The 115343-nt window shown below is 62.5% G+C and carries 105 protein-coding genes, 1 pseudogene and 1 riboswitch (2 of these 107 cut by a window edge); of the genes and pseudogenes, 63 read left to right on the forward strand and 43 right to left on the reverse strand.

The annotated features are described in order from the left end of the window. The 3 genes from ASD99_RS28210 to folE all read right to left on the reverse strand — a co-directional run. Positions 1-16 carry the start of a patatin family protein gene (locus ASD99_RS28210; RefSeq protein ID WP_413813961.1) on the reverse strand. Its footprint begins 956 nt before the window's first position, so 16 of the gene's 972 nt are visible here — the first part of the coding sequence; the start codon lies at positions 14-16; its stop codon lies beyond the left edge, outside the window. An 81-nt stretch (positions 17-97) separates the two neighbouring features. Continuing rightward, positions 98-556: a phosphoribosyl-AMP cyclohydrolase gene (gene hisI / locus ASD99_RS28215; RefSeq protein ID WP_057145618.1), complete on the reverse strand. Its 459-nt coding sequence runs from the start codon at positions 554-556 to the stop codon at positions 98-100. Between the two features lie 36 nt (positions 557-592). Continuing rightward, entirely contained in the window at positions 593-1228 is a 636-nt protein-coding gene (gene folE / locus ASD99_RS28220; RefSeq protein ID WP_056582066.1) for a GTP cyclohydrolase I FolE, read from the reverse strand. 240 nt (positions 1229-1468) lie between these two features. Here folE and ASD99_RS28225 point away from each other — a divergent pair, with 240 nt between their 5' ends. Next, on the forward strand, positions 1469-1915 hold the full coding sequence (locus ASD99_RS28225) for an iron-sulfur cluster assembly scaffold protein (RefSeq protein ID WP_057145620.1): 447 nt from the start codon (positions 1469-1471) through the stop codon (positions 1913-1915). 17 nt (positions 1916-1932) lie between these two features. Here the strand turns inward: ASD99_RS28225 and ASD99_RS28230 are convergent, their stop codons facing one another. Beyond that, positions 1933-2838 (reverse strand): LysR substrate-binding domain-containing protein, encoded by a 906-nt coding sequence (locus tag ASD99_RS28230; RefSeq protein WP_056582070.1) that lies wholly within the window; start codon positions 2836-2838, stop codon positions 1933-1935. A gap of 90 nt (positions 2839-2928) precedes the next feature. Between ASD99_RS28230 and ASD99_RS34200 the strand changes: the two genes are divergently transcribed. The 5 genes from ASD99_RS34200 to ASD99_RS28250 all read left to right on the forward strand — a co-directional run bounded on the left by ASD99_RS34200 (position 2929) and on the right by ASD99_RS28250 (position 7728). Next, positions 2929-3087 carry a hypothetical protein gene (locus ASD99_RS34200; RefSeq protein ID WP_082583447.1) on the forward strand — a complete coding sequence of 53 codons (159 nt, stop codon included), beginning with the start codon at positions 2929-2931 and terminating at the stop codon, positions 3085-3087. An 82-nt stretch (positions 3088-3169) separates the two neighbouring features. Continuing rightward, positions 3170-3583 carry a membrane protein insertion efficiency factor YidD gene (gene yidD / locus ASD99_RS28235; protein WP_413813963.1) on the forward strand — a complete coding sequence of 138 codons (414 nt, stop codon included), beginning with the start codon at positions 3170-3172 and terminating at the stop codon, positions 3581-3583. A 147-nt stretch (positions 3584-3730) separates the two neighbouring features. After that, entirely contained in the window at positions 3731-4558 is an 828-nt protein-coding gene (gene blaOXA, locus ASD99_RS28240) for a class D beta-lactamase (protein ID WP_057145623.1), read from the forward strand. Positions 4559-4728: 170 nt separating this feature from the next. Further along, complete coding sequence (gene thrS, locus ASD99_RS28245) at positions 4729-6705, forward strand: threonine--tRNA ligase (RefSeq protein ID WP_057145625.1); 1977 nt, start codon at positions 4729-4731, stop codon at positions 6703-6705. Positions 6706-6789: 84 nt separating this feature from the next. Further along, positions 6790-7728, forward strand: coding sequence for a lysophospholipid acyltransferase family protein (locus ASD99_RS28250; protein ID WP_057145627.1), 939 nt, complete (start codon positions 6790-6792; stop codon positions 7726-7728). A 24-nt stretch (positions 7729-7752) separates the two neighbouring features. Here the strand turns inward: ASD99_RS28250 and ASD99_RS28255 are convergent, their stop codons facing one another. Further along, a complete protein-coding gene (locus tag ASD99_RS28255) occupies positions 7753-8715 on the reverse strand; it encodes a hypothetical protein (RefSeq protein WP_056582080.1) in 963 nt (320 codons plus the stop codon). A gap of 157 nt (positions 8716-8872) precedes the next feature. Here ASD99_RS28255 and ASD99_RS28260 point away from each other — a divergent pair, with 157 nt between their 5' ends. Both ASD99_RS28260 and ASD99_RS28265 read left to right on the forward strand, forming a co-directional pair. Then, positions 8873-9457, forward strand: a complete 585-nt coding sequence (locus tag ASD99_RS28260; protein ID WP_056582082.1) for a nitroreductase — start codon at positions 8873-8875, stop codon at positions 9455-9457. Next, positions 9458-10066 (forward strand): flavin reductase family protein, encoded by a 609-nt coding sequence (locus ASD99_RS28265; protein WP_056582085.1) that lies wholly within the window; start codon positions 9458-9460, stop codon positions 10064-10066. It abuts the gene before it with no gap. Here ASD99_RS28265 and ASD99_RS28270 read toward each other — a convergent pair. After that, positions 10063-10944, reverse strand: a complete 882-nt coding sequence (locus ASD99_RS28270) for an HpcH/HpaI aldolase/citrate lyase family protein (RefSeq protein ID WP_056582087.1) — start codon at positions 10942-10944, stop codon at positions 10063-10065. The genes ASD99_RS28265 and ASD99_RS28270 overlap by 4 nt on opposite strands. Positions 10945-10947: 3 nt before the next feature. Continuing rightward, positions 10948-11400: a MaoC family dehydratase gene (locus ASD99_RS28275; protein ID WP_056582088.1), complete on the reverse strand. Its 453-nt coding sequence runs from the start codon at positions 11398-11400 to the stop codon at positions 10948-10950. A gap of 152 nt (positions 11401-11552) precedes the next feature. On the opposite strand from ASD99_RS28275, the gene ASD99_RS28280 reads away from it, so the two are divergent. Continuing rightward, positions 11553-12677: a DUF2336 domain-containing protein gene (locus ASD99_RS28280; RefSeq protein WP_056582090.1), complete on the forward strand. Its 1125-nt coding sequence runs from the start codon at positions 11553-11555 to the stop codon at positions 12675-12677. Here ASD99_RS28280 and ASD99_RS28285 read toward each other — a convergent pair. Together ASD99_RS28285 and parE are read right to left on the reverse strand one after the other, a co-directional pair. Further along, complete coding sequence (locus ASD99_RS28285; protein ID WP_057145629.1) at positions 12674-14740, reverse strand: FUSC family protein; 2067 nt, start codon at positions 14738-14740, stop codon at positions 12674-12676. The two genes, ASD99_RS28280 and ASD99_RS28285, sit on opposite strands and share 4 nt — an antisense overlap. 97 nt (positions 14741-14837) lie before the next feature. Then, a complete protein-coding gene (gene parE, locus ASD99_RS28290; RefSeq protein WP_056582389.1) occupies positions 14838-16892 on the reverse strand; it encodes a DNA topoisomerase IV subunit B in 2055 nt (684 codons plus the stop codon). A 237-nt stretch (positions 16893-17129) separates the two neighbouring features. Here parE and cpaB point away from each other — a divergent pair, with 237 nt between their 5' ends. The 10 genes from cpaB to ASD99_RS28340 all read left to right on the forward strand — a co-directional run bounded on the left by cpaB (position 17130) and on the right by ASD99_RS28340 (position 27330). Further along, positions 17130-18056 carry a Flp pilus assembly protein CpaB gene (gene cpaB / locus ASD99_RS28295; protein ID WP_244482729.1) on the forward strand — a complete coding sequence of 309 codons (927 nt, stop codon included), beginning with the start codon at positions 17130-17132 and terminating at the stop codon, positions 18054-18056. Between the two features lie 59 nt (positions 18057-18115). Beyond that, complete coding sequence (locus tag ASD99_RS28300) at positions 18116-19534, forward strand: type II and III secretion system protein family protein (protein ID WP_413813964.1); 1419 nt, start codon at positions 18116-18118, stop codon at positions 19532-19534. Positions 19535-19538: 4 nt separating this feature from the next. After that, positions 19539-19808 carry a hypothetical protein gene (locus tag ASD99_RS28305; RefSeq protein ID WP_056582098.1) on the forward strand — a complete coding sequence of 90 codons (270 nt, stop codon included), beginning with the start codon at positions 19539-19541 and terminating at the stop codon, positions 19806-19808. A 45-nt stretch (positions 19809-19853) separates the two neighbouring features. Further along, entirely contained in the window at positions 19854-21068 is a 1215-nt protein-coding gene (locus tag ASD99_RS28310; RefSeq protein ID WP_056582099.1) for an AAA family ATPase, read from the forward strand. Continuing rightward, complete coding sequence (locus ASD99_RS28315; RefSeq protein WP_056582101.1) at positions 21065-22486, forward strand: CpaF family protein; 1422 nt, start codon at positions 21065-21067, stop codon at positions 22484-22486. The genes ASD99_RS28310 and ASD99_RS28315 overlap by 4 nt, the downstream gene beginning before the upstream one ends. 5 nt (positions 22487-22491) lie before the next feature. Next, the gene (locus tag ASD99_RS28320) at positions 22492-23457 is read left to right on the forward strand and encodes a type II secretion system F family protein (RefSeq protein WP_056582102.1); all 966 of its coding nucleotides are present in this window, start codon (positions 22492-22494) and stop codon (positions 23455-23457) included. Position 23458: 1 nt separating this feature from the next. Beyond that, a complete protein-coding gene (locus tag ASD99_RS28325) occupies positions 23459-24424 on the forward strand; it encodes a type II secretion system F family protein (RefSeq protein ID WP_057145633.1) in 966 nt (321 codons plus the stop codon). Positions 24425-24510: 86 nt separating this feature from the next. Continuing rightward, the gene (locus ASD99_RS28330; protein ID WP_082583448.1) at positions 24511-25332 is read left to right on the forward strand and encodes a hypothetical protein; all 822 of its coding nucleotides are present in this window, start codon (positions 24511-24513) and stop codon (positions 25330-25332) included. A gap of 186 nt (positions 25333-25518) precedes the next feature. Beyond that, positions 25519-25989 (forward strand): hypothetical protein, encoded by a 471-nt coding sequence (locus ASD99_RS28335; protein WP_056582108.1) that lies wholly within the window; start codon positions 25519-25521, stop codon positions 25987-25989. Positions 25990-26154: 165 nt separating this feature from the next. Continuing rightward, positions 26155-27330, forward strand: coding sequence for a GGDEF domain-containing protein (locus ASD99_RS28340; protein WP_057145636.1), 1176 nt, complete (start codon positions 26155-26157; stop codon positions 27328-27330). On the opposite strand, the gene gcvP is transcribed toward ASD99_RS28340, so the two are convergent. From gcvP to gcvT, 3 genes are read right to left on the reverse strand one after another with little or no spacing between them, the layout of a single operon-like run. After that, a complete protein-coding gene (gene gcvP, locus ASD99_RS28345; RefSeq protein WP_057145637.1) occupies positions 27331-30141 on the reverse strand; it encodes an aminomethyl-transferring glycine dehydrogenase in 2811 nt (936 codons plus the stop codon). Between the two features lie 18 nt (positions 30142-30159). Beyond that, complete coding sequence (gene gcvH / locus ASD99_RS28350; protein WP_056582391.1) at positions 30160-30528, reverse strand: glycine cleavage system protein GcvH; 369 nt, start codon at positions 30526-30528, stop codon at positions 30160-30162. A 5-nt stretch (positions 30529-30533) separates the two neighbouring features. After that, entirely contained in the window at positions 30534-31634 is a 1101-nt protein-coding gene (gcvT, locus tag ASD99_RS28355; protein ID WP_057145638.1) for a glycine cleavage system aminomethyltransferase GcvT, read from the reverse strand. A gap of 149 nt (positions 31635-31783) precedes the next feature. Then, positions 31784-31870: riboswitch (glycine riboswitch) on the reverse strand. 288 nt (positions 31871-32158) lie between these two features. On the opposite strand from gcvT, the gene ASD99_RS35550 reads away from it, so the two are divergent. From ASD99_RS35550 to ASD99_RS32880, 3 genes are all read left to right on the forward strand, one after another. Continuing rightward, positions 32159-32626 (forward strand): hypothetical protein, encoded by a 468-nt coding sequence (locus tag ASD99_RS35550; RefSeq protein WP_244497930.1) that lies wholly within the window; start codon positions 32159-32161, stop codon positions 32624-32626. Next, positions 32547-33161: a hypothetical protein gene (locus ASD99_RS35555; protein ID WP_244497932.1), complete on the forward strand. Its 615-nt coding sequence runs from the start codon at positions 32547-32549 to the stop codon at positions 33159-33161. The genes ASD99_RS35550 and ASD99_RS35555 overlap by 80 nt, the downstream gene beginning before the upstream one ends. 106 nt (positions 33162-33267) lie before the next feature. Then, positions 33268-33441: a hypothetical protein gene (locus ASD99_RS32880; protein WP_244482730.1), complete on the forward strand. Its 174-nt coding sequence runs from the start codon at positions 33268-33270 to the stop codon at positions 33439-33441. Between the two features lie 41 nt (positions 33442-33482). Here the strand turns inward: ASD99_RS32880 and ASD99_RS28365 are convergent, their stop codons facing one another. The 6 genes from ASD99_RS28365 to ASD99_RS28390 all read right to left on the reverse strand — a co-directional run bounded on the left by ASD99_RS28365 (position 33483) and on the right by ASD99_RS28390 (position 38262). Further along, positions 33483-34274 (reverse strand): molybdopterin-binding protein, encoded by a 792-nt coding sequence (locus tag ASD99_RS28365; RefSeq protein WP_056582117.1) that lies wholly within the window; start codon positions 34272-34274, stop codon positions 33483-33485. Position 34275: 1 nt separating this feature from the next. Further along, positions 34276-35157 (reverse strand): cytochrome b/b6 domain-containing protein, encoded by an 882-nt coding sequence (locus ASD99_RS28370; protein ID WP_056582119.1) that lies wholly within the window; start codon positions 35155-35157, stop codon positions 34276-34278. Between the two features lie 98 nt (positions 35158-35255). Further along, positions 35256-35933, reverse strand: a complete 678-nt coding sequence (locus ASD99_RS28375) for a DUF1345 domain-containing protein (RefSeq protein ID WP_057145640.1) — start codon at positions 35931-35933, stop codon at positions 35256-35258. Between the two features lie 32 nt (positions 35934-35965). After that, positions 35966-36433 (reverse strand): YaiI/YqxD family protein, encoded by a 468-nt coding sequence (locus tag ASD99_RS28380; protein WP_057145641.1) that lies wholly within the window; start codon positions 36431-36433, stop codon positions 35966-35968. A gap of 64 nt (positions 36434-36497) precedes the next feature. Then, positions 36498-37067 (reverse strand): S-(hydroxymethyl)glutathione synthase, encoded by a 570-nt coding sequence (gene gfa, locus ASD99_RS28385; protein WP_057145643.1) that lies wholly within the window; start codon positions 37065-37067, stop codon positions 36498-36500. Positions 37068-37134: 67 nt separating this feature from the next. Continuing rightward, the gene (locus ASD99_RS28390; RefSeq protein ID WP_057145644.1) at positions 37135-38262 is read right to left on the reverse strand and encodes an S-(hydroxymethyl)glutathione dehydrogenase/class III alcohol dehydrogenase; all 1128 of its coding nucleotides are present in this window, start codon (positions 38260-38262) and stop codon (positions 37135-37137) included. Positions 38263-38459: 197 nt separating this feature from the next. Here ASD99_RS28390 and ASD99_RS28395 point away from each other — a divergent pair, with 197 nt between their 5' ends. From ASD99_RS28395 to ASD99_RS28410, 4 genes are all read left to right on the forward strand, one after another. Then, positions 38460-40472: an acetyl/propionyl/methylcrotonyl-CoA carboxylase subunit alpha gene (locus ASD99_RS28395; RefSeq protein WP_057145646.1), complete on the forward strand. Its 2013-nt coding sequence runs from the start codon at positions 38460-38462 to the stop codon at positions 40470-40472. A gap of 106 nt (positions 40473-40578) precedes the next feature. After that, positions 40579-44106 carry a DNA polymerase III subunit alpha gene (gene dnaE / locus ASD99_RS28400; protein WP_057145648.1) on the forward strand — a complete coding sequence of 1176 codons (3528 nt, stop codon included), beginning with the start codon at positions 40579-40581 and terminating at the stop codon, positions 44104-44106. 97 nt (positions 44107-44203) lie between these two features. Continuing rightward, positions 44204-44602 carry a nuclear transport factor 2 family protein gene (locus ASD99_RS28405; RefSeq protein WP_057145650.1) on the forward strand — a complete coding sequence of 133 codons (399 nt, stop codon included), beginning with the start codon at positions 44204-44206 and terminating at the stop codon, positions 44600-44602. 57 nt (positions 44603-44659) lie between these two features. Next, positions 44660-45463 (forward strand): ion channel, encoded by an 804-nt coding sequence (locus ASD99_RS28410; protein ID WP_057145651.1) that lies wholly within the window; start codon positions 44660-44662, stop codon positions 45461-45463. 12 nt (positions 45464-45475) lie between these two features. Here the strand turns inward: ASD99_RS28410 and ASD99_RS35230 are convergent. Continuing rightward, a pseudogene (locus ASD99_RS35230) lies at positions 45476-45604 on the reverse strand (EamA/RhaT family transporter); the annotation flags it as partial. A gap of 203 nt (positions 45605-45807) precedes the next feature. Between ASD99_RS35230 and ASD99_RS28415 the strand changes: the two are divergent. From ASD99_RS28415 to ASD99_RS28430, 4 genes are read left to right on the forward strand one after another with little or no spacing between them, the layout of a single operon-like run. Then, a complete protein-coding gene (locus ASD99_RS28415) occupies positions 45808-47013 on the forward strand; it encodes a glycosyltransferase family 2 protein (protein ID WP_056582136.1) in 1206 nt (401 codons plus the stop codon). Between the two features lie 5 nt (positions 47014-47018). Next, positions 47019-48023, forward strand: coding sequence for a glycosyltransferase (locus ASD99_RS28420; protein ID WP_244497933.1), 1005 nt, complete (start codon positions 47019-47021; stop codon positions 48021-48023). Between the two features lie 38 nt (positions 48024-48061). Continuing rightward, a complete protein-coding gene (locus tag ASD99_RS28425) occupies positions 48062-48544 on the forward strand; it encodes a GtrA family protein (protein WP_162252212.1) in 483 nt (160 codons plus the stop codon). Between the two features lie 2 nt (positions 48545-48546). Continuing rightward, a complete protein-coding gene (locus ASD99_RS28430; protein ID WP_057145656.1) occupies positions 48547-49170 on the forward strand; it encodes a class I SAM-dependent methyltransferase in 624 nt (207 codons plus the stop codon). 103 nt (positions 49171-49273) lie between these two features. Here the strand turns inward: ASD99_RS28430 and ASD99_RS28435 are convergent, their stop codons facing one another. Then, positions 49274-50122 carry a methyltransferase domain-containing protein gene (locus ASD99_RS28435; protein ID WP_162252213.1) on the reverse strand — a complete coding sequence of 283 codons (849 nt, stop codon included), beginning with the start codon at positions 50120-50122 and terminating at the stop codon, positions 49274-49276. A 330-nt stretch (positions 50123-50452) separates the two neighbouring features. Between ASD99_RS28435 and ASD99_RS28440 the strand changes: the two genes are divergently transcribed. After that, the gene (locus ASD99_RS28440) at positions 50453-52153 is read left to right on the forward strand and encodes a hypothetical protein (protein WP_057145658.1); all 1701 of its coding nucleotides are present in this window, start codon (positions 50453-50455) and stop codon (positions 52151-52153) included. A gap of 118 nt (positions 52154-52271) precedes the next feature. Here the strand turns inward: ASD99_RS28440 and ASD99_RS28445 are convergent, their stop codons facing one another. Next, positions 52272-53153, reverse strand: coding sequence for a DMT family transporter (locus ASD99_RS28445; RefSeq protein ID WP_057145660.1), 882 nt, complete (start codon positions 53151-53153; stop codon positions 52272-52274). Positions 53154-53369: 216 nt separating this feature from the next. On the opposite strand from ASD99_RS28445, the gene ASD99_RS28450 reads away from it, so the two are divergent. Then, complete coding sequence (locus ASD99_RS28450) at positions 53370-53876, forward strand: hypothetical protein (protein ID WP_057145662.1); 507 nt, start codon at positions 53370-53372, stop codon at positions 53874-53876. Positions 53877-53894: 18 nt separating this feature from the next. On the opposite strand, the gene ASD99_RS28455 is transcribed toward ASD99_RS28450, so the two are convergent. Then, positions 53895-55223, reverse strand: a complete 1329-nt coding sequence (locus tag ASD99_RS28455) for a DNA polymerase IV (RefSeq protein WP_057145663.1) — start codon at positions 55221-55223, stop codon at positions 53895-53897. Positions 55224-55288: 65 nt separating this feature from the next. Here ASD99_RS28455 and ASD99_RS28460 point away from each other — a divergent pair, with 65 nt between their 5' ends. Both ASD99_RS28460 and ASD99_RS28465 read left to right on the forward strand, forming a co-directional pair. Next, positions 55289-55864: a GNAT family N-acetyltransferase gene (locus tag ASD99_RS28460; RefSeq protein WP_056582153.1), complete on the forward strand. Its 576-nt coding sequence runs from the start codon at positions 55289-55291 to the stop codon at positions 55862-55864. A 106-nt stretch (positions 55865-55970) separates the two neighbouring features. Then, positions 55971-57503, forward strand: a complete 1533-nt coding sequence (locus tag ASD99_RS28465) for a hypothetical protein (RefSeq protein ID WP_056582155.1) — start codon at positions 55971-55973, stop codon at positions 57501-57503. A gap of 9 nt (positions 57504-57512) precedes the next feature. On the opposite strand, the gene ASD99_RS28470 is transcribed toward ASD99_RS28465, so the two are convergent. Together ASD99_RS28470 and ASD99_RS28475 are read right to left on the reverse strand one after the other, a co-directional pair. Beyond that, entirely contained in the window at positions 57513-58166 is a 654-nt protein-coding gene (locus tag ASD99_RS28470) for a hypothetical protein (RefSeq protein ID WP_057145665.1), read from the reverse strand. Continuing rightward, entirely contained in the window at positions 58163-58462 is a 300-nt protein-coding gene (locus ASD99_RS28475; RefSeq protein ID WP_056582159.1) for a DUF3572 domain-containing protein, read from the reverse strand. Before ASD99_RS28475 ends, ASD99_RS28470 begins: the two co-directional genes overlap by 4 nt. Before the next feature lie 260 nt (positions 58463-58722). Between ASD99_RS28475 and ASD99_RS28480 the strand changes: the two genes are divergently transcribed. The 9 genes from ASD99_RS28480 (at position 58723) to ASD99_RS28520 (ending at position 68928) form a co-directional block, all read left to right on the forward strand. Beyond that, on the forward strand, positions 58723-59079 hold the full coding sequence (locus ASD99_RS28480) for a response regulator (protein ID WP_274533729.1): 357 nt from the start codon (positions 58723-58725) through the stop codon (positions 59077-59079). A 33-nt stretch (positions 59080-59112) separates the two neighbouring features. Further along, positions 59113-60486 (forward strand): PleD family two-component system response regulator, encoded by a 1374-nt coding sequence (locus tag ASD99_RS28485; RefSeq protein ID WP_056582160.1) that lies wholly within the window; start codon positions 59113-59115, stop codon positions 60484-60486. Positions 60487-61033: 547 nt separating this feature from the next. Then, on the forward strand, positions 61034-62524 hold the full coding sequence (locus ASD99_RS28490) for an FAD-dependent monooxygenase (protein WP_082583449.1): 1491 nt from the start codon (positions 61034-61036) through the stop codon (positions 62522-62524). Between the two features lie 153 nt (positions 62525-62677). Continuing rightward, positions 62678-63412: a FadR/GntR family transcriptional regulator gene (locus tag ASD99_RS28495; RefSeq protein ID WP_056582162.1), complete on the forward strand. Its 735-nt coding sequence runs from the start codon at positions 62678-62680 to the stop codon at positions 63410-63412. Continuing rightward, the gene (locus ASD99_RS28500; protein ID WP_056582164.1) at positions 63409-64596 is read left to right on the forward strand and encodes a PLP-dependent transferase; all 1188 of its coding nucleotides are present in this window, start codon (positions 63409-63411) and stop codon (positions 64594-64596) included. Before ASD99_RS28495 ends, ASD99_RS28500 begins: the two co-directional genes overlap by 4 nt. Positions 64597-64625: 29 nt before the next feature. Continuing rightward, positions 64626-65903, forward strand: coding sequence for an ABC transporter substrate-binding protein (locus tag ASD99_RS28505; protein WP_056582394.1), 1278 nt, complete (start codon positions 64626-64628; stop codon positions 65901-65903). 181 nt (positions 65904-66084) lie between these two features. Beyond that, complete coding sequence (locus ASD99_RS28510) at positions 66085-67008, forward strand: carbohydrate ABC transporter permease (RefSeq protein WP_057145667.1); 924 nt, start codon at positions 66085-66087, stop codon at positions 67006-67008. After that, positions 67008-67856: a carbohydrate ABC transporter permease gene (locus tag ASD99_RS28515; protein WP_057145669.1), complete on the forward strand. Its 849-nt coding sequence runs from the start codon at positions 67008-67010 to the stop codon at positions 67854-67856. The genes ASD99_RS28510 and ASD99_RS28515 overlap by 1 nt, the downstream gene beginning before the upstream one ends. Positions 67857-67860: 4 nt before the next feature. After that, positions 67861-68928 carry an ABC transporter ATP-binding protein gene (locus ASD99_RS28520; RefSeq protein WP_057145670.1) on the forward strand — a complete coding sequence of 356 codons (1068 nt, stop codon included), beginning with the start codon at positions 67861-67863 and terminating at the stop codon, positions 68926-68928. Between the two features lie 391 nt (positions 68929-69319). Here ASD99_RS28520 and ASD99_RS32890 read toward each other — a convergent pair whose 3' ends face one another. The 9 genes from ASD99_RS32890 to ASD99_RS28560 all read right to left on the reverse strand — a co-directional run bounded on the left by ASD99_RS32890 (position 69320) and on the right by ASD99_RS28560 (position 79338). Beyond that, positions 69320-69529, reverse strand: coding sequence for a hypothetical protein (locus ASD99_RS32890; protein ID WP_056582173.1), 210 nt, complete (start codon positions 69527-69529; stop codon positions 69320-69322). Between the two features lie 701 nt (positions 69530-70230). Beyond that, a complete protein-coding gene (gene rpmG, locus ASD99_RS28525; protein WP_006201775.1) occupies positions 70231-70398 on the reverse strand; it encodes a 50S ribosomal protein L33 in 168 nt (55 codons plus the stop codon). Positions 70399-70552: 154 nt separating this feature from the next. Further along, a complete protein-coding gene (locus tag ASD99_RS28530) occupies positions 70553-71011 on the reverse strand; it encodes a hypothetical protein (RefSeq protein WP_056582175.1) in 459 nt (152 codons plus the stop codon). A gap of 104 nt (positions 71012-71115) precedes the next feature. Then, on the reverse strand, positions 71116-72294 hold the full coding sequence (locus tag ASD99_RS28535; protein ID WP_057145672.1) for an MFS transporter: 1179 nt from the start codon (positions 72292-72294) through the stop codon (positions 71116-71118). A 77-nt stretch (positions 72295-72371) separates the two neighbouring features. Then, a complete protein-coding gene (locus tag ASD99_RS28540; RefSeq protein ID WP_057145674.1) occupies positions 72372-73112 on the reverse strand; it encodes an NUDIX hydrolase in 741 nt (246 codons plus the stop codon). 86 nt (positions 73113-73198) lie between these two features. Beyond that, a complete protein-coding gene (locus ASD99_RS28545; RefSeq protein WP_057145747.1) occupies positions 73199-73645 on the reverse strand; it encodes a DUF983 domain-containing protein in 447 nt (148 codons plus the stop codon). Continuing rightward, the gene (gene rnr / locus ASD99_RS28550; RefSeq protein WP_057145675.1) at positions 73645-75951 is read right to left on the reverse strand and encodes a ribonuclease R; all 2307 of its coding nucleotides are present in this window, start codon (positions 75949-75951) and stop codon (positions 73645-73647) included. Before rnr ends, ASD99_RS28545 begins: the two co-directional genes overlap by 1 nt. Positions 75952-75957: 6 nt before the next feature. After that, positions 75958-78594 (reverse strand): type I DNA topoisomerase, encoded by a 2637-nt coding sequence (gene topA / locus ASD99_RS28555; protein WP_056582185.1) that lies wholly within the window; start codon positions 78592-78594, stop codon positions 75958-75960. A gap of 366 nt (positions 78595-78960) precedes the next feature. Further along, positions 78961-79338, reverse strand: a complete 378-nt coding sequence (locus tag ASD99_RS28560; protein WP_057145677.1) for a hypothetical protein — start codon at positions 79336-79338, stop codon at positions 78961-78963. Between the two features lie 186 nt (positions 79339-79524). On the opposite strand from ASD99_RS28560, the gene ASD99_RS28565 reads away from it, so the two are divergent. From ASD99_RS28565 to ASD99_RS28580, 4 genes are all read left to right on the forward strand, one after another. Next, a complete protein-coding gene (locus tag ASD99_RS28565; protein WP_056582397.1) occupies positions 79525-80271 on the forward strand; it encodes a cytochrome c biogenesis CcdA family protein in 747 nt (248 codons plus the stop codon). 155 nt (positions 80272-80426) lie between these two features. Beyond that, entirely contained in the window at positions 80427-81785 is a 1359-nt protein-coding gene (gene glmU, locus ASD99_RS28570) for a bifunctional UDP-N-acetylglucosamine diphosphorylase/glucosamine-1-phosphate N-acetyltransferase GlmU (RefSeq protein ID WP_057145679.1), read from the forward strand. A gap of 176 nt (positions 81786-81961) precedes the next feature. Further along, entirely contained in the window at positions 81962-83785 is a 1824-nt protein-coding gene (gene glmS, locus ASD99_RS28575) for a glutamine--fructose-6-phosphate transaminase (isomerizing) (RefSeq protein ID WP_056582193.1), read from the forward strand. A gap of 92 nt (positions 83786-83877) precedes the next feature. Further along, positions 83878-84633 carry a DUF502 domain-containing protein gene (locus ASD99_RS28580; protein ID WP_056582195.1) on the forward strand — a complete coding sequence of 252 codons (756 nt, stop codon included), beginning with the start codon at positions 83878-83880 and terminating at the stop codon, positions 84631-84633. On the opposite strand, the gene recG is transcribed toward ASD99_RS28580, so the two are convergent. Further along, positions 84585-86693 carry an ATP-dependent DNA helicase RecG gene (gene recG, locus ASD99_RS28585; RefSeq protein WP_056582197.1) on the reverse strand — a complete coding sequence of 703 codons (2109 nt, stop codon included), beginning with the start codon at positions 86691-86693 and terminating at the stop codon, positions 84585-84587. The two genes, ASD99_RS28580 and recG, sit on opposite strands and share 49 nt — an antisense overlap. A 92-nt stretch (positions 86694-86785) precedes the next feature. Between recG and ASD99_RS28590 the strand changes: the two genes are divergently transcribed. The 3 genes from ASD99_RS28590 (at position 86786) to ASD99_RS28600 (ending at position 92092) form a co-directional block, all read left to right on the forward strand. Further along, on the forward strand, positions 86786-87073 hold the full coding sequence (locus tag ASD99_RS28590) for a succinate dehydrogenase assembly factor 2 (protein ID WP_056582203.1): 288 nt from the start codon (positions 86786-86788) through the stop codon (positions 87071-87073). 13 nt (positions 87074-87086) lie between these two features. Further along, on the forward strand, positions 87087-90584 hold the full coding sequence (gene mfd / locus ASD99_RS28595) for a transcription-repair coupling factor (RefSeq protein WP_057145680.1): 3498 nt from the start codon (positions 87087-87089) through the stop codon (positions 90582-90584). Positions 90585-90718: 134 nt separating this feature from the next. Beyond that, a complete protein-coding gene (locus tag ASD99_RS28600) occupies positions 90719-92092 on the forward strand; it encodes a class II 3-deoxy-7-phosphoheptulonate synthase (protein ID WP_056582206.1) in 1374 nt (457 codons plus the stop codon). 70 nt (positions 92093-92162) lie between these two features. On the opposite strand, the gene ASD99_RS28605 is transcribed toward ASD99_RS28600, so the two are convergent. From ASD99_RS28605 to ASD99_RS28615, 3 genes are all read right to left on the reverse strand, one after another. Continuing rightward, positions 92163-92930 (reverse strand): RES family NAD+ phosphorylase, encoded by a 768-nt coding sequence (locus ASD99_RS28605; RefSeq protein ID WP_057145682.1) that lies wholly within the window; start codon positions 92928-92930, stop codon positions 92163-92165. Further along, complete coding sequence (locus tag ASD99_RS28610; RefSeq protein WP_082583450.1) at positions 92890-93264, reverse strand: MbcA/ParS/Xre antitoxin family protein; 375 nt, start codon at positions 93262-93264, stop codon at positions 92890-92892. The genes ASD99_RS28605 and ASD99_RS28610 overlap by 41 nt, the downstream gene beginning before the upstream one ends. 99 nt (positions 93265-93363) lie before the next feature. Next, a complete protein-coding gene (locus ASD99_RS28615) occupies positions 93364-94434 on the reverse strand; it encodes a diguanylate cyclase (RefSeq protein WP_057145686.1) in 1071 nt (356 codons plus the stop codon). 402 nt (positions 94435-94836) lie between these two features. Between ASD99_RS28615 and ASD99_RS28620 the strand changes: the two genes are divergently transcribed. From ASD99_RS28620 to ASD99_RS28630, 3 genes are all read left to right on the forward strand, one after another. After that, entirely contained in the window at positions 94837-95253 is a 417-nt protein-coding gene (locus ASD99_RS28620; protein ID WP_056582214.1) for a GFA family protein, read from the forward strand. Positions 95254-95334: 81 nt separating this feature from the next. Next, positions 95335-95694, forward strand: a complete 360-nt coding sequence (locus ASD99_RS28625) for a diacylglycerol kinase (RefSeq protein WP_057145687.1) — start codon at positions 95335-95337, stop codon at positions 95692-95694. Positions 95695-95734: 40 nt separating this feature from the next. Next, entirely contained in the window at positions 95735-96322 is a 588-nt protein-coding gene (locus ASD99_RS28630) for a hemerythrin domain-containing protein (RefSeq protein WP_056582215.1), read from the forward strand. A 39-nt stretch (positions 96323-96361) separates the two neighbouring features. Here ASD99_RS28630 and ASD99_RS28635 read toward each other — a convergent pair whose 3' ends face one another. Next, positions 96362-96949, reverse strand: a complete 588-nt coding sequence (locus ASD99_RS28635; protein ID WP_056582217.1) for a DedA family protein — start codon at positions 96947-96949, stop codon at positions 96362-96364. After that, positions 96946-97509, reverse strand: a complete 564-nt coding sequence (locus ASD99_RS28640) for a DUF1003 domain-containing protein (RefSeq protein WP_056582399.1) — start codon at positions 97507-97509, stop codon at positions 96946-96948. The genes ASD99_RS28635 and ASD99_RS28640 overlap by 4 nt, the downstream gene beginning before the upstream one ends. Before the next feature lie 93 nt (positions 97510-97602). Here ASD99_RS28640 and ASD99_RS28645 point away from each other — a divergent pair, with 93 nt between their 5' ends. The 5 genes from ASD99_RS28645 to gltX all read left to right on the forward strand — a co-directional run bounded on the left by ASD99_RS28645 (position 97603) and on the right by gltX (position 105380). Continuing rightward, entirely contained in the window at positions 97603-98319 is a 717-nt protein-coding gene (locus ASD99_RS28645; protein WP_056582219.1) for a DNA-3-methyladenine glycosylase I, read from the forward strand. A 124-nt stretch (positions 98320-98443) separates the two neighbouring features. After that, positions 98444-100120: an NAD+ synthase gene (locus ASD99_RS28650; protein WP_057145689.1), complete on the forward strand. Its 1677-nt coding sequence runs from the start codon at positions 98444-98446 to the stop codon at positions 100118-100120. Positions 100121-100637: 517 nt separating this feature from the next. Then, positions 100638-102443, forward strand: a complete 1806-nt coding sequence (locus tag ASD99_RS28655; protein WP_082583453.1) for an ABC transporter ATP-binding protein — start codon at positions 100638-100640, stop codon at positions 102441-102443. Between the two features lie 273 nt (positions 102444-102716). After that, entirely contained in the window at positions 102717-103898 is a 1182-nt protein-coding gene (locus ASD99_RS28660) for a hypothetical protein (protein WP_057145694.1), read from the forward strand. 108 nt (positions 103899-104006) lie between these two features. After that, positions 104007-105380: a glutamate--tRNA ligase gene (gltX, locus tag ASD99_RS28665; RefSeq protein WP_057145695.1), complete on the forward strand. Its 1374-nt coding sequence runs from the start codon at positions 104007-104009 to the stop codon at positions 105378-105380. Here gltX and ASD99_RS28670 read toward each other — a convergent pair. The 3 genes from ASD99_RS28670 to ASD99_RS28680 all read right to left on the reverse strand — a co-directional run bounded on the left by ASD99_RS28670 (position 105298) and on the right by ASD99_RS28680 (position 109884). Beyond that, positions 105298-106512 carry a DUF2865 domain-containing protein gene (locus ASD99_RS28670; protein WP_057145697.1) on the reverse strand — a complete coding sequence of 405 codons (1215 nt, stop codon included), beginning with the start codon at positions 106510-106512 and terminating at the stop codon, positions 105298-105300. The genes gltX and ASD99_RS28670 overlap by 83 nt on opposite strands. A 90-nt stretch (positions 106513-106602) precedes the next feature. Then, on the reverse strand, positions 106603-108927 hold the full coding sequence (locus ASD99_RS28675) for an NADP-dependent malic enzyme (protein WP_057145699.1): 2325 nt from the start codon (positions 108925-108927) through the stop codon (positions 106603-106605). A 177-nt stretch (positions 108928-109104) separates the two neighbouring features. Continuing rightward, entirely contained in the window at positions 109105-109884 is a 780-nt protein-coding gene (locus ASD99_RS28680; protein WP_056582235.1) for an SDR family oxidoreductase, read from the reverse strand. Positions 109885-110005: 121 nt separating this feature from the next. Here ASD99_RS28680 and ASD99_RS28685 point away from each other — a divergent pair, with 121 nt between their 5' ends. Next, positions 110006-110821, forward strand: coding sequence for a UDP-2,3-diacylglucosamine diphosphatase (locus tag ASD99_RS28685; protein WP_082525246.1), 816 nt, complete (start codon positions 110006-110008; stop codon positions 110819-110821). A gap of 124 nt (positions 110822-110945) precedes the next feature. Then, positions 110946-112160, forward strand: coding sequence for an MFS transporter (locus ASD99_RS28690; protein ID WP_057145701.1), 1215 nt, complete (start codon positions 110946-110948; stop codon positions 112158-112160). Here the strand turns inward: ASD99_RS28690 and dgcA are convergent. Further along, positions 112131-113114 carry an N-acetyl-D-Glu racemase DgcA gene (gene dgcA / locus ASD99_RS28695; RefSeq protein WP_056582238.1) on the reverse strand — a complete coding sequence of 328 codons (984 nt, stop codon included), beginning with the start codon at positions 113112-113114 and terminating at the stop codon, positions 112131-112133. The two genes, ASD99_RS28690 and dgcA, sit on opposite strands and share 30 nt — an antisense overlap. A 76-nt stretch (positions 113115-113190) precedes the next feature. Here dgcA and ASD99_RS28700 point away from each other — a divergent pair, with 76 nt between their 5' ends. The 3 genes in view from ASD99_RS28700 to ASD99_RS28710 are tightly spaced (at most 14 nt apart) and all read left to right on the forward strand, a layout consistent with a single transcriptional unit that may run on beyond the window. Continuing rightward, positions 113191-114378 carry an ABC transporter permease gene (locus ASD99_RS28700; RefSeq protein ID WP_056582240.1) on the forward strand — a complete coding sequence of 396 codons (1188 nt, stop codon included), beginning with the start codon at positions 113191-113193 and terminating at the stop codon, positions 114376-114378. Position 114379: 1 nt separating this feature from the next. Then, positions 114380-115201, forward strand: coding sequence for an ABC transporter ATP-binding protein (locus tag ASD99_RS28705; protein WP_057145703.1), 822 nt, complete (start codon positions 114380-114382; stop codon positions 115199-115201). A 14-nt stretch (positions 115202-115215) separates the two neighbouring features. After that, a protein-coding gene (locus ASD99_RS28710; protein ID WP_056582243.1) for an MCE family protein crosses the window boundary here: on the forward strand, positions 115216-115343 show its start. It continues 1246 nt past the right edge of the window; the window shows 128 of its 1374 coding nt (coding positions 1-128); the start codon lies at positions 115216-115218; its stop codon lies off the right edge, out of view.

Here is a 115343-nt window from a genome sequence, read left to right on the forward strand (position 1 = left end):
CCCACTCGAGCATCATAATCTCCCTTGTCCCACTCCCCTTCTACAGGAAGTACGTTTGAGAATAGTGAACATGAGTGGCTTGTGAATATTGAATGGTTCACAAAAGCTTCCGATACGTGTTTTCCGCATCGAACAGCGGTTTGCTGCCGTCGTCGGCAAGCGTCCCCTTGCCATCGACCAGCCCCACCGTCCGATAAAAGCATGAACGCCGACCGGTGTGACAGGTTGCGTCGTGGCCCAACACTTTGACGCGCAGCCACAATGCATCCTGGTCGCAATCGGCGCGCATCTCGACGACATGCTGAAAATTGCCCGAGGTTTCCCCCTTTTTCCAAAGCGCGTTGCGCGAGCGTGACCAGTAGTGAGCGATGCCTGTCTCCAGCGTCAGCGCCAGCGCCTGCGCATTCATGTGCGCAACCATCAACAGCATGCCGTCCTGGGCGTCGGTGACGACGACCGTAACGAGGCCGGCAGCGTCGAAGCGCGGTGAAAACACTGCGCCTTCCTCGAGCGCTTTCTTGTCTGAGGGAGCTTTTGGAAATTCCAGTGCCGACATCGCCGGTCCTTGTTCCTAGTGGCCGGCGAGCGCGATTCAGACCCCGCTGCCGCGCACCATGGTGACGAAACGGACCTGCTCTTCGGGCGTGTCCTTGAAGACACCGGTGAAGGTCGAGGTCAGCGTGGTTGAACCCTGTTTGCGAATGCCGCGCATGGCCATGCACATGTGCTCGGCCTCGATCATGACGGCGACGCCGCGCGGATTGAGCACGTCCTGGATGACGCCGGCGATCTGCGCAGTCAGGGCTTCCTGGGTCTGCAGGCGGTGGGCGAAGATGTCGACGACGCGCGCGATCTTGGACAGGCCGACAACCTTGCCATCCGGCAGATACCCGACATGCGCCTTGCCGATGATCGGCACCATGTGATGCTCGCAATGCGAATGGAATGTTATGTCCTTGACGATGACCAAGTCATCGTAGCCGGCAACCTCCTCGAAGGTGCGGCCGAGTTCTTCGGCCGGGCACATGTCGTAGCCGCCGAACATTTCGCGATAGGCCTTGGCCACGCGCTTGGGCGTGTCGATCAACCCTTCGCGGTCCGGATTGTCGCCGGTCCAGCGCAAAAGCGTGCGCACGGCGGCCTCGACTTCGGCTTCGCTCGGCCGGTCGGTTACCGGCTTCTCCATATAGGCTGACTGGGGCATGAGTTTCTTGATGACGGCATCCATAAAAGGCGTCTCCCGTAGTCCCTCTCGGCGGAGGAACGAGTTGAACGGACCACGACCTTTCGGTGTCGGAAACTCGCCCGGTTTCCAGCCCCGCAAGTGGCGTGAACTTCCCGGCAAAGACACTGGCTTTCGTTGTCTTGTCGATACCGGACTGCCAGCATTATATATGGTCATGATGAGCGAAAGGAAGACACGACAGCGGCAATCGCTGTTCGCTTGGCGGCGACGGATTGGAAAATAATGATAAACGACATCTACAATGCGAAAATTCTCGGTTTTGCCGGAAACATCGCCCGCATCGGCCGCCTCGATCATCCCGACGCGACCGCCAAGGCGCATTCCAAGCTGTGCGGCTCGACCGTCACCGTCGACCTCAAGATGCAGGATGGCGTGGTCACGGACTTTGCCCATGACGTGAAGGCCTGCGCGCTCGGCCAGGCGTCATCCTCGATCATGGCGCAGCATGTCGTTGGCGCGAGCACCGAGGAATTGCGCGCGGTGCGCGACACGATGCTGAAAATGCTGAAGGAAAATGGCGCTCCGCCGGACGGTCGCTTCGCGGACCTGAAATATCTGGAGCCGGTGCGCGACTACAAGGCCCGTCATGCCTCGACCATGCTGACTTTCGATGCCGTGGTCGACGCGATCGGCCAGATCGAGAAGAAGCGCGCCGAAGGAGCAGCCTGAGGGCCGATAACCGACCGTTACAGAGCACGTCTGGTTTCGGCAAATTCGCCGCGCACCCAGTCAGCGAACGCGGCGGCCGGCTCCGACAGGTCGCGCAGGCTCCTGGCGACCAGCCAGTAGGCACCGGACGCGACGTCGATATCGAACGGCTTGATCAGCGCGCCGGATGCGATTTCCCCGCCGATCTGCAGGAGATCGCCCAGTGCCACGCCATGTCCGAGCAGGGCGGCCTGCTTTGAAAGCGACGCGTCCGCCAGCATCGGACCGCGCGCGGGCACGGCGTCGGCAGGCACGCCGGCCGCTTCGAACCAGCGCGCCCAACCCTGACGGTTCTCCTCGTGCAAAAGCGTGTAGCGACCAAGATCAATGGGTTTCTCGAGGGCAGGGCCCGAGGCAAGCAGCGCCGGCGATAGAACCGGTGAATCGACCGTCGAGGCAAGCCGCTCAGCCTGGCTGCGCGGCCACGAGGTGGCATGTGCGCTGAAGCGCAGGGCAAGCTCCGGCTGATCGCTGCGGAACTCGATCAGCCTTGGATCGACTTCGAGAGAGACGTCGATATCGGGCCGCAATTCGCGAAATTGATTGAGCCGGGGGACCAGCCACACGGATGCGAGCGACGGCTCCACACTGACGCGAACCACGGACTGCAGCGGCGTCGCCACCAGTTCCCCAAGCAAGGTGTCGATGGCGTCGAAACTTCTGACGAGTTGATCCAGCAGACGCCGGCCGGTGTCGGTCAGTTCGACACGGCGATGGCGACGTTCGAACAGGGGCTGACGCAGGAAGGTTTCGAGTTCGCGGATCTGCCGGCTGATCGCGGCCTGCGAGACGAAAAGCTCCTCGGCGGCTCGGCTGAAGCTCAGATGCCGGCCCGCTGCCTCGAAGCTTCTCAATGCCGTCAGCGGCAAGCGCCCGCGCTTCATTCGCATAACCCAGGATTATCCGAAGTTGAAATTATACTCGTTTGAAGGCGAAGGCCAGCGGCGGTCTAATCGCGTCAAAGGAGACCGATCATGATCCAGTTGCTAAGCATCTTTGGCGATGTCATGCGGATCGCAACGTTTCAATGGCGCGACGAGAGACAGCGTGAAGAACGCCGCGATGAGCCGACCAGTCGTGGCCGCTGGGCGCCTTCGGCTGACCGGCAGCCGTTTCGACGTTTCCGTCCGTGACGGCGGGAGGCGCGCAAGGAGCGGGGATTGCGTTCTCCAGTGGAAGCCCACATCTATCGCGTTGGAATGCACTTGTTTGAGCATGTTCTTCCGCTTTTCGGGATCATGCTCTGGGACGGAGACTGCGGTGGGCGACCAGCATGCGCATAGTGCCGGACCGCCAAGGCGCGGCCGCAACTGGCCCGGCCCGTGGCGCAAGACGCCGGGCCGTCTGCTCGGCACGTCGCTCGTGCGCCTCTACCAGCTGACGCTGTCCGGCTTTGTCGGCAATTCCTGCCGGCATCTGCCGACCTGTTCGGAATATGCGCATGAGGCGATTGCCCGCCATGGCCTGTGGGCTGGCGGCTGGATGGGATTTTTCCGCGTGCTGCGCTGCGGGCCATTTGGCACGCATGGCATCGACCGCGTGCCGGAGACCTTGGCGGAGCGCTATGTCTGGTTCATGCCCTGGCGGTACTGGCGGATCGGCAGCAAGCGTGGCGAAGCGCAGGGCTGATGGCGCCGGTCATGTCCCGACGACACTGCGCGTTTACGAACTGGTAGGGTTAACGCAAGCCTGCACAAAGACTGCGCATTTGAGACAAAATCGAGACAAGACACCTCGCTAAGCCGCTCGCGAACCCCCTTCTGGAGCGAGCAGAAAATGCGCAATTTCGACCGTCTTCCCTTCATCTTTGCCGGAATCCTGTTCCTGCTCGCCTGGCTGCTGGGATTTCCGCTGCGCGCGCAATCGGCGCCGCTGAGGGACGTTCAATGTACGGTGATCGCTGACGCGGCGAGCGGCAAGACGCTTTACCAGGATGGTGTGTGCGACCAACGGTTCAGCCCGGCTTCGACGTTCAAGGTGCCGCTGTCGCTGATCGGTTATGATAGCGGGATCCTGAGCGACGAGCACACGCCGAGCTGGGATTACAAGCCTGAATTCAACGCGGTGAAGCGGGATCAGAAGACCGTCGATCCGGTGGTCTGGGAGCGGGATTCGATTCTGTGGTTTTCCCGAGAAATCACCCGCCGGCTTGGGCCGCAGAGTTTTGCCGGCTATGTCTCGAAATTCGACTACGGCAACGCCGATGTTTCCGGCAATCCCGGCAAGAATGATGGTCTGACCCAGTCCTGGGTGAATTCCTCGCTCACGATCACGCCGGTCGAGCAGGTCGATTTCCTGCGCAAGCTGCTGGCCCGCAAGCTGCCTGTCTCGGCCAGGGCTTACGACATGACATCAGCGATCATCCCGACCTTCCAGGCCGGAGGCTGGACGGTGCAAGGCAAGACCGGCAGTACCAGGCTGCGCAACGATGCCGACAAGGTCCAGGACAAGCGCTCACTCGGCTGGTTCGTCGGCTGGGCGCAAAAGGATGGTCGCCAGATCGTTTTTGCGCGGCTTGTCGTCGACACCAACCGCACCGATATGCCGAAGGGCCTCAAGACCCGGGCCGCGTTCCTGAAGGATCTGCCGCTGCTCATCAAATGAAGGCCTGACACCTGAGCCGGGCTTTACGGCGGAGGAATCTGTCCATAAAAGACAGCCGCCGCCGGACGCATCCGGCTTACTCTTTGCATGTCGTGGCTCCAAACCCATTTTCGCACGACATGCATTTTCAACCACCCGCGCTCGTTTGCGGGACTGGATAGGAGATACACATGCTGAATTCCATTTCCCTGACATTTCCCGATGGTTCCGTTCGCGAATACGACGCGGCGATGACCGGTGCTGGCCTGGCCGAATCGATCTCCAAGTCGCTGGCCAAGAAGGCCGTCGCCTACTCGATCGACGGCACCGTGCGCGACCTCAGCGATCCGCTCGGCAAATCCGGCAAGGTCGAGATCGTCACCCGCGACGACCCGCGCGCGCTGGAGCTGATCCGCCACGACGCTGCACATGTGCTGGCGGAAGCCGTGCAGGAGTTGTGGCCGGGAACGCAGGTGACCATCGGGCCGGTGATTGAGAACGGCTTCTATTACGACTTTGCCCGCAACGAGCCGTTCACGCCTGACGATTTTCCGGTGATCGAGAAGAAGATGCGCGAGATCATTGCGCGCAACAAGCCGTTCACCAAAGAGGTCTGGTCGCGCGACAAGGCGAAAGAGGTATTTGCCGACAAGGGCGAACGCTACAAGCTGGAGCTGATCGACGCCATTCCCGAGGATCAGGATCTCAAGATCTACGCGCAGGGCGGCTGGTTCGACCTTTGCCGTGGCCCGCACATGGCCTCGACCGGGCAGATCGGCAACGCCTTCAAACTGATGAAGGTGGCCGGCGCCTATTGGCGCGGCGACTCGAACAACCCGATGCTGACGCGCATCTACGGCACCGCCTGGGCCGACCAGGCGCAGCTCGAAGCCTACCAGATGATGCTGGAGGAGGCCGAGAAGCGCGACCACAGGAAGATCGGCCGCGAGATGGACCTTTTCCATTTCCAGGAAGAGGGCCCTGGCGTCGTCTTCTGGCACGCCAAGGGCTGGAAGATGTTCCAGAATCTGGTCAACTACATGCGCCGCCGCCTCGACGAGCAGGGCTATCAGGAGGTCAACGCGCCGCAGGTTCTAGACAAGAGCCTGTGGGAGACGTCAGGCCACTGGGGCTGGTATCGCGACGCCATGTTCAAGGTGACGGTCGCCGGCGACGACACCGATGACGACCGCGTCTTCGCGCTGAAGCCGATGAATTGCCCGGGCCATGTGCAGATTTTCAAGCACGGGTTGAAGTCTTATCGCGATCTGCCCGTAAAACTTGCAGAATTTGGCAATGTGCATCGCTACGAGCCATCCGGCGCGCTGCATGGGCTGATGCGCGTGCGCGGCTTCACGCAGGACGATGCGCACATCTTCTGCACTGAAGAACAGCTGGCAGCGGAATGCCTGCGCATCAACGACCTGATCCTGTCTACCTATGCCGATTTCGGTTTCGACGAAATCAGCGTGAAGCTGTCGACGCGGCCGGACAAGCGCGTCGGCACCGACGAAGCGTGGGATCACGCAGAGGCGATCATGGGCAGCGTGCTGGAGACGATCAGGACGCGGTCCGGCAATCGGATCAAGACCTCGATCAATCCGGGCGAGGGCGCGTTCTACGGGCCGAAATTCGAATATGTGCTGAAGGATGCCATCGGCCGCGAATGGCAGTGTGGCACGACGCAGGTCGACTTCAACCTGCCGGAACGGTTTGGCGCCTTCTACATCGGCTCGGATTCCGAGAAGAAGCAGCCTGTCATGGTGCACCGTGCTATCTGCGGCTCGATGGAGCGTTTCCTCGGCATCCTGATCGAGAACTATTCCGGCCATTTCCCGCTGTGGTTCGCGCCGCTGCAAGTGGTGGTGGCGACGATCACGTCCGATGCCGACGGCTATGCGACCGAGGTGGTGGCAAGGCTGAAGGCCGCGGGCCTGTTGGCGGAAGCGGATCTGCGCAACGAGAAGATCAATTACAAGGTCCGCGAACACAGCTTGGCCAAGGTGCCGGTCATCCTCGTCTGCGGCAAGCGTGAGGCGGAGGAGCAGACCGTCAACATGCGCCGGCTGGGCTCGCGCGATCAGGAATCGCTTGGCCTTGACCAGGCGATCGCGCAGTTGACCGAAGAAGCGATCACGCCCGACCGCAGGCGCAAACGCGCGGCGTAATTGGCACAGTTCCGACGAAATGGCGGTGGAGCGATCCACCGCCATTTTCATATCCCTGTCACGCCGACCTTGTAACGAGCCCCTATGCTCAAGTTGAAATTGCGCGAACGACCCTTTCCCGAGCTTTCCTATGCCAATCCGCGCCAGCCGGCGCTGGCGCGCTGGTTCATTCATTCGGTCGAAGGCCTGTCGGGCCGCGACCGTTACACCGCACTTTATGATTTCTGGCGCCGCCAGGTCGTGCCGACCGGCGAACGCGTGTTCAGCCGCATGCTCGACCTGATCGACGTCCGCGTGCGGACATCAGATCAATGGCCGCCGGCGCAATTGCCGGATACGCCGCTGGTGATCGTCGCCAATCATCCGTTCGGCATCGGTGACGGTATTGCCGTGCTGTCGTTGGTTGAGCAGCTCGGACGCCCGTTCCGGGTGATGATCCACAAGGATCTGCTCAAGATCCGCGAGATGGAGCCTTACTCGCTGCCGATCGACTTTTCCGAGAGCAAGGACGCGCTCAAGAACAACATGGCTGTGCGCCATGAAGCGGTGCGGCTGCTGAAGGAAGGCGTCACCATCGTGGTGTTTCCGGCCGGCGGTGTCGCCACCGCGCCGAAGGGCTTTGGCCGGGCGCGCGACTTGCCGTGGAAGATGTTTCCGGCCCGCCTCGTCCAGGACGCCAAGGCGTCGGTCATCCCGATGCATTTTTCCGGGCAGAACGGCAGGCTGTTCCATCTGGTCAGCGGGCCGATGAACATGGCAGAGCGCGACGGCCGGGTGGCGAAATTCGTCGGCAAGGCCTCGCTGACGCTGCGCACATCGCTGCTCATCCACGAATTCGCGCGGCTGTCCGGCAAGGCGATCGAGGTGCGCGTCGGCGATGTGCTGAGCTGGAATGAGCTGGAGCCACTGCGCGACCGCAAGGCGTTGCTCGACCGGCTTTATCGCGGCGTGTTCGATCTGGCGCCAGTCGTGGCGCGCCGCCGCATTCCATTCCTGCCGGCGCGGACCAAGCTGGCAGCCTGAAAGTGGGAACCGTGCCGCGGAAGGTTAGTCCGCGCCTTCTTCAGGGTCCATCGCCGCGGCCTCGGTGGCCAGAACCTCGATCTCCTGGTTCTGCCCGGCCACGACGGTAAAATCCTTCTGGTAGATGCGGTCGCGGTTCTTGGCGATGATGGTGTAGTCGCCCTCGGCCAGCACCATCGAGGCGAAGGCGCCGACGGTTTCCTTGATCGGATCGCCGGATTCGTTGAGCAGCGACCAGGACGTATCGGCGATCGCCTCGCCACCGGTTTCGCGCACCAGCTTCATCGTGATCTCGGCGGCGTGGTGCTCGACGGTGGCTTCGGTCAGCTTGCCGGCCTCGACGCGGATGTCGGAGCGGATGACCGCATTGACCGCGCCATAAGTCGAGACGACATGATAGATGCCGGCGTTGAGCCGCACGACACTGTTGGGCTCGACATCGGGAATGATCAGCGCGCGATCGCCATTGGCCTCGGCGGTGCCCTCGTAGATCGAAAAGCGCAGTTTCTTCGGCGGAATGCGCACGCCGCCGGACAGCACGGCGTCGAGTTTGAGGCCGCCTGCGTCGAGCACGAGGCTTTCGCGCTTGGTGTCCTTGCCGACAGTGATGCGCTTGGTGGCGCCGGCCCGGCCGTAGGAGGCGTGAACCAGATAGCTGCCGGGCTCGAGCTGGAAGACGGCGGTGCCGCCATGGGCGGAGGCGACCATGGGCAATTTACCGTTGACGGCTTCGGGCTTGAAGACCCGCCAGACAATGCCGCGCGTGATGTCGGCGCCCTTGTCGGTCAACTGCGCGGACAGTGTGATGGCACCGCCGCCGCTCAGAGCCAGGGACGTCTCACCTTTCGGCGTCGCGTAGCTCGAAATTCCCGGAAGCTTCAGGTCGCTGACACCGTCGACGTTCTGCGCCATGGCGAACGAAACCGGCGCCATGAACAGCAGGGCGCCGAGCCAGACCAGGAAAAGACGGACAGTCCCCTCAAACATACCTTGCGTTGAAGCCCATGGCGGTGGCAATTTCAAGGCTTAAGAGTCCGATCGATACGACTCTTCCGTCCGACGTATCCCGCGCCAATGCCCGAGCCGCCCGAATTCCCGATGGTGCGCTTCAGCTCAAAACAGAATGTCTAGGAGACTTGCGCCCATGGCGTCGCCAATCATCGATTTCCTGCTGACCCGAAACTCCGCACCGATCCCTGATCTGAAGGAGCCGGCGCCGAGCGATGCGGAGATCGCGACGATGATCACTGCTGCCTCGCGGGTGCCCGACCATGGCCGGTTGGAGCCCTGGCGCTTCATCCTCTACCGTGGTGAAGCCCGCGTCGAGATCGGCAGACAACTGGCGACCCTTGCGGAGCAGCGGGAGGGACCCTTGCCGGAAGGCCGCCGCAACCAGGAACTGGCGCGATTCTCGCGCGCGCCGCTGGTGATCGGCGTCGTGTCGATTCCCAGGGAGAATCCAAAAATCCCGCAATGGGAAATGTTCCTGTCAGGCGGCTTGGCGGCAATGAACCTGATGATATCAGCCAATGCGCTGGGCTATGGCACCAACATGATCAGCAACTGGTATTCGGATGTGCCGGAGGGCAGGGCGTTGCTGGGGCTGGCACCGCAGGAGCGGGTCATCGGCTTCATCCATATCGGCTCCTATGCTGGCCCGGCGCCGGAGCGGCCCCGGCCCGATCCGGCAAAGCTCTATGGCGACTATTCGGGGCCGTGGGTGGGCTGAATGTTCTACGAACCTTCAAAGGGCCACGGCCTGCCGCACGACCCTTCGAAGGCGATCGTGGCGCCGCGTCCGATCGGCTGGATTTCGACGCTGAACAGGGCTGGTGAGATCAACCTCGCGCCATACTCCTTCTTTAATGCCTTCTCGACGCGACCCTTCATCGTCTGGTTTTCCTCCGAAGGCGAGAAAGACAGCGCCTCCTTCGCGCAGGAAACCGGCGAGTTCGTTGCCAATCTCGTCAGTCGCGACCTCGCGGAGAAGATGAACCGCACATCGGTCAATGCACCGCGCGGCGTCAATGAGTTCGTCTATGCCGACCTCGCCATGGCGCCGTCGCGCCTGGTCGCGCCGCCGCGCGTGGCGGCAGCGCCTGCAGCGCTCGAATGCCGGGTGACGGAAGTCTTTCGGCCAAAGGCACTGGACGGATCGCCGACAAGTGCCGTCGTCGTCGCCGGTGAAGTGGTCGGCGTATACATCGACGACGCCTTCCTGACAGACGGTCTGTTCGACATCACCAGGGCCGGCAATGTCGCCCGACTCGGCTATATGGACTATGCCAGCGTCAACGAGGTGTTTTCGATGCGACGGCCACGCTGGGACAAGGACTAAGCCGAGACTCCTGCCGCCTTTGCCCGCGCCAGAAGCCGCTCGGCCAGCCGCAAATGCGGGCGGTCGTACATCTTGCCGTCGATGCCGACGACGCCGGGATTTCCCACTGCCGCGAACGCGGCGACGATTGCCGCCGATTGTCTCACCGCCTCGAGCGACGGCGTGAAGGCGGCGTTGATGACCGGCACCTGATCGGGGTGGATAGCCATCTTGCCGGTGAAGCCATCGCGCTCGGCTTCACTGCATTCAGCTTGGAAGGCCGCCATGTCGCGAAAATTCGTAAAGACGGTGTCGATAGCCGCGACCTCCGCCGCACCAGCGGCGAGTATGGTCATCGTGCGAGCGTGACGGAACACGTCCGTGTAGCGGCCGCGCTCGTCGCGGGCCGTGCGTGCGCCGATCGCAGCCGACAGATCCTCGGCGCCCCAGGTGAGACCGGCAAGCCGCGCGCTCGTCCCGGCATAGGTCGCCGCCGCCAGCACGCCTGCCGGCGTTTCGGTGATGATCGGCAGGATCTTGATCGCGCCGTCGGCCAGGCCGTTTTCAGCCTCGCGCACCCTGAGCTTTACCGACAAATGCTGCACATCCTGGCCGCTGTTCGACTTGGGCAGCATTATGCCGTCGGGCTTGGCTGAAACGAGCGCCGCCAGATCGTCATCCGTCAGGCCGGTCGAGAGATCGTTGACCCTGACATAGATCGCTGAGCCGGTTTGCGCCCTGCGCTCGGCGATAAAGCGCGCCGCCACCTCGCGTGCCAGCGCCTTGTTCTGCGGCGCCACGGAATCTTCAAGGTCGACGATGACCACGTCGGCACCGGCACCAAAACCCTTATCCAGTTTCCTCTCGGAATCGCCGGGGACGAACAGCAGCGAACGCATGCGTCAGTTCGCCTTCTTCAGCATCATCGCTTGCCTGGCGCATTTGGCGACGAGATCGCCATGCTGGTTGTAGGCGCGATGCTCGAATTCGACGATGCCGCGGTCGGGTTTCGACTTCGACTCCCGCACCGAGATGACTGTCGTCTCGACCCGGATGGTGTCGCCATGGAAGACCGGATGCGGAAACACGGTTTCCTTCATGCCGAGATTGGCGACCGTTGTGCCAACGGTGATGTCATTGACCGAAATGCCGATCATCAGCCCGAGCGTGAAAAGCGAGTTGACCAGCGGCTTGCCCCATTCGCTCTTGGCGGCAAAATCGAAGTCGATGTGCAGCGGCTGCGGGTTCAGCGTCATCACCGAAAACAGCATGTTGTCGCTTTCGGTAACGGTCTTGCGCAGCGTGTGCTGGAAGACATGGCCGACGACGAACTCTTCGAGATAAAGCCCGGCCATTTTCGGTCCCTCTATTGTTTGATGGTTGATAGGCGCTGCATTCAGGGCTCGCAAGCCAGTTAATGAACATGGTGAACCGTTCGTAAACTATTTCTGCCTACGGTCCTGACCGGGGCCAGAAACATTCTGGCAAGGGGCGTAAGCAGACGGGCATGGTTGTTGTTTCGCATTTCCTGAAATGGATCTACACCGCCAGGGTGTCGGAGCGCGCCGCCGCGGCCAGCGCGTTGGCCCGAGCCTATGTCAATTCCGACCTGCCATTCGAGGACCGCTGCGCCGCCGAGGCGGCGCTGACGCTGTTGCTCGACGATGCCTCGTCGAAGGTGCGCCTGGCGATGGCCGAGGCGCTGTCGATGAGCCACCACGCGCCATTGCAGATCATCAGCGTGCTTGCCTCCGACCAACCGGAAGTGGCCGGCGTGGTGCTGGCGCGCTCGCCGCTGCTTACCGACGCCGATCTGATCAACCGCGTGGCCTCAAGTCCGAAGGCGACGCAAAAATTGATCGCCGACCGGCCGCTCGTCTCGATGGCGCTGTCGGCGGCCATCGCCGAGATCGGCGAGGCGGAGGCCTGCGCCGTGCTGCTCGCCAACAGCGGCGCCGACATCGCTTCGCTCAGTTTCCGCCGCATGGCCGAACGGCACGGGCATCTGCCCTTGGTGCGCGAGGCGCTGATATCGGATGCCCGCCTGCCTGCCGACTGCCGGCACATGCTGCTCGTCAAACTCGGCGAGATGCTGAAAACGTCGCCACTGGTGATGGCATTGATGGGCGCGGCGCGAGCCGATCGCGTCATGCGCGACGCCTGCGTCAAGGCCTCGGTGACGCTGATCGAGGGTACGCGCCAGGAAGAACATGCGGCGCTGATCGAGCATCTCAGGCTGCGCGGCGATCTCACCGCGAGCTTTCTCATCCGCACCATCGCGCATGGCAAGGTCGATTTCTTCGGCTCGGCGATGGTCGCGCTCAGCCAGCAGTCCGAACAAAGGGTGAGGGCGCTGCTGGCCGGCGGGCACGATGTCGCCTTGCAGGCGTTGTTTCGCAGCGCGGGCCTCGCCGCGGCCACGCACGCCATCATCCTGCGCGCGCTGAAGATCTGGCGCGAAGTCGCCAACGGCAAGCGCGTCGCCGGTGTGCAGGAGGTCAGCTGGCTGATGCTCAAGGAAGTGGGCGGGCAATCCGCCGAGGGTGATCTTGCCGCGCTGGTCAAGTCGATCCATCTCGATGCGCTGCGCGAGAACGCGCGGGGCCACGCGCTGGCGATCGCGGCGGCCTAGCCTTTATCCCTCGCGAAGAAATCCGGAAAATCCTCCATCGCGGCGGCGATGATGCGCAGCGATGCCGCGATCTGCAGCATCTCGCCAGTGCCGTTTCGTTGGGCGATGCTCGCCGAATATTGGCGCGCGACGGCGACGGTCGAGGTCTGCTGATCACCGGGGGCGCGGAAGAGCAGTTCGCGCGCCAGCCCTCTTAGAAAGTTGGCAATCGAAAGCGCGGTCTCGGATGGGATGGCATGGCCCTGGCTTGCTCTACGCAGCCGCAGGATCTCCAGGCCGACGGTGACGGCGGCAACGCCGCCGCCCAGCACCGCGTCGCCCTTCCTGCCGGCGTTCTGCACCAGCGGCATCAACTGGTTGATGCGATCATAGGCGAGGCTCTCGAAGGCCGAACGCCTCGGCACGCGTTCATGCAGGCATAGCCGCGCCAGATCCTCGCGCATGGCGCGCACGATGCGGTTGGCCGCGAGCCATGGATCGGCGGGCAGCACGACGATGAAGACGCCGATCGCCAGCAGGATACCGACCAGGATCGAAGCCGAACCGGCAAAGAACGGGCCGGGATCGTAGGTCATCGCCTGATGCGGACTAAGGAAGGCGAGGAAGTTGATGGCGAAAGCCGTCGCCACGCCGACATAGCGCGGATTGGCCATGGCGAGCGCCGTCGGCACCAGGATGGGCACGACAAACAGCATGAACCAGCCGAAGCCGGGCAAGGCGGGCAGCGCGATCTGGCCGACGAGAAAGGCAAAGGGCAAAGCGAACAGCGTTCCTCTGAAGAAGCCCCAGGCCACCTGCACCGGGTCGGGGCGAGCGGCAAACAGGCTCGATACGACGGCAACGAGAATGACCGTGCCGGCCGCTTCCGACCATTTCGTCGTTAGCCAGAAGGCCGCGACCAGCAGCGTGGCAAGGGCAGCGCGCACGGCGTTGCGCGATGCGCCGGGGTAATCGCGATGCACCACCAGTGCAGGCTGCCTGCTGCCCTGGAGCGGGCGCGTGGCAGGCGCGCGCAAGGCGTCGAGGCCGCGCAGCACCTGCTTGAGCGCCTCGGCGAAATCGGCGGCGATGGTAAGGCGGGTGATGGTGCCGACCCTGTCGTCGCCCTGGTCAGTCGAGGCATCGGGCATTTGCCGAGCGTTTCCGGCAATCGCATCGAGCCGAGCCACCCACGGCGCCGTATCGTCCAACGCGCCGGGCTTTGTTGCCAGCTCGCTGACCAGCGACTGTAATTCCGAGCGTACCGGAATAAGCGCCGCATTCTTCGGGGCGGCGTGCGAATGCAGCGCGCGTGCCGCCGAGAGCGCCGAGAGCAGCTGTCCTATGGTGCGCCGGACCGGATGGGCGCGGGGCGCGAAGCTCGGCGCCTCGAGTCTGGCATAGGCGCGCATCTCGCCAAGCGTCTGTGTGTCGGCGACCAGCTTTCGGTGCAAGCCGGAGAGCGTTGCGGGATCGCCGCCGGAGAACGCTCCGCCGGCGTATGTCGCGAGATCGAGGATGCATCGTTTCAGGCGCGACACGATGGCGTCGCTGGCCAGTTTCGGCAGGATCAGCCGGCTGGTCAGGCCGGCGCAGACAATCCCGAGCACGATCTCGGCACAGCGCGCGACGGCGAGGTCGACGACGAGGTGCGGCTGTCCGAAGGCGGGCAGGCCGATGATCATCGCGGTGTAGCCGGCAAGTGCGGCACCATAGGCTTCGGGATTGCGCAGCAGCGACGAGACGAAGGTGCAAATGCCGATCCAGACGGCCAGCACCGTCACCAGCACCCAGGGACCGGTGCCGAACACCGTGGTGATGCCGATCGCCGCAACGCCGCCGACCAGCGTGCCGAGCAACCGGTAGAAGCCCTTCGCCAGCACCATGCCGGCAACCGGCTGGGCGACGATGAACACCGTCATCATGGCCCATTGCGGGTGGTCGAGCTTCAGCACGTAGGCGACCAGAAGCGCGATCAGGCCGGCCGAAACGGTGCGCAGGGAGAAAATCCAGTCCGAACGCGTCGGTTGCCTCAACCCGGCCAGACTGGTGTCGAAATAGGCTTTCAGCCGCGCCCAGATCACATGCCGGTCTCCGTATCAGAAGCGCAGGCTAGAGCAATTCCCGGAAAAGTGTGAAACGGTTTTCCTGCCGCAGAACAAAGAGCTAAACCGCTGGCGGCTAGATATCCAGCACTTCCGTCTCGGCGAATTCGGCGCGTTCCTGGATGAAGCGGAAGCGGGCCTCCGGCTTGGTGCCCATCAGCGCGTCGACCGCGTCCTTGGTAGCGGCCTCGGCGTCAATCACATCGATCCTGAGCAAGGTGCGCTTCCTCGGATCCATGGTGGTTTCCTTGAGCTGGGCGGCCATCATCTCGCCCAGACCCTTGAAGCGGCCGAGTTCCACCTTGCCGCGCCCGGTGAACTCGGTGCGCAAAAGCTCGTCCTTGTGCGCGTCGTCGCGGGCGTAGGCGACCTTGCCGCCCTGCCTGATAGAGTAAAGCGGTGGCACCGCGAGGTAGAGATGGCCGCCACGAACCAGCGCCGGCATCTCCTGGTAGAAGAAGGTGATCAGCAGAGAGGCGATGTGGGCGCCGTCGACGTCGGCGTCGGTCATGATGATGACGCGGTCGTAGCGCAAATCTTCGTCGCGGTATTTCGATCGCGTGCCGCAGCCGAGCGCCTGGATCAGGTCCGAGATCTGCTGGTTGCCGGCAAGCTTGTCGTTGCCGGCGCTGGCGACGTTGAGGATTTTTCCGCGCAGGGGAAGCACGGCCTGGCTGGCGCGGTCGCGCGCCTGCTTGGCAGAGCCGCCGGCCGAGTCACCTTCGACGATGAAGAGTTCGGCGCCGGCCGCGGCATTCTGCGTGCAGTCGGCGAGCTTGCCCGGAAGGCGCAATTTGCGCACCGCGCTCTTGCGCGACACCTCTTTTTCCTGGCGTCGGCGCACCCGTTCGTCGGCGCGTGCGATCACCCATTCGAGCAGCTTCGAGGCTTCCTGCGGGTTGTCGGCCAGCCAATGGTCGAACGGATCACGGATAGCGGTCTCGACAATTCGAATTGCCTCGATCGTCGCCAGCCTGTCCTTGGTCTGGCCGACGAATTCCGGCTCGCGGATGAACACCGACAGCATGCCTGCCGCCGAGATCATGACGTCTTCCGAGGTGACGATCGAGGCGCGCTTGTTGCCGACGAGATCGGCATAGGCGCGCAGGCCCCGCGTCAGCACGTTGCGGAAGCCGGCCTCGTGGGTGCCGCCTTCGCCGGTCGGGATGGTGTTGCAGTAGGAATTGATGAAGCCGTCGCCGCCGAACCAGGTCACCGCCCATTCAAGCGAGCCATGGCCACCTTGCTTGTCGCTTTTGCCGGCAAACATCTCGCGGGTGACCTGGAAGTCGTCGCCGAGCGATGCCTTGAGATAATCCTTCAGGCCGCCGGGAAAATGGAATTCAGCCTTGGCCGGCGTCTGATCCTTTTCCTTGATCAGTGACGGATCGCAGGTCCAACGGATCTCGACTCCGCCGAACAGATAGGCTTTCGAGCGCGTCATGCGGTAGAGCCGCGCCGGTTCGAACGCCGCGCCCTTGCCGAAAATCTGCTCGTCGGGGTGGAAGCGGATTTTCGTTCCGCGCCGGTTGTGGACCTCGCCCAATTGTTCCAGGCCGGTCACGGGAACGCCGCGAGAAAAGCGCTGGCGATAGAGCTGGCGGCCTCGTGCGACCTCGACCTCGAGATGATCCGACAGTGCGTTGACCACGGACACGCCGACGCCATGCAGGCCGCCCGATGTCTCGTAGACCTTGGAGTCGAACTTGCCGCCCGAATGCAGCGTCGTCATGATCACTTCGAGTGCAGGCTTCTTGAATTTCGGATGCGGATCGACCGGGATGCCGCGGCCATTGTCGGTGACGGCGAGATAGCCGTCGGCCGAGAGTTCGACATCGATGAAGGTGGCATGCCCGGCCACCGCTTCGTCCATCGAATTGTCGATGACCTCGGCGAACAGATGGTGCATCGCCTTGTCGTCGGTGCCGCCGATATACATGCCTGGCCGGCGGCGCACCGGCTCCAACCCTTCCAGCACCTCGATGTCGGCAGCGCTATAGCCTTCGCTGCCATCCTTTGTCGCGACAGGACGCTTGGTGGCCTGAACCAGCGGATCCGCCGGGCGCGCCGGCGTGCGAACCGGCTGAGGCTGCTTGTCCATATTGCCGAAGAGATCGTTGTTGTCGTCCATGTCTGCCATAGAGTTCGATGCTGCGAATCACCTCACGATACTGCCACGCTTTTCAGCGCCAAGCGACCGAGGTTCCTGTTCCGTTCAGGGATATGATCCCTCTTAACTCAAAACCATTCGATAACCAAGACGGCGGAAATAGGTCGGATACCGCCGCGCAAGATTCCTGATTCTTTAACAATGCCGCCTAGCGTGAGCCCAACAAAACAAGAAACTGCGGGCATCAGGGGTTTCGGCGTGAGGGGCAAGGCCATATCGATGATCGGCATCGCCGCCGTTTTTGGCGCGATCTCGATCTTTGCCGCGGATTTCTGGGTCAAAAGCCAGGCCAAGGCCGATTCCGAAGAGAAGACGGCGTCGATCCCGGCACCTGTTGTGCCCAGGGTAGAGTTCAAGACCATCGTGGTGGCGAATGCGCCGCTGCGTTACGGCATGGAACTCGACCGGGCGCAGCTTAGCGAAATTCCGTGGTCGGAAGGGTCCGTGCCGAAGGGCGCCTTCGCCACCATCAATGCGTTGCTCGCCGACGGCAGCCGCGTGGTGCTGTCGCCGATCGAAGTCAACGAACCGGTGCTGCTGACCAAGCTGTCCGGGCCAAATGGCCGCGCGACGCTTTCCAACATGATGACGCCCGGAATGCGGGCGGTGACCATCCGCACCGACGAAATCGCCGGGGTCGGCGGCTTCGTCACGCCGGGCGACCGGGTTGATGTCGTGCTGACACGCGATGCCGGCGAAATCCAGGAGGTGGCCAAGAACGCACAGGGCGCTGCCGGTTCCACCATCACCTCCGAGATCGTTGTCGCCGATGCCAAGGTGCTGAGCGTCGGGCAGGGCGCCGACGAGCGTCAGACGACGCCGCAGATTTCCAATTCCGTGACTATCGAGGTGACGACCGACGGCGCGCAGAAAGTGGCACTTGCCCGCACCGTCGGCACCTTGTCCTTGTCGCTTCGGTCCTCCAGCGAAGGCGGAGACGACAAGAACGGCGTCACCACCATCTCTTCCTTCGGTGGATCGGTCGCCTCGAATGTGCAGGCCGCGGCCGGCTCATTGTTCGATGCCGCCACCAAGGAGCCGGAGAAACCGAAGTTCAAGACGGTCATCGTGACGCGCGGCACAAAGGCCGAGGAATACCAGGTTCCTTCGCGGGACCAGAAATAGAAGCCAGTGGGGACTGGGTGAGGGACGGGACAATGTTCGGGCTGATCACATATCAGGTCATGGGACGGTTGCGCGTTTTGCGCACCGTGGCCGTCGCGACTTCGCTGGCTGCCGCCGCGATGCTGGCCTTTGGCACCTCAGCCAGGGCCGACAACGACATCGTCTATGTATCGTCGACCAAGAATGCGTCGATCAAGGTTGCCAAGGGCAAGCCGAAGACGATCATGACGAGTGCCGCCTTCTACCAGATCGTTATCGGCGATCCGGAGATCGCCAACGTCAATCCGCTGACTGACAAGTCCTTCTACGTGCTCGGCAACAATCTCGGCACCACCGGTATTGCACTGTTCGATGAGAAGAAGCAGCTTGTCGGCACCGTCGACATCGAGGTGACGCTCGACACCGACCAACTGGCCAGCACCATTCGCGCCAGCGTACCGGATGCCAGGATCAAGGTTGGCTCGGCCAATGGCCGTGTCGTGCTGTCTGGCGAGGCGGATGACGCCGTCGCCGCTGAAAAGGCAAACAAGATCGCGACGCGCTTTTCCGGCAACGAGGAAGTGATCAACTCGGTCAACATCTCGTCGTCGCAGCAGGTTCAGCTCAATGTTCGCTTCGTCGAGATCAACCGGCAGGCGGGCCAGGACCTGGGCGCCAAGTACGCCGCCAATTTCGCCTATGGCATCGGCGGACGCGATGTGACGATCGATCCGGGTACGGTGCCGACCGCCGGCACCGGCGAGATCATCGGTCGGCTTTTGTCGAACGGCGTCTCGATCGATATCGCCATCAAGGCGCTGGAGGAGCGTGGTCTCGCCCGCCGGTTGGCCGAGCCGAACCTGATCGCCCGATCCGGCCAGACGGCGAGCTTCCTCGCCGGCGGAGAATTCCCGATCCCGGTCTCCGAGGACAACGGCAAGATCTCGGTCAGTTACAAGAAATACGGCGTCAGCCTGGATTTCACGCCGACCGTCCTGAAGGACGGGCTGGTCAGCCTGGACATCGCGCCGGAAGTCTCCTCGATCGACGCTTCGGCTTCCTACAATATCGGCACCATCTCGGTTCCCGGCTTCATTGTGCGCCGTGCCAGGACGTCGGTCGACCTGAAGAACGGCCAGAGCTTCATGATCGCCGGATTGCTGCAGTCGCAAAACGACATCACCACGTCGCGCATTCCCGGTCTCGGCAAGATGCCGGTGCTTGGGGCGCTGTTCTCCTCGAAGTCCTATCAGCGGCGCGAGACCGACCTGGTCATTATCGTCACCCCCTATCTGGTCAAGCCGGTCGATCCGTCGAAGAAGCTCGTCGAGCCGATCGACGGCACGCAGCCGGCCAGCAATGCCGACTATTTTCTCAACAACACCGAGGAAGTGAAGACGTCCGACACCAACCGCGCGTTGGCAATGGCCGACGGCAGCATCGCGCAGCCGGCTGCCGTCACCACGGTCGGGCATTTCCTCGACCTGCCGAAGGACTGAAGTCATGCGCCTGGTTTTGAGATCGAGCATCGCCTTGCTGCTGGCAGGTTTTGCCGCCGGCTGCACCAGCGACGACTATGTGCGCAGCGAAGGGCTGACGACCGGCGCGGGCGAGGCGCAGGCCGCCAACACCGTCATGCAGATGGTCGATCCCTGGAAATACGGGGTCCAGAACACCAGACTTCTGGTGCCGGCCCAGCGAGGCAGCGCGGCGGCCGTCACACCCGATCAGGCAGCCGATGCGAAGGCGTCGCAGTCCACCACGAGCAACTGATTCAACGGGCAACTGGTCCAACGGGCGACCTGACAGGCTGACAGAATGGCAAACGGCATCAAGACCAGGAAGATCTTGCTCGTATCGACCGACAGGACCTTTGTGCAGGACACGCGAACCGCATTCGCCGCCTCCGAGATCATCCAGCTCTCGACAGTGGAGAAGAATGTCACCGAGCTGCGCGGCGAGATCCAGGAGGCCGACTTCGGCGCCATCATCGTCGACATGGATGCTGCAAGACTGGAGGAGGTCGAGTCGCTGCAGCGCATCATGCGCCGGCTCGAGGACAAGGTGCCGGTCGTCGTCGTCACGCAGGAGTTCAACGCGGCCGCGGTGCGCATTCTGGTGCAGCTCAAGGTCGCGGATTTCCTGGTCAAGCCGATCACCACCGCCGATCTCGTGCGCTCCGTGGTGCGGGCGCTGCAGGGACCCGGGCGCGAGGAAAATACCGAGTCGCAGATCTACACCTTCATGCCGGCCGCGGGCGGCGTCGGCACCACGACGCTGGCGTTGCAAACCGCATTCCAGCTGCATCATTCGGTAACGCGCGGTGCCTCGACCTGCGTCGTCGACCTCAATTTCCAGCAGGGCGCCTGCGCCGAATATCTCGACCTCGAACCGCGCTTCGACATCACCGAGATCGAGAACCAGCCCGAACGCCTCGACCGCCAACTGCTCGATGTGATGCTGTCTAAGCACGCGAGCGGGCTCTGTGTGCTGGCGGCACCGACGCATCCGTCGGAAATGCGCTCGTTCAAGACCGATGTCGTGGTGCGCATGCTGGACCTCGTTTCGGCCTATTTCGACAATGTCGTCATCGACATGCCACGCACCTGGTTTCCGTGGACGGAGACCGTGCTGCTCGGTTCCAACAAGCTCTACATCGTCGCCGAAATGACGGTGCCGTGCCTGCGCCATACACAGCGGCTGATCCAGGCGGTCTACGAGACCGCCGGCAAAGAAGTGAAGCCGAACGTCATCGTCAATCGCTTCGAACAGAAGATGTTCGACAACGGCATCAAGCAAGCGGACGTCCAGGAAATCCTCGGCGAGCATTTCGTCGGTGGTATCGCCAACAACTACCGGCTGGTGCGCGAGGCGGTCGATCGCGGCGTGCCGTTGCACGAGATCGATCCGAACGCCAATGTCATCAACGATCTGAAGAAGATCATCCTGCCGGAGGAGGCGGTCCCAACCCGGGCGAAATCGCGCTCGTTGTTTGGCATGGGCCGTGGATTGCTGAAGAGGAAAGCCGGATGACCAGCCGTTTCTCCACCCTGCAGAACCGCGATGCGCGCCCGCAGCGCACTGCCGAGCCAATGCCGGTCGCCCATCATGCCGTCGTCATTCCGACGAACCGAAAGGCGTTGCCGGTCAAGCCTGAAGCCGCACCGGCGAAGAATGCCAACAAGGTGCTCGATGCGCGCGTGCGCATCCACCGGCTGCTGCTCGAGGAGATCAATCTTGTCGCTCTGGAGCGTCTTCCCAAGGATGAGATGCGCCGGCAAGTGCATGATTTCGTGTCGGAAAAGACCAAGCAGGAGCGGATGGCGATCAACACCGTCGAGCTTGATGCGCTGGTCGACGACATCGTCGACGAGATGGTCGGTCTCGGTCCGCTCGAGCCGCTGCTGAAGGACCCCGACATCAACGACATCCTGATCAACGGCCACCTGAACTGCTTTGTCGAAAAGAAGGGCAAGCTGCAGCCGGTCCACATTCCGTTCAAGGACGAGGCGCATCTCTTGCGCATCGTCAACAAGATCGTTGCCGCGGTCGGCCGTCGTGTCGACGAATCGCAGCCGATGGTCGATGCACGCATGCTGGACGGCTCGCGTTTCAACGCAGCCATCCGTCCGGTTGCGGTTGACGGTCCGCTGGTGTCGATCCGCAAATTCTCCAAGAACAAGCTCGGCCTGCATAAACTGGTCGAATTCGGCGCCATCACCCAGAACATGGCCGAAGTGCTGGCGGCGGCCGTGCATGCCCGCAAGACGACGATCATTTCGGGCGGCACCGGTACCGGCAAGACGACCATGCTGAATGCGCTGTCGGCCTTCATTCCGGAAGATGAACGGCTGATCACCATCGAGGACGCGGCCGAGCTGCAATTGCAGCAGCCGCATGTCGCGCGCATGGAAACGCGTCCGGCCAACATCGAAGGCCATGGCGAGCTGAAGCAACGCGACCTCGTCAAGAACGCGCTGCGCATGCGTCCCGACCGCGTCATCCTCGGCGAGTGCCGCGGCGAGGAAGCCTTCGACATGCTGCAGGCGATGAACACCGGTCACGAAGGGTCGATGGCGACCATCCATGCCAACACGCCGCGCGACGCCATCTCGCGGCTTGAGCAGATGCTTGGCATGACCGGCATGCCGATGACGGTGCAGTCCATCCGCAGCCAGATCGCCAGCGCGCTCGACCTGATCGTCCAGCTGACGCGCCTGTCCGACGGCAAGCGCAAGGTGACCAGCGTCGCCGAGGTGACCGGCATGGAAGGCGATGTCATCCAGATGCAGGAGATCTTCCGCTTCGTGCGTACCGGCATGGAGGCCGACGGCAAGATCCTCGGCTACTACGAGGCAACCGGCATCCGGCCGCGGTTCCTCGAGGATCTGCGCGCCATGGGTATCGAGTTTCCCGGACGATATTTCGAACCCGGCCGGCCGCAGGAGTAGCCAACGTGTTCGACGGACTCAGCGCGATCTATGTCGTCTATGCCGCGGCAGCACTGACCGGCATACTGATCGCCGAGGCCTGCTATCTGCTTTATGCCGGCCGCAGCGACAAGCGCACCGCCATCAACCGGCGCATGAAGCTGCAGGAAAACAAGATCAGCCAGGAGCAGGTGCTCGTCCAGCTGCGCAAGGAGCGGGGCCTTGATGCGGGTACGCCGCTGTTTTCGCCGGACCGGTTTCGCGCTCTGCGAACCCAGTCGGGCATGATCATGCCGCTGTCGAAGTTCCTGATGATCACCAGCGGCGTGGCATTCGCCGCTGGTCTGGTCGCCATCTGGTATGGCTTGCCGCCGCTGATGGGGCTTGTGCTGTTTGTGGTGCTTGTGCCGATTCTGCCGGTGATGACGCTGCGTTTCAAGCGCAACCGCCGGCTGAAGCGGTTCGGCATGCAGCTGCCGGAGGCACTGGAACTGATCACGCGTGGCCTGAAGGCCGGCCATCCAGTGCCGGTGGCGATCGCCATGGTCGCGCGCGAGATGCCCGACCCGATCGGCACCGAGTTCGGCGTCATCGCCGATGAAGTGACCTACGGATCGGATCTGGTTTCGGCGTTGAACTCGCTGTTCGAACGGGTCGGCCATGAGGACCTGCCGCTGTTCATCACCGCCGTTTCGATCCAGAGCAGCTCGGGCGGCAACCTGCGCGAGATCCTTGATGGCCTGGCGCTGACGATCCGCGAGCGCGGCAAGCTGCGCCGCAAGGTGCGCGCCATTTCGACCGAAGGCCGCATGTCGGCCTACATCCTGACGGCGATACCGGCGCTGCTGTTTGCCGCCATCATGGCGCTGATGCCGGGCTTCTACCGTGATGTCTGGGGCGAGCCGAAGACCTGGTACCTGATTGGCGGCTCGATCACCTGGCTGATGCTGGGCAATCTGATGATGTTCAAGATGTCGAATTTCCGGTTCTGACATGCAGGGCTTGATCGAATTCCTCGCCTCGCTTGCGCCGACCTCGTTGATGCCGGTGGCCATCCTGCTGCTGGCCATGGGCGCAGTCGCGGTTGCCTGGCCGATGGTGACGGCGAAGGGCGACCGCAACGAGGTCATGCGTCGGCTCAAGATCGGCGACGGTCCCGCGGCGGCAAAACCAGAGCCGGTGCAGAAGAGGAACGCCGGTATCGTGCGTGAGAAGGCGGTGAAGCGGGCGCAGGAATTCTACGCCAAGAGCGATCCGGAAAATGTCGCCAGGCTGCGCATGAAGCTCATCCAGGCGGGCTACATGGAGCCCCGCGCCGTCGGCATGTTTTTCCTTGTCCGGTTCACAGCCATGATCGGCACGGCAATCGGTGTCTTTGTACTCAACCAGTGGATGGCCAGCCCGGACGCGACGATGGCCAGCCGCTGGACGTTCGTCATCCTGTCGGGAGCAGCGGGCTACTTTCTGCCTGGTCTGGTGCTGACCCAGAAGGTGCGGGAAAAGAGGCGCGAATACCGCAACGGCTTTCCCGATTTCATGGATCTGATGATTGTCTGCTCGGACGCCGGCATGAGCATGGAGGCCGGCATCGAGCGCGTCTCGAAGGAGCTCGCCAAGACTTATCCGGCGCTCAGCCAGAACTTGCAGCTTGTGTCGCTCGAGTTGAGGGCAGGGCGCAGCCTCGACGACGCGCTGAAGGCGCTCGCCGACCGCCTCAGCCTGGACGAAGTGCGTTCCTTCGCCACGCTGCTGCAACAGTCCAAGGAACTCGGCACCAGCCTGTCGGGGGCGCTGCGCGTCTTTTCCGACGAAATGCGCCACAAGCGCATGTCGCTGGCCGAGGAAAAGGCGCACGCCCTGCCGGCCAAGATGTCTGTGCCGGTAACGGTCTGCATCCTGCCGGTGGTGCTGATGATTGCGATCATCCCGATTATCGTCAAAATGACGGCTGCGCATTAGCAAGCGCCCCACGAAAGTACTGGCGAGGGGCTGACAACCCATTGTCCTGCCCGAACTCGGCCCTGCGACGTGAGAAGCCCATGCGAATGCTGTTGCGTACTCTGTTCCTCGGCCTCGCCGCCGCCGGCCTGTCGCCCGCCTGGGCCGCGGCCGACGATTGCGGCGATGCTGCCGCCTTGGTGCAGCAGGCCTATCCCAAGGCTCGAAAGAGCGCTGACGGCGCCTCGTTCACGCTTGAACCCCATATCTGCATCGCCCTGGCGGATGCCGATACGCCATTTGTCCTGGTCTGTAAGATCTGGCCCGCCCATGACGATCTGCTGTTGGTCGCGGTGCCGCTGACCGACAGCGCCCAATCCAGTGACGACGGGCATGTCGGCGATATCGAGCTTCTGGTCGTCGACAAGAACAGCCTGCAGGTGCGCCAGCGCCTGCTCGAGCCAGGGCTGATCACCGATGATGCCATAGCCATCCGCAAGATCGAACTCGATACCGGCCGCTACCGGCTGGCGCCCAAGGTCTCCGCCTTCGGCCTGCGCGTCGAAATCGCAAACCATTCGCAGGCCAACCCCTTCAGCGAAACCGACCTGCGGCTCTATGCCCTCGACGGCGATGCATTGCGGTTGGTGCTCGACGGCCTCGTCGTGGCCGGCAATGGCGGCGAAGGCGATGCCAATTGTGCGGGATCCTTTCATTCGAGCCAGGTCAGCCTAGCAATGAGCCCGGTGAGCCATCACGGCTGTCACGACATCTCAGTGGCCGAGCGGACGGATACCGATAACCCGTCTCCCGACAAGGATGGTGAGTGCCAGTCTCGTCCCGGCAAGCCGGTGAACCGGACCTACCGGCTGCGCTATGATGGCAACCTCTATCCGGTTCCCGAGGCACTCAAAGTCATGGGGCCGTGAAAAGGCCGCTCGCGTCCCTGGTGCAGGGGTTCTCTCGGGAATAAGTCTTCATCTCGCGCCTGGTGGTTAATGGCTGGTGTGCCCGAAACGAAATTTTAGTGGCGTTTCGGCACCGAAGTTTAATCGCCGCTCATGTAATGTGTTTCCTGAAGAACGACCCGGCAAATCGGGCGATGAGGCAGGGGCATGCGTCACAGTAATTTCACTGCAATGGCCGCGATAGCGGCCGTCTTGATGATGTCTGGTTGTACGACAAGCGGGGTCGACACCACCAAGACCACCGCCATCCAACCGGCGGCAAAAGACGTCGATACCTCCGATCTGGCGCAAGGCAAGGCGCAGTTTCGCGATGCCAATTACGGCCTTGCCGAAAAGCACTTTCGCAAGGCCGTCGAGTTGAAGGCCGACAATGCGGAGGCCTGGATGGGGCTCGCTGCTTCCTACGACGAGCTCGGCCGCTTCGACTTCGCCGATCGTGCCTACAGCCAGCTTTTGAAAGTCGCCGGCCGCAAGCCGCAGATCGTCAACAACATGGGCTATTCGCAACTGCTGCGCGGCAATCGCAAGAAGGCCAAGGCGCTGTTGCTCGAAGCGAAGGCCGGCATGGCCGATCCCACCGTCGTCAACGCCAACCTCGCTCTCTTGAACAAGGGTTGATCCGGTCGTCGCGTTCTAGGTCCGGTTTCGGGACATAAGGCATCGACGCTTTGTAAACCCTATCGGCAGGTTGCGTCGAAAGATCGGCTCCAAAACCATGTCTGAGGGCTGCCGCTGACCTAGAATGCGGCGTAACCGCCGACGCTCGAGAGGCCCTTGCCCGATATGCTGGACTTCAGTTCGCTCCTGCTCGCAGCCGCGCTGTCGGGCATCTGCCTCAGCGTCACCATGTTTGCGATCTGGTTCACCGCGCCCAAGGCAGGCTTCGTGCTGACGGTGGCGTGCGGCATTCTGGTGCTCGTCGCGCATGTGATCCTGTTCTGGCGATACACCAAGGATCCTGACCCGCTGCTTTGCCAGATCGTGCTTGCGCTGCTCAGCCTGGGATTTCTGATCCTCTGCGTGTCGGCCATGCAATATCTGGGCGTGCCCGGCTACAGACGCGCCATTGCACCTGTGCTTGCCGCCATGGCCATCTGTGCCACTGTCACCTTCCTGGGGCTTGACGGCGTCGGCTTCATCGTCACCTACGCCACTGTAACGGCGCTGCTGTCGGCGATAGGCATCATGTTCTGGATCAACGGCAGTCACGATCGCCGCATCCTGCTGGTGGTTTCATTTCTGAGCGGCACCTGCGCGGTGTCGTTTGCGCTCTGCGGCGTGGTTCTGCTGACCAAGGGGCAATGGACGCTGGCGGTCGCGCCCGACAACTGGGCCGAACGACTGAATTCCGCCGTGGCAGTGGCCTGCATGACCGGGCTCGGCGCATTGACGCTCTCCCTCCATCATCTGCAGGCGCAGATCGAGTTGAAGGCAGAGACCATGACCGATCCGCTGACGGGGCTGATGAACCGTCGAGGGCTGATGTCACTCTACGGCGAGCGGAGTTTCGGCCCGTTCATGGCGATCGTCATGTTCGACCTCGACCATTTCAAGCGCACCAACGACGTCTACGGTCACCCGGTCGGGGATCAGGTTCTCTGCCGCTTCGCCGCCGTCATCAAGAGATATGCCAGGACCGGTGTCGACGCTTTTCGCCTGGGCGGCGAGGAGTTCGCAATCGTCATGTCGCGGATGACGGAAGAGCGGGCCTATGATCTCGCCAGCAAGATCGGCGTTGCCTTCGGCACCGAAATCGTTCCCACCCAACTCGGCAAGTTGCGCAGCACAGTCAGCGGCGGCATCGGTTTTGGCGAGGCAGTCGGCAGCAGCCTCGACGCGGTGCTCGCCGAGGCAGACGCGGCACTCTACGCGGCCAAGCGTGCCGGGCGAAATTGCGTCATCAGCCGCAAGAGGATGGCCAAGGCCGAGCCGATCAAGCCGGCCTTGCGCTCTGCCTAATTATTCCGCCGCACCCAGATAGTCCGACAGGGGCGGGCACGAGCAGACCAGGTTGCGGTCGCCGGCGACATTGTCGATTCGTGACACCGGCGGCCAGTATTTGGCTGCCGCGTCGGCGTCGCCGGCGGGATAGGCCGCCTCCAGGCGCGAGTAGGGATGGGTCCACTGGGCGGCCAGTGCCTCGGCGGCCGTGTGCGGCGCGTTGACCAGCGGATTATCGGCCAAAGGCCATTCGCCCCTGGCGACTTTCGACGCTTCGCCTGCGATGGCGATCATCGCCTCGCAGAAGCGGTCCAGTTCCCGTTTGGGCTCGGATTCGGTCGGCTCCACCATCAGCGTGCCGGCGACCGGGAAGGACATGGTCGGCGCGTGAAAACCATAGTCGATCAGGCGCTTGGCGACATCGTCGACACTGATGCCTGCGCTGTCCTTGAGCACGCGGGTGTCGAGGATGCATTCATGCGCGACGCGTCCCTGCCTGCCCTTGTAGAGCACCGGGAAATGCGCACCGAGCCGCGTCGCGATGTAGTTGGCGGACAGGATCGCCGTTTCAGTCGCTTGCTTGAGGCCCGACGCGCCCATCATGCGGATGTACATCCAGGTGATCGGCAGGATCGAAGCGCTGCCGAAGGGGGCGGCGGACACCGCATGGCGCGAACCTTCGGTGACATGGCCGGGCAGGTAGGCCTTCAAATGCGCCTTGACGCCGATCGGACCGACGCCGGGACCGCCGCCGCCATGCGGGATGCAGAAGGTCTTGTGCAGGTTCATGTGGCAGACATCGGCGCCGATGTCGCCGGGACGGGCAAGCCCGACCAGCGCGTTGAGGTTGGCGCCGTCGAAATAGACCTGGCCGCCATGTTCATGGATGAGCGCGCAGAGATCGCGCGCGCCTTCCTCGAACACGCCATGCGTCGAGGGATAGGTGAACATCAGCGCCGCGAGGTTTTGCGCATGCTCAGCCGCCTTGGCCTTCATGTCGTCCATGTCGATGTTGCCGTCTTCGGTGCAGCGCACGACGACGACGCTCATGCCGGCCATCGCCGCGCTTGCCGGATTGGTGCCATGCGCCGAGGAAGGGATCAGGCAGACGGTGCGGTGGTTGTCACCGCGTGAGCGGTGATAGCCGCGAATGGCGAGCAGTCCGGCATATTCACCCTGGCTGCCGGCATTGGGCTGCAAGGTGACCGCGTCGAAGCCGGTGATCTCCGACAGCCAGCCTTCCAGCTCGCCGATCATGGCGCGGTAGCCGGCCGAGTGCGCAGCCGGGGCGAAAGGATGCAGGTTGGCGATGCTTGGCCAGCTCACCGGCATCATCTCGGCGGCGGCGTTGAGCTTCATGGTGCAGGATCCGAGCGGGATCATGGCGCGATCGAGTGCCAGGTCCTTGTCGGCCAGCCGGCGCAGGAAGCGCATCATCTCGGTTTCCGACTTGTTTTCGTGGAAAACAGGCTGTGTCAGGAACTCCTTGCCGCGCGGCTTGCCGGGCATCGTGCTGGCGGCTGAGGAACCAGCCTTGGCGCCGAACAGGGCCGCGATCGCATCGAGATCGGCATCGGTCGAGGTCTCATCGAAGCTGATGCCGACATGGTCGGCATCGATGATGCGCAGCAGCCGGCCGGTCTTTTCGGCCGCGGCGGCGATCTGCGCCGCCTTGCCCTTGGTCTCCACGGTCACCGTGTCGAAACGGCTGGCGCCGATCACCGACGCACCTGCCGCTTCAAGGCCGCTTGCCAGCCGGTTGGCCAGTGCATGGATGCGCCCGGCAATCGCCTGCAGCCCAGCGGGGCCGTGCCAGATGGCATAGGCGGTCGCCATGTTGGCGAGGAGCGCCTGCGCCGTGCAGATGTTGGAGGTCGCCTTGTCGCGGCGGATATGCTGCTCGCGTGTCTGCAAGGCAAGCCGGTAGCCGGGCCGGCCCTTGCTGTCAGTGGATTGGCCGACCAGGCGGCCGGGCATCAACCGCGTCAACTTGTCGGAGACGGCGCAATAGGCCGCGTGCGGGCCGCCAAAGCCCATCGGCACGCCGAAGCGCTGCATCGGGCCGACCGCAATGTCGGCGCCAAGCTTGGCCGGCGCATCGGCCAGCGTCAGTCCGAGCGGGTCGGCGATGAAGACGACGATGGCGCCGGTCGCGCGCGCCTTGTCGATCGCCGCCTTATGGTCGCCATAGACGCCAAACGTATCCGGCCAGGAGACGAGCAGGGCGGCGGTGTTGTCGTCGATCGTCTCACCATCGATCTCGATGCCGAGCGGCTCGGCGCGCGTGCGCACCACGTCCAGTGTCTGCGGATGCGGCGTGCCGGCAAGCGCGATCTTGGTGCGCTTGTCGCGGTGATGGCGCAGCGCAATGCCGACCGCTTCGGCGACGGCGGTTGCTTCATCAAGCAGCGAGGCCGACGCCACCGGCAGGCCGGTCAGTTCGGTGACCAGCGTCTGGAAGTTGAACAGCATTTCGAGCCGGCCCTGGCTGATCTCGGCCTGATAGGGCGTGTAGGCCGTGTACCAGGCCGGGTTCTCAAACAGGTTGCGCTGGATCACCGGCGGCACATGGACGCCATGATAGCCGGCACCGATGAAGCTCTTCAGCACGGTATTCCCGGCCATCGTCGCTGAAAGCTCGGCCAGCGCTTCCGCCTCGCTCGCCGGTGCTGGCAAGGCAAGCGGCCGATCGAGCCGGATCGACTTCGGCACGGACTGGCTGATCAGCGTCTCGATCGAGGGTACGCCGATGGCGGCCAGCATCGCTCTGGTGTCATTGAGGCCGGGGCCGATATGGCGGGCCGAGAAAGGGTAGGGTGCTGCGGTCATGTCTTTCGAGTCCTGATATCAGCCGATATGGGCGTTGTAGGCGGCCTCATCCATGAGGCCGGCGAGCTGGCTTTCGTCGGCAAGCTTCATCTTCCACAGCCAGCCGGCTCCGGTTGCCGCCGAGTTGACCAGTGACGGATCCGACGACAGCGTGCCGTTGGCTTCGGTGATCTCGCCATCGACCGGCGCGTAGACATCGGAAGCCGCCTTGACGGATTCGACCACGACGGCGGTATCGCCCTTGGTCAATTTCTTGCCGATCTCCGGCAGTTCGACGAAGACGAGATCGCCGAGCTGCTCCTGCGCATAGTCGGTGATGCCGACAGTGGCGATGCCGCCCTCGACGCGGAGCCATTCGTGATCTGATGTGAAATAGGTCGTTGCCATTGAGATCATCCTTTGCGGTAGCGATGCGGTGTGAAGGGCAGGGAGCTGATATCGACCGGGATTTTCGTGCCGCGAACATCGGCGAAGACCCGTGTTCCGGGCTTGGCCAGCGGTGCCGCGACATAGCCCATGGCGACCGGATGGCCGGCCGAGGGGCCGAAGCCGCCCGACGTGACATGGCCGGCGGGCTTGCCGTCGGCGTCAAAGAGCGCAGCACCGCCACGCACCGGCTGGCGGCCTTCCGGCCTCAGGCCTACGCGCTTTTGCGCGGGTCCTCGTTCCACGGCGGCACGCAGCGCATCGGCGCCGATGAAAGTGCCGGAAGCGCGGATGTCCTTCGGGATCGCCCACATCAAGGCGGCGCTGGCCGGGTCGGTCTCCGGCGTGATGTCCTGACCATGCAGGCAGAGCCCTGCCTCAAGCCGCAGGCTGTCTCGAGCGGCCAGACCGATCCACAGGACGCGCTCGTCGCCGAGCAGCTTTGCAACGAGATCACGCGCATCGGCCTCTGGAAGCCCGATCTCGAAACCGTCCTCGCCGGTATAACCGGAGCGGCTCATGAACCAGTTCTTCCGCGGTTCGACACCATGCATGAACAGCAGCGAGCCGGTCTCGATGCCGACGCGGGAAAGGGCTGCCCAGGCTTCAGGACCCTGGATGGCGAGAAAGACGCGGTCGAGCGGCTCGACCCTGACGTCGAAATCCGCGGCAAGCGCACGCAAATGCTTCTCGTCGGCCACGGCATTGCCGGCGTTGGCGACCACCATGAACCTGATATCGCCAAGCCTGGTGATGATCAGGTCGTCCAGAATCCCGCCTGCGTCATTGAGGAAGAAGGACAATTTGGATTGCGAGATTTCGAGCGCGCCTGCATCCAAGGGGCAAGCACGGTTGAGCAGCGCAACCGCCTCCGGCCCGCTGACCTCGAACAGTTTCATATGCGAGATGTCGAAGAGGCCAGCCTGTTCGCGGGTGTGAAGATGCTCCTTCATGACGCCGGCCGGATAGGTCAGCGGCATCGACCAGCCGGCAAAGGCACCAAAGCGCGCACCGGCGGCCACATGGATCTCTTCGAGGGGAAGGTGTTTGGTGTCGTTGCCCGTCATGTCATCTCCAGAGTCGCACGCAATCGGTCGCGAATGGCGACCAGTCCGTGCCCCTCTGTCTGAAGCCTGAGAGACTCGCGCAGCTGGAACTCTGTCAGCGGCGCTTACACCTTCGGCGCGGGGGCAAGCCCCGACTTTCCAGAGTGTCTTTCCCGTCTACGGTTCTTTTGCCTGAGAGATTTCGGGCGATTTCCCCTTCGGCGGCAGCTTTCGCTGCTCTCTCCCGCAAACAGGTAGGACTCAGACCCTGAGTCCTCGACGCGCCATCCATAGCTTGTGCGCGACGGCTTGTCACCTGCCAGCGACATCTAAAGCGAGTCGCGCTGAAACGGATTCGGGCGATGCGCTTTGGCTCTCTGTTTTGATGCATGTCGTTCCCCCAAAACCGCGGCACACTTTTGGGCGACATAGACCGACAAGTCTTCGCTAACCACGCCGTTTGCCGGTTTTTCAAGACACTGCTGATATGTTGGCAGCCATGAGGCTTAGCGCTGGCGCTTGCTGGCAGCGGACGGGGACGACAAATGGGCGAGTTGATCATGAGCGCGCCGGTGGCCGGGCTGACCTCGAAAGGCAGTATCGCCGTGGAGGATTTGGCGATGCTGCGCCATGAGGTGTTCGGCGATGGCGTTGTGACGCGCGGCGAGGCCGAGGCGCTGTTTGCGCTCGACGCCACTGCCAAGGACAAATGCCAGGAATGGCCGCCCTTCTTCATCGAGGCGGTTACCGACTATATCGTTCACCAGGAAAAGCCATCGGGCTATATCTCGCGGGACAATGCCGACTGGCTGATCCGCATGATCTCACGCAACGGCATGGTCGACAGCCGGACCGAACTCGAATTGCTGATCCACGTGCTGGAAGAGGCGAGATCGTCGCCAGGGCCGGCTTTGCGTCTATGCGCTGGAGCAGGTGGCGCATGCCGTTATCGACGGCAACGGGCCGCTGATGCTCGGCGGCGCAATGGTTCCCGGACTGATCGCCAAGGCTGAGGTCGAGCTGCTGCGCCGGATCCTCCATGCCCATGGCGGCGACGGCAACATCGCCATCACCCGCGCCGAGGCAGAGGTGCTGTTCAGGATCAATGAGCGTACCGCTCAAGGACACAACGATCCGTCCTGGAGCGACCTGTTCGTCAAGGCGATCGCCAATTTCGTCATGTGCTCGGCCGGCTACGAAGCGCCGACGCGCGATGTGGCGCTACGCCGGGATGTTTTCCTTGAACAGGCCAATCCGGAAATCGGCGGGTTCTTCAGCCGCATGATCTCCGGCGGCATCGCCGGCATCATGGAAGCCTATCGGTCTCCAGGCGACATCGGGGCCGAGTGGGAAGCCAAGAACAGGGCGGCCGAGGCCCTGGCCCGCCGCGCCGAGATAATCGATGCCGACGAAGCCTCCTGGCTGACCGGGCATATCGGCGCGGACCGGCCTCTCTACGAGAACGAACGCGCGCTGCTGACGCTGATCAAGCAAGCATCGCCGGAAATCCACCCGGCGCTGAGGCCGCTGCTCGACAAGGTCGCCTGACCGGCAAAAGGGTTGCCCGATCAGATCTGGTCTACGTCGATGTATATCCGGGCCAGGCCTTCCCGAACACTGATGGCGATGTGGTCATGCATGAGTCTGTAAGGCCGTGTTCGTTTCCTGCACCAGCATGCGCGTTGCCCGGATCATCGAGGAGGTCGAGAAGGAGCTGGGGAAACCTGTCACCTCGAGCAACCATGCCATAGCCTGGCATACGCTGCGGCTCGGCGGCATTGGCGAGCGGATTGCCGGAAAAGGCGAGCTGTTTCGCCGCTCGCTGTAGGCCTAGCCATCTTTAGAGCCGCAGCGTTTGCGGCATGCGGTTCAGATCCCGCCGTACCAGTCGTAGCCATTGTCTTCCCAATAGCCCCCCCGGCCGCCGCCGACATCGGCAAAGCCGTCGACGAGTTCGATCTTGTAGAGATATTTCGGCATCTTGTAGCCGAGCTGTCGCTCGACGCGGACACGCAGCGGAGCGCCGTTCTCGACCGGCAGCGGCTTCCCGTTCAGCCCATAGGCGAGGATCGTCTGCGGGTGACGGGCATCGACAAGATCGATGGTACCGTAATATTTGATGTCGCCCGACAGGCTGCGGTCGATCGTGTCGAGGCAATGGAACATGACGTAGCGCGCCTGCGGCTTGACTACCGCCTGGTCCAGCACCAGCGACAGCGGCGTGCCGGTCCATTTGGCGATGCAGCTCCAGCCTTCGACGCAGTCATGGCGGGTGATCTGGGTGCGGCTGGGCATGTTCTGAAGCTGCTCGCGGCTGAGCGACAGCGGCTTTTCGACGAGGCCCGAGACCTCCAGCCGCCAGTCGGCGAAGTTGTTCGCGAGCAGACCTTTGTAAACATCGTCGTCCGGTGCCGTGACACCGTTCGGGCGCTGCGGCTGGCGGATGTCGGCCTCGGTGAATTCCTGCGCCAACGCATCGCGCCCAGCAAGCAGGCGTTGGGCCCTGTATGTCAGGCCATTGGCGTTTTCTAGGAAACCGCGTAGGCCGCTGCCGATGCTCAGCTGGCTGTCGAAAGCGTCGCAGCCCGACAGCATGATGCCGGAGGCGCCGAGGCTGGCACCGGTCAGGAATTTGCGGCGGCTGATCTCAAACTTCGCCATGTCACGCACTCCTCTCGGCTGTCTTGTCGTCATGCGCGGGAGGATCGGTGCGATACCAGCCGGTGATGATCGAGCGCAGCTCGTTGATCGGGCCGGCGGCCAGGATCATCAGGATGTGGACGATGAAGAAGGCGACCAGCAGCACCATGACGGTGAAATGGATGGTGCGTGCCGTCTGCCGGCCACCGAGCAGATCGTTGAGGAACGGCAGCACCGCATCCATGCTTGGCGACATCGCCAGGCCGGTGATGATCATCAGTGGCAGGAGCACGAACAGCACCCCGCCGTAGGCCATCTTCTGCAGCGTGTTGTATTCCCGCGTGTGGTGGAATTTGAGCTTTGCGTGGTCGATTATGTCTTGCGGCAGCCGCTTGAGATCATCGAGGCGCGGCGCGAGATCGCGCCGCAGATGGCCGCTCACAGTGCTGGCGACCAGCCAGACGATCAAGGTCGTGGTGAGTATCCAGGCAAAGAAGAAATGGATGACGCGGGCGGTGCCAAGATCATAGTAGGACGGTATCGTCGCCCAGGACGGGAAGGCGCGGGACGTCTCCTGGCCTGCCGGCCCCGACCAGCCGAGCACACCTGTGGTATCGAAGCGTTTGCCGAAGATCTCAGTGTAGCCGCGTGGCCCGGCGTTCGTGTTCTCGGCGCCAATGGCGAAGATGGTGTTGTTGTAGTCGAAGCCCGACTGCTTGCCGATATAGAGCTGCGGGCGGGCATTGAAGATCTGCAGGCCGGACAGCAGCATGAAGAACAGCGAGATAGCCCAGAGCCAATGCGTCAGCCGCGTCCAGCGCGACTGCCGGTAGATCAGCGTTTTTTCGTTCGACGCCGAAGCGCCTGGACCGGCGGCGGATTGGCTTCTGGCAACGGATTCCATCTTGTCTCGTCTCCTGGCCTTGGCGACCTGGCCTGCGCGTTCATTGTCCTCCTGATACGTCGCAATCCAAACCAATGTTTCATCCGATCACGGATTTATTACGGAGCGCCCAGGCTGACGGCGAGATTGACGGCCGCAGCGACGATGACCGTGTTGAAGAAGAACGACAAGATCGAATGGACAAGCACGACACAGCGCATATGCGTCGTCGAGATGTTGGTGTCTGCGGTCTGCGCCGTCATGCCGATCACCGTCGAGAAGTAGAGGAAGTCCCAGCCTTCTGGCCGTTTGTCACCAGGAAACAGCAATCCGCCGACCGGCATCTTCTTCTTGGTCTCGGCGTCGACCGCATCGCCGTCCATCCAGTAGAGATGGGCATAATGGAGCGCTGCCATGGCATGGATGGTGAACCAGCCGAGTGGGATCGACAGCAGCGCGAAGCCGAGCTCGATGGGGTGGGCGCTGTCTTTCTGGTTGATCAGTTGAAACAGCGAGAAGGTGGCAACGCCGACGACAACCAGCGTCACGGCGAAGATGACCAGCACCGGCTGGTCGGTGGCGCGTGCATTCTTGCTCAGATACCTGCCGGTGAACTTCGGCATATGCCCAACGACAAGAATAACGTAGGTGGCAAAGAATGCGTTGGCACCTATCGAATAGACGAGCGAGGCGTGCAGCAGCAACGCCACGACCAGTGCCACAACGCCGAAGCCGAACGACACCGCGAAAAGCATGTGGCGCTGCATGGGAGGCTTCATCGGAGTTTCGGCAGCCATGGCGGTTCCAACCCTTGGATGGCGCTCGGTTTCTATTGTGGTGTGGCGGATTTCAGGGCGCGCCGCAAGATGCGGTCGAGTTCGCCGAGAAACCGCGAGCGGTCCTGCGGTGCGAAGCTGGCATTGTAGCCCTTGCTTTCGCCGGTCTCGCGCAAATGCTGCTTGAGATCGCGCATCGCCACCGCCATGCCGATCGTTTCCGGCGTGAACGGACGCCCCGTGGGCCCAAGCACATGCGCGCCAAGCGCCACCGCGCGGGCGGCCAGCGGAATGTCCGCGGTGATCACGATGTCGTTGCTCCGCGCATTGTCGACGATCCAGTCGTCGGCCGCATCGGCGCCCTTGGACACCACGACATTGCGGATCATCGGATCGCGCGAAGGCCGCAGGCCACCGTTGGAGACGTAGGTGACGACGATGCCATGGCGCTCGGCGACCTTTTCGACCTCGGCCTTGACCGGGCAGGCGTCGGCGTCGACGAGAATGGCGGGTGAGGGCATTGTCTCTCCAGAATAAGCAGGGGCCGGAAACGTGTCCGGCCCCAAACCTGAAATTTCACGACTATCAGGCCGGCAAGGCGCCGGACTTCTTTGCTGTCCAGGTAGCGATATAGTCCATCAGGCCAGGGCTGAGGCAGTCATAGGGCTCGAGCCCGATTGTCCTTAGCTGTGCGCGAATACCGTCCATCCGCTTTGGGTCGACACCCGATTCGATGATCGACGAGACGAAGGCGGCGAAGCCCGGCGGCGACCAACCATCCTCGACAAAGCGCTCGGGGTGGATGAAGCTCAGGCCCTTGAAAGCATGGTCGCGCTCGACCGGACCGTGCATATGGACGCCGCAGCCGGTGCAGGCATGGCGCTGAATCAGCGCACTCGGATCGACCACTTTGAGCTTGTCGCCATTCTCTGTGACGGTGACGTCTCCCGTGCCGGCCACGGCAACGACCGAGAAGATCGCGCCTTCGGGCTTCCAGCACTTGGTGCAGCCGCAGGCGTGATTGTGGGCGATCTGGCCCTTGACCTTCACCTTCACTGGCTTGCTGGTGCAGGCGCACACCAGCGTGCCGCCGGCAAAGCTCGCGCTTTCCTTGGGCAAGCCATTGTCGATCTTCGGATGCAGTTTCTCCGCCATTCTTTTCTCCTCCCAGTTGTGAACCACAGAGGTCGCAGGCCGGCTGGTCGGCGGCTTGTGGTCTTCCTCAGTAAACCACCACACTCCTGATCGATTTGCCCTCATGCATGAGATCAAAACCCTTGTTGATGTCCTCGAGCTTCAGCGTGTGGGTGATCATCGGGTCGATCTGGATCTTGCCGTCCATGTACCAGTCGACGATCTTCGGCACATCGGTGCGGCCACGCGCGCCGCCGAAGGCGGTGCCCATCCAGGTGCGCCCGGTGACAAGCTGGAACGGCCTGGTCGAGATTTCCTGACCGGCGCCGGCCACGCCGATGACGACCGACTTGCCCCAGCCGCGATGCGAGGCTTCCAGCGCCTGGCGCATGACCTTGGTGTTGCCGGTGCAGTCGAAGGTGTAGTCGGCGCCGCCGATCTGGTCGGCGCCGCGCTTGGTCATGTTGACGAGGTGAGGCACGACATCGCCGTCGATCTCCTTCGGATTGACGAAATGCGTCATGCCGAATTTCTCGCCCCAGGCCTTCTTGTCGTTGTTGAGATCGACGCCGATGATCATGTCGGCGCCGGCAAGTTTCAGGCCCTGGATGACATTCAAGCCAATACCGCCGAGGCCGAAGACGACGGCGGTCGCGCCGATCTCGACCTTGGCGGTGTTGATGACCGCACCAATGCCGGTGGTGACGCCGCAGCCGATGTAGCAGATCTTGTCGAAGGGCGCGTCCGGATTGACCTTGGCCAGCGCGATCTCGGGCAGCACCGTGAAGTTGGAGAAGGTCGAGCAGCCCATGTAGTGAAAGATCTTGTCCTTGCCGATCGAGAAGCGCGACGAGCCGTCCGGCATCAACCCTTGCCCCTGCGTGGCGCGGATCGCGGTGCACAGATTGGTCTTGCGAGACAGGCAGGACGGGCACTGGCGGCATTCGGGCGTGTAGAGCGGGATGACGTGGTCGCCCTTCTTGACCGAGGTGACGCCCTTGCCGACATCGACGACCACGCCGGCGCCCTCATGGCCGAGGATGGCCGGGAACAGGCCTTCGGGATCGGCGCCAGACAGCGTGAATTCGTCGGTGTGGCAGATGCCGGTCGCCTTGATCTCGACCAGCACCTCGCCCTCGCGCGGGCCATCGAGGTCGACCTCCATGATCTCCAGCGGCTTTCCGGCGGCGACAGCGACAGCGGCGCGGGTTTTCATCGGGCAATTCCTCCAATGCGAATTTTTTCCAAGGTTTCAGGTTTTATCGACACGATCAACTGGAAGCTGGTGCCGAGACTGGGTCGCGGCGCTGAATTGGAATCGCAAATCGATTGAAAGACAGTGATTTGCATGGTCGGCTTGACCCTGCAAGCGCAGGCCATAAAAGGAACGGTCGACCGAGGGATGACATCAGCATGTTCACCAAAATCCTGATCGCCAATCGTGGCGAGATTGCCTGTCGCGTCATAAAGACGGCGCGCAAGATGGGCATCGCCACGGTTGCCGTCTATTCCGATGCCGATCGCGACGCCGTGCATGTCGAGATGGCCGACGAGGCGGTGCATATCGGGCCTTCGCCCGCCGCGGAGAGCTATCTCTTGCCTGAAAAGATCATCGCTGCCTGCAAGGAGACGGGTGCGCAGGCCGTGCATCCCGGCTACGGGTTCCTGTCCGAGCGGGCGGCGTTCTGTGAGGCGCTGGAAGCGGAAGGCATCATTTTCATCGGCCCAAAGCCCAAGGCGATCAGGGCGATGGGCGACAAGATCGAATCGAAGAAGTTCGCTAACGCCGCCAAGGTCTCCACCGTGCCCGGCTGGCTCGGCGTCATCGAGAATGCCGACCATGCCGAAAAGATCGCCGGCGAGATCGGCTATCCCGTGATGATCAAGGCTTCCGCCGGCGGCGGCGGCAAGGGCATGCGCATCGCCTGGGATCGGTCGGAAGTGCGCGACGGCTTCGACCGGGCGCGTTCGGAAGCCAAGAGCTCGTTCGGCGACGATCGCGTCTTCATCGAGAAATTCGTCGTCGATCCGCGCCATATCGAGATCCAGGTGCTGGCCGACGCGCATGGCAACGCGCTCTATCTTGGCGAGCGCGAATGCTCGATCCAGCGCCGCAACCAGAAGGTCACCGAAGAGGCGCCGTCGCCGTTCCTTGATGCCGCGACACGCAAGGCCATGGGTGAGCAGTCGGTGGCGCTGGCCAGGGCCGTCGACTACCAGAGCGCCGGCACGGTCGAGTTCATCGTCGACAAGGACAAGAACTTCTATTTCCTTGAAATGAATACACGATTGCAGGTCGAGCACCCGGTGACGGAGCTCGTCACCGGCATCGATCTGGTCGAGCAGATGATCCGCGTCGCCGCTGGCGAGAAGCTCGCCTTGATGCAAAGTGATATCAAGCTGAACGGCTGGGCGGTGGAAAGCCGGCTCTATGCCGAAGACCCGTACCGCAATTTCCTGCCATCGATCGGTCGACTGACGCGCTACCGGCCGCCTGAGGAAGGACAATTCGGCGACGTCGTCATCCGCAACGACACCGGCGTCACCGAAGGCTCCGAAATCTCGATGTTCTACGATCCGATGCTCGCCAAGCTGTGCACCTGGGCGCCGACGCGGCTCGCAGCTATCGACGCGATGTCGGAAGCGCTCGACAGCTTTGTCGTCGACGGCATCGAGCACAACATTCCGTTCCTGGCGGCGCTGATGCAGCATCCGCGCTGGCGGGAAGGGCAGATATCGACCGCTTTCATATCAGAGGAATACCCCGACGGCTTCGCGCCGGTCGTACCGAACGGCGATGAGAAAGCCGTGCTGGCGTCGATCGCCACCGCAGTGGAACTGCTGCGCCGCGACCGGCTCGACCGGCTGGGCGGGCGCCTGGCGCCGCATTCGGGAGCGCTGAAGCGCGACTGGGTGGTGAAGATCGGCGATGACTACCTGTCGGCGTCGATCCTCGAGGGCATGATTTCCATCCCGATGGAAGTCGATCTGTCGATCGAGGCGGGCAAGGCGCTGACCGTTGCATCCGACTGGCGGCCGGGCGACCTGATCTGGCGCGGCACGGTCGGCCAACGCAAGGTTACGGCGCAGATCAGGCCGGTTGCCAACGGCTTTCGCATCGCCTGGAAGGGCATGTCGGTGACAGCGCGCGCCATGCTGCCGCGCACCGCCGAGCTGGAAAGGCTGATGCCGGAAAAGATAGCGCCGGACACGTCGAAACTGCTGCTTTGCCCGATGCCTGGCCTTGTCGTGTCGATTGCCGTCGCCGAAGGCCAGGAGGTCAAGGCCGGCGAGACGCTGGCGGTGGTCGAAGCGATGAAGATGGAAAACGTGCTGCGCGCCGAACGCGATCTGGTCGTCTCGAAACTCAACGCCAAGCCGGGCGACAGCCTAGCCGTGGACGCGGTGATCATGGAGTTTGCGTAAGGCTAGCCGAGCAGGCAGCCTGTGATCAGCAGTGGTTTGTGCTGGACTGGCATCGCGCCGTCCCGGACAATACATCTCTATCGACTCAGGACCTTCACGCAGCACCATGGCCGACGAAAAACTTCCCCGCGATCCCCTGAAGCGCGAAGCAGCGATTGCTGCGGCGCGGCCGGAGGCGCCGGCGCGGCCCTTCGTCCATCTGCGCGTGCATTCGGCCTATTCGCTGCTGGAAGGCGCCTTGCAGATCGGCAAGGTGGTGGCTCACGCGGTCAAGGACGAAGCCCCGGCCATTGCCGTCACGGACACCAACAATCTGTTCGGCGCGCTCGAGTTCGCGCAGAAGGCGGTGAAGGACGGCATCCAGCCGATCATCGGCTGCCAGACTGCGCTCGCCTTCTCCGGCGAGAACAGCGATGGCCAGCGCGATCGAAGGCGGCAAGGTCCTGATATGCGGCCGGTCGTCCTGATCGCCGCGACCGAGGCCGGCTATGCCAATCTGGTCAGGCTGGTCAGCCGCGTCTACCTCGAAACGCCGCCCGGCGAGCCGGTGCACCTGACCACCGAAATGATGCAAGGCTATTGTGACGGGCTGATCTGCCTTAGTGGCGGGCCGCGCGGGCCGATCGGCATAGCGCTCAAGGAAGACCGCCGCGATCTGGCCGAGGCACGGCTTTTGACCCTCAAGGCGATGTTCGGCGACCGGCTCTATGTCGAACTGGACCGGGTATCCGGCTATGATCGCGTGATCGAGAAATCCTCGGTCGATCTGGCTTATGCCCATGAACTGCCTCTGGTCGCCACCAACGAGGCGTTCTTCTCGGCCCGCGACGACTATGACGCGCATGACGCGCTGATCGCCATTGCCGAGGGCTCGGTTGTCGCCGCCGACAATCGCCGTCGGCTGTCGCCAGACAATTTCCTGCGCAGCCAGGCCGATATGGCCAGGCTGTTCGCTGACCTGCCGGAGGCGATCGACAACACCGTTGAGATCGCGCTGCGCTGCTCCTACTATCCGAAGAACCGCAACCCGATCCTGCCGCGCTTCACCGGCGGCGATGTCGCCGACAATGACGCGGCCTTGCAGGCGGAAGCCGATGAACTGGCCCGCCAGGCGCATGAGGGGCTCGACGCGCGGCTGGCCGCGCATGGCCCGACAGCCGGCTACACGGTCGAGCAATATCGCGAGCGGTTGAATTTCGAGCTCGGCATCATCACCAAGATGAAGTTTCCCGGCTATTTCCTGATCGTTGCCGACTTCATCAAATGGGCGAAGGCACAGGGCATCCCGGTCGGGCCGGGACGCGGTTCGGGCGCCGGGTCGCTGGTCGCCTATTCGACGACCATCACCGACATCGATCCGCTGCGCTTCTCGCTTCTGTTCGAGCGCTTCCTCAATCCCGACCGCGTGTCGATGCCCGACTTCGATATCGACTTCTGCCAGGATCGGCGTGAGGAGGTGATCCGCTACGTCCAGCAAAAATACGGCCGCGACCAGGTCGGCCAGATCATCACCTTCGGTACGCTGCAGGCGCGCGCCGTGCTGCGCGACGTCGGCCGCGTGCTGCAGATGCCCTATGGCCAGGTCGACAAGCTCTCCAAGATGGTGCCGCAGAATCCGGCCAATCCGGTCAAGCTCGCCGAGGCCATTGCCAACGAACCGCGCTTTGCCGAAGAGGCGGAGAGGGAGCCTATCGTCCAGACGCTGCTAGACATGGCGCAGAAGCTGGAAGGCCTCTACCGCCATGCCTCGACCCACGCTGCCGGCATCGTCATCGGCGACCGACCGCTGTCGGAACTGGTGCCGATGTATCGTGATCCGCGCTCGGACATGCCGGTCACCCAGTTCAACATGAAATATGTCGAGCAGGCTGGGCTGGTGAAATTCGACTTCCTCGGCCTGAAGACGCTGACCGTGCTGGAGACGGCGGTGAAGCTGATCCGCCGGCGCGGCATCGAGATCGACCTGGCGACGATCCCGCTCGACGATCCCGACACCTATGCCATGCTGTCGCGCGGCGAGGTGGTCGGCGTGTTCCAGGTGGAAAGTGCCGGCATGCGCAAGGCGCTGATCGGCATGCGGCCCGACTGCATCGAGGACATCATCGCGCTGGTCGCGCTCTACCGGCCGGGGCCGATGGAGAACATCCCGACCTACAACGCCCGCAAGCATGGCGAGGAGGAGATGGCGTCGATCCATCCCAAGATCGACCATCTGGTGAAGGAGACGCAAGGCGTCATCGTCTACCAGGAACAGGTGATGCAGATCGCGCAGGAGCTGTCCGGCTATTCACTCGGCGAAGCCGATCTGCTGCGCCGCGCCATGGGCAAGAAGATCCGCGCCGAGATGGACAAGCAGCGCGAGCGCTTCGTCTCCGGCGCGGTCGAGCGTGGCGTCAGCAAGCCGCAAGCCGACTTCATTTTCGACCTGCTGGCCAAGTTCGCCGACTATGGTTTCAACAAATCGCACGCCGCCGCCTACGCGGTGGTTTCGTACCAGACCGCCTATCTCAAGGCGCATTATCCGGTCGAGTTCCTGGCGGCGTCGATGACGCTCGACATGGGCAACACCGACAAGCTCGCCGATTTCCGCCAGGACGCGCTGCGCCTCGGCATAGAGGTTCTGGCACCGTCGGTGATATCGAGCTTTCGTCCCTTCGAGGTCGGTGAGAACCGCATCTACTATTCGCTGGCCGCGCTCAAGGGCGTCGGCGACGCGGCGGTGGAGCACATCGTTGCCCAGCGTGGCGAAAAGCCGTTCAAGAACCTCGCCGATTTCTGCGAACGGGTCGATCCCAAGATCGTTGGCAAGCGCGTCTTCGAAAGCCTGATCATGGCCGGCGCGCTCGACTGCTTCGGCCACGACCGCGCGTCGATGATGGCGGGCGTGGAACGCATGATGGGGCTGGCGTCGCTGGCGCAGCAGAACGCGGTTTCCGGCCAGCACGACATCTTCGGCGCCTCGCTCGGCGCCCAGTCGCAGGCACTCAATCTGCCGGCGACGGATCCGTGGCTCGCCGCCGACCGGCTGCATCGCGAATTCCAGGTGGTCGGCTTCTATCTCTCCGCCCACCCGCTCGACGAGTACAAGGCGGCCCTGCAGAAGATGCGGGTGCAGACATGGGCCGAGTTTTCGGCGGCCGTCAAACGCGGTGCCGCCGCCGGCCGTCTGGCCGGCACGGTAACATCCAAGCAGGAGCGCAAGACGCGCACTGGCAACAAGATGGGCGTCATCGCCTTTTCCGATACATCCGGCCAGTATGAAGCCGTGCTGTTTTCGGAAGGGCTGGCGCAGTACCGCGACCTGCTCGAGGCCGGCCGCTCCGTCGTTATTACCGTTGCGGCCGAGGACAGGCCGGAAGGCGTCAATTTGCGCATCAACTCGGTACAGTCGCTGGAGGATGAGGCAAGTCGCATCCAGAAGGCATTGCGCATTTTCGTGCGCAACGCGACACCGATCAACACATTGGCCGGCCAACTGGCCGTCAGGGGCGAAGGCCAGGTCAGCTTCGTGCTGATCAAGGAAGAAGGCGAAGGCGAAATCGAGATCGAGCTGCCCAACCGCTACCGGATTTCGCCACAGATCGCCTCGGCGATGCGCGCGGTGCCGGGCGTGGTCGAAGTGGAGCTGGTGTGAACCACATTCGTTGAGCACGTCCGAAAGATCATGAATTGGGCTTTCGAAAACGAGCGCCGCGGCCGCGCCGCTGTCGTCGACAAAGGAGTTTCTCGCCATGCCCAGCCGCGAACGCGTTGAAGCCTTCCTCAATGAGGTGGTCGAAGGCAGCCATGTCCGGGCGATCGCCGACTTCTACCATGACGATGCGACCATGCAGGAGAATCTCGGCGTCCCGCGTAGGGGCAGGGAAGCGCTGATGGCACGCGAGCAATCGGTTCTGGACCGGATCCAGAAGATGCATACGCATCCCGTCCAGATTTTTCTGGTCGATGGCGACACCGTCGCCATCCGCTGGACATTCGACAGGATCGACAAGGACGGCACCGTCCGGCGCCTGGAAGAGGTGGCGCTTCAGCAGTGGCGCGGTGACCGCATTGCCAAGGAGCAATTCTTCTATGACACGGCCACCGCCTGGGGCCTTGTCGGACCCGACGGCACAGTGGTGCAAAGCTGAGCGATTCCGTAACTTAAGCCACTGGACGGCCTTGGCTGTGGACGCTACGCAATCGTCATGAAAGCGGCGGACAAGTACGGATTGCAGGAGAATTCGGCCATGGCGTGGCTGCGCGACCGGCTGCGCAAGCTCTATCACGGGCGCACGCCGGCTGCTTTCCGGTTCCAACTGGTGGCTGTCGTCATCGACCTCGCCATCATCGCGTTCTTCATCGCCACGCCGGTCCTTCAGGACAAACCTTCGTTTCTCTGGCTCGATTATTCGGTGGCGGCATTGGTCGCCGCCGACATGATTGCCCGGCTGCTCGCCTCCAACGACATGTTGCGGCTGATAAGGCAGCCAACATCGTGGGTCGACGCCTTCATCCTCTTGACACTGCTGATGCCAACGGCGTTCGCCAATCTCGCCTTTCTGCGCATCCTGCGGCTGTGGTCGCTGTCGCGCAGCGGTTCGCTCTGGCGGCATCTCGAGATGCGCGGCCTGCGACCCTGGCGCGAGGCGAGCCACGCAGTCATCAATCTTTTGACGTTCCTGTTCGTCGTCACCGGCTTCGTCTACACCTTCTTCTTCCGCACCGGCGCCGGCCTCGAAAACTATATCGACGCGCTTTATTTCACCGTTGCCACGGTGACGACGACCGGCTTCGGCGACATCGTGCTGCCAGGCATGGCCGGCAAGCTGACGGCAATCGTCACCATGATCATCGGCATATCGCTGTTCGTCAGGCTTGCTCAGGCGATCTTCCGGCCGGCCAAGGTGTTCTTTCCCTGTCCGCAGTGCGGCTTGCAGCGGCATGAGCCGGATGCGGTGCATTGCAAGGCCTGCGGCCATGTCCTGAACATTCCCGATGACGGGAACTGACCGGCGGCAGTGCTACGACGCCGCCACTTCAGCCGGCTTCATCGGCCTGCGCTGTAGGTTGAGCAGGTTGCTGGCCAGGATCAGCAGCGCGCCGCCGGCGGTGAAGGCGTTGTTGATCTGCTCCTGACACAGCAACCAGCCGTTGGCCTATCCGGATGTGCCGCTCTTACGACGAGAGCATAAAATTCCGCCAATTACTTGATGAACCAAATTGCTCGCCGATGGGGCACGGCTCTCGTATATCATTGACTAACTTGTTCTTGCTAACGTTGCTGCCAGGCAGCGGAAATGTTTGATGTAGCCTGGTCGTCAGTAAGGCTTACGATTGGGCGGAGCGAGGCACGATGATCGCGAAGGCAGATTTTGCGGCGGTCCAGACCGATCTGAATGTCCTGCACGCCGATGATGCGGGGGCGCCTCTCGTGTCGGCCATTATTCCTTGCCTGAACGAGGAGCGCACGCTCGGCATCTGCATCCAAAAGGCTCTCGATGTTTTTGCAAAGCGGGGCATCGCGGGCGAGGTCGTCGTCGGAGACAATGGGTCGAGCGATCGCTCGGTTGAGATTGCAGAGTCCCTCGGTGCGCGTGTCGTGCACCAGCGTGTCAAGGGATACGGCGCGGCGATCAGCGCGGCGGCTGAATCCGCACGAGGCAAGTATCTCGTCATGGCGGATGCAGACGATTCCTACGACTGGAGCAGCCTCGGAGATTTCATCGACGCATTGGAGGATGGTGCCGAACTGGTCATGGGTGATCGCTTTGCGGGCGGTATCGAGCCCGGCGCCATGCCTCCGCTGCATCGATATCTCGGCAACCCTGTGCTTTCAATAATTGCCCGTTGGCTTCATCATTCGCCGATACACGATTTTCATTGCGGCATGCGCGGGTTCACCCGCGATGCGTTTCTCAGGATAGGCGCGCGCTCACCCGGCATGGAATTCGCCTCGGAGATGGTCATCAACGCGCATCGCGCAGGCTTGGTGATCCGCGAGGTGCCGATCAAGCTCTATCCGGACAAGCGTGGCCGCCCACCGCATCTGCGTTCATTCCGCGACGGCTGGCGCCACCTGCGGCTGATCGTGGCCCATGCACCCAACACCATGTATCTCATACCAGGGGCGACCTTGCTGGTGACCGGCATTGCCGGCCTGGCGATCCTCGCCGCGGGGCCTGTTCGGATCGGCGGGTGGTATTTCGGAATTCACTTCGTCGCGCTCTCCGCCATGGCGACATTGATTGGCCTTTCGGCGATCCTTTTCGGCATGCTCGCTAAGGTGGCGATCGCCATTTATCACCCAGTCCACGGAGGTCGAATCGTGCCCTGGCTGATGCGCGGCCGCCCGTTGGAATGGCTGGTCTTTTCCGGTGGCGTGCTCGCGGCGGCGGGGTTTGTCGCGGAGGTGCTGCTGGCGCTGCGTTGGATTTTTGTCGGCGGGCCAATGGAGCAGTCGGTGCACCTGACCTTTGTGATCACCACCGCCTGCGTGGCCGGCATGTCCATGGTGCTGTCCGGCTTTGTACTTAAGTTGCTGCTTGATAATCTGGAGTGACAGGCATGGGTTCTGATCGCTCGACTGGCTTCCGAGCCGAAACTCGGGCAGGTGGCTGTGTCGACGAAAAGCCATTTCTGTCCGTCGTCATGCCGGTCCACGAAGGGGCGGCGTGGATTGATGCGACACTTGACTCGCTAGCTGCTGAGCCGACCGGCAACCTGGAAATAATCGTTGTCGATAGCAGCCCGACGGGCACCACTGCTGCCATCGTGGAGCGATTTGCTCACCGATTACCCCTTCGGCTGATTCAGCGAAGGGATCTCGCGCCTTGGCAAACGAAGACAAATTTAGGCGTCGAGTTGGCGGCCGCTGATCACGTCTGCATCCTCCACCAAGATGACCTGTGGCTGCCCGGGCGCGTTGAGGCCGCGCACCGCTGGCTCGCGACCTCTCCCGAGGCCGGGCTTCATTTGGCCCCGACCGCCATCATTGACCGCTACGGCCGCCGAATTGGGCGCTGGAACTGCCCTTTGCCGGCTGACGAGGTACTTGGAGGTCAATTCCTGCTGGAGCGGCTGCTTGTTCAAAACTTTATTTCTGTGCCCGCTCCGATATTCCGCAGAACCGCATGGCTAGCATGTGGAGGCATGGATGAGAAACTCTGGTATACGGCAGATTGGGACATCTGGGCGAAGCTCGCCTGTACCGGTCCGGTCGTTTATCACGACGAGATCACTACGGCCTTTCGGGTTCACGGCAGTTCGTTAACTGTAACCGGATCCCGTGACGTCAGGGAATTCCGGTCGCAAATGCAGATTGTCGTGGAGCGCCATCTTTCCCGGCTTCCGGCGAGCAGCCGACGCTGGGTTGAACCTGCCGCTCTGGCGTCGATCAGCGTCAATGTATTGCTGGCCGCCGCATCGGGCGGCAATTTGAAGGCCCTGGTTCGCGCGGCTTGTATTGTACTTTCGCTCGGACCGATCGGAATGAGGCGCTATTTGCGCGACTCGCGGTTGCGGGAGCGTGTCATTTGCCGGCTTCGCGCGAAGTTGACAGGAGCTTTCTGAGGCCGATGTACAATCGAGTTATAGCCACGGATAAGCAGATGGGGCAGGAGCGTTACGCGGGCAGCCGCAAAAGACCGCTTTTGGAACGAGGGTGGCGGTATACGCTGGTGGGGTTGATGTGCGCCATTGCCCACAACGCCATCATGATTGTGGTCGATCAATTGGGGGGACATTACCTGCTGGGCATCCTGATCTCATTCTTGGCTGTCACACCGATCGGATACGGACTGCACAGCCGGTTCACCTTTGCCGAGCCACTTCGCTTGAAGGCATTCACGCGTTTCGCAGGAGGCGTGGTTGCGGCTTATCCGATCTCGGTAGCTATGATGGTCGTCCTCTGTTCCGGCTTCGATCTTAGTGTCCCGATTGCGACCCCAATCGCCACCATCGCCCTATTCGCTTGGAACTTTGCCGCCGCGCACTGGGCCATCCTGCCGCGTCTCCATCTGTACCCCGCAGCCGTACCGACGGCACCACCCACTCACCCGGCGAAACGCCAATCAGCAAGAAACGAGGAATAAGAATGCTGGCACCAGGTCAGGTCGCGCGCAGGGTTCTCGGCCGCCATTTTGAGCGGGTCGGCAATGTATATCGTCGTGTGTTCGTCAACCTCAACCTGATCGCTGATTTTCTTGACGGTGAATTGCCGAACGGCGCGAAGATAGTGGATATCGGCGGCGGTGACGGCGCGCTTATCGAGCGGCTCCTAAATCGACGCCCTGACCTGGCTGTTACGATGTGCGATCTAGCTCCTTCAATCGGTACATTCTTGAGCGACGTACATCGGGCGAGGGTTGAACTCCTGCCTGCGACTGATCTCACCGAGGTGACAGGGCTTTACGATGCTGTCACGATTTCCGACGTCATCCATCACGTGCCGGTCGATCAACGCGACTCATTTTTCAAATCGCTGGCCAGCAGCTGCGAACGCTGGGCTTGCCGGAAGATCATCCTGAAGGACATTGAGCCGGGCGGCGTGCGCGCCACGCTGTCGCTTCTTGCGGACCGGCACATCACCGGGGACAAGCATGTCGTGCTGTTTTCACGCTCGGACTTTGCAGTCATGGCGCGACGGTATTTCCCAAAGGCGCAGAGGGTATCGGCTGTGCCTGACTCGCCGAACTATTGCGAAGTGTTGAGTTGGTAGTCTCGAAACCAACTGACCCGCAAGACAGCGATGTCGCGCGAGCACCGCCCCGGGTTACGAAGCGGGTGTTCGGCGCGATGGCGCGGACGTACAGCCCGTTGAATTATTTGGTCGCAATGGTGCCGAGCATACTGGCGATCCGGTGACTCTCGGGGCGATCGACAAGCAATTTGTCTATGAACTTGAGCGGGAATGTCAGCGTCAGGACCGCTCCTTTCGCCAACATGTAGCGGGTCCGGTTCTCCCGGCCCACTATCACGCCGACGTACTCGGAAAGGATGTTGACGATTGCGCTCGTCGGTCCCTGATGCGTTTGAACCTCAACCCTTCCGAACCGCCGAAGAAGCTGCTCGATCCCGTCTTTCGTGAAGTTGCAGTAATGGGCGGGGTAGCCATGGTAGGGAAACAAGAACGGGTTGATGCACAGCAGCTTGCCGCCCGGTTTTAGGACGCGGAGCACTTCATCAACGACCGCAGCCGGATTGGGAACATGCTCGATCACGCTGTCCAGAATGATGTAATCGACTGAATCGCTCGGGAGTGGGGTGCGCTCAATATCCGCCACGAGATCGACATTCGGCCCGGGGAACAAGTCTATGTTGAGCACATCGGAGCGGATGCGCCGAGCGCCGGAACCGAACTCGATGACTATGGAATGTTGAGGCACCGACGCCAGAAACGAATTCAGTGTGTCATGCGGTGAATATTCGCTTGTTATGAGCCGCTTCAGCGAATTGTAGAAGCGGGCGCGGGTGCTGGTGCCGGCATACGCCTCTTCGTGGAAGCTGGCGTCGAAGCCTTGCCTTATCGGTGGCTCGGCAAAGAACGGAATGCCTTTTCGTATGGGATAAATGGCTGAGCAGGACTTGCATGTTAGGGCATCGGGACCTGTCACAAGCGCAGCATAGCAGGTTGGGCAGACAAGACCCGACGTGAATTTGGATTGCAGCACGCGCGGTCCTTTCAAGTCTCCACACTATTGGGGAGAGCAGGTTACCATGGATGACTATAGGCCTTTCTTAACGAGCGAAGGCTAACAGTTATTAAAATACGCTGAGTGCAAGCTAAATGGGCGGACTCTGCAAGCACCCACTACACATGCGCGACCAAACAAAATTACGCAACGCGGTTTCGGCACGGTTTTCGACAACCGACCGCGCCGGGACCAAGGCGAAGCCGCCTCGCCAAACTGGTTGTTTGCGTTTGTGGAGCGGTTGCAGTCGAAGTGGCGAGGTGGTGCACTTGCTGGCGGGCTCTGGCCTGAGCCAGGGTTGGGGGTATCTTGGACACGCAAGAATTTGGATACAGATCAAGCCAGCCATTCGGTCTCGGGCAGCGCCTGGCAACGATTTTTGTGAGTGTCCTGATCGCCCTCAAGATCGTTTTGCTATTCGCCTTCGCCTTGAACGCCCGCTTCGTCATGGACGAATTCGTCCAGCTAGGATGGGCAAAATATTTCTCCAACGGCCTCTTCGATACGATCTGGCATCCCAAGGCGGTCGGCTATGCGATCTTCTACGAGATTGCCCACCTGGTCGGCTGGGATGCCACGTCGATCCTGCTTGTTGGCCGCATCCAGACCGCCCTGCTGGCATGCGCGACCATTGCTTTGGTCTACGCATGCGCTCGCGCACTTGGGGAGGATCGGATCCGCGCCTTGGTCATTGTCCTCCTCCTCCTGTGCTTCTCGAATTTCATGGAGCGCATCTTTCGCACCATCGCCGAGCCGTTGGCGGTGTTCTTCGCGGTGGCGGCGCTGCTGGTCGTCCTGCGGGCACGCAAATTAAGGGCGTGGCCGCTTGTCGCTGCCGGCGCCTTGAGCGGCTTGTCCTTTCTCGCGACGCAGAAATCGATCTATTTCAATTTTGCGCTTGGCCTTGGTCTGGTCGCCGACGCGGCTTTGATGAGACGCTACGCATCAGGCATGGCGCGCGGCGCATGGCTCGTGCTGGGATGGACCGTTCCCATAATGGCCTATTGCTTTGTCTTCGGCGGCGCCGACCCTGTTCCCATTGCCGGGAACCTCGTATTCGGCCCTCTTGAGATTGCTGCGCGCGGGGGCGGTGACTACGGGGGGCTGAGGCAATTCGTGTTTCAGACGCTCGCGCGAAACTATGTTCTATACGTCTTCTGTTTCGCCGGGATGGCTCTGTCGCTGCTGCAGATCATGAAGCTCGACGAACGGAGGCGAATTGCGCTGATCTTCTCGGTCGTCGTCACTGTGCTGGTCTTTACGCATGACCAGCCGTGGCCTTACGTGTTCATCATGGCGTTGCCGTTCATGTCGCTATGGTCGTTGACGCTGCTCGATGGCGTCGCAATCCGCGTGCGTTACTTGCACCTTGCGTGGATAGCGCTCGTCACGGCCATGGCTATAAGCTTCGTTGCCAATGTACTTTACCTCCGCTTTGACAATGCGGCCCAACTTGAATTGGTGGCGCGGGCAGAGTCATTGCTTGCAACAGGTGAGCGGTATTTCGACGGCGTAGGAATGCTGCCCAATAGGATGGAGCCGACAGATCTATGGCTCGACAAACACTACGTGCTCGCGACTTTGCGGGAAGGCAAGAACTCCGAGGCCTACAATGTCCTTAGCAAGTCTCCGCCAAAGTTGATCCTGTGGTCCTACCGAATGGACGATGTCTATCCGGTGGTCGCGCCTCTGATCTTGAACAGTTACGTCCGTATTGCACCAAACCTCAGGATCGCTGGCAGCAGAATTTATCCCGGTCAGCGGAAGATTTTTGATGTTCCGATTGCTGGAAGCTATGCGCTCTACAGTGCCGATGGAGCGCCCCTAGGGGGGCAGGTTGAAATCGACGGTGCCGTGCTTAATCCGCCATTCGACCTTGCGAGCGGGCCAAAGACCGTAACATTGCGCGACGGTGCAGGCGAAGCATTGCTGCTGCCGACGGGTTCGTACGCCGGACACTTCAAGGACGGCAGTGACAACGAGTTTCTATTCAATGGCGTCTATGACTGAGCCGAGTACCGCTCGATCGAGGTGAGTGACGGCAGTCGTGTCGACGCCAGCCAAGCTGTCGGATCGTAAGCGACCGAACCAGGCAACTGACTGGGCGAATAGCCTATAGCTAGGACAGCTAGGAGGCGGCGATCTCCGCCGGCTGCGGCGCCTTGCGCTGAAGATTGAGCAGGTTGCCGGCCAGGATCAGCAGCGCGCCGCCGGCGGTGAAGGCGTCGAGCTGCTCGCTATAGAGCAACCAGCCGATCAGCGCCGACAGTGGCACGCGCAGGAAATCCATCGGCGAAATCACGGTCGCTTCGGCATAGCCAAGCGCGCGGGCCATGCAGAAATGCGACGACATGCCGGTGAAGGCGATCAGCACTATCCACGGCCACAGCTCCGGCGGCGGGTTGCGCCAAGTGTAGAGCGCCGGGATGAGGCCGACCACAGACTGGATGATCAGCATCCAGAAGATGATGCGCACGACGCTCTCCGTCCGCGTCAGCGACTTGACCATGACCACCGAAATGCCGAAGCAGACTGCGGCGCCGAGCACGACGAGATGTCCCGGATCGACCGAGCCGACACCGGGGCGCACGATGATCACCACGCCGATCAGTCCCAGCACGATCGCTGCGATCCTTGGCCGTGAGAGTCTTTCGCCGAGAAAAATCACCGCCAGGATAGCCGTCCAGATCGGTGTGGTGAATTCGATCGAGATCAGTACGGCCAGCGGGATCAGGGTCAAGGCGTAGAGCCAGGCCGCCTGGCCGGAATAGTGGATGACGTTGCGGGCGATATGGGCGACGGGGCGCTGCGTGCGCATGGCTGGAAAGCCGCCGCTCATCATCACCAGCGGCAGAAGGATGAAAAAGCCGATCACCGAGCGCAGTTCCAGCACCTGGAAGACGTTGAGCTCGGCTGTCGTGGCGCGCCCGGCGACCGACATCGCCAGGAACGAGGCGATCGACAGCGCCATCCAGAAAGCGGCCTTGGAGATCGAGGGGGAAGGAGCCATTCGCGCTATGTCGCAGGCCGGGGCTTCCGCCGCAATCGCTAGCCGCTGCATTCTTCTGGGCCAGTCACGCCGAATGGAAGTTGCAGAACAGTGATGTTGCAGAACAGTGATGTTGCGAGCGGAACCTGAAACGGCAAGGGACGTTGAGTGCCTATAGTCAGCCGTGCCTGCTTTGCGGACCATACTGCCTTTTCAAAATCGACAAGGAGAGCTTCGATGAGATCATTCGCGCAAGTCGCGCTTGCTGGCGTTCTATTGGTTGCGGCAGGCGCCGCGCATGCCGACGAGACCAAATTTCTCCAGTCGTTCAAGGGCAATTTCGCCGGCAAGGGCACTGTCCAGGTAACCACGGATGTGCCGAACGTTGGTGTATCTTGCAGCTTCAAGTCGAATGCGACCTCAACCTCGCTTTCGCTGGATGGCAATTGTCGTGGTCTCGTGGTGGTGTCGCGGGCCATCAGTGCCAATCTGAAGGTCACGGGAGCGAAATACAGCGGCACCTATGTCGGGTCTCGTACAGGGCCGGCACAGCTGAACGGCAGCCGTTCGGGTAGCGCGATCAATCTCGGCATCCGCTGGGCCAAGGAGGTCAATGGTGACCGCAAGGCGCAGATGACGGTCGAGAAGCGAGGCGAGAACGGCATCAGGCTGACCGTCACCGACACCGACCCGAAAACCGGCAAGAGCGTTGTGACGAGCAGGATTGATCTCAGCCGCACCTAAATCTCGACACACGCCATATCAGTCCTCCAGCGGCTCAGGCGGGTGGGCGTCTCGGCCCTTGCCGAAGGTGTAGCCGGTTTCAACCGCCTTGCGGCCGAACTTGTCGCGCAGGGCATCGATGGCGCCTTCGGCCATGGCGCGCTTGCGCGACTGGACGTCAACCAGATCGGGCGGGTCGGCCTTGTCGTCGTCCGAGAGGTCGCTGACGCCGATGCCGAGCAGCCGAAACTTCGTGCCATCGGTTTCCTTGCGCAGAAGCTCCACCCCGGTCTGAAAGATGCGGTCGGCGAGCCGGGTGGGGTCGCCAAGCTGGCGATTGCGCGTGCGCAGCTTGAAATCCTGGGTCTTCAGCTTCAGCACCACGGTGCGCCCGGCAATGCCCGATTTCTTCAGCCGTGCCGAGACCTTTTCCGAAAGCCCCCTCAGCACCGCGACCATCTCGTCCAGCGACGCGATGTCGGTGTCGAAGGTGGTTTCGGCCGATACGCTCTTGGCGTCCTGGTCGGGATCGACGCGGCGGACGTCCTCGCCGCGCGAAAGGTGGTAGAGCCGGTCGCCCATCGTGCCGTAGCGGCGCATCAGGCCGCCACGATCCATCTGCTGCAACTGGCCGATGGTGCGGATGCCGTCGCGCTCCAGCGTGGCGTTGAACGCCTTGCCGACGCCCCAGATCATGGTCACCGGCTGCCCAGCGAGGAAGCCGACCGCCTCGGCTTCGCCGATGACCGAGAAGCCGCGCGGCTTGCGGAAGTCCGAGGCTATCTTGGCGAGGAACTTGCAATAGGACAGGCCGGCCGAAACGGTGATGCCGAGCTCCTTCTCGACCGCCAGCGCAAAGCGCGCCAGAACCACCGCCGGCGGCAGGCCGTGCAGCCGCTCGGTGCCGGCGAGGTCCAGAAACGCCTCGTCGATCGAGAGCGGCTCGACCAGCGGCGTCAGCGCCTGCATCATGGCGCGTACCTCGCGGCCGACGCGCACGTATTTCTCCATGTTGGGGCTGATGACGACTGCCTCGGGGCAGGCTTCGAGCGCCTTGAACATCGGCATCGCCGAGCGCACGCCCTGGATGCGGGCAATGTAGCATGCGGTGGAGACAACGCCGCGCTTGCCGCCGCCGATGATCAGCGGCTTGTCCTTGAGCGCCGGATTGTCGCGCTTTTCGATCGCCGCATAAAAGGCGTCACAATCGATATGGGCCAGATGCAGCCGGTAAAGCTCCGGATGACGCGCAAGCCGGGGGCTGCCGCAGCGCTCGCAGCGGCGCGTCTGGCTGCGCTGAAACGTCAGGCAGTCGCGGCAAAAACCGTGATCTGGATTGTTGACAGGGGCCGCCATCGCTGCGAACATAAAGAGAACAGAAGCAATGGTACGACAGTGCAAGGCCATCGACAAGGCTGGCCTGGGGAGAACGCATGAGCACGACCATAGCGCCGCTTGCGCCTGAGCTTTGGGCGGAATTCGAGGACCTCTTCGGCAAGCAGGGCGCCTGCTATGGCTGCTGGTGCACGCATTTCCGGTTGGCTCCGGCGGTGCGCCGCGAGAGCAGCCGGGAACGCAACAAGGACCACATCAAGGCGCGAATCGAAGCCGGCCCACCGCCGGGTCTGCTGGCATTCGAGGATGGTCAGGCGGTCGGCTGGATGCAGATCGGACCGCGCGCCGATGTGCCCGAATGGAACAATCAGGGCAGGGGGTCGGCACCGGTCGATCCTGCCGACGCCGCGGATCCGGCCGTCTGGGCAATCTCCTGCTTCTTCATCCGCAGCAAGGCGCGCGGCAGGGGCATCACGCATCGCCTCGTCGAAGGCGGCATCGACTTCGCCCGCCAAAATGGCGCACGGCTGCTCGAGGCGTGCCCGATAGACCTGTCTCGCGATTCGCGTTCGATCGGCCTGTTCGTCGGCTCGTCGCGGGTCTTCGAGAAGGCTGGTTTCGAGAGGCTTGTGGAACGCAAGGCGGGCCGGCCACTGATGCGGCTCGTGCTTTGATCGAGATTGTCCGCCTGGATGCCTGTTGATCTCACCTTGCGGTTGCAGCGGTAATTTCATACCAGACGAACCAAGCGTTCCTTGAAGGCCAAAACGGAGAATTCGCGTGAACCGTGCCCTGCCATTCGTGTTCCTTCTTGCGTTGAGTGCACCCGCTTTCGGTCAGACCGTCGACAGCCAGGGTGCGAAGCAATTGTCCGATGACCTGTCCCGCTATGTCGGCAAGCAGGCGATCGACAAAGGCATCCTAAAAGTTTCGCTCGAAGGCGGCGCCTACAAGATCCTGTTTGATTTCAAGGCACTTGCCGCATCATTCCCGGACCAGAAGGTGCTGAGGCTCGATTTTGCGCCCTATGCCTTGATGGTGAAGCCGCGCAGCGATGGGGCCTGGGATGTCTCGATGGATTTTTCGCAAAGCGCCTCCTTCGAGTTCAACGGGCCGGAGGGGCTGCAAAGCACGCAGTTTTCGATCAAGGACGGCAAGGGCTCGGGCGTCTACGATCCCAATCTGGCGGCCTTCACCAGCGGCACCAGTTCGATGGCCAGCATGACCATGGCATCGAAGGATGCCAAGCAGCACATGGAGGCCAGCACTGGGTCCGGCACCGCGACCATCGCCGCGACCAAGTCCGCGACCGGCGGCGTCGATTTCACAACCTCGCAAAAGGTATCGAGTTTTGTCGAAGCGATCAATTTCGACGATCCGGAGAGCGGGTTGAAATTCCCGGTCACCGTAAGGTCACCGGAACTGTCGGTCGAAGCCAGCGGCAAGGGCGTGCGGACAAAGCCGTTGCTCGATCTCCTGGCATTTGCCGTGGCCAATGAGGACGAGGCGACGCTGAAGGCCAACCAGGCGCAGCTCAAATCACTCCTGCTCGCCGCCTTGCCGCTTTGGCAGCGAGTCGAGGGAACCTACGGCTTCAAGGATTTCGCGGTGGAAAGCCCGGTTGGCAATTTCGGCGCCACCCAGCTCAGCACCGCGTTCGGCACCGACGGGGTCGCCCAGAACGGCACGATCACCTATGGTATCAAGGCGTCAGGGCTGACCGTGCCGCAGCAGCTTGTGCCGAGCTGGAGCGTCGCGCTGCTGCCCACCGATATCGACCTGAACTTCGGCGGCGCCAACATCGACCTCGACAGCATGGCGAAGAAGGCGATCGAAGCCTTTGATCTCAATCAGGATCCGCCGCTGACGGCCGAATTCGGCGAGCAGCTGAAAGCCGACTTCATGGCCAAGACGCCAAAGGTCGTGCTCGGCCACAGCACCGTGAAGAACAAGGACACGGAGATCTCGCTGGAAGGCGAGATGACGTTCCCCGGCGAAAAGCCCGAAGGAAAGGTGACGGTCGATGTCACCGGCTTCGACAAGCTTGTCGAGGGCCTGCAGGAGGCGGCAAAGTCGGAACCGGAGGTGGCGCAATATGTGCCAGTCGCCCTCATGGCGAAAGGTTTTGGCAAGACGCTGCCCGATGGCCGGCTGGAATGGATCGTCAATGCCATGGCCGACGGTTCGGTCACCGTCAATGGCGTCATGCTGAAGCCCGCCGATCCGGCCGTGGACGACAGCGTGGATGACGGTGACGGCGGGGACGACAGCGGTGACGATAGCGGCGGGGCAGGCGCGAAACTCAACCCCTGAGGGCGGGGCTTAGAGCCCCAGCGCCGCTGCAATTTTCGGCGTGGCTTCGGGCCAGTCCTGGACGACGACGATGTCGTCCGTCACCGGCGGCAGGAATGCGCGCAGCGAATTGTCGGCCATCAAATGGATGAGATGCGCGTCATTGACCGAGTTGCGCACCGACGCCAGATTGTGCGGCTGATCGTCGACGAAGACCACCGGCCGGCCGGCTTTGCCGCGCAGCTTGGCCACTGCCGGTCCCTTGGCCATTTCTGTGGTCAGAAGCGGGTAGCTCAGCCCGAGGGCATCGAGATGGGCGCGACGCACAGCACGGTGTCTGTGCGGCATGGCCGTCAGCAAGATGATTTCCGCGCGGTCACCAAGCTCTGCCAGGGCCTCTGCCGCGCCGTCGGTAATGCTCTGCCAATCGGCTTGCGCATCAAAGAAATCGCCCAGGAGCGCCGTGACTTCGGGCTGTTCGATCAGGCGCCCACTGGCCGTCTCGGCAATGTTGCCGGTCAGACGGAAGGAAGCCAGCGTCAGGCCATAGCCGCGCGCCTTCAGGAAATGCGGAAACGGACGAATGAATTCGAGCACGACGTCGTCGACGTCGAGCACCAGCAGCGGCCGGTCGTCGCTCGCAAGTTCCGCGATCTGGCGCACGGTTTCGGGGTCATCGCTCATATCGAATGCTCATGGTTGTCGTCGCCCAGCGGCAGCGCCCGCAAGGCCTTGCCGACAGCGGCCGGCGGCGTGCCGGTTTCCTCGGCAAAGCGCATCAGCGTCGGCTCGTGGGCGAGAATGAACTGCAGGACACCGGCCAGAAAACCCGGCTCGCTGGCGGCTTTGCGGATCGAATGCGCCTCTATGCCGGTGATTGCGAGAAAGCGCGGCAACAGCTCCGGATCGGAAGCGACGAACCCCAGGGCCTTGACGGCAATCGATTCCGCTTCTTCGCGCATTGACGCTGCGTTTGCCATCACTACCTTCGGTGTGTGGAATGAGTCTCTCCCGCAGTAATGGCAAGAGTTGCTTGCGGCAAGCCATTAGAGCGTGGCGCGCCCTTTGGACGCGCAGGGGACGAGGTGGAATTTGCGCTGTTTTCCAGCCGCGGATTTCCGTTTCGTCAATCATATTGCCGTAAAGTGAAGCAGGGTTTGGTGCGTCTAGACATGGGCGCATGACGGTCGCCTTCGAGCGGAAGGACGGCCGGGACGGGAAATCGATGCCGAAGAAGGTCATGATCGTCGAGGACAATGAGCTCAACATGAAGCTCTTTCGGGACCTCATCGAGGCAAGCGGTTACGAGACCGTGCGCACCCGCAACGGTCTGGAAGCGCTCGATCTGGCGCGCCAGCACCGGCCGGATCTCATCCTGATGGATATCCAGCTGCCTGAAGTGTCGGGCCTGGAAGTAACCAAATGGCTGAAGGAGGACGACGAGCTGCACGTCATCCCGGTCATCGCGGTGACCGCCTTCGCGATGAAGGGCGACGAGGAACGCATCCGCCAGGGCGGCTGCGAGGCCTATATTTCGAAGCCGATCTCGGTGCCGCGTTTCATCGAAACCATCAAATCCTATCTGGGCGATGCGTAATGTGTCCTTTCAGCCGAGCCGGAGCCTTGTGACATGACCGCACGGATCCTCGTCGTCGACGACATCCCTGCCAATGTGCGGCTGCTGGAAGTGCGGCTGCTGGCCGAATATTTCGAAGTGCTGACCGCCACCAACGGGCCGGATGCGATCGAGACCTGCGAGAATGGCAAGGTCGATGTCGTGCTGCTCGATGTGATGATGCCTGACATGGACGGCTTCGAGGTCTGCCGGCGGCTGAAAAGCGATCCGGCGACATCGCACATTCCTGTGGTGATGATCACCGCGCTCGACCAGGTTTCCGACCGCGTACGCGGGCTCGAGGCCGGCGCCGACGACTTCCTGACCAAGCCGGTCAACGATCTGCAGCTGATGACGCGCGTCAAGAGCCTGGTCCGCCTGAAGTCGCTGACCGACGAGTTGCGGCTGCGCGCCTCGACGACGCGCAACATCGGCATCGAAGAGCTTTTGAGCCGCAATTTCGCGTCCGAGGATACGATTCCGAAAGTGCTTTTGATCGACGAGCGCAAATCATCCGTCGAGCGCATCCAGAAGATGCTGCGCGACCGCGCCGACCTCGATGTCTCCAGCGATCCGCATGCCGGCTTCTTCCAGGCCGCCGAGACGTCCTACGAATGCGTGATGATCTCGACTGCGTTCGCCGATTTCGATCCGCTGAGGCTCTGCTCGCAATTGCGCTCGCTCGATCGCACCCGTTTCGTGCCGATCATTCTTTTGGCGGAGGAGGGTGAGGAGGAACGCATCATTCGCGGCCTCGAACTTGGCATCAACGACTATCTGATGCGGCCGATCGACCAGCAGGAGTTGACGGCACGGCTGCGCACCCAGGTGCGCCGCAAGCGCTACAACGACCAGCTGCGCGCCAGCGTCACCCAGACCATCGAAATGGCGGTGACCGACAGCCTGACCGGGCTGCACAACCGCCGTTATCTCGACAGCCATCTGCAGACGCTGTTCGATCGCGCCGTGGCACGGCGCCGGCCGCTGTCGGTGATGATCACCGACCTCGACCGTTTCAAGGCGATCAACGACGCGCACGGCCATGACGGCGGCGACGAAGTGTTGCGGGAATTTGCGCGGCGGCTGCGCAAGAATGTCAGAGGTATCGACCTTGCCTGCCGTTTTGGCGGCGAGGAGTTCGTCGTGGTGATGCCGGACACCGAGGGTGCGGTGGCCGAGAAAGTGGCAGAACGCATTCGCGCCGAAATTGCCCAGGCGCCTTTTGCCATCGGCCAGGACGGCAAGGCGATCGAAGTCACCGTCAGCGTCGGCGTGTCGTCTGTGCTGAAGGGCGTGGATACGGTGGCGGCGCTGATGAAGCGTGCCGACCTCGCGCTCTACGAAGCCAAAAGCGGCGGCCGCAACCGCGTCGTCGCCAAGGCGGCGTAACCGGTCCAGCCCCGATTATCCAGTCAACCCGACAGGGTTACCCGTTTACCTTAATCCAAGCGATTCGCGAGCCTTGGTTAAGAAACTGTTGATTTTCATAAGCTCTTGCGCGACTGTGCAAGCCAAGACGAAGCCGGCACGAGGATAGACAGCCGGCTCGATCCCCAGAATACCCCATGATGCTCAGGTCCGCCGCATCTCCTGGGTCCGTGGGGTCGGCCGGCCGGCGCTGGCACATAGTGGCCTCCTCGTACCGCTGCCAAACGCCGACCGGCCCCCTTCTTCCAATGAGCATCAGAGTTCCGTGCCAAAGCACGGAAGACTCTGCGTTTTTGCGTGTGAAAATCCGGATATCGTTTTAAGGCCACGACGGCGATGGGCGTTCCGTACGCGCTGTGACTGCGCGAGAAGCTTGTTCGTGGCAGCCAACGATGAGGGGGAAGAGCACCCTTCCATTTCATAGATATGGCGCACAAGGGGCTTGCGGCAAGACCCGGCTCTTCCCGTAAACCGCGGCCCAGGCCAGCGGAAAACGGGAGTGGCGAGGATGGATGTGATGTTGCCGGCATACGGATTGCGACACGCGGTGGTGATCGTCGGGGGCGGTCCGACGGGGTTGATGCTGGCAGGCGAACTGGCGTTGGCGGGCGTCGACGTCGCTATCGTCGAGCGGCGCGATACCCAGGAACTGATCGGCTCGCGCGCGGGCGGCCTGCACGCACGCACCATCGAGGTGCTCGATCAGCGCGGAATCGCCGATCGTTTCCTGTCGCAGGGACAGCCGTCGCCGTCCGTCGGCTTCCACATGATCCGGCTGGACATCAGCGATTTTCCCACGCGGCACAATTATCTGCTGGCGCTGCGGCAAAACCATATCGAGCGGATATTGGCCGACTGGATCGGCGGGTTGCAGGTGCCGATCTGTCGCGGACAGGACGTTACGGGTTTCGCACAGGACGATGGCGGCGTCGATGTGGAGCTGGCCGATGGCCAGCGATTGCGGACGCAGTATCTCGTCGGCTGCGACGGAGGACGCAGCGTGATCCGAAAGGCGGCGGGCATCGAGTTCGCTGGACAGGATCCGACGATGAGTTGGATGATCGCCGAGGTCGAGATGGTGCAGGAGCCGGCATGGGGCTTTCGCAGCGACGCCTACGGCATCCATGCGATAGGCAAGATCGAGGAAGGCGGACGGGTCGGTGTCGTGCTGACCGATAGGCACCTGACCATTGGAGGCGAACCGACGCTGCGCGATCTCAGTGAGGCGCTCGTCGCGGTCTACGGCACTGATTACGGGGTTCGCAACCCTACCTGGCTCTCCCGGTTCACGGACATGACGCGACAGGCTGCCGCTTATCGCGACAGACGCGTACTGCTGGCCGGCGACGCCGCGCATATCCATCCGCCGATGGGCGGGCAGGGGCTCAATATTGGCGTGCAGGAAGCGGTGAACCTTGGCTGGAAACTGGCCCAGGTGGTCAAGCGGATATCACCGGAAGCCCTTCTCGACAGCTATCACGCCGAGCGTCATCCGATCGCCGCTCGCGTTCTCCGCAACGCGAGGGCACAGGTTGCGCTTCGTCGCATGGATGCCAGCACCAAGGCATTGAACGACATCTTTGCCGAGTTGCTTGGCATGGAAGAGCCGCGCAAACGGATCGCTGCGGAGATGTCCGGCCTGGGTGTCCATTATCATCTCGTCGGACATCCGCTGCGTGGGCGGCGAATGCCCGACCTCGACCTGACCACGGTCGGCGGTCCGGTGCGGCTCTTCAGCTTGCTGCACGATGCCCGGCCGCTGCTTCTCAACCTCGGCGAACCAGGCAGGCTGGACATTGCGCCCTGGGCGGATCGGGTTCGGCAGATCGACGCCTTGTATGCCGGTGTCTGGGAACTCCCGGTGCTCGGGACGGTCGCCGCGCCCGATGCCGTTTTGATCCGGCCCGATGGTTATGTGGCCTGGGTTGGGGTGGGAAGCCGAGATGGGCTGGCTGACGCGCTGACCACTTGGTTCGGGCCGCCTGCTGCCGCGGGTTAGCAGGCACGCTCGAAGAGGGCTCGCCCGACCGCTTGAAGCGCTTACGTCGCAGCCCTCAACAGCCCGAAGGCGGACGGGTCTCCTGACAATCGATTGACAGGAGTTTCCATCCGTGCAGAAATTGGTTGGACCATTGGACCACTTGGAGTTGATTTGGACCAGAACAGCCTGCCACCCATTCAGACGACGGCGCGCGATGACGCCGTGTTGAAGGCGTTGGTGGGTTTTGTCCGCGCCGAGGCTTTGCAGCCGGGCGAGCGGCTTCCGACCGAGCGTATTCTGGCCGAGCGGCTGAAGGTCAGCCGCAACACCGTGCGCGAGGCGCTGACTCGCTGGGAAGGTCTCGGCCTCGTCGAGCGCCGGCAAGGCAGCGGCACCTATCTCAAGGTTGCCGTCTCACACGATATGCTGCACATGCCTCTGACGCTGGCGGGCGGCAATGATTTCACCAGCCTGATGCAGACGATGGAGATCCGTCGCGCGCTGGAAGCGGAGGCCGCAGCCCTTTGCGCCGAACGCGCCAGCCAGACAGATATCGCCGAAATCGCGCACAAGCTCGACGTCATGGAGCAGGCGTTCCGCACGCGCGACGGCATGTCGTCGGAAGAGGATTGGGAGTTCCACCAGGCGATCTACCGGGCCTCGGGCAATCCGCTGTTCGAGCAGATCATCGCCGCCATGTACGAATTGTTCCACCGCTTCTGGGAGCATCCGCTCGGCGTGCGCGACTTCGGCCATGCCAGCTTTTCCTATCACCGCACGATCTATGAACGCATTGCCGCGCGCGACCCGCAGGGCGCCCGCGCCGAGGCGCTCAAGCTGATCGCCACCGTCGAGGACGACTTGAAACGCGGTGCCGCCAAACTCAAACTTTCGAGCCAGACATGAACGAGCATCCATCCGGTTTCGATCACGACTATCTTGCCGAGGCGGCGACACTGCTGGCGCATGACGAGCCGTTCCCCGGTGGTGCGGTGGTGCCGCCGATCTACCAGACCTCGCTGTTCACCTTCGCCAACTATGCCGAGATGGCCGATACCTTTGCCGGCAAACGAAAGCAGCCGATCTACTCGCGTGGCGACAATCCGACAGTGATGGAGTTCGAGGCGCGTGTGGCCGCGCTCGAAGGTGCCGAGGCGGCGCGCGGCTTTTCCAGCGGCATGGCGGCGATAAGTGCCACGGTGCTTGCCTTTGTCGGTGCGGGTGAGCGCATCGTGGCGGTGCGCAATTGCTATGGTGATGCCTACCGGCTGTTCGAGCGGCTGTTGCCGCGGCTCAACATCAAGGTCGACTATGTCGACGGCTCCGACCCGGATGCGGTGGCCGCGGCGCTTCCCGGCGCCAAGCTGCTCTATCTGGAAAGCCCGACCTCGATGATGTTCGAGTTGCAGGACATCGCGCATCTGACGCGGTTGGCCAAGGAACAGGGCATCGTCACCACCATCGACAATTCCTGGGCGACGCCGGTGTTCCAGAAGCCGATCACGCATGGCGTCGACCTGGTGCTGCATTCGGCCTCGAAATACCTTGGTGGCCACAGCGACACCGTCGCCGGCGTCGTGGCGGGGTCGGCCGCTCATATCAAGCACATCAACGAGCAGACCTATTCGTATCTCGGCGGCAAGCTGTCGCCGTTCGAGGCGTGGCTTTTGCTGCGTGGCCTGCGCACGCTGCCGCTGCGCCTGCCGCACCACATGAAGAGCGGCCTGGCCATCGCCGAACGGCTGAAGGCGCATGCCAATGTCGAGCGGGTCAACCATCCCGTCTATTCGAACCATCCGGGCAAGGCGACGCTGGCTGGCTATGCCGGTCTGTTCTCCTTCGAGGTGACGGACGATATCGACATCCCCGTTTTCGTCGACGCGCTGAAATATTTCCGCATCGGCGTCAGCTGGGGCGGGCATGAAAGCCTGGTCGTGCCGGCCAAGGCGTCGCTGGAGCAGACGCCGGGCCTGAATTCGATGGCGCGCTTCGGCGTCAGCCCCCGAACCATCCGCTTCAATGTCGGATTGGAAAGTGTCGAAGACCTGTGGGCGGATGTGGCCCAGGCCTTCGAAAAAGCCAGAAAATAACAAGCGGGTTCAAAATGGGAGTCTTGAACATGAAAAAACTGACCGTCATGCTAGCCGCCGTTGCGGGACTAGCGATTTCCGCCGGAAGTGCGCTGGCCGATTCGACCCTGAAAATGGTCGAAGTCATCACCAGCCCGCCACGCACCGAATTCCTGAAGAAGCAGATCGCCGAGTTCGAAACGGCCAATCCGGGCGTCAAGGTCGAGCTGATCTCGTTGCCCTGGGGCCAGGCTTTCGAAAAGTTCCTGACCATGGTGCAGGCCGGCGATACGCCCGACATCGTCGAGATGCCAGAGCGCTGGATGGGCCTCTATGCCAACAATGCCCAGCTCGAGGATCTCGGCCCCTACATGGCCAAGTGGGACGACGCCAAGACGCTTGGCGAGCGCGCCAAGCAGTTCGGCTCGACCGTCAACAACACCCAGTTCATGATCCCCTACGGCTATTATGTGAACGCGCTGTTCTGGAACAAGAAACTGTTCAAGGAGGCCGGCCTTGATGGTCCGCCGGCGACACTCGATGATTTCATCGCCGATTCCAAGAAGATTTCCGCGCTCCCGGGGAAGTATGGCTACTGCCTGCGCGGCGGGCCTGGCGCCTTCAACGGCATGCACATGTTCATGAACATCGCCGCCGGCAAGGGGGGCTACTTCAACGAGGACGGCACCTCGACCATCAACGAAGAAGGCTCGGTCAAGGGCCTGCAGATGCTGGCCGACATGTACAAGGACGGCCTGGCGCCGAAGGACGCGGTGAGCTGGGGCTTCAACGAAACGGTCACCGGCTTCTATTCCGGCACCTGCGCCATGCTCAACCAGGATCCGGACGCTCTGCTTGGTATCGCCGACAAGATGAGCGCCGACGACTTCGCGGTGGCGCCATTGCCGGTCGGGCCGAGCGGTAAGTCCTATCCGACGCTGGGCTATGCCGGCTGGGCGATGTTTGCCAATTCGCAGCACAAGGACGACGCGTGGAAGCTGATGGCGACGCTTTTGTCGCCGAAGGATAATCTGGAATGGGCCAAGGAAGTCGGCGTCGTCCCGATCCACAACGGCGCCGACCAGGATCCCCATTTCAAGACCGAGCAGTTCAAGGGCTGGTTCACGGAGCTCAGCGACACCTCCAAATATGAAATGGTGACCCCGCCGACGCATCTGGAGAACCTCGGCAACTTCGTCGACCAGGTGGCGATCAAGAACTTCCAGGAAGTGCTGCTTGGCCAGAAGACGGCCAAGGACGTCGCCGACCAATGGGCTGCCTTCCTGACCAAGGAACAGCAGGACTGGCTGGCGAAGAACAAGAAGTAGTTTTCCTTCCCTTCTCCCCGTTCACGGGGAGGAGGTGGCCCAATAGGGCCGGATGAGGGCGACGCTATGCCTCGATAGGTTCGCGCTGCCCCTCATCTGCCTGCCGGCATCTTCTCCCCGTATAGTGACGGGGAGAAGGACGCTGTCCCCGACGCCGCTCCAGGGAAACGACCCGCAGCCCATGACCTACGCCGTGTCCGAAATACGATCCGCCGGCAAGCCGCGTCGCAAGCGGCTATCCCACGCCGCAATCGAGCCATGGCTCTATCTCAGCCCGGCGATCGTCCTTCTGGTCGTGGTGCTCTTGGTGCCGCTGATCGTCGGCATCAGCTACTCATTTCGCAAGTTCTCCGCCTTCAAGTCCGAATATGTCGGGCTCGGGCAGTACCAGGCGATGCTGTCGGATCAGGTGCTGGGGCAGGCGCTGGTCAACACGCTGTGGTGGACCGTCGCCAGCCTTTTCTTCCAGTTTTTCCTCGGCCTTGGCCTGGCGCTGCTGCTCGACAAGCCGTTTCGTGGCCGCAAGGTGGTACAGGCCCTGGTATTCCTGCCCTGGGCGGTGCCGTCCTTCCTGTCGGGCCTGACCTGGGCCTGGCTGTTCAATCCGATCATCGGCCCGTTGCCGCACTGGCTGTTTGCATTGGGGCTGAAGGCCGAGCCGACCAATGTGCTGTCCGATCCGTCAACCGCTATGTGGGGGCCGATCGTCGCCAATATCTGGTTCGGCATTCCGTTCTTCGCCATCACGCTTTTGGCGGCGCTGAAATCCATTCCATCGGAACTGCATGAGGCAGCGGCCATCGACGGCGCTTCGCCCTGGCAACGCTTCACCAAGGTGACGTTGCCGTTCCTGGCCCCGACCATCGCCATCACCGTCATGTTGCGCACCATCTGGATCGCCACCTTCGCCGACCTGATCTTCGTCATGACCGAGGGCGGGCCAGCCGGCTCGACCAACACGGTGCCTGTCTACATCTATGTCAGCGCCTTCAAGTCGCTGGACAAGGGCTATGCGTCGGCGGTGGCCGTGCTGCTGCTTGTCCTGCTCATTGCCTATGCGATTGCGCTGATCGGCATCCGCCGCACCCTGGTGAGGCACGTGTGATGATCGCAGGACGTTCACCCTCGCAGCGCTTCTTCGGTGGCATCGGCCTCTACGCGGCAATCGCTGCTTATGTGCTGTTTGCCCTGTTTCCGATCTATTGGACGCTGAAGATCTCGGTCACGCCGGAGCGGCTTCTCTATTCCGAAGGCATCACCTTCTGGCCGTCGCATATGACGCTGCAGAATTTCGTCACCGTGCTCGAGGCCACCGATTTCCCGCGCTATTTCCTCAACAGCGTCATCGTCTCGGTCTCGACGGCCGCACTGGTGACAATCATCGCCACCCTCGCCGGTTATGCCATGTCGCGCTTCACCTTCCGCGGCAAGGCGGCACTTGCGCTGATGTTGCTTTTGACCCAGACCTTTCCGCTGGTGATGGTCATTCCGCCGATCTACCGCGTGATGGGTCAGATCGGCCTGATCAACAGCCTGACCGGGCTGATCATCATCTACACCGCCTTCAACACGGCCTTTGCCACTTTCCTGATGCAGTCGTTCTTCGACGGCATCCCGAAGGACCTGGAGGAAGCGGCTATGATCGACGGCTGCACCCGCGCGCAGGCGATGCGCAAGGTGATCGTGCCGTTGACGCTGCCCGGCATGGGCGCAACGCTCGGCTTTGTCTTCACCGCCGCCTGGAGCGAGCTTTTGTTCGCGCTGATGCTGATTTCCAGTGACGACCAGAAGACCTTCGCGGTCGGCCTGCTCACCTTCATCGGCAAGTTCGCCGTCGACTGGGGACAGATGATGGCGGCATCCATCTTGGCGCTGATCCCGGTCTGTGTCTTCTTCGCCTTCCTGCAACGCTATCTCGTCACCGGCCTGACCGCCGGCGCCGTCAAAGGATAGATCGATGGCATCTGTTACGCTCGAAAAGGTCCGCAAGGATTATGGCGCCGTCCGCGTCCTGCACGCGGTCGACCTTGAAATCGCCGATGGCGAGTTCGTCGTCCTCGTCGGGCCGTCAGGCTGCGGCAAGTCCACGCTCTTGCGCATGATCGCCGGGCTGGAGGAAGCTTCCGGCGGCGAGATCCGCATCGGCGAGCGGCTGGTCAATGACGTAGCACCCAAGGACCGCGACATCGCCATGGTGTTCCAGTCCTACGCGCTCTATCCGCATATGGACGTGTCGAAGAACATGGGCTTCAGCTTGCTTTTGAAGAAGGCGGAGAAGTCGACGATCGACGCGAGGGTGGACGGCGCCGCCAAGCGGCTCGGGCTCGACACCTTCCTGCAACGCCTGCCGCGGCAATTGTCCGGCGGCCAGCGCCAGCGCGTCGCCATGGGCCGCGCGATCGTGCGCGACCCCAAGGTTTTCCTGTTCGACGAGCCGCTGTCGAACCTCGACGCCAAGCTGCGCGTTCATATGCGCGCAGAGATCAAGGCGCTGCACCAGCAGCTGAAGACGACATCGGTTTATGTCACGCACGACCAGATCGAGGCGATGACCATGGCCGACCGGATCGTCGTCATGCATGACGGGCTGATCCAGCAGGTCGGCGCGCCGCTCGATCTCTATGACCGACCGGCCAACATGTTCGTCGCCGGTTTCATCGGTTCACCCGGCATGAATTTTCTGCCGGCGACGGTTCGTCAGCGTGGTACGCCGGAGGCCGTCCTGGCCGATGGCCAGGCGCTGCGCCTGCCGGAAGGCCTGCCGCTGAAGGACGGTGACGCCATCACCGTCGGATTGCGGCCCGAGCATATCCGGCTGGCAGATGACGGCGCGTTGAAGGGCGAGGTGGGGGTGGTGGAGCCGCTCGGGCTTTCGACGCAGTTCTACGTCAAGCTGGCCAGCCAGCAGCTTTGCGTCTTTGCCATGGGCCGCGCCGGCGTGAAGTCCGGCGACGTGGTGCGGCTGGCCGCCGACCCGGAGTCGCTGCATCTGTTCGATCCGAACAACGGTGATCGCATCGGCTGAGGAAACTCGGCCCGGGCTGAGGCGCTCGGGACGCGATCGACCAGTTGCACATCTACACAGGGCGCCGAACCCGCCGAAAGGCAGGGCCTGCAGATTACGAATGGTCGCATCAGGCGCGGAGGTCGGGTGGGAAATAGAAGGGAAGGTTATATCTCGATTGACTAAAATAACGGAACGTCCAACAGACATTTCCAGAACCGAACAGGACCCCTCAGACCTTTGCGTGTAGTGCGCAAGACTTTAGTCCCGCCGCCTTCTGAAAAGAACGGAAGCCATTTCGTAACGAAGTAGGGCCGCCGTGCCAGAGGTCAATACCGACGGCTGCATCCGCAAATATGGGCGAATCGGTGGTGTGCGGGTATGGTGCGATCGCGGAAGGGAACTGTGGCGTCTAACCGCGAGGGTTTCTTTTAGGCAACGGCGAGCTGTCCATTGGGTTCTCGGCCGACTTGGCTGATCGCCGCTCCTTTAGCCACAAGGACTTCTTTCTTCTTGCCAGAATTTCGTCTCGAACGCTGTCTTCGGCGGTCACTCCGCCATGCGTCGCGGCAATCGCGTAGTCGGCTCTGTTGGTTCGGTAGTCGCCTTTTTGAATGGACATCGTTTTCTCCCTGGTCGAGGCATTCCCCCCTTGGCCTGACGCTGAAACTAACTGCCTATCCATCGTGCGAGTCTACCAATTGGCGATTGTATTAAAACGATACACTCCGCAGGTGTGGTGATGGCGCGAGGTGAATGGCGTGCGGCGCGTGGAAATGTTCGAGGTGCGCGACCTCATGATTTCAGGCGAAAGCGCTCCCTGCCGGCCTGACCACTTCATTGCATCGCACGCACGAGAGAAGCCCGCCTTGCGCGGGGGACGTTTTTTCATTGACCCGGTTGGGATTATTGCTGAGGTGCCGCGGCAGCCTTGGAGCCTGCGGCGCAGGTTCTGTAGAAGGTGCAGGGGGATTATCGGGTGCGGGCTGAGGTGCAGGCTGGGCTGCCTCCTAGGTCAAAACTTGGTCAGTCCTGGCCTTGATCTCGTCGGCCGTCTGCTGGCTTATCACTCCGTTACTGACGGCAAAGCCAGCAGTCTGAGCAACAAGGGCTGCAATGATTGCAGCTTTCAACTTCTTCGACATTCGTCGGGGCCTTGTTCATGACACCCCGGCCAGCCCACGATCAAGGGTGCCGCAACCATCGCGGACGGTCAATCCTTTTGGCTGGAGGCTTTGCACGGATGCAATGAAATCAATCCGTTATAAACGAAAAACGCCGCCCACTGGGCGGCGTTTCGGTATTGCAGAGGGGAAACCCAGATTACTTGATCTTGGTTTCCTTGAATTCGACGTGTTTCTTGGCGACCGGGTCGTACTTGCGGAACGAGAGCTTATCCGTCTTGGTACGGCTGTTCTTGCTGGTCACGTAGAAGAAACCGGTGTCGGCGGTCGACAGAAGCTTGATCTTGATGTTTGCGGCTTTGGCCATGATATCAGTCCGTTATGTTCGTGGGGTTTTGGCCGCTGGAGCACGGGGAAACACCCGGACGCGGGAAACTTGGCGCGACACATAAAGAACGCGCCCGGAAAGTCAAGCCCGGCTGACCTCATACGACCCACCGGGGCCGGCCGGTGGCTTCAAATCATGCGGTTTCTGTCGCCGATGCCGCAACCTTCTTCCAGTCTCCGGTTGTGTTCCACCAGCGATTCGGATTGGCGCGGTCGTCCAGCCCTTTGGAACGGCTGGCGAGAATCGGCTGAATGCGGATCACCGGTTCCTGGTAGGAATGTGCCTGGAAAATCGCCTCGACGACGCGGGCGGCCAGTGGCTGGTCGTCCGGCAGTTCGAAGGAGACCTCGACCGTGCCGGGGCGCCGCCGCAGTTCCGTTTCGGCGCCGGCGGCCGCACCGTCAAGCGGCCTGTAGCGTTCGATGCCGTGCGCGGACTGATAGGCATTGCGGTCGTATTTGCCCATGGCCAGCGGTGCGATCGCGACGACCGCGTCCATGATGCGGTCGACATCGGCGGCCGGGGCCTGGAAGGTCACGAGCAAAAGCAGTGTCATTTGTAGCGATGTGGTTTCAAAGCCGCTGTCGATCATGGAAGTGTCCTCAAGTGTTTTGGGACACCCTTTTAGCCCTGTGCTCCTGACACGGTTCTGTCAGCAGCCTTGTCATCGGCCAATGCGAGTGACGGGCAGTCGCGCTAGAGGAGGATCTTGCGGACCAGCCTGACGGCGACCAAAGCAATGTAGGCGGCGAAGAACAGGCCGAGTGACCAGCCAAAGCCGGATGGACCGAACGCATCCATGCCGATGCCGATCGCTTGCGGGCCGAGCACCATGCCGACGCCGTAGCACAGCACGAAGGCAGCGTTGGCCGACGCCAGTTCGTGGCCGGAAAGCTGCGAGCCGAGATGGGCAAGGCCGATCGTGTACATGGCAGCGACGACGCCGCCCCAGACGAACAGAAGCGCGGCCATCAAATGCCAATTCTGGGCGAAGAAGGGCATGAAGACCGTGCCGGCAAGACCGACCATGGCGCAGGCAATCAGCAGATAACGGCGGTCCCTGACGCGGTCGCTGATCATGCCGATCGGGATCTGCAACAGCACGTTGCCTAGACCGATCATGGTCAGGAGAAGAGCGGCGTCGGCTTCGGAATAGCCGATACGGCTGCCGTAGATCGGGAACAGCGCAAAGCCGCCGGTTTCCACCGCGCCGAACACCAGCACGGCAGCGGTTGCCGACGGCACCAGCCAGATGTAGCGCAGAAATTTGCTGGTTTCGCCGTCGGAGGCGATCGTCGGGCTTTCGTTGCGCGCTGCCAGCACGGGTATGGCTGCCAGCGTCACCAGGCCGATGATGACGCCGAATGGCCTGAAGCCGGAACTGCCGAGATGAGCGAACAGCCACGGCCCCGCGGCAAAGCCGAGCGACAGAACCGTGGCGTAAATACCGAGGACAAGGCCGCGCCGATGTGGCGGCGCCGAGGTGCTGATCCAGAATTCAGACAGGATGAACAGCACGGTCAACGCGATGTGCAGCACGATGCGCAGCGGGAACCACATCCAGAAATCGGGTGCGAAATGGAAGCCGACAAAGGCCAGCGCGCCGGCGGCGATCATGGCGATCATGGTCCAGGCGACGCCGAAGCGCATGGCGAGCGGGGTCGCCAGCGGCGCACCGGCGATCGAGGCGAGGCCGGCGACGGCCGTGTTGAGGCCGATCATGGAGGCCGAATGGCCGCGTGTTTCGAGGATGACGCTGAGCAATGGCATGCCAAGGCCGATGGCGATGCCGACGACACTGATCGACGAGATCGCCGCCACCATTGGCAGCCAGTGTACGCGTTCGTCGCCCTGTGGTTGGGTATCGACCGTCATGGATGCTGAATACTCTGTCTTTTTGATCTTACGCAATTCCGGACGGAAAACCGCGTCACACTTTTCCTGGAATTGCTCTAGAGAAGTTCGCGGGTGAAGCGGTTGCGGACAAGCCGGTAGAAGGGCACAGGACCGCCCGGCCGCAACAGCGGATCATGGGCGAGGCGCTTCTGCAGTTCGTCCAGGATCATTCGGGTGATGTCGGGTATGTCGGCTTCCCTGGCCTTGGCAAGCGGCAGCCAGACCAGTTCTTCAAGCTCGTTGGTCGGGCCACCACCGGGCAGTTCGACCGCGACCTCGTCGCGCCAGGCGCTAAAGAAACGCGTGTCGAAGCGGCGCACCCGGTTGGGCGGCGTGATGGCGCGCGCGACGAAGCGCAGCATGTCCAGAGAGGGCTGCACGCCGTGTTCGGCAAAACCTTGCCAATCGGGCCTGACGGTGGCGAAAGCACCTTTGCGGCCGATCAGCAATCCGGCTTCCTCATAGGTCTCGCGAATGGCCGACAAGGCGATGGCACGGGCTCGTGCGGCGCTTGTGCGGCCCGGCCCGGCGATCAGCCTGGCTTCCTGCTCCGGGTGCAATGCGGCGGCGACCGGGATGCGGCTGTCGGCCGGGTCGGTGCGGCCTCCCGGGAAGACGAACTTGCCCGGCATGAATGCGTGGCGGGCATGGCGGCGGCCGATCAGAACCAGCACGTCATTACCCTTGCGGTCGAGAAGGATGAGGGTTGCCGCGTCGCGCGGGCGAATTGGCCGGTCGCTATGAGCGATCATGCTCCGCTCGATCTTGTCGACTTCCGCCTTGGTCATACCGTCCATGCGCAGGACCTAGCGGAAACTTCTGGCAAGCGAAAGTGGCCTTTCACGGTCGGTATGTTGCGCCAGGGCGCATTCTTGGCTGCGACTCAGGCTCCGGGATGCGGCTCGATCACGTCGTGTTCGTCGCCGAAGCCGTGCATATAGAAGGCCCATTGCAGTCCGATGACGGCACCCTTGACCGGTTGCAGCAGAGCGACCGACAGAAGGATGGTCAGCGGCACCCAGATGGCGATGTGTTGCCATGTGGACAGAGTGGATGTCGCCTCGACGCCCATGAAAGCGCCGAGCACGATGTGACCGACGATGACGATGACGAGATAGGCAGGCAGGTCGTCGGCGCGGTGGTGATGCAGTTCCTCACCGCAGACGCTGCACGTGTCGACGGTCTTGGTGAAGGCGCGAAACAGCTTGCCTTCGCCGCAACGTGGGCAGCGGCCGAGCAGGCCGCGCTTCATCGCCGTCCACAGCGGGCGGGCAGCCCGGCCCGAGTGATGTTCTCCGCCGAAAACCTGTTCTTCAATGGCTGTTGTCATCATCGTCTCCTGCCGCGCGAACCCGGTCGCGATTGCGACGCGCGGGCGCGGCCCTTGGCCTTGTGGAACGACCGCTTGGAGCCCGGCAATGGCTTCGGGTCGGTCAACATCTCGAAGCGCATCGCGCCAGCCATTGGCGCCACCTCGACGAGTCGAACCTCGACTCGGTCCGCGAGTTGGTAGCCTTTGCCCGAGCGTTCTCCGAACAGGGAGCGCGCCGTTTCGTCGTATATATAGTAATCGCCGTTCAATGTTGACACCGGGATGAAACCATCCGCGCCATACTGCGGCAACTGGACAAATAGTCCTGATTTGGTGACCCCGGAGATGCGGGCGTCGAAACGGTCGTCGATGCGCTCGGCGAGATAGGCGGCGACCAGACGGTCGACTGTGTCCCGCTCGGCCGCCATTGCGCGACGTTCCGTGCCTGAGATCAGCACCGCGACATCTTCGAGCCGTGCCGCTTCGTCCTGTGTCAGTCCGCCCGAACCCAGGCTTAGTGCGGCAATAAGTCCGCGATGCACGATCAAGTCGGCATACCGGCGGATCGGTGAGGTGAAATGGGCGTAACGCCTGAGGTTGAGACCGAAATGGCCAATGTTCTTGGGCGAGTATTCGGCCTGGCTCTGCGAGCGCAGCACCACTTCGTTGACCAGACCCTCATTGTCGGCACCGCGCACGCGCTCCAGGATGCCGTTGAACTGGCTCGGCTGCATCTGCGCGCCGCGGGCGAGCGACAGGCCAAGCGTCTGCAGAAACTCGCGCAACGATTCCTGCTTGGCGAGCGAAGGCGCGTCGTGGACGCGGTAGACCAGTTCCTGTTTCTTCGCTTCCAGCGTCTCGGCCGCGGCAACATTGGCCTGGATCATGAATTCTTCGATCAGCTTGTGGGCATCGAGCCGTTCCGGCACGATGACGCGATCGACGGTGCCGTCCGGCTTGAGCAGGATCTTGCGCTCCGGCAGATCGAGCTCGAGCGGCTGGCGGCCATCGCGGCCACGCTTGAGGATCGCATAGGCGTCCCACAGCGGCTTCAGCACCGTGTCGAGGATCGGGCCGGTCTTTTCGTCCGGCACCCCGTCGATCGCCGCCTGCGCCTGGCTATAGGCGAGCTTTGCCGCCGACTTCATCATGACACGATGGAAGGAGTGCCTGAGCTTGCGGCCCTCGGCCGAAAAAACCATGCGCACGGCGAGCGCTGGCCGGTCCTGGCTCTCGCGCAGCGAGCAGAGATCGTTGGAGATGCGCTCGGGCAGCATCGGCACGACGCGATCGGGGAAATAGACCGAATTGCCGCGCTTTAGCGCTTCGCGATCGAGTGCTGTGCCATAGCGGACGTAGGCGGCGACATCGGCGATGGCGACGGTGGCGACCACGCCGCCCGGGTTCTTCTCGTCGAGATCCGGCGTCGCGAAGACGGCGTCGTCATGGTCCTTGGCGTCGGCCGGATCGATGGTGACGAGCGGCAGGTCGCGCCAGTCCTCGCGGTGATCAAGCGTCGCCGGCTTGACTGCTTCGGATTCGGCAATGACGTCGGCCGGAAAGATATGCGGAATGTCATGCGCGTGGATGGCGATCATCGAGACCGCCTTTTCGCTGGTCAGCGAGCCCAGCACGTTGAGCACCTTGGCTCTCGGCAGGCCGTAACGGGAGGCCCGCGCGGGCTCGACCTCGACCAGGTCGCCGTTCTTGGCGCCGTTCTGGAAATCCTTGTCGACGATCAGTTCCGGTTGACGCCGTTCCACCGGTTCGATGCGGAAGGTGCCGTCCTGCAGGATGCGAAAGATACCGAGCACGGCATCGGTGCGCTTCTCGAAGATCTTCATCACCCGCCCGGTGTAGGCGGGGCCAGTCGCTTCGTTGGTCGGAAAGGTCTTGGCCAGCACGCGGTCGCCGATGCCGGGCGCTGGGCCGCTGCCGCCACGCGACACGCGGATCGAGACGACGGGCGGCTCGCCCGTGCCCACGGCCTCGGCCGGGTGCGCCAGCAAAATGCCATCGCCGTCACGGCCAAAGATGTCGAGCACGGCGACATGGGGCAGGGCACCGACGCGGGCCATCTGCTTGCGCTCCTTAGCCAGGACGCCTTCGTCCTGCAGGTCGCGCAAAATGTCCTTCAGCCAGATGCGGTCGTCGCCGCGCAGCGCGAACGCCTTGGCAATGTCGCGTTTTCCCGCACGATCGGGATTTTCAGCGATGTAGCGCAGGATTTCGTCACGCGAGGGCCGGTAGTCGTCCTTGACCTTGGCCCTGGTGTCGGCGGTGCGCGGATCGCCGTGGCTCCTACCGGTGATCCTGCGCGCCACGCTGTCCTACCCTTTTTTCTTCGCGGCCGGCTTCTTGGCCGCTGGTTTCTTGGCTGCCGTTTTCTTGGTTGATGGGGCCTTGGCCGCTGCTGCCTTGCGGAACGGCTTCTTGCCGCCGCCGCCCTTGGCCTCCTTCTCGGCAATCAGCGCCAGCGCATCCTCGATCGTCACCGACTGTGGATCCCTGCCCTTGGGCAGGGTGGCATTGACCTTGCCGAAATTCACGTAAGGCCCGTATTTGCCGTCGCGCACGACGATCTTGCCGCCGCCGTCGGGATGGTCGCCAAGTTCCTTGAGCGCAGCGGCAGTGCCGCCATTGCGGCCACCCTTGCCCTTCAACTGCTTCTCGGCGATCACCGACACGGCACGGTTGAGGCCGATCGAGAACACATCCTCGATGCTGTCGAGATTGGCATAGGTGCCGTCATGGAGAACGAACGGACCATAGCGGCCGAGCCCGGCCGAGATCATCTTGGCCGTTTCCGGGTGCTGGCCGACATCGCGCGGTAATGACAGCAGCGCCAGCGCCTTCTCGTGGTCAATCGACTCTGCCGTCCAGCCCTTGGGCAGGCTGGAGCGCTTGGCTTCCTTGCCGTCGCCACGCTGCAGATAGGGGCCGAAGCGGCCGCTGCGCAGCGTGATTTCCTCTGACGTGTAGGGATCCTTGCCGATCACCTTGGTGCCGTCCTCGCCGCCGCCATTCTCGCCATTCGGGTTGGCGGCGTCGCCGAGCTGGCGGGTGAAGGAGCATTCTGGGTAGTTGGAGCAGCCGACAAAGGCGCCGAACTTGCCGAGCTTCAGCGACAGATTGCCGGTGCCGCATTTCGGGCAGATGCGCGGATTGGAGCCGTCTTCCCGCGTCGGGAACACCAGCGGCGCCAGTTCTTCGTTCAGCGCGTCGAGCACGTCGGTGACGCGCAGTTCCTTGATGTCGGCGACGGCACCGGAAAAATCCTTCCAGAAATCGCGCAGCACGTCCTTCCAGGCGAGCTTGCCGTCCGAGATCTCGTCGAGCTTCTCTTCCAGGGATGCCGTGAAGTCGTACTCGACATAGCGCTTGAAGAAGCTTTCGAGGAAGGCGGACAGCAGCCGGCCCTTGGCCTGCGGCACCAGCCGGCGCTTGTCGATGGTGACATAGTCGCGGTCTTCGAGCGTCTTCAGGATCGCCGTGTATGTAGAAGGCCGGCCGATGCCGAGCTCTTCCAGCTTCTTGATCAGCGAGGCTTCGGAATAGCGCGGCGGCGGTTCGGTGGTGTGCTGGGTCGCGTTGATCGCCTGGCGGGCAAGCTGTTCGCCAGCACGGATCTCGGGCAGACGGCGGTTTTCCTCGTCTTCCGCATCGTCGTCCTTCTGGTCGGTGTAGGCGGCGATGAAGCCGTCGAAGCGAACGACCGAGCCGATGGCACGCAGCTCGGCGGTGCGCGATCCGTTGACCGCCTCGATCTCGGCGGTGGTACGCTCGATCTCGGCGGACTGCATCTGGCTGGCGATGGCACGCTTCCAGATCAGCTCATAGAGCCGCATCTGGTCGGAATCGAGATATTGCCTGACTGATGCCGGGGTGCGCATGAAATCTGTCGGGCGGATCGCTTCGTGCGCTTCCTGGGCGTTCTTGGCCTTGGCGGTATATTGGCGCGGTTTTTCCGGCAGGTATTTTGCGCCGAATTCCTTGGCGATGGCGTCGCGGGCGGCCGAGATCGCCTCGGGCGCCATCTGCACGCCGTCGGTTCGCATATAGGTAATGAGGCCGGTGGTCTCGCCGCCGATCTCCATGCCTTCATAGAGCCGCTGCGCCACCTGCATGGTGCGGCTGGCCGAGAAGCCAAGGCCCGACGATGCGGCCTGCTGCAGCGTCGAGGTGGTGAAGGGCGGGCCGGGATTGCGCTTGGTCGGCTTGGCTTCGACCGACACCGCCTTGAAGATAGCGCCTTCGAGCATCGACTTGATGTCGTCGGCCTGCGCCTTGTTGGAAATGTCGAGCTTTTGCAGCTTCTTGCGATCGAAGGCGGTCAGCCGCGCTTCGAAATTCTCGTTGCGCGGCGTGCCCAGCAGAGCGGCGATCTGCCAGTATTCCTCGCGGATGAAGCGCTCGATCTCGGATTCGCGGTCGCAGACCAAGCGAAGCGCAACCGATTGGACGCGGCCAGCCGAGCGGGCGCCCGGCAGCTTGCGCCACAGCACCGGCGACAGCGTGAAGCCGACGAGATAATCCAGCGCCCGGCGGGCGAGATAGGCATCGACCAGCGGCGCATCGATCTGGCGCGGATTGGCCATTGCCTCCAGCACCGACGATTTGGTGATGGCGTTGAAGACGACGCGGCTGACCGGCTTATCCTTCAGCGCGCGCTTCTGCTTCAGCACTTCCAGCACGTGCCAGGAAATGGCTTCGCCCTCGCGATCCGGATCGGTGGCAAGGATCAGGCCGTCGGCATCCTTGACCGCCTTGGCGATGTCGGCGAGCCGCTTGCCAGAGGCGGTGTCGACCGCCCAGGACATGGCGAAATCCTCATCCGGACGCACCGAGCCATCCTTGGCCGGCAAATCGCGGACATGGCCGAACGAGGCCAGAACCTTGTAGTTCTTGCCGAGGTATTTGTTGATTGTCTTCGCCTTGGCCGGCGATTCGACGACGACGACGTCCATGAGGTCTCATATCAGCTGTGGTGCGCCAGAAGAATTCCGCTGCGCGCGACGAAATCTCGTTCTATTTGTCGCTCACATGGCCGCGCTTTTGCATCCGGTCAAGGGGAAGCGCCCAAATTGCGGGGCGCTGGGCAGCAATACACTCTTAGAGTGTATGGAGAAAATCACAGAATTTTCGGAAAGGGAGATGGTGGGCCCGAGTCAGCGGGAAACGGCCCGATTGATTTTTCCGCCGAGTCGCTGAAATGTTGCCAGAGCCGGAACGGGCGATACCATAACAGGCTGGTCGACACTGGCCGCCGGCTGCATGGAGATGCGCGGCGACCAGCCCTTGTCCCGTCAGTGGGCGGGGTTCGAATTGAGGGCCTAGTTGGCCTTGACGACGTGCCAGACGTCGGCAACGCCGTCGCCGCTCATGTCACCGGCCTTCTTGTCTTTGATGAAGGTGTAGACCGGCTTGCCATCATAGGCCCACATCTTGGTGCCGTCTGTGCGGTCGACAACGCTCCATTCGTCATCTCCCTTGGCGCCGGCCTCGGCTTTCAGCGGCGGCCAGTTGGTGGCGCATTTGTCGTAGCAATTGGTCTTGCCCTTCTCGTCCTTGTCATAGGTATAAAGCGTCATGCCGTTGGCATCGGTGTAGATCTTGTTCCCATTGACCTCGGCTTCCTTCCACGCGTCGGCGGCGAAGGATGCGGCGGTGCTGAGCAAAAGCGCTGCAAGCCCTACGGTTATGGTTTTCATGGAAATCTCCCTGACTGATATCTGGAGACACGCGGGAAATCGCGGCCTCACAGCGTCAACGCGTGCGGGCCGCCGTTTCTTCCCGGCAAGTGCTTCTGGCAAGCGATGATCTTGCCAACACAATGGTGATTGGTGGACAAGGCTGCGCGTCGCTATATCGGCGTTACGGCATTGGAGTTCTTGGAAATGGCATTGGACATCGGCTATGTCAGCGCGGTCGGGGCGGGGGCCATCTCGTTCCTGTCGCCTTGCGTGCTGCCGCTGGTGCCGCCCTATCTCTGCTATATGGCTGGCGTCTCGGTCGACGATTTTCGCGGCGATGCGGGCGTAACGGCTCGGGAAGGCACGCGCGGCGCGCTGCTCTATTCATCGGTCGCCTTCGTGCTCGGCTTCTCGACCGTGTTCGTGGCGCTCGGCGCCGGCGCCTCGACCATCGGCCATTGGCTACGCGTCTGGCAGGAGCCGCTGGCGATGGCTGCCGGCGTGCTTATCATCCTGATGGGCCTGAATTTCCTCGGCATCCTGCGCATTCCGCTGCTGTCGCGCGAGGCGCGCTTCCAATCGCAAGGAAAGCCGGCAAATGCCCTTGCCGCCTACGTCATGGGACTGGCCTTCGCCTTCGGCTGGACGCCCTGCATCGGCCCGGTGCTGGGGCCGATCCTGACGCTGGCCGGCGGCCGCGAGACGGTGGGCGAGGGCGCGCTGCTGCTTGCCGCCTATTCGCTTGGGCTGGGCATCCCATTCCTGATCGCGGCGCTGTTTTCCGGCGCCTTCATGCGCTTCCTCGGCAAGTTCCGCGTCCATCTCGGCCGCGTCGAAAAAGCGATCGGCGCGCTGCTGGTGGTGGCCGGCGTGTTTTTCCTCACCGGTGGCGTGCAGACCGTGTCCTACTGGCTGCTGGAGAACTTCCCGGCGCTGGGAAGGTTGGGGTAGCGCTGATGGCGGCGGGAGAGGCAGGATTGAACTGCGGACCCGCTGATTGAGAGTCAACTGCTCCGCCATCTCACCGGAATTTAACCGCATTGGTGCAGCATGGCGCCACTGCTAGCATGTTTTGATTCCCAACCCTTTTCATACGGTTGCCATCCATGAGCCAGAGATCCTGCCTGTCCGTCATTCTCGCCGCCGGCGAAGGCACGCGCATGAAAAGCGCGCTGCCGAAGGTGCTGCATCAGATTGCTGGGCTGCCGATGGTCGCCCATGTGGTCAAGGCGGCGGAAGCCGCGGGTGCCGGTGACCAAGCGCTGGTGATCGGACATGGGGCGGAGGAAATGCTCAAGGCTGCGGCAAAATTTGCGCCAAAGGCCGAGACCTTCGTGCAGGAAAAGCGTCTTGGCACCGCGCATGCCGTGCTCGCCGCTCGCGAAGCGATATCAAAGGGTTACGACGATGTGCTGGTGATGTTCGGCGATACGCCGCTGATCGATCCGGGCGCGCTGACCGTAGCGCGGCTGAAACTGGCGGAAGGTGCTGCCGTTGTCGTCATCGGCTTCAGTACGCCCAATCCAACCGGCTACGGCCGGCTGATCGAAAAGGGCGGCAAGCTGGTCGCCATCCGCGAGGAGAAGGATTGCAGCGAGGAAGAGCGGAAGATCACCTTCTGCAATGGCGGGCTGATGGCAGTGGCCGGCGCCCAAGCGCTGACGCTGCTCGACGCGGTCGGCAACAAGAATGCCAAGGGCGAATATTATCTGACCGACATCGTCGAGATCGCCAGCGGTCATGGCCTCGATGTGGTTGCGACCGAAGCCAGCTTTGAAAATGCACTCGGCATCAACAACCGCGCCGAACTGGCGCAAGCCGAGGGCATCTGGCAGGCGCGCCGCCGTCACGAAGTGATGCTGTCGGGTGTAACGCTGATCGCGCCGGAGAGCGTGTATTTCTCGCACGACACCGAGATCGGCGCTGATACGATCGTCGAGCCCAATGTCTGGTTTGGTCCAGGTGTGAAAATCGCCACGGGCGCCAAGATCCATGCCTTCAGCCATATCGAAGGCGCCACCATTGCGTCCAATTGCGATGTCGGACCGTTCGCACGGCTGCGGCCGGGTGCCGATCTCAAGCAGAAGGCCAAGGTCGGCAATTTCTGTGAGATCAAACAGGCTGTTATCGAGGAGGGCGCCAAGGTCAACCATTTGACCTATATCGGCGACGCCCGCGTCGGCGCGGGCGCCAACATCGGCGCCGGCACCATCACCTGCAATTATGACGGCTATTCAAAATTCTTCACCGACATCGGTGAGGGCGCCTTTGTCGGCTCGAATTCCTCGCTGGTGGCGCCAGTCACCATCGGCAAGGGCGGCTACATAGCCTCGGGCAGCGTGATCACCGAAAGCGTGCCCGACGATGCGCTGGCGTTTGGACGTGCTCGCCAGAAGACCATCCCCGGCAAAGGCAAGGAATTGCGCGAACGGTTCGCTTCGGCCGCGGCTGCGAAAAAAAAGTAAAACCGGCCCGCAAAGAACCGAACGATTGCAGTAACCGGATTGCAAGAGCGGTCTGTCATGGTGCATCGACAGGAATGAGGTTCCGTTACACGGGACGAAATGCAATGTGACTTTCGCGGCAGGCCGGCCATCCTTAAATAGCGCTGGTTTTCCACGAGGAATCGGGGGCTGTCCGCATGTGCGGTATCGTTGGAATCGTCGGGCACTCGCAGGTTGCGCCGCTCATCGTCGATGCGCTGAAGCGGTTGGAATATCGCGGCTATGACTCGGCCGGTGTTGCCACCATCGATCATGGTGAGCTTGGCCGCCGCCGCGCCGAAGGCAAGCTGGTCAACCTCGAACGCTTGCTGAAAAGCGCGCCGCTCGACGGCATGATCGGCATCGGTCACACACGCTGGGCGACGCATGGCGTGCCCAACGAGACCAATGCGCATCCGCATTTTTCCGACGGCGTCGCCATCGTCCACAACGGCATCATCGAGAATTTCGCCGAACTGCGCGACGAGCTGATCCGCGACGGCTATTCATTCTCGTCGCAGACCGACACCGAGGTCGTCGCGCATCTGGTGGCGCGCGAACTGGCCAGGGGGTTGAAGCCGGTGGAGGCCGCGCACCAGGCGCTAAAGCGGCTGGAAGGCGCTTTCGCGCTGGCGATCATGTTCAAGGGCGACGAGGACCTGATCGTCGGCGCCCGCAATGGCCCGCCTTTGGCCGTCGGCCATGGCGATGGCGAGATGTTCCTGGGCTCCGACGCCATCGCGCTCGCCCCGTTCACCAATTCGATCACCTATCTGGAAGATGGCGACTGGGCGGTGGTGCGCCGCAACGGTGTTGAGATATTCGATATCGATGGCAAAAAGGTCGACCGCAAACGCCAGCAGTCGCTGTCGACCAGCTTCATGGTCGACAAGGGCAACCGGCGCCATTTCATGGAAAAGGAAATCCATGAGCAGCCCGAGGTGATCTCGCACACGCTGGCGAATTATCTGGATTTTGTCGGCGGCGTGTCCAAGCCGCTCGACCTGCCTTTCGATTTCGCCAAGATCGACCGGCTGGCGATTTCGGCCTGTGGCACCGCCTATCTGGCCGGCCTGATCGGCAAATACTGGTTCGAGCGCTATGCGCGGCTGCCGGTCGACATCGATGTCGCCTCCGAATTCCGCTACCGCGAGATGCCGCTGTCGGCGAAGGATGCTGCTTTCTTCATCTCGCAATCGGGCGAGACGGCCGACACGCTGGCGTCGCTGCGCTACTGCCGCAAGGCGGGAATGAAGATCGGCGCGATCGTCAACGTGCGCGAATCGACCATGGCGCGCGAATCCGACGTGGTGCTGCCGACACTGGCCGGGCCGGAAATCGGCGTCGCCTCCACCAAGGCGTTCACCTGCCAGCTGTCCGTCCTGGCTTCGCTAGCCGTGCGGGCTGGCGTGGCGCGGGGTACGATCTCGAAAGAACAAGAGAAGGCCTTGGTGCGCGCGCTTTCGGAAGCGCCGCGCTATGCCAACCAGGTCCTTAAGCTCGAAGAGCAGATCGAACGGATCGCGCGCGAACTCTCGCGCTACAAGGACGTGCTCTATCTCGGCCGCGACACCAATTTCCCGCTGGCCATGGAAGGCGCGTTGAAGCTCAAGGAAATCTCCTATATCCACGCCGAGGGCTATGCCGCGGGCGAGCTGAAGCATGGCCCGATCGCACTGATCGACGAGAACATGCCGGTCATTGTCATCGCGCCGCACGACCGCATTTTCGAAAAGACCGTGTCGAACATGCAGGAAGTGGCGGCGCGCGGCGGCAAGATCATCCTGATCACCGACAGTAAGGGTGCGGCGCTGACCAGCGTGAAGACGATGGAAACGATCGTGCTGCCCGACGTGCCGGAGATCATCTCGCCGATCATCTACGCATTGCCGATCCAGATGCTCGCCTATTTCACCGCTGTGTTCATGGGCACCGACGTTGACCAGCCGCGCAATCTGGCGAAATCGGTGACCGTGGAGTAGGCGCTTTTTAACAGACGCCTTTAAAAACTTCGCAGTTCCAATGCGCCCTCTGGTTCATTATGTTGCGGTGCAATCCGCGCCCTCGGTGAACCATGTCCGATGCTCCCAAGACCTCCGGCATGACCCGGCTGAGGAACTATTTCCTCACAGGCTTCGTCGTCTGCGCGCCTCTGGCGATCACCGCCTATATTGCCTGGTCGTTCATCGGCTGGGTCGATTCCTGGGTGAAACCCTATATTCCAGCCCGTTACAGCCCGGACACCTACCTGCCGTTTCCGGTCCCAGGGTTCGGACTGATCGTGGCGCTCATCCTGATCACGCTGATCGGTTTCCTGACGGCCAACATCGTCGGCCGCGCCATCGTCAATTTCGGCGAGCGACTGCTTGGCCGCATGCCGCTGGTGCGCGGCATCTATGGCTCGCTGAAGCAGATTTTCGAGACCGTGTTGTCGAACAAGGGCGACATGTTCCGCCAGGTCGGGCTGGTCGAATATCCGCGCAAGGGCGTGTGGTCGCTGGTGTTTGTCGCCAGTGAGAAGGAAACCGAGATCAACCAGAAGCTCGATCAGGAAGGCGATCCGCTGATTGCCGTCTTTATGCCGTGCACGCCGAATCCAACGACCGGCTTTCTGATGTATGTGCCGAAGTCGGACATCGTGCCGCTCGACATGACGATCGAGGACGGCGCCAAGCTGATCGTCTCGGCCGGACTGGTGGCGCCCGAGGTCAAGCAGATGGTTGTCGTGAACGGCGAGCCGATCGAGGGAATGTTGGCCAATCCGTCGGTTGCCGCCCTGGCTCAGCCGGCGCGCAAGAGCCGCACTGCTTCGTCGCGCCCGAACAAGTAAAGCAGCAGACGCAACGCCTCGCCACGCTCGGATTGCAGCTCCGGATCGCGTGACAGGACCAGCCTGGCATCGTCGCGGGCGGCCTCCAGAAGGTCGGCATGTGCCTCGATGCGCGCCACCTGGAAACCTGGCGTGCCGGACTGGCGGGTGCCCAGCAATTCGCCTTCACCACGCAGCTTCAGATCCTCTTCGGCGATCAGGAAGCCGTCCTCGGTCTCGCGCATCACCGACAGCCGGCGTTTCGCGGTCTCGCCGAGCGGGTCCTTGTAGAGCAGCACGCAGGAGGACTTGCTGTCACCGCGCCCGACCCGCCCGCGCAACTGGTGCAATTGGGCGAGGCCGAAGCGCTCGGCATGCTCGATGACCATGACGGTCGCGTCCGGCACGTCGACACCGACCTCGATGACCGTGGTGGCGATCAGGATGCGTGTCTCGCCCTGCTTGAAGGCGCGCATCGCCTCGTCCTTCTCGGCGCCCTTCATGCGGCCATGGACGAGGCCGATGCGGTCGCCGAACAGTGGTTTCAGCGAGGCAAAACGGTCCTCGGCCGACATCAGCTTGATTTCTTCGGATTCCTCGACCAGCGGACAGATCCAGTAGATCTTCTGGCCGCCGGCGACGGCATCGACCATGCGGCCGACCAGTTCGTCCAGCCGCTCGAGGGGCAGCGTGACGGTGCGGATCGGCTGGCGGCCGGCCGGCTTTTCCGTCAGCTTCGACACATCCATGTCGCCGAAGGCGGTCAGCACCAGCGTGCGCGGGATGGGAGTGGCGGTCATCACCAGCATGTCGGGCGCGTCGCCCTTGGCGGTGATGGCAAGCCGCTGGTGGACGCCGAAGCGGTGCTGCTCGTCGATGACGGCGAAGACCAGGTCGTGGAAGGTGACCGTGTCCTGGAACAGCGCGTGGGTGCCGACGACGATGTCGATCTCGCCGCTCGCCAGACCGGCCAGCGTGTCAGTGCGCTCGCGGCCCTTTTCGCGGCCGGTGAGGATAGCGATGCGCAGCCCGACCTTGGCGGCAAGCGGCGCGATGGTCGCCAGATGCTGGCGTGCGAGAATCTCGGTCGGTGCCATCAAGGCGGCCTGGCCGCCGGCCTCGACGGCGCGCGCCATGGCCAGCAGCGCCACCACCGTCTTGCCGGAACCGACATCGCCCTGAAGAAGCCGCAGCATGCGTTCGGGATCGGCGAGGTCGGCGTTGATTTCGGCCAGCGCGAACTCTTGGCTTGATGTCAGCGAATAGGGCAGTGCGGCGCGCAATTTTTCAACGATGCTGCCGTCGCCGACCAGGGGACGCCCGGACAGGCGGCGGACTTTTGCCCGCACCAGCGCCAGCGAGACCTGGCCCGCCAGTAACTCGTCATAGGCGAGCCGTCGCCACGCGGCGCCGTCGACGGAGACGTCGATCGGGTCGGCCGGATTGTGGATGCGGGCGAGCGCATCGCCAAAGGCCGCAAAAGTGTGCCGGCGCATGAAGGCGCTGTCCTGCCATTCGGGAAATTCAGGCACGCGTGCGAGCGCCTGGCCGATCGCCCGGCGCAGCACCTTGCCCGAGAGCCCTGCGGTGAGCGGATAGACCGGTTCGACCAACGGCAGGTTCTCCGCCTCGCTGGCGAGCGCGATATGGTCGGGGTGGACCATGCTCGGGCGGCCGTTGAACCATTCCATGCGGCCGGAGACCACTACATGCTCGCCCTCGGGCATCGCCTTTTCGAGATAGGAAGCGTGAGCATGGAAGAAGGTCAGCGCGATCTCGCCTGTGTCGTCATGGGCGAAGACCCTGTAGGGCACCGACCTGTTGCCGCGCGGCGGCGGCTGGTGTCGGTCGATGCGCACGTCGAGCGTGACGATCTGGCCTTCCGCGGACCCTGCGATACCCGGCCGGCTGCGGCGGTCGATGACGGTGTGCGGCAGGACGAACAGAAGGTCGCCCGCGCGGGCGACGCGATCACCCAGATCGGCCGGGACAACCTTTTCGATCAGGGCGCCGACCTTCGGTCCGACGCCGGCAAGCGAGGTGATCGGAACAAACAGCGGATCGAGGATGGAAGGACGCATGATGTCAGCTTATGTCGCGACGGCTACAGCGCAAGGCTGACAGCACCTTCTATCCACGCTATATGCGCCGCAGCAAGTGAGGATGCGGCACAATGACCGGAACGACGAGATCAAGCGAGGGGCTGGACGCTCGCCGCCGCAAGCTTCTGTTTCGCTCCTGGCATCGCGGCATGCGCGAGATGGACCTTATCCTCGGCACCTTCGCCGACGCTGAGATCGGTGCCTTGACCGGCGAGGAAATCGACCAATATGAGAGGCTCCTCGACATTCCCGACACCGAATTCCTGCCCATGGTCACCGGCGAACGCCCGGTCCCGGCGGATATAGATTGTGCCGTCCTGCAAAAGATCCTGGCTTTCCGCCACTCCATGACATTTTGAGCGACCTGATTTCATGAGCCTCATTCCCATCATCGGCCTGCCGAAAGGCCGTGCCGGCCAGTTCATCGTTGACGGCGTCGCCGACGGCTACGAGGCCTTTGCGCTGGTGCAGGCGGCACTCGAAATCGCGCCCGACAAGCCGGTTCTGTTCGTCGCACGCGACGGCCAGCGGCTGCCGGCGATCATCGAGGCGCTGGCCTTCGTAGCGCCCGGTCTGCCGGTGCTGGAATTGCCGGCCTGGGATTGCTTGCCCTACGACCGCGTCTCGCCCGGTTCGGACGCCGCCGCCAAGCGCCTTGATGCGCTGACGGCCATGATCGCGCTGGCGAAGAAACCGCACCGTGCCGTCATCCTCACCACCGCCAATGCGCTGCTGCAGCGCATTCCGCCGGCAGAGCTGGTCGAGGCACAGACGTTCCACGCCAAACCAGGCAACCAGATCGATATGAACGCGCTGGTGTCGCGGCTGGAAACGTCCGGTTTCGAGCGCGTACCAACCGTTCGCGGTGTTGGCGAGTTCGCCGTCCGTGGCGGCATTCTCGACCTGTTCGCGCCCGGCTGGACCGAGGCGCTCAGGCTCGATTTCTTCGGCGACACGCTGGAATCGATCCGCGTCTTCGATGCCGCCACCCAGCGCACCACCGGCCAGCGCAAGTCGATGGCGCTGCAGGCGATGAGCGAAGTGGCGCTGACGCCGGAAACCATCAGCCGCTTCCGCCGCTCCTATATCGAGGCCTTTGGCGCCCCGCAGCGCGACGACGGGCTCTATGCAGCGGTCAGCGAGGGTAGGCGCTTCGCCGGCATGGAGCACTGGCTGCCGTTCTTCTACGAGCGGCTGGAGACGGTGTTCGACTATCTGCCGGATACACCTGTCATCTTCGACCATCTGGCGCATGAGGCGCTGGCCGAGCGTCACACGCTGATCCTCGACCACTACGAGGCACGCAGGAAGCAGGCCGATGGCGCCTTGAAGGACGCGGTACCCTACAAGCCGGTGCCGCCGGACCTGCTCTATCTTTCGCCGGAAAACCTGATCGCCTCGCTCGGGCCGCGCGAAGCGATCGATTTCACGCCGTTCGACGCGCCCGACGCCGGCGCGAAAAAAGTCTACCACGCCGGTTCGCGCTATGGCCGCAGCTTCGTCGAGGAACGCGCCGACCCCAGCATCAATGTGTTCGATGTTGTCGTCAAACATATCGCCGACGAGCGCGCGGCGCGCCGCCGCATTGTCGTTGCCGGCTGGACCGAAGGCTCGCTCGACCGGCTTGGCCAGATCCTTGCCGAACACCATCTCGGCAACCTCAAGCAGGTTGCAACGCTGGCAGAAGCCGAAAAGCTCGAGCCAGGTCAGGCGGCCCTGGCCGTGCTGCCGCTCGAATCCGGCTTCGAGACCGAAAGACTGATCGTCGTCGCCGAGCAGGACATTCTCGGCGACCGGCTGATCCGACGCTCGAAACGCAAGAAGCGTCCCTCGGATTTCATTGCCGAGGCTTCGGCGCTGTCGGCCGGCGACATTGTCGTCCACGCCGACCACGGCATTGGCCGCTTTATCGGCCTGCGCACGATCGAAGCGGTCGGGGCGCCGCATGACTGCCTGGAAATCCATTATGCCGGTGACGACCGGCTGTTCCTGCCGGTGGAAAACATCGAGCTTCTGTCGCGCTACGGTTCTGACACGGCCGAGGCGACGCTGGACAAGCTTGGCGGCGGCGCCTGGCAGTCGCGCAAGGCGCGGCTGAAGAAACGCCTGCTCGACATGGCTGGACAGTTGATCCGCATCGCCGCCGAGCGGCAGATGCGTGCTGCACCGGCACTGGTACCGGCCGACGGCCTCTATGGCGAGTTCTCCGCGCGCTTCCCCTATGAAGAGACCGACGACCAGCAGACGGCGATCGACTCGGTGCGGGACGATCTTGCGGCCGGCAAGCCGATGGACCGGCTGATCTGTGGCGATGTCGGCTTCGGCAAGACCGAGGTGGCGCTGCGGGCCGCCTTCATCGCGGCAATGGAAGGATTTCAGGTGGCGGTTGTGGTGCCGACGACGCTGCTGTCGCGCCAGCATTTCAAGACCTTTTCGCAGCGCTTTTCCGGCCTGCCGATCCGCGTCGCCCAGGCCTCGCGGCTGGTCGGCGCCAAGGAACTGGCCGAAACCAAGAAAGGCATCGCCGAAGGGCAGGTCGATATCGTCGTCGGCACCCATGCGCTGCTCGGTTCCGCGATCTCGTTCAAGAACCTCGGCCTGCTGATCATCGACGAGGAGCAGCATTTTGGCGTCAAGCACAAGGAGCGGCTGAAGGACCTGAAAACCGATGTGCACGTACTGACGCTGTCGGCGACGCCGATCCCGCGTACACTGCAACTGGCGTTGACCGGCGTGCGCGAACTGTCGCTGATCGCCACGCCGCCGGTAGACCGCATGGCGGTGCGTACCTTCATATCGCCCTTCGATCCCTTGGTCATCCGCGAGACTCTGCTGCGAGAACGCTATCGTGGCGGGCATTCCTTCTACGTCGTTCCTCGCATCAGCGATCTGGCGGAAATCCATGATTTCCTGAGAGAATCCGTACCTGAGCTGAAGGTGGCGGTGGCCCATGGCCAGATGCCGCCGGGCGAACTCGACGACATCATGAATGCCTTCTACGACGGCCAGTACGATGTGCTGCTGTCAACGACCATCGTCGAATCCGGCCTCGATATCCCGACCGCCAACACGCTGATCATCCATCGCGCCGACATGTTCGGCCTGTCACAGCTCTACCAGTTGCGCGGCCGCGTTGGCCGCTCGAAGGTGCGCGCCTATGCGCTGTTCACGCTGCCGGCGAACCGCAAGCTCACCGACACCGCCGAGCGCCGGCTGAAGGTGCTGCAGTCGCTCGACACGCTGGGCGCCGGCTTCCAGCTGGCCAGCCACGACCTCGATATCAGAGGCGCCGGCAATCTTCTCGGCGAAGAGCAGTCCGGCCACATCAAGGAGGTCGGTTTCGAACTCTACCAGCAGATGCTGGAAGAGGCTGTCGCCGAGGTGAAGGATTCCGGCGAAGTGCAGGATGGCGGCTGGTCGCCGCAGATCGCCGTCGGCACGGCGGTGATGATCCCGGAGGGCTATGTGCCGGACCTGCAGCTCAGGCTGGCGCTTTATCGCCGTCTAGGCGATCTCGAAAACACCGAGGAAATCGATGCTTTCGGCGCCGAGCTGATCGACCGCTTCGGCCCGCTGCCGGAGGAGGTCAAGCATCTGTTGAAGATTGTCTTCATCAAGGCGCTCTGCCGCAAGGCCAATGTCGAGAAGCTCGACGCCGGGCCGAAGGGCGTCGTCATCCACTTCCGCAAGCGCGAATTCTCCAATCCGGTCGGGCTGGTCCGGTTCATCGGCGAGCAGGGCTCGCTGGCCAAAATCCGGCCGGACCACAGCGTCGTGTTCGTGCGCGACTGGCCGACGGCCGAGAAGCGGCTGGCGGGCTCCGCGATCGTCATGACCCAGCTGGCGCGGCTGGTGGAGAAGGCGGCATAAGCGCAGTCGGCGAATTCGCCAGCGCTTGAATTCCCGTCTAGAATAGGAAATCGGCTTCGTGTATGGAGCCGCGATCCCCATACGGGGCGGGAATGGCGGAGTATAGGCCGCTGGAAAGAGCGTTGGGTGCAGCGATGACGAAATGGTCGCCGAATTCGTGGAGAGCAATGCCGATCAAGCAGGTTCCTGCCTATCCGGACCTTGCCGCGCTGAAGAACACGGAAGCTCAGCTCGCAACCTTTCCGCCGCTTGTTTTTGCAGGTGAGGCGCGCAAGCTGAAGAAGCAGCTCGCGGCTGTCGCTGCCGGTGACGCATTCCTTCTCCAGGGCGGCGATTGCGCCGAAAGCTTTGCCGAGCATGGCGCGGACAACATCCGCGACTTCTTCCGCGTCTTCCTGCAGATGTCGGTGGTGCTCACCTTCGCCGGCGCGCAGCCGGTGGTGAAGGTCGGCCGCGTTGCCGGCCAGTTCGCCAAGCCGCGCTCGTCCGACAACGAGACCAAGGGCGGGGTGACGCTGCCCAGCTATCGCGGCGACATCATCAACGGCATCGAGTTCGACGCCAAGTCGCGCATTCCAGATCCTGCTCGCCAGGAGATGGCGTACCGCCAGTCCGCGGCGACGCTCAACCTTCTGCGCGCCTTCGCGCAAGGCGGCTATGCCAGCCTTGAGAATGTGCACCGCTGGATGCTCGGCTTCGTGTCCGACAGCCCGCAGGGCGAAAAATATGAGTCGCTCGCCAACCGCATCACCGAGACGATGGGCTTCATGAAGGCCGTCGGCATCACCTCGGAGACCAACTACGCGTTGCGCGAGACCGATTTCTACACCAGCCACGAGGCGCTGCTGCTCGGTTACGAGGAGGCGCTGACCCGCGTCGATTCGACCTCCGGCGACTGGTACGCCACCTCAGGCCACATGATCTGGATCGGTGATCGAACCCGCCAGCCCGACCATGCGCATGTCGAATATTGTCGCGGCATCAAGAACCCGCTCGGCTTGAAATGCGGCCCGTCGCTGACGCCGGACGGCTTGCTGGAATTGATCGACCTGCTCAACCCCGAAAACGAGCCCGGCCGGCTGACGCTGATCGCGCGCTTCGGCTCCGACAAGGTCGCCGACCACCTGCCGAAGCTGGTGCGCGCTGTGCAAAAGGAAGGCCGCAGTGTCGTGTGGTCGTCGGACCCGATGCACGGCAACACGATCGAGGCCGCCGGCTACAAGACGCGGCCGTTCGATCGCATCCTGAAGGAGGTGCAGACCTTCTTCGAGGTGCACCGCGCCGAAGGCACGCATCCGGGCGGCATCCATGTCGAGATGACCGGCAAGAACGTCACCGAATGCACCGGTGGCGCGCGCGCCATCACCGCCGAGGAGTTGCAGGATCGCTACCACACCCATTGCGATCCCCGCCTCAATGCCGACCAGGCGATCGAACTGGCGTTCCTGGTGTCGGATCTCTTGAAGAAGAGCCACCCGGTGCAACACAAGCAAGCCGTCAACGGTTAAACCTAATTTCGGCCTGAACGGCTGACTGAGAATGGCGCTGGAGAAATCCGGCGCCTTTCTTTTGGCTGGTTCAGTGCCCGCGTTCCCAGCGCAGGCCAGCGAGACGGGGATCGGCAAAGGCGGTTCTGGAAAATTCGATCCGTTTTTCCGGAAATTCGCAAATCGCCTGCACGCCGAACGCGCCGAGCCGGATGCGCCAGGTCCGCGGCTCGATCGGCTTGGCCTTGGCAAAGCCACGGCAGGTCAGCAGCGCCATGTTGGCGCATTTGGGGTCACGCGCCGAGCGGTAGCGGATCGCCTCCAGCCCGGCCTCGCGGGCCGTATCGGCAATGGCCTGGCAAGCAGCATAGTCGGTCGGATGCGTCCATGCCGCGGCGTCGCGATCAAGCGGCGGTCGGGTGAGATCGATCGCCTTGGCGCATTTGATCGCGGCGGCAAAGACGGTGTATTCGGCGGCATCGCTCGGCCAAGGTGTTTTCGACGATTCGGCAAAGAACAGCAGCCGGTAGAAGGCCATTTCGGCCACCGCCGTCATCATGGTTTCGGCCGCATAGTAGACGCCCTTGGTCCTGCCGGCGCGGCGGAAACGCGAACCGTGCGGATAGACCGAGCCGTAGCGGAAGGGCGTCGCCAGGAGATAGTGGAGATGGCGGCATTCGAGGGGAATCTGCGGCTTGGTTTCCTCGATCAGGTCTTCCAGCACCGCCTGCTCGTCGAGCGTGTCGACGATTTTCAGCGTCGAGACATGGTGCTGCGCCTCCACCATGCGCCAGTATTTGCCGTCGATGCCGAAGGCTTCAGACGAGAGCGCGTCGGGAGTCCAGATAGGCGATGACATCGACAAGCCCGGTGATGGTGAGGATTTTTTCAAGCGGAGCGGCATCGAAAGCGGTGTTGGCGTTCTTCAGCCATGCCCGGGCGACAGCCGCGTCGCCGCCGACAATGGCGTCGAGCGAGCGGAACAGCCTGACGAACAACACGGCGAGCTCGAACGGCTTGGTGCCACGCTCAAGCAGGAATTCCTGCTTGCGCATGCGCGAAACCGTGGCCTCCGAAACACCGATCACCGAAGCCAGCATCCTGGCGGTGATGTCCAGCAGATCGGCCGCGCGCAGCGTTGCCTTGGTCAGGACTGCATTCTCGGCTGGCTTGGCGGCGGTTTGAGGTTGCATCGCGATGCCTTCCTATTTCTGTGGAAAATATAGGCCACAAAAATTCATATGGAAAGGGGCGGATGCAAAACAATCCGGAGAAGCGACCGGCGGGAAAGCTCAGTCCTTCTTGTAGAGCAGCCAGCTCTTGCCGGCCCGGCCAGCCATCGTCGAGTGCTTGGTGACGCGGTTGCGGCCGCTGACCTTCGAGCGATAGAGCGCCCGGTCGGCCTTGGTATAGAGATCTTCGGGCCCCTCCGCCTCGGATGCCATGCAGATACCCATCGAGACGGTGACGGTGCCGTAATTCGTGCCGGTCTGGCTGCTGGTGAACGGCGTCTGCTCGATCAGGGCGCGAATGCGCTCGGCGATCTCATAGGTGGCGTCCTCGCTGGCACCCTCGATGATCAGCGCGAACTCCTCGCCGCCGGTGCGGGCGACGAACATGTCGCCACGAATGCTGGTCTGGAAGATGTCGGCGATGATCTGGATGATCTTGTCGCCGACCGGGTGGCCATAGCGGTCGTTGATGTCCTTGAAGCGATCGATGTCGGCAAGGATCAAGGCGTTGAACAGGATACCCCTATTGCTGTTGTAGATCCTGGTGATTTCCTTGTCGAAGGCGCGGCGATTCCAGATGTGGGTCAAGGGATCGGTGTCGGCCAGCCGCTTGTACTCCTCGAGCTTCGACTTGACGGTCTCGAGTTCGGCCGTCTTGTCGCTGAGCGTCGAGGCCACCTGCCGGCCGTGGTCGATCGTCGAATTGGTGGCAATCGCCATGGCGTTGGCGATCTTCTGCAAAAGATCCTGGGAGAGAAGGCTGCGGCCGCCGAGGCCGCTCGATGTCTCATCGAGGATCCTGCCGTATTTCTCGATGTGGCTGCGCTCGCTCCTCAACAGCGAAGCGACTTCCTCGAGCTCCCTGGCAATGACGTCTCTGGCATGCTCGACGATGCCGGGACCATGGTTGTGGGCAAAGAAAGTGCGTCCGATCCGATCCAGTTCATCTTGTGTCGGCCGGCTGCTCAGCGAAACGACGGCGAGGCTGAGTTCGCGATTGGTTCCGCTCAGGGCCTCGTAGAAAATCTCGTAGTTGCGCGGCAGGCCAAGCACGCCCAGCTGGCGCATCGTGGCAACAGCAGTGGCTGCGATGTCGGTGCTTCGTTCGGTCGGGACAGGTGCCGGCTGCATTTTTGATTCTTCCCCTCGGATTCCGCCGCGGAATTCGCGGGTTCCCTGTGTCGCCGACCTGGGGAATGCGACAGGCACTTCAGAGCAATTTGCGAAGGATGCGTCCCCACCCACGACCTTCGCTTGTCGTGACCATACATGCGCCTGCGCTAAAGTTTCCTTAATTTGTAAGAAACGGACACGTTTTCTCTACCTGCGGGTGTAGAAGCTTCAATCCGCGCACAACAATCCATGCCGACGCCAGTTTGGGCGCCTTGAATCCGAAATCCGCGCATTGCGCTCTTGAAAATGAAACTGAATTTCGGATTTGCCGCGCCAATACATGTCGCATTTGCTTGCGTGTGGGTGCCGCAAAGTTGGAATCCTGAATGCCGGGCAATTTTTCTTCAAGAAGGGGTCGAGATGAGCGACAATCACACGGGAGCGTGTCTGTGCGGAGCGGTTCGCTTCAGGACGCGCGGAGCGCTGCGCGGTGTCATTTATTGTCATTGCTCGCAATGCCGCAAGCAGAGTGGACATTTCTATGCCGCGACCAATGTTGCCGACGCCGATATCGTGATCGAAGGCACAGAGAGCATCACCTGGTTCGAAGCGTCAGCCTTCGCCAGGCGCGGGTTTTGCAAGACATGCGGGTCGGTGCTGTTCTGGAAGCCGCGAGCCCAGGACTACATTTCAGTCATGGCGGGATCGTTCGACAGGCCAACAAGCCTCGAAGGAGAATGCCATATCTTTGTCGGTGACAAGGGCGACTATTATTCGATCGACGACGGGCTGCCGCAGTTTGAAAAGTCGACGCCCTCCATACCGGTCGCGGAATGAATCTTGGACAAGTCGCCTTATTCCATTGATCTGGCCAGCCATTGCATTATCCCGTGCCGGTGATTCGGAAAGAGGTTTGGCATGCAGCGGCTGATCGACGCTTATTTCAATTCGGTGCGGGCGTTTCGCAAGCTGGCCGTGAGCGAGAAGGCTTTCCAGCAGGAGCTGATGCTGCTGGCGCTTGCCTTGCCGCTCGGCTGGTTCGTTTCGATCTCGTGGCGCGGCTATGGCTTGCTGATCGGCGCGGTGCTGCTCTTGATCATGGTCGAAGTGCTGAACACTGGCATCGAGGCGGCGTGCGACGCTTTCAGCCGCGAGTTCAATGTCGACATCCAGCTGGCCAAGGACTGCGGTTCGCTGGCGGTGCTGATTTCGGTGCTCATCGTCGCCGGCGTCTGGGGCATAGCCATCATCGAGCGGATCACGGGACTACCGATCTAGCATCCCGGCTCCTATATGACGGTATCTAAAGGAAACCGTTATGTCTGAAGCCTCGAACTTTCTGCTTCTTGAGCGAGGCGGCCTGCCAGACGATCTGCGCTGGCTCATCGACAAATACCCGCGTGAAAACTGGCAGGACCATGCCAACATCCATGGCATCGCCAATATGTGGCTGCAGCGGCACGACATGTTCCGCGAACTTGGCGGCATGCTGACCAAGGGCATTGGCGACTATCGCGAGGGCAGGCTGACGGCGCCCGACTTCGCACGCTGGTTTACCCCACGCCTCAATCATTTTCTCGGTAATCTCGACGGTCACCACAGCGTCGAGGACCGTCACTATTTTCCGGTCTTCGCCAAGGCCGAGACGCGGCTGAAGCGGGGCTTCGAGATCCTCGATGCGGACCACCACATCATCCACGAAGGGCTGGAGCGCAATGCCGAAGCGGCCAATGCCTTCATCAAGTCGCTTCAGGAGAGCGAGGACAAACAGCGCTTCGCCGCCGACGCCTATGCCGACGAAAACAGCCGGCTGATCGCCATGCTGACCCGGCATCTTGCCGACGAGGAGGACCTGATCATACCGCTGATCCTCGATCGGGGTGATGTGGCGCTCGGCATCGACTAGGACGTGCCTGACGGCCTGCCCTGAATCTCAAAGCCCAGATCAGCTCTCTTTGGCGCGCTCCTTCTTGGCGATGTGACGTGCGACGAACCAGGCAAGGATCGCCACCGTCAGGCCGATGCCAAGCCCGACCAGCAGCCGCTCGTGGCGCATCAACGCCTGGCCGATGAAGTGCTCGGCCCCCAGTCCAAAGACATAACCGATCGTGCCGAACAGTACCGCCCAGATCGCTGATGAGATGGCGTTGAGGACGACGAAGCGCGACGCAGGGATATTGGAAAGTCCGGCCGCGATGCCGCCGACGAGGCGCATGCCATAGACATAGCGGTTCGACAGGACAAAAATGTTGGGGTGGGTGTTGAGGAGGCGAAAGGCGCGGCGAAAGCCGGGGCGCTTGCGCAATCTGACGACATAGCGATGGTCGGCAAAGCTTCGTCCAAGGATGAAGAAGAATGTGTCGCCGACGAAGGCGCCGAGGCCAGCCGCGAGGAAGGCGTGCCACAAGACGAAGACCTGCTGGTGCGCGAAGAAGCCACCGAGGATGGCGGCACTTTCACCCTCCGCGAGGCAGCCGATGAAGACGGCAAGCAGTCCATACTGTTCGATGAAATGATGGATGGCCTGCGTCATGAGGGTTGGGTCTGGGGGGTGAGCCGTTCGTCGATCCGCCTCAGCTGTTCGGCTATCTGCGCGATCTCGTCGCGCATGCCGATGATCTGGCTGTGGCGCAACTCGTCCAGCTTTTCGTGCAGCGCCATGATCTCGATCTCGGCCTTCAAATTGACTTCGTAGTCGTGGGCGGCGTCGATGCGGTCGCGCGCCGCCTGGCGGTTCTGCGACATCATGATCACCGGCGCCTGCAAGGCGGCGATCATCGAGAGGACGAGGTTGAGGAAGATGAAAGGGTAGGGGTCGAACGAATCTCGCCCCAGCAGCCACCAGTTGGCGCCGATCCAGAGGATCAGGAAGGCGATGAAGGACAGGATGAACGTCCACGAACCGCCGACGCGCGCAATGGCATCGGCGATACGGTCGCCTGCGCCCTGAAGCCCGGCAAGATTGTCGTTGATGTCCTGCGATATGGGCTTGCGGTCGACTGTACTCTGCAGCACCCGCCTCTCAAGCTCGCTCAAATTCTCCGGGTTTCGCCTCAGCCAGCGATTGGCCAGTTCGGGTAAAGTCTTGTTCATGGATGGCTCCATACAAAGCATCGGCTTGGCAGCCTGGTTTCCATATAGGAAGATGCCGGTTCGTCAAAAGCACGACGTGGGGATGCAAGCAGAATGCCCGATTTCGCAAAAATCCGTGCACGTGCCGCAAAACGCAAGGGTGGCGAGGAGGAACTGACGTCACTGTTGGGTCCAGCGCCTGACAATGCCGCCGTGGCTGAGATCGAGGACAATCGCATCCTGTCTGTCATGGCCGAGCGCGTCTTTGCCGCCGGTTTCGTCTGGCGCGTCATCGAACAGAAATGGCCGGGCTTTGAAGAGGCGTTTCTGCGCTTCGAGCCGAAGCGGCTGTTGTTCCAGCCCGATGATTTCTGGCACGATCTGGCTTCCGATCAGCGCATCGTGCGCAATCCGCAGAAGATCAAATCCGTTCGCGACAATGCTGCCTTCGTCGAGCGCGTGTCGAAGGAGCATGGCGGCTTCGGCGAATTCCTCGCCAACTGGCCGGCTGATGATCAGGTCGGGCTGATGGCCTATCTCGGCAAGCATGGCAGCCGGCTCGGCGGCAACACCGGCCAGTATTTTCTGCGCTGGCTGGGCTGGGATGCCTTCGTCATCTCGGGTGATATGGCGGCAGCATTGCGCAACGCCGGGCTCGACATCGCCGAAAGCCCGACATCCAAGAGGGATCTCGACAAGATCCAGGCACAGATCAACTTGTGGGTGGCACAGACAGGCCTGCCGCGCCGCCATATCTCGCGCATCCTGGCAATGTCGATCGGTGACAACCATTCTCCGCAAGCCTTGCGCGAATATATGGGCGACGACTGATCGCCCGCAGTCCAGGCACGAATGACGTACGTCAATCGGTCGGACACGATCGAAATCGATCGGTCGGAAGTGGTCCAAACGAACGCCATTGCCCGGCGAATTTTGCCGCGCTAAGTCAGCAGGCATGACCAAGAAACTCGACATCCTGCGCATCGCCGTTGCCCAGCTCAATCCGACTGTCGGCGACATATCAGGCAATCTCGCCAAGGCCCGCGAGGCGAGGGCGGATGCCGCCCGTCAGGGCGCCGATCTCGTGCTCTACACCGAGCTTTTCCTCGCCGGCTATCCGCCGGAAGATCTGGTGCTGAAGCCGGCCTTCCTGAAAGCCTGCGAAAAGGCGGCCGAAGACTTCGCCAGGGATACCGCCGATGGCGGGCCAGGCGTCATCATAGGCACGCCGCTGAAGCGAAAGAGCGGCACGCACAATTCGATCGTCTTCGCCGATGGCGGCAAGATCATTGCCGAGCGCTACAAGCTCGATCTGCCGAACTACGGCGAATTCGACGAGAAGCGCGTCTTCCAGGCCGGACCGGAGATCCAGGGACCGGTCAATTTTCGCGGCGTACGCATCGGGATTCCGATCTGTGAGGACATCTGGGGCGATGTCGACATCTGCGAGACGCTGGCCGAAAGCGGGGCGGAAATCCTGCTCGTGCCGAACGGCTCGCCCTATTATCGCGCCAAGATCGATGTCCGCCACCAGGTCGTCATTCGCCAGGTCATCGAATGCGGGCTGCCGATGATCTATGCCAACCAGCTTGGCGGTCAGGACGAACTGATCTTTGACGGCGCCTCGTTTGCCATTGGTTCTGACAAGACTCTGGCCTTCCAGATGAGCCAGTTCGAGGAAGCAGTCGACGTCACCACCTGGAAAAGACAAGGCGAAGGCTGGGTCTGCTCGGAAGGGCCGATGTCGAAAATCCCGGACCGGGAGGAGGCCGACTATCGCGCCTGCATGCTGGGCCTGCGCGACTACGTCAACAAGAATGGCTTCAAGAACGTCGTGCTTGGTCTCTCGGGCGGTATCGATTCGGCGATCTGTGCGGCCCTTGCCGTCGATGCGCTCGGCGAGGAACGCCTGCGCGCGGTGATGATGCCCTACCGCTACACCTCGAAGGACTCGCTGAAAGATGCCGAGGACTGCGCCCGTGCGCTCGGCTGCCGCTACGACATCGTGCCGATCTTCGAACCAGTCGAAGGCTTTCTGCACACGCTGACGCAGATGTTCGAAGGCACCAAGGAAGGCATTACCGAGGAGAATTTGCAGAGCCGCGCGCGCGGCACCATCCTGATGGCGATCTCCAACAAATTCGGCTCGATGGTCGTCACGACAGGCAACAAGAGCGAGATGTCGGTCGGCTATGCCACGCTCTATGGCGACATGAATGGCGGCTTCAATCCGATCAAGGACCTCTACAAGATGCAGGTCTACGCGCTGTCGCGCTGGCGCAACAGCCGCGTGCCGCCGGGGGCACTTGGCCCCTCCGGCGAGGTGATCCCGAAGAACATCATCGACAAGGCGCCGTCGGCGGAATTGCGCGAGAACCAGACCGACCAGGATTCGCTGCCACCCTATCCGGTGCTCGACGACATCCTCGAATGCCTGGTCGAGAACGAGATGGGCGTCGACGACATCGTCGCGCGCGGCCATGACCGGGCGACGGTGACACGCATCGAGCACCTGCTTTACATCGCCGAATACAAGCGCCGCCAGGCGGCGCCCGGTGTGAAGATCACCAAAAAGAACTTCGGCCGCGACCGCCGCTATCCCATCACCAACCGTTTCAGGGATCGCAGCTAGACACGGAAAGCGCGCGGCGGCCCCTCGGGCGGAGATAGCCATGTCCGACTGTGAAATCAGCTTCGACCTGTCACACATCGCATCGACCGATGGCCGCTACATGCGGTTCGATCGCGATCCCGGATGAAGCGGCACGCGGCGATGGCTTACCGCCATTGTTGCAAAATAATCGCAGTGGTTGGACCAGAGACGCTTTTGGCGTGAGCCGATCTTGGCGATGCATCGGGGCGTTCTATAAGGGCTTCTCCGCGATTCATTTGCGGGAGGTCCGAATGGCAGTATTTCAAATGGTAATGCGAGGCCGCGAAGCCTAGGTTTTATCCGGCGTTCCGCGAGGGTCTACCCTTCGCTCTGATGCCGGATCGAGCGCAGGCTTACGCCGATGCCGGTCGCCGCCCGATTACCGGCGAGACGCCAAATATGCCATTCCGCTTTCTAGGCGCTCATTAGTCCCTTGCGCGGCTTCTTCAATTTTCGACCTTACTGGGATCGGGCTCGTTTGCGCCCGAATGACATCATGGCTCGTTTCAAGATCGATTTGCGCGCGAGCGCCTTTCGTAGCGTTCTTGGCTTCACGCTCACCCACTGGCGGCGTCAGCCGTGGCGGCTTTCGGTGATCATGGGCGGCTTCCTGCTGTCGACGCTGGCCGACGTTTTGACGCCGCTCTATTCCGGCCGGTTGGTCGACGCCGTCGCCAGCAGCGCCGGCGCGGACACGATTGCCTGGAATGCCGCGATGGCAGCGTTTTCGATGCTGATGGCTCTGGCCTTGACTGGCGTCGTCTTGCGCAACCTTGCCTTCATGGCGATCGTCGAACTGACGCTGAAGATGATGGCGGACATCGCCGCAGATGCCTTTCATCGCGTCCAGCGCTTTTCCACCGACTGGCATGCAAACAGCTTTGCCGGCTCGACCGTGCGCAAGGTGACGCGCGGCATGTGGGCGCTCGATCTGCTCAACGACACGATCCTCATCGCGCTGCTGCCGTCCGTCGTCATGCTGGTCGGCTCGACGATGTTGCTCGGCTGGTTCTGGCCGCTAATGGGCGCCGTCGTTGCCGCCGGTTCGGTGCTGTTCATCATTGTGACGGCGATGTTGTCGCTTGGCTATGTCGCCCCGGCGGCAAGGCTCGCCAATACCTGGGACACACGCCTCGGCGGCTCGCTGGCCGATGCGGTCAGCTGCAACGCCGTGGTCAAGGGCTTCGGCGCCGAGGAGCGCGAAGAGTCCCGCCTCGCCAGGGTCGTTGCCAAATGGCGTGCGCGTACGCGGCGCACCTGGGTGCGCGGCACCATCAACGGCACCACGCAAGGGGCGCTGCTGCTGGTCATGCGCGCGGCGGTGATCGGTCTGGCGCTGATGCTGTGGTCCTGGGGGCAGGCGAGCGCCGGCGACGTCGCCTTCGTGTTGACCTCGTTCTTCGTGCTGCAGGGCTATCTCAGGGATATCGGCACGCATATCCGCAATCTGCAGCGCTCGATCAACGACATGGAGGAACTGGTCGATTACCAGTCCGAACCGCTCGGCATCGAGGACCGGCCCAGCGCCAAGCCGACCCGGATCACTGAAGGGCGGATCAGCTTCGACAACGTCACCTTTCACTACGGCAATCACCGGTCGGCGCTCTATCGCGACTTTTCGGTCGATATCGCGCCGGGTGAACGTGTCGGGCTCGTCGGCCATTCGGGTTCGGGCAAGACAACCTTCGTCAAGCTCATCCAGCGGCTCTATGACGTGAACGCGGGAAAGATCCTGGTCGACGGCCAGGACATCTCGCAGGTGGCGCAAGCGTCGCTGCGCGGGCAGATCGCCATCGTCCAGCAGGAACCGATCCTGTTCCACCGGTCGCTGGCTGAGAATATCGCCTATAGCAGGCCGGGTGCGACGCAGGAGGAGATCGAGCATGCCGCGAAGCTGGCGAGCGCGCACGACTTCATCACCAACCTGCCGAAAGGCTACGGCACGCTGGTCGGCGAACGCGGCGTGAAACTGTCGGGCGGCGAACGGCAGCGGGTGGCGATCGCGCGCGCGTTCCTTGCCGATGCGCGCATCCTGATCCTCGACGAGGCGACATCGAGCCTTGATTCGGAGTCGGAGGTGTTGATCCAGCAGGCGATGGAGCGGCTGATGGTCGGCCGCACGACGCTGGTCATCGCGCACCGGCTTTCAACGGTGCGGGCGCTCGACAGGCTGCTGGTCTTCGATCGCGGCAAGATCGTCGAGGAAGGCTCGCATGACGAACTCATCCGGCTGAAGGGCGGCATCTACCGTCGCCTGTTCGAGCGTCAGGCGCTGGAACTGACCAAGGGTCTGGTGAGCTGAGCTGAGGTGGCCTCCGGCTTCGGCCGGAGGCCACGGGGTGGCGCAGGCCACGCGATCGCAGGGCGGAGCCGAACCTGTTGCGAGCACATCGGCGGACCTGGGACGTCCGAAGTCCCTGTCGCTCAACGTATGCCGGCCGAGCCAATCCGCCTGTGAGGTCCTTTTCCAGATCCTGAGTTTTTGAGATGCCTGTTCATCATACCAATCGAGATACGTTGTTTCTACCTTTGGTTGATATATATTTGATATAAGCAACCCAGGGGCGATCTCACGATGCATCTTGTTTCCGCAAATGCCGGTCCGGGAAAGGTGGCCGCGCCGTCGGTGCTGGATTCTCAGCACGGCTCGGTTCGGCCGCTCGCGGCCGAAGATCTCGAGAGCGTCGCCGCACTCTTCCTGACGAAGTTTCGCCGGCGGCGGCGTCATCTCCTCGATCGCGCGATCGCGGAGACGGCCGAGTATATGAGAGAGATTTATCTTGACCCCGCCAGCCAGTCCGGCGTGAGCAACGCTCTTGTCCAGATCAACCGGCAGGGTCGTCTGGGTGGATTTCTCGGCGTCCTGAAAGCCCACTACGAGCTCAACGGAGCGGAATTGAACGCGGCGATCATCGGTCCGCTCATGGCCGACCCCGGCACCGATGACGGCTCGGCCGGACCGCAATTGCTGCGTGCCTTGCACCAAGGCGAATTCGATCTGCAGCTGACCGATTCGGCCAACCGGACATCTTTGGCCTTCGCGCGCCCGATGAAGTATCAGCTCCTGCCGGTGCATTGTCTGGGATGGACCTGTATTTTCCGACCAGCCGCGATGGCCGCCGCCACACTGCACCGTAAGTGGCCCGGCCTGCCTCGCTTGGCGCTCGATCCCTGCGCGAGAGCATTCGATGCTCTTGCGAAAAGGAGGTTCGAGCTCCCCGTCCAGGCTTCATCGTCGCAACGGGTCCACAGTGAGCCGATCACTGCCGCGCAATTTGCCGAGCGGCTGCCGACCCTGCTGTCCGATTACTCTCTTCGGCCGAGCTGGAAGGATGGCGAACTGCCACGGCTGCTCGCGCTGGCAGCCGAGAAGCGGGCCGACGGCCCACTTCGTTTCGGCGGAACTTACGACGAAACTGGCAAAATGCTCGGTTGTTATGCCTTCTATGGCCAAGCCGGCGACATCGCGAGCCTGTTGCAAATCCAGTCATCCGGACCTCACTGGCGCACGACGCTGGATGGCCTGATCGCGGCTGCATGGGATATGGGCTGCGTGGGCATCACAGGGCAGACGCAGAGCAGATTCATGCCTCAACTCTTCGGCTACAGGAATCTCTTCTTCCGCTATGCCGGGGGGACGATGGTCCGCTCGCGAAACGCCGAGGTGACGGAAGCGGTCCGCTCCGGTGACATCTTTATCGGTGGGGTGGTGGGTGACCGCTGGACCCGCCTCAGTTCCGATGACTTCGGCCGCTGATCGCCTTCAACGACCTGGCCTTTTCATTCCAGTCGCCATGTTCTATGTCTGCCGGGCAGCGCGGGGGCGCGTCTTGTCAATCACAAAAGCATCCGGTACGCCCCGCTCATGACAGTTACCGTTCGTTTCGCCCCGTCGCCAACCGGCCGCATCCATATCGGCAATGCGCGCACTGCTCTGTTCAACTGGCTGTTTGCCATGAACAACAAGGGTCGCTTCATCCAGCGTTTCGACGACACCGACATTGCCCGCTCGAAGCAGGAGTTTTCCGACGCCATCCTCTACGACCTGCATTGGCTGGGCATTTTTCCCGACGCCACCGAGTACCAGTCGCGGCGTTTCGAGGTCTATGACGCGGCGGTCGAGAGGCTGAAGGCGGCTGGCGTTCTCTATGCCTGCTATGAAACGCCGGAGGAACTCGATCTGAGGCGCAAGGTGCGCCGCACGCGTGGTCTGCCCCCCGTCTATGGCCGCGAGGCGCTGGCGCTGACGCACGAGCAGATCGCCGAATACCAGGCCGATGGCCGCCGGCCGCACTGGCGTTTTCTCCTCCCCAACTTCTCAGGCGATCCGCTGCAGCCGGAACGCACTGAAATCCATTGGAACGATCTGGTGCGCGGCGAGGAAACCGTCGACCTCGCTTCGCTTTCCGATCCGGTTCTTGTGCGCGAGGACGGCACTTACCTCTACACGCTGCCCTCGGTGGTCGACGACATCGAGATGGGCGTCAGCCATGTCATCCGCGGCGACGACCATGTCACCAACACCGGCGTGCAGATCGCCCTGTTCCGGGCGCTGGCTGCGGAGCCGCCGGTGTTCGGTCACCACAATCTCCTGACCACGTCCTCGGGCGAAGGACTGTCGAAACGCACCGGCGCGCTCTCGATCGAAAGCCTGCGCGAGGACGGTATCGAGCCGATGGCCGTCGCCTCATTGGCCGTGCTGGTCGGCACCTCGGAGAATGTCGCGGCGGTGCCTACGATGGGTGAACTCGCCGAGCGCTTCGATCCTGCGGCGACATCGAAATCCGCGGCCAAGTTCGATCCGGACGAGCTGTTCGTGCTCAACCGGACATTGCTGCATCATATGCCGTTTGCCGAGGCACAGGACCGGTTGATCGTGCTCGGCGTCTCGGGCGAGCAAGCCGAGCCGTTCTGGTTGGCGGTGCGCGGCAATCTCGACAGGCTGGCCGACGCGGTCAACTGGTGGCGTATCCTGCGCGAAGGGCCGCAGGAGAAGCCGGAATTTTCCGATGATGATCGCGATTTCCTTGGCCAGGCGTTCGACCTGCTGCCGGAGGAACCCTGGACCGCGACGATCTGGAAGGACTGGACGGGCAAGATCAGGGAAGCGACCGGCCGCAAGGGCAAGGCGTTGTTCATGCCGCTCAGAACAGCCCTTACCGGACTGTATTCGGGGCCGGAGCTTGCAGATCTATTGCCGCTGATGGGTCGGGAAGGAACGTTGGCCCGACGACCCTGACTTTGCGCTGTTCCGGCGGCAGCGCGGACACCGGCGACGTCACGGGCTTGGCGGAAAGCCGCTTGATCGCCTCGCGATCGAGCCCGCCTTCCAGATTGGCCAGGGTTTCGGGATCGGCACCTGGATCCGGCTTGGGAACCGGAACCGGAATGAACGGTGCGGCGTCCGTCTCGGGCAACGACTGTTCCTGATACGGCGGGTTGCCGGCGATGATCTTGAAGCCCTGCGCGGCGTTGCAGCCGCAGGCCGGCGGCCGCGCCATGTCGGGCTGCTTGTAGAGATAGGCGGTCGGCAATTCACTGTAGGGCCGGCCGGTGACCGATGATGTCATCGAGGCCGAATCGTCATCCATGCCGCGCGAGTAGAAAACCTGCATCTCGGTGCCGGGGCAGCTCGATTCGCAATTCTTCTGGTCGCGTTCGAAATCGCTGGTCGACGCCGAATTCGACATCGGGAAGAAATAGCCGTCGCAAGTGCGTACACAGGAAGTGTGGAATTCACCGCCGACGCTCGGAAAGTCCGGTACGCCGGGCCGGTTGAGCACCCGGCGGACGCTGCGCTCCTCGCCGGGATCGTCAGGCTGGTCAAGTGTATTGTCGAGCGTATCAAGCTGCCGGCTGTTTCCGCCGAAAAGCTGGTCGAACAGGTTTGTGCTGCCGCCTTCGCGGTTCGCTTCCTGCAAGGGCGCGCGCTGTGGCGCAACGGTGTCGTCGCGGCAGCCATTGGCGTCAAGCGCCGCCAGGATGCGTCCGCGGTCGCGGCGCAAGCCGCCGCCGGCAAGCCGCTCGCGTTTGCTTTGCAGCGCGTCGAGGTTGGCATTCATGCGATCGATGGTGGCGTTGAGCCCGGCGCACTCATTGACGTTGCGGCCAAACAGCGAAAAGCCGCAGCCGGCACTGCTGGCCTGGCCGCGGGCTTTTGAGATCTGCTCGCGTTGCCTGGATATGGCGGCGTCGTATTTCCGGATCATTGCCGGGCCGCCACCGCCACCGCGCGATGCCGCGGCAAGATCGGCCTCCAACTGGCGGCAGACCCGCGAGGCGGCCTGTGGCTCGGCTATCCCCCAGGTTGCGGATAACAGGAGGCCAAGCAGCACGGCAGCATGCGCCTGCTTCCACCCTCCGCTTGCCATCCGCCCAAACTCCGCCTGCCCAAATCCCGCCCGTTGGCCCGCAAGGCTACCGTGTTCGCGGTTAACCGTAGTTTACCGCGAAATCCGTGTTCAGCCCAGATTGACGACCGCTTGCGCCTTGTGGGCGGCTTCGACCACGGCAAGCGCTGTCATGTTGACCACGCCGCGCGAGGTGACCGACGGCGTCAATATGTGCGCCGGCATGTCGGTGCCGAGCAGGATCGGCCCGACATGGAGCGCATCCATCATGGTTCTGAGCGCGGTCAGCGTGATGTTGGCCGAATCGAGGTTGGGGAACACCAGCAGATTGGCTTCGCCCTTCAGCCTGGAGTGGGGATAGACGCGCTGGCGCAGATGCTCGGACAAGGCAGTATCCGCATGCATCTCGCCATCGCATTCAAGGTCAGGCGCGATACGCGCCAGGATCGCCGCCGCCTGTCGCATCTTGAGTGCGCTGGGCGAATCGCGCGAGCCGAAATCCGAATGCGACAGGAGTGCCGCCTTCGGCTCGATGCCGAAGCGCTGGATTTCTTCCGCCGCCAGCACCGTCATCTCGGCGATCTCCTCGGCGGTCGGATCGACGGAGACGTGCGTGTCGGTGAGGAAGATGATGCCACGCTGCGATATCAGCATGGAAAGCGTCGACAGGTCGTGGTCCTCGACGCCAGCGCGCGGGCCGATGATCAAGGTGACGTTGCGCAGATGCCGCTCGAAGCGGCCTTCGAGGCCGCAGACCATGGCGTCCGCATCGCCACGCTTCAGCGCCAGGGCCGCAATAACCGTGTTGTCGGTGCGCACCATGGTGCGTGCGGCCTCCGTCGTCACGCCGCGCCGGCCGGCGAGTTCGATCAAGAGGTCGACATAGTGGCGATAGCGCGGATCGTCCTCCGGGTTGATCAGGCCGAAATCGACGCCCGGCTTGATGCGCAACCCATGACGCTTCAGGCGCACCTCGATGACATGCGGGCGGCCGATCAGGATCGGCTCGGCAATGCCTTCCTCAAGCACGACCTGTGCCGCGCGTAGCACGCGCTCGTCCTCGCCGTCGGCATAAATGACACGCTTGGCGGTCGACGTCTTGGCGGATGAGAACACCGGCTTCATCACCAGGCCTGAGCGGAAGACGAAGCGGTTCAGCTTGTCGATATAGGCGGCGAAGTCGGTGATCGGCCTTGTCGCGACGCCGGTGTCGCAGGCAGCCTTGGCGACCGCAGGTGCGATGCGCAGGATCAGGCGCGGATCGAAGGGCGAGGGGATCAGGAATTCAGGCCCGAAGATCGGCGTCTCGCCGGAATAGGCGCGTGCGGCGACATCGGAGGGTTCCTCGCGGGCCAGCGCTGCGATTGCCCGCACCGCCGCCATCTTCATCTCCTCATTGATGGCTCTGGCACCACAGTCAAGCGCGCCGCGAAAGATGTAAGGAAAACACAGTACGTTGTTGACCTGATTGGGAAAATCCGAACGGCCGGTGCAGATCATCGCATCGGGGCGCGCCGCGCGCGCTACTTCCGGCATGATCTCGGGATTTGGGTTGGCCAGCGCCAGGATCAGCGGCTTCGGCGCCATGTGCTCAAGCAGTTCGGGCTTCAGCGCGCCTGCGGCCGAGAGGCCGAGGAAGACGTCGGCGCCCGATATGACATCGGCCAGCGTGCGCGCCTCGGTGTCCTTCACATAGGGGTCTTTCCAGCGGTCCATTTCGTCGGTGCGGCCCTTGTAGGCGACGCCGAAACGGTCGGTGACCCAGATGTTTTCGACCCGTGCGCCAAGCGAGACCAGCAGGTTGAGGCAGGCAAGGGCGGCAGCGCCGGCGCCGGAGGTGACGATCTTGATGTCCGATATGGTCTTGCCGGCGAACTCCAGCCCATTGAGCACGGCGGCGGCGACGATGATGGCGGTGCCGTGCTGGTCGTCGTGGAACACCGGGATGCCCATGCGGGCCTTCAGCTGCTCCTCGACCTCGAAGCATTCGGGTGCCTTGATGTCCTCGAGGTTGATGCCGCCGAAGGTCGGCTCCAGCGCCGAGATCGTCTCGACCATGCGCTCGATCCCCGGCGCGTCGATCTCGATGTCGAAGACGTCGATGCCGGCGAACTTCTTGAACAGGACGGCCTTGCCTTCCATGACCGGCTTGGAAGCCAGCGGGCCGATATTGCCGAGGCCGAGCACGGCCGACCCGTTGGAGACGACACCGACCAGATTGGCGCGCGCCGTGTAGTCGGCGGCGGTCGCCGGATCGTCGCGGATTTCCAGGCAAGGGGCGGCGACACCAGGCGAATAGGCGAGCGCGAGGTCGCGTTGGTTGCCCAGCGGCTTGGTCGCCTGGATCTCGAGCTTTCCCGGTCTTGGGTGCTTGTGGAAATAGAGGGCGGCTTCGTCGAGGTCCGAACGTGCCGTCTTTTTGCTCTCGCCTTCCATGCGGCTGCTCCCTCGAAATCTGGCTGGAGATTCCCTTTTAGCATGCGGCCCAGGTTTTTCGCGACGCTAATCGACGCGCCGGCGGCAATACCCGGCGGCGCGTAGAAAGTCATGATCGATCAAATGCTTATGCCGATTTTCTGACAGATGGTTGCTGCAGTTTCACGGACAAGTTGACTAGAAGGCGCTGACGTAGAGACCGCCATCGACCGGTATGTTCTGCCCGGTCAGATAGCCGGCGTGGACCGAGCACAGGAAGGCGCAGATCTGGCCGAATTCCTCCGGCGTGCCAAGCCGTTTGGCCGGAACATCGGCGCTGATGCGGATCTTGCGGGCTGCGGCCGCCGCAGGGTCCTCGACGGTGCCGGCCTCGTGCGGGCCGCGCAGCCGGTCGGTGTCGAGCTTGCCCGGCAAAAGACTGTTGATGGTCACGTTGCGGTCGATCACCGTTCTGGCCACGCCGGCAAGGAACGAGGTCAAGCCGGCGCGCGCGCCGGACGACAGATCAAGGCCGGGGATCGGGACATAGACCGACAGCGAGGTGATGTTGACGATGCGGCCGAAGCCGCGCGACGCCATGCCGTCGAGGACGGCCTGGACAAGTTCGATCGGCGTCACCATGTTCTGGGTGACGCCTTCGAGGATCTTTTCGCGATCAAGCGTGCGGAAGTCGCGAAGCGGTGGTCCGCCATTGTTGTTGACGAGGATGTCCGGGTTGGGACAGGCCGCGAGCAGAGCCTCCTGCACCTCGGGCCTGGAGACGTCGCCAACGACTTCCGTCACCGTGACGCCATAGCGCTGGCGCAGTTCCGCGGCCGTTTTCGCCACCAGTTCGGCATTGCGCCCGTTGACGACGATGTCGCAGCCGGCTTCGGCCAGCGCCATCGCGCAACCGCGTCCAAGCCCCTTGCTCGAAGCGCAGACTATGGCCTTCTTCCCGCGAATGCCGAGATCCATGATGATTTTCTCCTTGTGAGCCGGCGGCAAGCTAGTCCTTCGGCTGGACCAATCGCAACCGTCATACGGTTGTTGCATGAATCGGGGCATAGCCTCTCGCGAAAGCAACGGTGAAATCGCGATGTCCGGCCAAGAGCCCCGCACTTTCCGCAGCATGTTTATTTCCGATGTCCACCTCGGCTCGAAGGCGGCCAAGGCCGAATTCCTGATCGATTTCCTTAGACATCACGATGCCGATATCATCTATCTGGTCGGCGACATCGTCGACGGCTGGCGGTTGCGGCGGAGTTGGCACTGGCCGCAAAGCCACAATGACGTCGTGCAGAAATTACTGCGCAAGGCACGCAAGGGCGCCAACATCACCTACATCGCCGGCAACCATGACGAATTCGCGCGCCAGTTCCAGGGCGTGCATTTCGGCGGCATTGTCGTCGCCGACCGCGCCGTCCACGAGACCGCCGACGGCAAGCGCCTGCTCATCATTCATGGCGACCAGTTCGACACCGTCGTCCACAATGCGCGCTGGCTCGCCTATCTCGGTGATCACGCCTATGACGCGGCCATGCTGGTCAACCGGGTTGTAACGCGGCTGCGACAGTTGCTCGGCCTGCCTTACTGGTCGTTTTCCTCTTGGGCCAAGGTCAACGTCAAGAAGGCGGTGAACTTCATAGGCTCGTTCCAGACCATGCTTGCGGACGAGGCGCGCCGCTCGCATGTCGACGGCGTCATCTGTGGCCACATCCATCATGCCGTCATCGAGAATTTTGGCGATGTCCAGTACATCAACACCGGCGACTGGGTGGAAAGCTGCACGGCCGTGGTCGAGCATTTTGACGGCCGGATGGAAATCCTGACCTGGGCGCAGGTGCTGCCCGAGGCGACGGACGAGCCGTTTATCCCGTTGCTCATCGAAGACCGGGTAGGGCAGGCGGCATAGGCCGAGTTTCGTTTCGGTTCTGGGATCAATCGATTAGTCCAACCGGTTTCGCCCGGTTTTCGCCCATGTTAAGGGATCGATACGCGTTGCCGTCCGGCCGAGTGCAGCGTGATTGGATCGATTCATGTCCCTGACGCCGCTTTCGCCCGAACAACTCGTCAAGCCGCGCCATTTCGAACTGCGCATGAGCCTGATCTTCGTGACGCTGTTCGTATCGCAAGGCACGCATCTGCCCTATTTTCCGCTCTGGCTGCAGGCGAAGGGCTTCGGCGCCGAACAGATCGCCGTGATCCTTGCCGCGCCGATGTTCTTGCGCGTCGTGACGACGCCTATGCTAACGGCATTTGCCGACCGGGCGAAGGACCGCGCCAACGTCTATATCGCGCTGGTCGCGGCAACGATGGCCATTTCGGCCGGCTATTTCCTGCCAGCGACTTACGCGATCGTGCTGGCCGTATCGCTGCTTTTGACGATCGTCTGGACACCGCATTCGCCAATGGCCGATTCGCTGGCGTTGTCTGGAGTGCGCCGCTTCGGCTCGAATTACACCGCTATGCGCAAATGGGGCTCGATCTCCTATCTCTGCGCCAATGTTGTGGGCGGTTTCATCCTGGCGGCGGCCGGAGCCAAAGCCGTGCCGATGATCATATTCGTGGCGCTTGCCGCAGCGCTTGTCGCAGCCCTGTTTGCGCCGCGCATGGGGCGGCCGCGCAAGGCCTCGCCGCTGTCGGCCGCAGAAATCCAGCATGCCGCGCCTAGCCTTTTCAATGCCTATTTCCTCTACTTCACCTTTGGTGTCGGCATCATTACCGCCAGCCACGCCTTCCTCTACGGCTTCGTCTCCATCTACTGGAAATCGATCGGCATCAGCGATTCCGTCGTCGGCCTGCTTTGGGCCTGGGGCGTGGTGTGCGAAGTCTGCATGTTTCTGTTTTTCAATCGCATTTTCGCCTCCGTGTCCGTCGTCAAAGTGATGGTGATCGCCGGCATTGGTTCGATCGTGCGCTGGATCATCTTTCCACTGGTATGGCCGCTCGGTCTCGGCATCCCCGGCTTCTTCGCCGTGCAGTCGCTGCATTCGGTGTCTGTCGCAATGGTGCTGATCGGCCTGCAGAAGATGATCGCCGAGACTGTCTCCGAAGAGCGCACCGGCGCTGCGCAAGGCATCGCCTATTTCTTCAATGGCTTCTTCATGGCCGCTGTTACGCTTGCTTCCGGCCCGCTCTATGACCGTCTCGGCGTCGATGGGTTCCTTGTGATGATCCCGATCGCTATCGTCGGCCTCGTGCTGATCGGGCTTGCAGCGCGCTCAGCCCCACAGCGTCGTATCGGGCGGTGACACCAGCGATCCCTGGTAGACAAGGCCTGGCACCCGGTCGCGGGCCAGCAGCAGCGGACCGTCGAGGTCGACGAAATCGGCATCCTGTGCGAGTAACACCGCCGGCGCCATGGCCAGCGATGTGCCGACCATGCAGCCGACCATCACGCCGAATCCGAGCTCGCGGGCGCGATCGCGCAACACCAATGCGGCTGTCAGGCCGCCCGACTTGTCGAGCTTGATGTTGACGGCATCGTAGAGGCCGACAAGCGCTTCGAGGTTCTTTGCCTCGTGCACGCTTTCATCGGCGCAGATCGGCACGGGATGCGCGATATGGCGCAGGATCTCGTCATGACCGGCCGGCAGCGGCTGCTCGATCAGTGTGATGCCTTGTTCGGCGGCAAAGGCGAGGTTCGCAGCGATGTTGTCGTCGCTCCAACCCTCATTGGCGTCTAGGATGATGCGGCTGTCGGGCGCCGCTTGCCTGACCGCGCGGATGCGGGCGATATCGTTGTCGCCACCGATCTTGACTTTGAGCAGCGGCCGCGCCGCATTGGCGCGGGCCTGCGCCGCCATCGCCTCCGGTTCGCCGAGCGACAGCGTATAGGCCGTCTCAAGGGCCCTTAAGGGAACTGCATCTATCGCATCCGCCACCGGTCTTCCGCTGATCTTTGCCTCCAGGTCCCACAGGGCGCAGTCGATGGCGTTACGGGCCGCTCCGGCCGGCATGGCATCGAGCAGGCCGGTTCGGCTGATGCCGCCAGCGATCCGGCCGCGCATGGCCTCGATCGCCTCCCGGACGCCGTCCATGGTCTCGCCATAGCGCTTGTAGGGAACGCATTCGCCACGGCCGGTGTGGCCGCCCTCGCTGATCGTGCAGGCGATCACCTCGGCTTCGGTCTTGGAACCGCGCGAAATGGTGAAGGTTCCGGCGATGGGAAAACGCTCGGCCTCAACCGAAATGACACGCACCATATTTTTCTGCTCCGGCTATGCGACAAGCGTCGTCGGCAAATCGACAGGTCAGACCCGTCAGGCTAAACAGGACGCCATGTTGACCATCGGCAAGCGCGACGCAAGCGGCACGACCGCGGGGGAGGCTGACCACGAACCGCGCGTGGCGATCGGCGAGGAGGACGGCGTTCTCGGCTGCGCTTTCTCCGGAATCTGGACGACACGGACCGTCGCACTGATCGACGCGGAGATGCGCAAGATCGAGAAGCGAAGCGGTTTCAAGATCTTGGCGCTCGATCTTTCCAACATCGAGAAGATGGATACCGCCGGCGCCTGGCTGATCGACCGGCTGGTCAGCGCCTTCGAGAAGAAGGGCGTCAAGATCCAGATGCAGGGCCAGAGCGAGATCGCTTCGATCCTGCTCGACGCGGTGGGCGAGGCTGTTCGGCGCGAACCCGAATCCGGTCCAGCGCGGCCGCCCAACATCGTCATTCGCGCGCTGGAGGCGGTTGGCCGGCGCGTCTACGAGATGCGCGACGATTTCCTCGCCTCGATGAACATCCTCGGCGCCACCATCCGCGGTGCTCAGATGAAGCTCGGGCGCGGTCATGCCGTCAATCCTGCGGCGATCTTCAACCAGATCGATCGCATGGGCGTCGGCGCCATTCCGGTGGTGGTGCTGATGTCGGCGATCGTCGGCGCCATCGTTGCCCAGCAAGGCGCCTACCAGCTCAGCTATTTCGGGGCCGACATCTTCGTCGTCGACCTCGTCGGCGTGCTGATCCTGCGCGAGCTTGGCGTGCTGATGACGGCGATCATGATCGCCGGCCGCTCCGGCAGCGCGATCACCGCCGAGATCGGCTCGATGAAGATGCGCGAGGAGGTCGACGCACTGAAGGTCATCGGGCTCAACCCGATCGGCGTCCTGGTCTTTCCGCGGCTCGTGGCGCTGGTCATCGCCTTGCCGTGCTTGACCATCATCGCCAATTTCGCCGCACTCGGCGGTGGCATCCTGGCCGCGTGGCTCTATTCCGACATCCCGCCGGCTGCTTTCATCGACCGGTTACGCGTTGCCATCGACCTCAGCACGATCTTTTCCGGCCTGATCAAGGCGCCATTCATGGCGATGATCATCGGCACGATTGCCTCGGTCGAAGGCATGAAGGTCGGCGGCAGTGCCGAATCGCTCGGCCAGCACGTCACCGCCTCGGTGGTGAAGTCGATCTTCGTCGTCATCATCCTCGACGGGCTTTTCGCCATCTTCTACGCAGCGATCGAGTTCTGAGATGAAGCTGCGAAGCCGGAAAAAGGTAAGTGCACTGGCGGACGACACGGGTGAGGGCGACATCGTGCTTTCCGCGCACGACATCAGCGTGTCCTTCGCCGACAAGCTTATCCTGGACAAGCTGTCGCTCGACATAAGGCGCGGCGAGATCCTTGGCTTTGTCGGCGCCTCGGGTGCCGGCAAGTCGGTTCTGCTGCGCACCATTCTCGGTCTGACGCGCAAGCAGTCGGGCACGATCAAACTGTTCGGTGTCGATATCGAGAAAGCGAGCGATATGGAGCGGCTGCGCATCGACATGCGCCTTGGTGTGCTGTTCCAGCATGGCGCCCTGTTTTCTGCGCTGACGGTGCTGGAGAATGTCCAAGTGCCGATGCGCGAATATCTCGACCTGCCGCGAAAGCTGATGGACGAACTGGCATTGCTCAAGATCGAACTGGTCGGGCTGCCGCCCGATGCGGCGCAGAAATTCCCGTCCGAACTGTCCGGCGGCATGATCAAGCGCGCCGCACTGGCGCGGGCGCTCGCGCTCGACCCCGACATCGTCTTCCTCGACGAGCCGACGTCGGGCCTGGATCCGATCAGTGCGGCGGAATTCGACGAACTGGTGGTCAAGCTGCGCGACACGATGGATCTGACCGTCTACATGGTCACGCATGATCTCGACACGTTGTTCACGGCTTGCGACCGGGTGGCAGTGCTTGGCAACAAGAAGGTGCTGGTCGAAGGCACGATAGACGACATGCTGAAGAGCGAGGAACCGTGGGTAAAGTCCTATTTCCGCGGAAAACGCGCCCGGCAACTTGATCTTGCGGCGCGCGCATAGCCATAAGTGGGATAATGGAAACCAGAGCCAACTACGTCATTGTCGGCATTTTCACGCTGGCTGCGATCCTGGCGGCGTTTGCCTTCGTCTACTGGACGGCGGCGATCGGCGACAAGGGCGAGACGACGTTGCTGCGCGTGCG

The sequence above is a fragment of the Mesorhizobium sp. Root695 genome, assembly GCF_001428185.1.
Taxonomy (GTDB): Bacteria; Pseudomonadota; Alphaproteobacteria; order Rhizobiales; family Rhizobiaceae; genus Mesorhizobium.

Coding starts and splice junctions, on each gene's coding strand:
- blaOXA (WP_057145623.1), top strand. CDS start 3,731: ATGCGCAATTTCGACCGTCTTCCCTTCATCTTTGCCGGAATCCTGTTC.
- ASD99_RS28625 (WP_057145687.1), top strand. CDS start 95,335: ATGCAGCGGCTGATCGACGCTTATTTCAATTCGGTGCGGGCGTTTCGC.
- ASD99_RS28420 (WP_244497933.1), top strand. CDS start 47,019: ATGGGTTCTGATCGCTCGACTGGCTTCCGAGCCGAAACTCGGGCAGGT.
- ASD99_RS28580 (WP_056582195.1), top strand. CDS start 83,878: ATGTCCGATGCTCCCAAGACCTCCGGCATGACCCGGCTGAGGAACTAT.
- ASD99_RS28225 (WP_057145620.1), top strand. CDS start 1,469: ATGATAAACGACATCTACAATGCGAAAATTCTCGGTTTTGCCGGAAAC.
- ASD99_RS28540 (WP_057145674.1), bottom strand. CDS start 73,112: ATGGACGGTATGACCAAGGCGGAAGTCGACAAGATCGAGCGGAGCATG.
- ASD99_RS28615 (WP_057145686.1), bottom strand. CDS start 94,434: ATGCAGCCGGCACCTGTCCCGACCGAACGAAGCACCGACATCGCAGCC.
- ASD99_RS28650 (WP_057145689.1), top strand. CDS start 98,444: ATGACCAAGAAACTCGACATCCTGCGCATCGCCGTTGCCCAGCTCAAT.
- ASD99_RS28480 (WP_274533729.1), top strand. CDS start 58,723: ATGATCGTCGAGGACAATGAGCTCAACATGAAGCTCTTTCGGGACCTC.
- ASD99_RS28530 (WP_056582175.1), bottom strand. CDS start 71,011: ATGATCGACAGCGGCTTTGAAACCACATCGCTACAAATGACACTGCTT.
- gcvP (WP_057145637.1), bottom strand. CDS start 30,141: ATGACCGCAGCACCCTACCCTTTCTCGGCCCGCCATATCGGCCCCGGC.
- ASD99_RS28280 (WP_056582090.1), top strand. CDS start 11,553: ATGGTTGTTGTTTCGCATTTCCTGAAATGGATCTACACCGCCAGGGTG.
- ASD99_RS28395 (WP_057145646.1), top strand. CDS start 38,460: ATGTTCACCAAAATCCTGATCGCCAATCGTGGCGAGATTGCCTGTCGC.
- hisI (WP_057145618.1), bottom strand. CDS start 556: ATGTCGGCACTGGAATTTCCAAAAGCTCCCTCAGACAAGAAAGCGCTC.
- folE (WP_056582066.1), bottom strand. CDS start 1,228: ATGGATGCCGTCATCAAGAAACTCATGCCCCAGTCAGCCTATATGGAG.
- ASD99_RS28405 (WP_057145650.1), top strand. CDS start 44,204: ATGCCCAGCCGCGAACGCGTTGAAGCCTTCCTCAATGAGGTGGTCGAA.
- ASD99_RS28635 (WP_056582217.1), bottom strand. CDS start 96,949: ATGACGCAGGCCATCCATCATTTCATCGAACAGTATGGACTGCTTGCC.
- ASD99_RS28390 (WP_057145644.1), bottom strand. CDS start 38,262: ATGAAAACCCGCGCCGCTGTCGCTGTCGCCGCCGGAAAGCCGCTGGAG.
- ASD99_RS28260 (WP_056582082.1), top strand. CDS start 8,873: ATGGCGTCGCCAATCATCGATTTCCTGCTGACCCGAAACTCCGCACCG.
- ASD99_RS28475 (WP_056582159.1), bottom strand. CDS start 58,462: ATGGCAAACGCAGCGTCAATGCGCGAAGAAGCGGAATCGATTGCCGTC.
- gltX (WP_057145695.1), top strand. CDS start 104,007: ATGACAGTTACCGTTCGTTTCGCCCCGTCGCCAACCGGCCGCATCCAT.
- ASD99_RS28430 (WP_057145656.1), top strand. CDS start 48,547: ATGCTGGCACCAGGTCAGGTCGCGCGCAGGGTTCTCGGCCGCCATTTT.
- ASD99_RS28380 (WP_057145641.1), bottom strand. CDS start 36,433: ATGCCCTCACCCGCCATTCTCGTCGACGCCGACGCCTGCCCGGTCAAG.
- ASD99_RS28305 (WP_056582098.1), top strand. CDS start 19,539: ATGCGCCTGGTTTTGAGATCGAGCATCGCCTTGCTGCTGGCAGGTTTT.
- ASD99_RS35550 (WP_244497930.1), top strand. CDS start 32,159: ATGGGCGAGTTGATCATGAGCGCGCCGGTGGCCGGGCTGACCTCGAAA.
- ASD99_RS28600 (WP_056582206.1), top strand. CDS start 90,719: ATGACGAAATGGTCGCCGAATTCGTGGAGAGCAATGCCGATCAAGCAG.
- topA (WP_056582185.1), bottom strand. CDS start 78,594: ATGGACGTCGTCGTCGTCGAATCGCCGGCCAAGGCGAAGACAATCAAC.
- ASD99_RS28425 (WP_162252212.1), top strand. CDS start 48,062: ATGGGGCAGGAGCGTTACGCGGGCAGCCGCAAAAGACCGCTTTTGGAA.
- ASD99_RS28610 (WP_082583450.1), bottom strand. CDS start 93,264: ATGCAACCTCAAACCGCCGCCAAGCCAGCCGAGAATGCAGTCCTGACC.
- ASD99_RS34200 (WP_082583447.1), top strand. CDS start 2,929: ATGATCCAGTTGCTAAGCATCTTTGGCGATGTCATGCGGATCGCAACG.
- ASD99_RS28450 (WP_057145662.1), top strand. CDS start 53,370: ATGAGATCATTCGCGCAAGTCGCGCTTGCTGGCGTTCTATTGGTTGCG.
- gfa (WP_057145643.1), bottom strand. CDS start 37,067: ATGGCGGAGAAACTGCATCCGAAGATCGACAATGGCTTGCCCAAGGAA.
- dnaE (WP_057145648.1), top strand. CDS start 40,579: ATGGCCGACGAAAAACTTCCCCGCGATCCCCTGAAGCGCGAAGCAGCG.
- rpmG (WP_006201775.1), bottom strand. CDS start 70,398: ATGGCCAAAGCCGCAAACATCAAGATCAAGCTTCTGTCGACCGCCGAC.
- ASD99_RS28705 (WP_057145703.1), top strand. CDS start 114,380: ATGAAGCTGCGAAGCCGGAAAAAGGTAAGTGCACTGGCGGACGACACG.
- ASD99_RS32890 (WP_056582173.1), bottom strand. CDS start 69,529: ATGTCCATTCAAAAAGGCGACTACCGAACCAACAGAGCCGACTACGCG.
- ASD99_RS28445 (WP_057145660.1), bottom strand. CDS start 53,153: ATGGCTCCTTCCCCCTCGATCTCCAAGGCCGCTTTCTGGATGGCGCTG.
- yidD (WP_413813963.1), top strand. CDS start 3,170: ATGTTCTTCCGCTTTTCGGGATCATGCTCTGGGACGGAGACTGCGGTG.
- ASD99_RS28325 (WP_057145633.1), top strand. CDS start 23,459: ATGCAGGGCTTGATCGAATTCCTCGCCTCGCTTGCGCCGACCTCGTTG.
- ASD99_RS28490 (WP_082583449.1), top strand. CDS start 61,034: ATGGATGTGATGTTGCCGGCATACGGATTGCGACACGCGGTGGTGATC.
- ASD99_RS28645 (WP_056582219.1), top strand. CDS start 97,603: ATGCCCGATTTCGCAAAAATCCGTGCACGTGCCGCAAAACGCAAGGGT.
- ASD99_RS28560 (WP_057145677.1), bottom strand. CDS start 79,338: ATGAAAACCATAACCGTAGGGCTTGCAGCGCTTTTGCTCAGCACCGCC.
- ASD99_RS28640 (WP_056582399.1), bottom strand. CDS start 97,509: ATGAACAAGACTTTACCCGAACTGGCCAATCGCTGGCTGAGGCGAAAC.
- ASD99_RS28340 (WP_057145636.1), top strand. CDS start 26,155: ATGCTGGACTTCAGTTCGCTCCTGCTCGCAGCCGCGCTGTCGGGCATC.
- ASD99_RS28275 (WP_056582088.1), bottom strand. CDS start 11,400: ATGGCCGGGCTTTATCTCGAAGAGTTCGTCGTCGGCCATGTCTTCCAG.
- ASD99_RS28455 (WP_057145663.1), bottom strand. CDS start 55,223: ATGTTCGCAGCGATGGCGGCCCCTGTCAACAATCCAGATCACGGTTTT.
- ASD99_RS28655 (WP_082583453.1), top strand. CDS start 100,638: ATGGCTCGTTTCAAGATCGATTTGCGCGCGAGCGCCTTTCGTAGCGTT.
- ASD99_RS28310 (WP_056582099.1), top strand. CDS start 19,854: ATGGCAAACGGCATCAAGACCAGGAAGATCTTGCTCGTATCGACCGAC.
- parE (WP_056582389.1), bottom strand. CDS start 16,892: ATGGACGACAACAACGATCTCTTCGGCAATATGGACAAGCAGCCTCAG.
- ASD99_RS28565 (WP_056582397.1), top strand. CDS start 79,525: ATGGCATTGGACATCGGCTATGTCAGCGCGGTCGGGGCGGGGGCCATC.
- ASD99_RS28370 (WP_056582119.1), bottom strand. CDS start 35,157: ATGGAATCCGTTGCCAGAAGCCAATCCGCCGCCGGTCCAGGCGCTTCG.
- ASD99_RS28415 (WP_056582136.1), top strand. CDS start 45,808: ATGATCGCGAAGGCAGATTTTGCGGCGGTCCAGACCGATCTGAATGTC.
- ASD99_RS28515 (WP_057145669.1), top strand. CDS start 67,008: ATGATCGCAGGACGTTCACCCTCGCAGCGCTTCTTCGGTGGCATCGGC.
- ASD99_RS28255 (WP_056582080.1), bottom strand. CDS start 8,715: ATGTTTGAGGGGACTGTCCGTCTTTTCCTGGTCTGGCTCGGCGCCCTG.
- glmU (WP_057145679.1), top strand. CDS start 80,427: ATGAGCCAGAGATCCTGCCTGTCCGTCATTCTCGCCGCCGGCGAAGGC.
- glmS (WP_056582193.1), top strand. CDS start 81,962: ATGTGCGGTATCGTTGGAATCGTCGGGCACTCGCAGGTTGCGCCGCTC.
- mfd (WP_057145680.1), top strand. CDS start 87,087: ATGAGCCTCATTCCCATCATCGGCCTGCCGAAAGGCCGTGCCGGCCAG.
- ASD99_RS28630 (WP_056582215.1), top strand. CDS start 95,735: ATGTCTGAAGCCTCGAACTTTCTGCTTCTTGAGCGAGGCGGCCTGCCA.
- ASD99_RS28685 (WP_082525246.1), top strand. CDS start 110,006: ATGTCCGGCCAAGAGCCCCGCACTTTCCGCAGCATGTTTATTTCCGAT.
- ASD99_RS28500 (WP_056582164.1), top strand. CDS start 63,409: ATGAACGAGCATCCATCCGGTTTCGATCACGACTATCTTGCCGAGGCG.
- ASD99_RS28315 (WP_056582101.1), top strand. CDS start 21,065: ATGACCAGCCGTTTCTCCACCCTGCAGAACCGCGATGCGCGCCCGCAG.
- ASD99_RS28670 (WP_057145697.1), bottom strand. CDS start 106,512: ATGGCAAGCGGAGGGTGGAAGCAGGCGCATGCTGCCGTGCTGCTTGGC.
- ASD99_RS28335 (WP_056582108.1), top strand. CDS start 25,519: ATGCGTCACAGTAATTTCACTGCAATGGCCGCGATAGCGGCCGTCTTG.
- ASD99_RS28675 (WP_057145699.1), bottom strand. CDS start 108,927: ATGGAAGGCGAGAGCAAAAAGACGGCACGTTCGGACCTCGACGAAGCC.
- ASD99_RS28265 (WP_056582085.1), top strand. CDS start 9,458: ATGTTCTACGAACCTTCAAAGGGCCACGGCCTGCCGCACGACCCTTCG.
- ASD99_RS28505 (WP_056582394.1), top strand. CDS start 64,626: ATGAAAAAACTGACCGTCATGCTAGCCGCCGTTGCGGGACTAGCGATT.
- ASD99_RS28330 (WP_082583448.1), top strand. CDS start 24,511: ATGCTGTTGCGTACTCTGTTCCTCGGCCTCGCCGCCGCCGGCCTGTCG.
- ASD99_RS28375 (WP_057145640.1), bottom strand. CDS start 35,933: ATGGCTGCCGAAACTCCGATGAAGCCTCCCATGCAGCGCCACATGCTT.
- ASD99_RS28545 (WP_057145747.1), bottom strand. CDS start 73,645: ATGACAACAGCCATTGAAGAACAGGTTTTCGGCGGAGAACATCACTCG.
- thrS (WP_057145625.1), top strand. CDS start 4,729: ATGCTGAATTCCATTTCCCTGACATTTCCCGATGGTTCCGTTCGCGAA.
- ASD99_RS28510 (WP_057145667.1), top strand. CDS start 66,085: ATGACCTACGCCGTGTCCGAAATACGATCCGCCGGCAAGCCGCGTCGC.
- ASD99_RS28485 (WP_056582160.1), top strand. CDS start 59,113: ATGACCGCACGGATCCTCGTCGTCGACGACATCCCTGCCAATGTGCGG.
- ASD99_RS28520 (WP_057145670.1), top strand. CDS start 67,861: ATGGCATCTGTTACGCTCGAAAAGGTCCGCAAGGATTATGGCGCCGTC.
- ASD99_RS28605 (WP_057145682.1), bottom strand. CDS start 92,930: ATGTCATCGCCTATCTGGACTCCCGACGCGCTCTCGTCTGAAGCCTTC.
- ASD99_RS28535 (WP_057145672.1), bottom strand. CDS start 72,294: ATGACGGTCGATACCCAACCACAGGGCGACGAACGCGTACACTGGCTG.
- ASD99_RS28230 (WP_056582070.1), bottom strand. CDS start 2,838: ATGAAGCGCGGGCGCTTGCCGCTGACGGCATTGAGAAGCTTCGAGGCA.
- ASD99_RS28690 (WP_057145701.1), top strand. CDS start 110,946: ATGTCCCTGACGCCGCTTTCGCCCGAACAACTCGTCAAGCCGCGCCAT.
- ASD99_RS28300 (WP_413813964.1), top strand. CDS start 18,116: ATGGGACGGTTGCGCGTTTTGCGCACCGTGGCCGTCGCGACTTCGCTG.
- ASD99_RS28680 (WP_056582235.1), bottom strand. CDS start 109,884: ATGGATCTCGGCATTCGCGGGAAGAAGGCCATAGTCTGCGCTTCGAGC.
- ASD99_RS28250 (WP_057145627.1), top strand. CDS start 6,790: ATGCTCAAGTTGAAATTGCGCGAACGACCCTTTCCCGAGCTTTCCTAT.
- ASD99_RS28620 (WP_056582214.1), top strand. CDS start 94,837: ATGAGCGACAATCACACGGGAGCGTGTCTGTGCGGAGCGGTTCGCTTC.
- gcvH (WP_056582391.1), bottom strand. CDS start 30,528: ATGGCAACGACCTATTTCACATCAGATCACGAATGGCTCCGCGTCGAG.
- dgcA (WP_056582238.1), bottom strand. CDS start 113,114: ATGGTGCGTGTCATTTCGGTTGAGGCCGAGCGTTTTCCCATCGCCGGA.
- ASD99_RS28700 (WP_056582240.1), top strand. CDS start 113,191: ATGTTGACCATCGGCAAGCGCGACGCAAGCGGCACGACCGCGGGGGAG.
- ASD99_RS28590 (WP_056582203.1), top strand. CDS start 86,786: ATGACCGGAACGACGAGATCAAGCGAGGGGCTGGACGCTCGCCGCCGC.
- ASD99_RS28270 (WP_056582087.1), bottom strand. CDS start 10,944: ATGCGTTCGCTGCTGTTCGTCCCCGGCGATTCCGAGAGGAAACTGGAT.
- gcvT (WP_057145638.1), bottom strand. CDS start 31,634: ATGACGGGCAACGACACCAAACACCTTCCCCTCGAAGAGATCCATGTG.
- ASD99_RS28470 (WP_057145665.1), bottom strand. CDS start 58,166: ATGAGCGATGACCCCGAAACCGTGCGCCAGATCGCGGAACTTGCGAGC.
- recG (WP_056582197.1), bottom strand. CDS start 86,693: ATGCGTCCTTCCATCCTCGATCCGCTGTTTGTTCCGATCACCTCGCTT.
- ASD99_RS28365 (WP_056582117.1), bottom strand. CDS start 34,274: ATGGCGAAGTTTGAGATCAGCCGCCGCAAATTCCTGACCGGTGCCAGC.
- ASD99_RS28410 (WP_057145651.1), top strand. CDS start 44,660: ATGAAAGCGGCGGACAAGTACGGATTGCAGGAGAATTCGGCCATGGCG.
- ASD99_RS28460 (WP_056582153.1), top strand. CDS start 55,289: ATGAGCACGACCATAGCGCCGCTTGCGCCTGAGCTTTGGGCGGAATTC.
- ASD99_RS28660 (WP_057145694.1), top strand. CDS start 102,717: ATGCATCTTGTTTCCGCAAATGCCGGTCCGGGAAAGGTGGCCGCGCCG.